The sequence below is a fragment of the Shewanella sp. 38A_GOM-205m genome, from assembly GCF_000518445.1.
Lineage (GTDB): Bacteria > Pseudomonadota > Gammaproteobacteria > Enterobacterales > Shewanellaceae > Shewanella > Shewanella algae.
In genome coordinates, this window is the sequence record NZ_KI912437.1 from 1 (window position 1) to 115,343 (window position 115,343).

A 115,343-nucleotide genomic window follows, 5' to 3' on the forward strand; every position below is an offset into this window, starting at 1 on the left:
CGCCGTGCAACTTCGGCAATCGGTTCGTTGCGGAAAAACGCCATTCCAACAATAAGCCAAAGAACCATATCACTCGGTAAGCGACGTCGACGAATCGTCGCTTTATCGGAAAGTGTTGCCGCTTTAGCAATCCACTCGTCAGGAATATGCTCGGAGAAGGTGGTTAGCTGAGCGACATCAACAGGACTCTCTTCAAGAAAGTCGGCAAAGCAGTTTTGAATAGACATAAAAAATCGGAAACCTATAAACAGGTTTCCGATTGTCTCTCATCAGAAGGATCGGTCAACCGATCCTTATCTGATCTACGTTGCGCTTTAACAGCGGGCTTTCAGTCTTTGGCAGGCTTAGTTACCGGCTATCTTCATCTCATCGAGCAATATTGCCCCGGTACGGATGCTGGAGCGCAGATCCCTGTCGCTGGAAACCGCCTGCATGGAACGGTACATCTGCTTCAGGTTGCCGGCTATGGTGATCTCCTCGACGGGGAACTGGATTTCGCCATTCTCGACATAGAAACCGGCGGCGCCACGGGAATAGTCGCCGGTGACCATATTCACGCCTTGGCCCATCACCTCAGTGACTATGATCCCGCGGCTCATGGAACGCACCAACTCATCAAAACTGTGGCCGGTATCGGCCAGCGTCCAGTTATAGATGCCGCCGGCATGGCCGGTATTGACCAGTCCCAGCTTGCGCGCCGAGTAACTGGTCAACAGATAACTCTCCAATATGCCGTCACGGACTATGTCCCGCTCTCGGGTCGCTACCCCTTCGCTGTCATAGTTGGCACTGGCCAGGGCCCCCTTGAGATGCGGCTGCTCGGCAATGCTGAACCATTCGGGGAAAATCCGGGTGTGGATAGCATCCTGCAGAAAGCTGGACTTGCGATACAGGCTTGAGCCACTGATGGCGCTGACCAGATGCCCCACCAGACCTGTGGCCACTTCAGGCGCAAACAGCACGGGCATTTTGCCGGTTGCCAGTTTGCGGGCACCGAGACGGGCAACCGTCTTATCGGCGGCCTTAATCCCCACCTGCTCTGGGCTCAACAAGGCGTCGAAGCGGCGGTTGATACCATAGTCATAGTCACGCTGCATATCGCCGTTTTCTTCGGCGCCAATCACCACACAGCTGAGGCTGTAGCGCGAGCTGCAGTAGCCCTGCAGGAAACCATGGCTGTTGCCATAGACCTTGACGCTGTTGTGGGCGTTGGCACTGGCACCATCCGAATTCTTGATCCTCGGGTCTCTGTCCAGCGCTGCAGCTTCGGCGCGAATGGCCAACTCGGCCAACTCTTCCGGGCTGGTGTGACGGGGATGATAGAGATCCAGATCGGGAAAATCTTTCGCCATCAACTCAGGATCGGCCAAACCGCTGGCAGGGTCTTCACCGGTATAGCGGGCGATACCATCGGCGGCCTTAACCGCCTGGCGAATCGCCTCCGGCGACAGATCCGAAGTGGAAGAGCTGCCCTTGTGTCCATCGCGATACAGGGTGATCCCCAGCGCGCCATCCTTGTTGAATTCGACCGTTTCCACCTCCTTGAGGCGAGTGGAAACACTCAGACCCTGTTGCTTGCTGATGGCCACCTCGGCAGCACTGGTGCCCAGGCTATTGGCATACTCCAGCGCCATTGCCACCGCGTCTTTCAACGCACTCAGTTCACTATCAATAAAATTTGCAGACACAGGTTTACTCTTGAATTGGCTAAACTGCCCCTAGCATAACAAAAGCCGGCTTTATTCACATAACCACGACAGATCAATTTTGCTGCCGTAGAAGACGAAGCGCCAAGGGGGATGCTACAATCAGCGCCAGTATCAGAGGAAAGACTTTATGAAAATAGTTGGCGATTCAGAGCATTTTAAACAGCCTTATGATGAGGACGAGGACTATATCAGCAAGACCTCGCTCAAACGCGACAGTGAAGAGGCTCAGGATCTGGGCAAGCAGCTGGCAGCACTGAGCAAGAGTCAGTTGGCCAAAATTGAGCTGGGTGAGTCCCTGTTTGATGCCATCATGCAAACCAAAAACATCAAGCCCAATACCGAGGCCTTCCGTCGTCAGTTGCAGTTTATCGGCAAGCTGATGCGCAACGAAGATCTCGAGGCGATTCAGACCTCGCTTGAGCGGGTACTGAACAAGAACAACGAAGCGGCCGCCAAGGCTCAGGTATTTGAGAAGTTGCGTGACCGTTTGCTCAGTGGTGGCGATGCCGAAGTGCAATCCCTGCTGGAGGAGCACCCGCAACTGGACAGACAAAAACTCAGGCAACTGGTGCGTCAGGCCAATAAAGAGCTGACCAAGGGGCCTCAGTCCAAGTCCTCTGCCGAGCTGTTCAAGTATTTGCGCAGCGAATTGGAAGACTAATTCAGTCTGCCATACCATAAAAAACGCCGGCCTTGATGCTGGCGTTTTTTGTTGCCAAGACGTTATAATCCGGCGCGGATAACACGGAAAAGTAATACCCCACAGATATCGCATCCAATAAAGGACGGATTAATGCGTAAATTGACTCTTGCCTCACTGGCTTGTACCGGCGCACTGCTGGCAGGCTGTAGCTCAACCCCACAACCCATCATAGCCCAGGAAAAAACCGTCGAAGTGAAAGGCCAAACGCTGAAGCTCGGTGGACGCTATTTTTCCGATAAAAAGAAACTGGAACTGACAGTTAACGGTGACCCCATAATGCGCGGCACCTTCCCTCCTTATACTCCAACCCAAAACCTGGGTGGCCGTTATAAAGAGATGGAGATCGACGGCAAGTGCTACTTCGGCTCCGTGCTCGGTAGTCAGGGCGGTGCCTTTGGCATTATTGCCAGCGCGGTGCAATCCTCAAAATCCAGCAACGGCGACAAGTGCGAAATCCTGGTTGACGGTAAAGCCGTCGAAAACCTCTATTTCTAACGCTCAACCCAGCTAGATGTGTCCGTGTTATCCCGCACCACATCTGTGAAATTGGCTGAAGCTGCGCCTAAGTCAAAAAGTCCCATGCCCCTGTTTCACCGGCTAATTTCATCATATTTCATGTAAAAACTTGTGAAATCTCAAGGCTGATCTGCTTTGGATCACAGATAGCGACAAGCCATTCCCTATAATCCCTCCGCCCTTTCCCAAGGGGTATAGCTTTTACATAAGCAATTAGAAAATAAGAATATTATCACGTAAAAAGGAACGCATTGCCATGACAGCAACCAGCTATCAGCCGGGAGAGATCCGCGGACTGATCCAGATAGATGCGCTCAAATGCAAAGGGTGTGACGCCTGCAAACAGTTCTGTCCCACCCATGCTATTGAGGGCGCATCCGGTGCCCCCCATAAGATTGATGAAGAGCGTTGCCTGAGCTGCGGCCAGTGTCTGATCAACTGCCCGTTCGGCGCCATTCATGAAACCCAGAGTGCCTTGGATACTGTGCTGACCAAGCTCAAGGATCCCGATACTCAGGTGGTCGGTATTCTGGCTCCGGCGGTACGGGTTGCCATAGGTGAAGCTTTCAACCTGCCCAAGGGGCAACTGCTGACCAACAAACTCTACGGCGCCATGCACCAGGCCGGATTCAGGATCTTCGACTGCAACTTCGCCGCCGACCTGACCATTATGGAAGAAGGCTCTGAGTTCATTCACAGGCTGCATGCCAATGTGCGCCAGGAGCCAGGCGCCGGCAAGCTGCCGCAATTCACCTCCTGCTGCCCGGGCTGGGTTCGCTTCCTGGAAAACGAATACCCCAGCCTGCTGCCACATCTTTCCACCGCCAAGTCGCCACAGCAGATGGCCGGGACTGTGGCCAAGACCTACGGCGCCAAGGTGTATGAGATGGCTCCGGAAAAGATCTTCACAGTGGCAGTTATGCCCTGCACCTCGAAAAAACTCGAGGCCTCGCGCCCTGAATTCAACTCTGCCTGGCGCTTCCATCAGCAACACGGCAGCGATTCCGCCCCTTACGCCGATGTGGATGCAGTGCTGACCACCCGCGAGATGGCCGAGCTGCTCAAGCGCCTCGATATCCATCTGCCGGATGTGGCCGAATACCAAGGCGACAGCCTGTTTGCCCAATATACAGGGGCCGGCACCATTTTCGGTAACACTGGCGGCGTGATGGAAGCCGCGGTGCGTACTGCGCACAAGGTGCTCACAGGTGAAGAACTGGCCAAGCTGGAACTGGCACCTGTGCGCGGTCTGGAAGGCGTCAAGGAAGCCGAACTCACCATTCATGACCAACAACTCAAACGAGATGTGCAGCTGAAAGTCGCCGTGGTGCACGACATGGGTCGCAATATCCGCCCCTTGCTGGAACAGGTGATGGCCGGCACGTCCCCCTACCACTTTATCGAAGTGATGAACTGCGCCGGTGGTTGCGTCAACGGTGGCGGTCAACCTATCAACGGCTCAGGCACATCCTGGGTTGCCCAACTGTAAGGAATTGCTCATGACAGACAAGTATCAATTTACCGAAGATGGTTTTCTGTTGTCACGGCGCCGTTTCATGGCCGTGGGCGCTGCGATTCTGGCGCTACTGGCCCTGCCTGTGGGCTGGCTCGGCAACCGTATCGCCAAGCGCAACGAATACATCAAGGCCAGGGCCGATGCCCTCTATATGGATGATGCCATTGCCAAGTACCGTGTCAGCCATGCCAACCCGGCCATTGCCCGCTATTACAGCGAATTTGGCGGTGAGCCGCTGGGGCATCTGTCGCACGAGTTGCTGCACACCCATTTTGTCGATCGCACTCAACTGAAATCCTAAGGAGTCGGCTATGCATCAGGACAATCGTCCCATTCTCAAGCACCCGCTGAATGTTCGGGTGTTCCACTACATCTTGCTGCTGAGCTTCCTGCAACTGGCGGCAACCGGGCTGTTGTTGTTCTTCAAACCCTTGAGCGACAGTGCCATGGGGCTGACCTATGACATTCATATTGTTGCCGGTGTCATCATGGCGCTGGATGCGGTGGCCTTCACCCTGATGGCATTCGACCGTGTCGTACTGTTCACCAACAGAGTATTCACCTTCGGTGGCAACGATGTGGGTTGGTTCAAGGTACTTGGCGGCTATCCACAGAAGTTTCTGTTGGGCAAGAAGGTCGCCGTGCCTCCTATGCGCAAGTACAACTCTGGACAGAAGCTGTTCGGGGTTTGTGTCCTGCTCGGTGGTACTGCACTGATCATTACAGGCTTGGCGCTGTGGCTGGTTCCCTATGCAATCCCACGCGATACCGCCTGGTTGCTGGGGATGATCCACCTGGGTTGTGGCCTGCTGCTGACGGCGTTTTTGCCTGTGCATCTGTTCCTGGCGGTTTATCGCTTCGACGATTTCAAGGCGATGATGCTGCACGGCAAGGTGCCCTACCATGACGCAGCCGAGTACACGCCACTATGGGTGCAGGAGGAGGTCGTTCCGGTTGCCGCCAAACGCGCCGAGTAACGCCATAAGTTCCATTTTCCAAGGAGCGCAGTTTGACTGCGCTCCTTATCTACAGGAGAGCCACTACAGATGTCAGGCCCTTTGATATCAGACCCGCTTGTATCGGGCCATACAGAAACGATTCAAGTCAAAGACTATAACCCCGCCGTAAATTTTATCGATGATGACGCCATCTGGGGCTTGCTCAATAACAACCGGCAACCCAGCCAGGATACCGTGCGCCAGGTGCTGGAAAAAGCCCGCCGCTTGCAGGGGCTGACGCTGGAGGAAGTGGCGGTTTTACTGCAAAACCAGGATGCCTCCCTGGACGAAGAGCTATTTGCCGTTGCCCGTGGCATCAAGGACGCCATCTATGGCAATCGCATAGTACTGTTCGCCCCCCTGTATGTTTCCAACTACTGCGCCAACGCCTGCAGCTATTGCGGCTTCAGCGCCGACAACCATGACTTGCCACGCAAGACCCTGAGCGAGCAGGAGCTGATCGCCGAGGTGGAAACCCTGGAAGAGATGGGCCACAAACGGATCCTGGCGGTCTACGGTGAGCACCCGCGTAATAACGCCCGCGCCATAGTCGACTCCATCAAGACCATGTACAGCGTGCGCAAAGGCAAAGGCGGTGAGATCCGCCGCATCAATGTCAACTGCGCCCCCATGGACACAGAAGATTTCAAGCTGCTAAAGACGGCCGCCATAGGCACCTATCAGTGTTTTCAGGAAAGCTACCACAGAACGACCTACGAACAGGTGCACCTCAAGGGCCGCAAGAAGGACTTCCTCTATCGTCTCTACGCCATGCACAGAGCCATGGAAGCCGGTATCGACGATGTGGGCATTGGCGTGCTGTTCGGTCTCTATGACCACAGGTTCGAACTGCTGGCCATGCTCGCCCATGTACAGCAACTGGAACAGGATTGCGGCATAGGCCCGCATACCATATCCTTCCCGCGGATTGAGCCCGCCGATGGCTCCAGTTTGTCGGAGCGGCCACCCTATGTCGTCGATGACGCCACCTTTAAGCACCTGGTGGCCATTACCCGCCTGGCAGTGCCCTACACTGGGCTGATTATGAGCACCCGTGAAAGTGCCGAACTCAGACGTGAACTCCTAAGCCTGGGGGTATCACAGATCAGCGCCGGCTCACGTACCACCCCAGGTGGCTACAACCAGGAAGACGATGCGGCTCAATTCAGCCTGGGCGATCACCGCAGCATAGATGAAGTGGTATTGGATCTGGTCAAGCATAGCCATTCCATCCCCTCATTCTGCACCGGTTGTTACCGCAAAGGCCGCACCGGCGATCACTTTATCGGCCTGGCCAAGCAGCAGTTTATCGGCAAGTTCTGCCAACCCAACGCCCTGATCACCTTCAAGGAATATCTCAACGACTACGCCAGCGAGCAGACCCGCAAAGCCGGTGAGGCACTAATAGCCGCCGAGCTGGATAAACTCAGCCCCGCCAGAAGACGTAATATCGAGGCTTGCCTCACGCGCACAGATGCGGGCGAGAGGGACATCTATCTGTGAAAGGCAAAACTCTGGTACTGGCACCCGGATGCCGTCTCTATGCCGGGCTGCCAAAACAACAGCTGAAATCGGCATTGAGCCGTGCCCGGCGAGTGGCCCTGCATGCCGGCCACTATGCCAATTTCAGCGAAGGGGCGATAGATCAGTTGCTGCGGCAAAGACTGCAAAGCAGCCAGCTGTCGCAGCTGTTGATAGTGACACAAAAGCTGGAAAGCGAAGCCGGGCTGGCGTTCGGCAAAATGTTGCGCCCGGAATCCACCGAGGCGGAAATCCTCGAGGAATACCGGGTGTCTCAGCATTGGAGCAATCAACTTGCCGCCTCCTGGCCCGAGCAGGTGACGGCGGTCAGCAGTAAGCTAGCCACCAGCGCGCCTTTGCTGCTGCTCGATGATCAACTGTTTGTCGGCCACTATGCCCATAGTCCACATCTGGCGCCTTTGGGATTGTGGCTCAAGTTGGACAGCCGCGAGCTGGGGCTGCCACCGGCGGGCCTATGGCAAAGAATGCAAGGCCGCACCAAGGTCGCTGCCACGCCCTGGCAACAGGCACTGTATCGCTACGCCGATGAGTTAGCGCAGGTGCTGAAACAGGCGGGATCCCAAGCATGAAACCGGCCGAAAATCTGGGTTCAGCAGAAATCAGAGCCTTACTCTGCGGCGAAGCCGATGACTGGCTGTTTACCCGTGCCGATGCGGTCAAGCGTCAATACTTCGGTCAGGAGATCTGGCTCAGAGGCATAGTGGAGTTTTCCAGCTATTGCCGCTGTGACTGTCACTACTGTGGCCTGAGAGCCGCCAATCGCGACATTGAGCGTTACCGGCTCAGCCACCAGGAAATCATCGACTCGGCCCTCAAAGTAGATAAAGCCGGTATCGGCACCCTGGTGCTGCAATCCGGTGAAGACAGCCGCTTTCGCCAGGATGGCATAAGCCGCATCCTCTGCACCATCAAACAGCAAACCCAGTTGGCCATCACGCTATCTTTGGGTGAACGCAGCCACAGTGAGCTGGCGCTCTGGCGCGAAGCCGGCGCCGACCGCTATCTGTTGAAACTGGAAACCCTGGATGCCGAGCTCTATAGCCGCCTGCGTCCGGGAAGAGTGCTGGAAAAACGCCTTAAGCTACTGGAAACCCTCAAGAGCCTGGGTTATGAGACCGGCAGTGGCATTATCTGTGGCCTGCCGGGCAGCAAGAGCGATGCCCTGGCTGACGCCCTGTTGGCGCTCTCAGCCATGGAGCTGGAGATGTTGGCGGTCGGTCCCTTTGTCTGTCATCCACAAACCCCGCTGGCAAACACGGCCAACGGCAAGGTGCTTGAGTGCCAGCGAGCCTGCGCCATACTCAGGCTACTCAATCCCGGTGCCAACATTCCGGCCACCAGCGCCCTGGATGCCTTGCAAAAAGGCGCCAGGCTCGAATCCCTGAGCCGCGGCTGCAATGTACTTATGCCCTCGTTCACGCCACAGAAAGACAGCAGCAAATACCTTATTTACCCCGGCAAGAATGCCTCCGGCTGCCCGCTGGAGCAGCGTCTCGCCGATATCAGACTCAGCCTTAAAGCCCGCGGCTTGTATTGCTCTGCGGACAGAGGCAACGCCAGGAGACAAATTAATGTGTAATTCGGCCCCCAATGCAGCCCCCCGCGGGGTCAGACTGCACATAGTATTGTGTGGTCGTCGCAACGCCGGGAAGTCCTCCCTGCTCAATTACTTATCCAACCAACAGAGTGCCATAGTCTCTGAGACCAAGGGCACCACGACAGATGCGGTGCGCAAGCCCTTTGAACTGCATCCGGTCGGCCCGGCTACCCTGATAGATACCGCCGGACTGGACGATACCGGCGCCCTGGGGCTTCAGCGAATAGCCGCCAGTCGCCGGGCGTTGCAACAAGCCGATATCGCCGTCTATGTGCTGGATGAGCAGGGGTTGGATGAGTTTGATCGCGACTGGCTGTTACTGCTGCAAAGCTGGCAGCTGCCAATCCTGGTGGTAGCGAACAAGCAAGATCTGGCCCCTCTGCCCGCAGAGCATCAGCACTGGCTCAACGACCAGGGTATCAAGTTCTTATGCCTGTCGACCCAAGAGGCAAAACACCGGGAAGACTTGGTCGAGCAACTGGTTCAACTGGTACCGGCAGATTTTCGTTGCGACCCCGTGCTGGCCGCCGACTGTTACCGCACCGGAGAGCAACTGCTGCTGGTCGCCCCGATAGATTCAGCGGCCCCCAAGGGCAGATTGATTTTGCCCCAGGTGCAGGTTCTCAGAGAAGCGCTGGATAACGGTGCCATCGCCAGCATCTGCCGTGAGTCTGAGCTGGCCACGGCCTTGGCCGCCATGCCAACGCCACCGGCGCTGGTAGTGACCGATGCCCAGGCGGTGAGACAAGTGGCCGCTCAGGTACCCGACAGCATTCCTCTGACCACCTTCTCCACCCTGTTTGCCCGGGCCAAGGGCGATCTACCGGCGCAGCTGCAAGGCGCCGAGATGCTCGAAAGGCTCGAGGATGGCGATCGGGTACTGATCGCCGAGGCCTGTAGCCATGAGGTGCAGGATGAAGATATAGGCAGAGTGAAGATCCCGGCGGCCATCGGCAAATTGACCGGCAAACAGTTGCAGTTCAGCGTCTGTGCCGGCCATGACTTTCCGGCCGATTTGGAACACTACAAACTGGTAGTGCACTGCGGCGCCTGTATGTTGGGGCGGGCGGAGATGCAGCGGCGCATTCTCGAATGTCGCCGCCGCGGCGTCGCCATCACCAACTATGGGCTGGTGTTGGCCAAGGCCAGTGGCGTGCTGGAAAGAGTCAGCGCTCCGCTGCTGCCAGTTGACGCCGACGCCAACTAACTCCCCAAACCGCCAGAGGGAAGAACAGCAACAATAGCCCCCAGAGCTGCAACCATTTGGGGGCAATAACCGCCCAATCGGCTCCCATCTGGTTCAGCTGCAACATTCCCATAATCGCCGGCACCGCCGGGATCACCTGCGATAGCCATACCAAGGGCTCAGGGATCAGTGCCAAGGGCCAGACAAAGCCACTGACAAACAGGATAGGCATGGATACCAGCAGCAGGATCTGAGTCGGCAACTCGCGCCTGACAAACAGGCAGCTGAGCGCTACCCCGGCGCTGGCGGTGGTCAGCAGGAAAGGCAACATCAGCAACAATACCTGACCAAGACTCGCCTGCAGACTCACCTGATAGAAGTAATAACACCAGCCAATATAGAGCGCACTGAACAGGCTATAGAGCAAGCCGAAGGCCAACACCCGAGCACTGACCAGCATCAAGGGACTAACCCGGTTCCAATAGCCCGGCTGGCGCCACTGACCGGCGCCGAGTATGCCTGTGCCTATCAGCAAGGTCTGGTGCAAAATCAGCAGAAACAAGCCTGGCACCACATAGGGGGTATAACCCAAACCTTTATTGAATGCGGGCACGGCATTGAGTTTAATCGGCGCCAGACTCTGGGCCGCGGCCTCAGGGCTCTGGCCCGAGGCCAATAGTCCCTTGAGCTGGATTTGCTTGCCGGCATCCATACCGGCACTCACCAAACCTTCTACCACAGCGGAATAGATCAGGAAGTAACTGGCATCACCGCCGAAGCTCAAGGTCGCGCCCCGTCCCAGCAACAGATCGCGGCGAAAATCAAACGGGATCACCAATAAACCATGGGCGCGGCCATCGGTGACCCAGGCCTTGGCTTCGTCGATGGAGCCGACCCGACCGACAACCTGGATACGGGCACTGGCATCGGCGTGACGGATAAGCCGCCGTGACAGCGAGGAGTTATCGTGATCCACGACCACCAACTGCTGCTCTGTGGGCACCTGATGCAGATAAGGCAAGGGATAGAGCACGGCATAGAAGAGCACGCCGCCAAACAGGGTCAAAGAGATCGCCTTGTCACGCACCAAGGCGCGTAAATCCAGCCAGATCAACTGCCATAACGAGAGGGACTTGGCTGTCATAACGTCTCCTCAAGCGGCAACTGCGACTGCAGCACCCTGGCATAACGACGGGCAAAGAACCAACTGGGGATCAACAGCAGCAGAAAGCCGAGATAACCCAGCGCCTGAGGCAGTAAGCTGGCCGGCCCGGCGCCATAGCTCACCAAAGCAACATGAGACTCTATATAGTGGCTTGATGGCATCAACAGACGCCACCACTGCGCCAGCAGTGGCATTTCTCCGGTCGGGAAGGTAATGCCCATAAAGGCAAAGGCGGGTGCAAACAGCGCGGTGCAAAAGCTGATCACCCTGGCGCTATCGGCCAGCATAAAGAAAATCCCCTGCACCCAGAGCCAGACCGCCATCAACATTAAGATCTGCATCGGCAGCAGCCACAGGAGTTGCCCGGCTATCGGCAGCCCCAGCAGTTGATACAACAGCACCAAAATAAAGCCGCCGTGCAGCAGCATAAAGGCGCCGTTGACCATAAACTTACTCAAAAGCACTGAGGGCATACCCAGGCGGAAGCATTCGCCCAAGGTATCCTGGCGCAGCTCACGGTTGAGACTGCCGGCAAAGGCCAACATGGCCAGCAGTTGCCATAGAGCTATCAGCACAGGCGGCACCAGGAAGCCGACATAGTTGTTATTGCGGTTGAACAGTGCCGTGGTTTGGGTGCTTACAGGGCTGAGGTGCACCTCAACCTGGGACGGGTTGACACCGGCCGCCAGCTGCTTGAGCCTGGCCACCTGCTGCAAACCATCGGCCAGGGTCAGTTGCAACTGACTGGCCAGCAGTTTGCCCACCAGCAAAAACTGGCCGTTGTAGCGCAGGTCTATGGTGGGAGTATGCCCGGTCAGCAGTTCCTGTTTCAGACCATAGGGCAAGATAACCAAGGCATAGACCTCGCCGCGGCGCATCGCCTCGACCGCCTCGTCCAGCGCCAGATAGCGCCTGGGGGCGGTGACAGGATTAGCCTCAAGATGACGCCCAAGCTCACGACTGAGGCTGGAATTGTCCTGATCCACCAGCGCCACCGGCAACTGCCTGGGCAACCCGGCGGAAAACAACCACCAAAGACAGAGCACACCGATAAGCGGCAGATAGCTTATCAGTGCCAGCTGCCAGGGATCGCGCCAGACAGCCTGCCACTCTCGCCGAAGCAACTTATTCATAATCAAGACTTTTCAAGTAATACTGACATGCCCACCCGTAGATCGGCCACCGGCTCCAGCGGCCTGAGCTCCACTTCAAAGGTACGCATATCAAAGTCGTGGCCACTCTCGGTCGCCCGCCAGGTGGCGAAGTCGCCCAGCACACTGATGTGGCTGACCTCAAACTCGACACTACGTTGCAGCGCCGGCAGTGTCAGGGTCATACGCTCGCCCTTCTTGAACTGCTTGAGCTGATCCTCACGCACCTGAAACACGGCCCAGGCATCTGTCATATCCACCAAACTGACCACAGGAAAACCACTGGGTGCCAGCTCACCCACCTGCAACAGCACCTCAGTGATTTCACCGCCCTTGGGCGCGCGCATCTGGCTGTCGGCGAGTATGGCACTGACCTCTTTCACCGCACCTTCGGCCATCCGGGCATTACCGGCTGCGGCGGCCTTGGTTTCTTCCCGGGCGCCCTCTTCGGTCATTTGATACATGGCATAGGCGGCCTGCTCGGTATACTTGGCGGCCTGATATTGGGTAAAGGCTTCATCACGCTTTTGCCGGGCAAGTACGCCATCGCGGAACAGGTTTTCTACCCGGTCGAAGGTGGTCTTGGCCAGCTCACTGGCGGCCTTGGCCTTGAGCCACTGCTCGCGGGAGGCGGCAACCTGCTGCTTACGGGCACCGCTGTCGGCTTCCTGCTGCATCGCCTTGGCGGCATCGCGGCCACCCTCGGCCTGCATCAGTTTGGCATTGAGCTCGGGGCTGTCGATGGCAAACAGCAGATCCCCTTCACTGACACTGTCTCCGCGGCGCACCAACACCTGCTCTACCCGGCCCGGCACCTTGGAAGACACATTGTATTCCCTGGCCTCTATCTGCCCCTGCAACAGCTGTGGCTTGGGGGAGTAAGCCAGGATCAGCCCATATACCAGCGCCGCCACTATGGTTACCAGGGCCACTATGGCCACCAAAGGATTAACCCGCATCCTGTATCTCCTGCTTGTCACTGCGTCCGATAAATTCATCCAACTGGCCACTGACCGCCATCAAGCGGGCATAGGCCTGAACATAACGATATTGAGCCGCCAACTGCTTGGTGCGTACGGCACTGAGTTTGAGCTCGGCATCCACTCTGTCGATGGAGGTAGACAGCCCTTGATTGAAAGCCAGTTCCCGCAGCTTGAGGTTTTCCTCTGCCAGCGCCAGAGAACTGTTCAAGGCATTAACCTCCTCTTCGGCCTGCAGCAGTTGGCGATAGCTCTGATCCACCAACAGGCTAAGATCCTGACGGGTTTGTGCCTTGGTGTATCTGGCCTGCAGCAGGGCGCTCTTGGCCGCCAGCACCTTGCCGCTGCGACCATCACGGGACAGCAGCGGCACCTTGACCCCGACGCCTACCATCCAGTCGGGTTCGACCTTGGAAAACAGGCTGTCGTCTTCATAGAGGGTGTAGTTACCGTAGAGGAAAACCGTGGGGAAGTATTTTCCCTTTTCCATATCGACCAGGCCCTGAGCCTGGGTCTCTTTCGCCTCCAACAAGCGCAAGGCTGGATGCTGCTTCAGCGTCAGCTCAGTCAACTGCGGCAATGAAGGGGAGTTTGGCGCCATAAACAGCGGTGACTTGGTGGCGATATCAGTCTGGTGCAGCAGGCGTGACAAGGCTATCAGCGCCATCTCATGGCGGCGTTTGGCACTGCCGAGGTCGACTTTGGCCTGATCCAGTGCCACCTGGGCATTGAGGCGCTCGACTCTGGCGATCTGCCCCTGCTGTTCCAGTTTTTCAGCGTGGCTGTAATGCTTTTCCAGCGATGCCACCAGCTGAGCCTGGGTTTGCACCAAAGCCTGGGTCACAGTGACGGCATAGTATCTGTCTACCAGTGTGGTAAACAGCTCACGCCGTGCCAACTCCAGTTGCTGCTTCTTCTCAGCCACCTGAGCCGCCTGAATGCCTTGAGCGGCAGAGATCTGGCCACCGGTATAAATCGGCCACATCGCCTGTAAGCTGGCTCGGAACACATCCTGCTCGGTGAAAGGAGTCACAAACATCGAGCCGGGAAGCGAGCCGATAATGCCACCTATGGCCGGTGGCAGAGTGGCGGGATCCATAGAGGCGAGTGGATTGAGATCGCGCAGATCCAGCTCTATCGGTTTTTCCAGCCTGGTATAGCTGCCGTTGATGTTGAGCGATGGCAGGTTAAGGTCGCGCCCGGCCTCTTGCTGCGCCTCGGCGCGGCTGACTTCCTGGCCTTCGGCCGCCAGCTTATCACTCACCTCCAGCAACTGTTGCCAGGCCGAGGCAAAACTATAGTCTGCGGCAAACGCAGGCTGAGCCGCCAGCGGCCACAACAGCAACCAGGCAAATTTGGTCAATTTCATCTACACCCCTAGAGTAAAAACTCTAATTCCTGAGCAAAAAGGATATCATCCTCGCTTGTCGGCCACCAGTTAACCTTGCTGCGCGGCGGCGCAAGGCCTCCAAGGCCTGTCGAAACCTGGGTTAAAAAAACAGACAAGCCACTGGATCCTAGTCTTTTTTAAGCTGTATTGAAACTAACACTAAGAGTGAAGCTTGCCGACGATTATCTCGCCAAGTATGAGAAATGGGTTATACCCACCCAGATCTTTAGCTAATCTGCTGCGTATAGCAGCAGTTTCCAGACTTTATGCCGAGCAGTCGTATCGGCGAACCTACACCGAGGAAATGGGCTGATATCTGCATGAGCCCCTCCAGACTCCAAAATGTGACTCAACTGGCTTATCAACACCATGAATCGTTACCTCACAGCCCATCAACAAGTTAACCTGAGACATTGACCAAACACATTGGCCCGAGAGATTATTCAAGTACATTGAGAAACTGCCCAGTTTTAAACAGAATGCTGGCCAAACAAAACCGGAAAGCTGGTCAAAAAAGCGGACTACCGGCTCAAACACAATCCCAGGTTCAAGCTACTGCTTCACCTGTATACTCACCTCGGATTAACAAGATAGAGCGCTTATGGCTGGCGCTGCATGAAACGGTCACGCGCAATCATAGTTGCAAGACCATGCTGAAACGCCTCAGCAGGGTATGGCGATTTATGGAAACGGTTTCACCATTTCCTGGCAGCGGACACGGCACAGCGGAAATGTAGCAGTATTAGGATCAGTTGTTTAGTCGAGGGTGTGTGAAACATCAAAAAGATCTGGCTGTCTTGTCTTTCTTTACCAGCGGCTCAATTAACAGCGAAAACCCTGATGGAACCTGCTTATCTGGGATTGATTTGATCTACAAGGCCATTGCTGCACGCAAGGGGGGAGCTAAGATTTCGGGCCGAGCCCCTGCTGGCTGGAAACCATAACTAATCAAGATACGTAATGATATGTTAACAGAGCAACAACACAAATTTATTCTGAGTGAAGTATCACAACCCGTGATTACCATTGCCCGCGAGGTCGATTTTGCCGAGCGCTATGCCTCCATGTTGGTGCGCTTTCCTAAACTCCCTGGTGACTTTAATCCTAAGGTGCCGACAGAGCGTCGACAGGCATTGGTTGCCCAGTTCCCTTACCCGATTCGCTTTTACAAAAGCGAAGGGGGATATTACAAGCTAAATGCCAAAAAGTTTGCCTACCCCCATATGAGGCTTATGATGGAGATGCTGCAGTGGGTAGTGTTCAACTTTGACTTGTGGCGTGAAGATAAGCGAATTGGTGGCGGAACTTATCAACAGATTGCCGTGGCCGAACGGTTAGCGCGAGGTGAAAAGATAGACTGGGATAAAGACTGGCGTACACAACACCAGCCATGGTGCTATAACGAAACGCAATTACAAACTGTGCTAACAGAAAGTTTTGCGCTATTTGATGACCTTTGTAAACAATTACCGGAGTAGTCATTTGATGCAGGTTAACTGTTTGCTGGCAAGCTGATTGGCATTAATTGGTTTAAGTCTAACTGGCTGCACCTTATTACCATACCAGGCTTCTGATGGTGTTAAACCCGGCTATCATGATATGCCATTACCCGGAGGTTGTATTGAGAAAGATTTGACTGTCCTGTCTTTTGCCCCGAGAGTGCATCTTCACCACACAAAAATGCCCTTCTAACACAACGGTTAATCACGTGGTAAAAGGGCGTACTTTCAGCGTCTATCAACTGACGACGGGCTGTGGTCATGGCTAACCTCGACTGAGCTTTGATGGGTATTCAAAACCTAGTCTAGGCTGTGTGAAACATCAAAAAGATATGGCTGTCCTATCTTTTCGGTCATCTTTTCGACCACCCAACAGCCTTGAAACCAGCTTTAACTTTTAAGGTGTATACCAACACATATGCACCTATTTCATTAGTTTGAAACTTTACACAAGTAGGGTACTCAAGAATTTCTGTTGCTTCAATTGACGGGGCAAAATATTCGTCATCTAGAATTTTCATATTTATACTGTTTTGCTCTATAAACTCCCTCGCCGCGTCTAACTCTGACGAAGCTATGATTTCTTGGCCAGATAATATAACCATTACACATTTCTCAGCTTCAATCCAAAACTCATTAGAAGCATATTGCAATTCTTGTATTGGTGAAAAACCTTGATTTGTTAACCAGTCTTCAGCTATTACTCTTTCTGAGTCGTGACAGGTAACTATGACCTTTGTCTTAAATTCTTTACTAGAAACTTTCACATGCACTCCAGAGAAAAATAACGCCCAATCAAGGGGTGAGCAACGCTACCACCCAACCCAAAGCATTATGCCATAAACACTTAATTTGAAGTAAAAATACCAATCGTTGGGAATCCCTCTTAAATTATTTGTTAGCCGTTTTTGTACACTTCACCTAATTTAGTCAAAGCTGCTTTCAAAACTGTCTCTGATTTTAAAGCGTCACAAGAATCAGTCCATTCATCGAGCGCTTTTGTAAACTCATCTACCGAAAAGTTAGGGAAGTGTTTTGCCAGCAAATAGTACTTATCGATTCCATCATTTTTTGCAGATAAATCTAAAGCGTCTAAATCAGACCTTAACGCAATTAAATTTGTTCGAAATAACTTCATAATAATTAGCCACAGAATAAAATTGATATTATATCTCACACATAATAATAACTTATAGATATTTTTCTCAAATAGCTAACAGCTATATAGGGTGGACATCCTAAACACTTTCCGAACTGCAAGGAAGCCCGCTGCAAGGTGTCAGTCTCTGATAAATAACGACGGATTTTTGGAAATGAGACTCTCTGAGACGCTCACTTTCGGAGGTTCATGCAGAATTGTCCTTGCCAGGCCTGCCTGCGGCAGGCTTAAGCCTGTTTCTGCAAAGATCACAATCGAAGGGATGCATTTGCTCCAAGACTTTCTGCTGTCACAGCGGCTATCAACTTCGCCCAAGAGCAATGCAGGAACCAGTGCTAAATTCAGCTGCCGAATCAGGGATTCGACAGCATTTCTCAGGCTGTGCCGCCGACCGTCAGACGGTCCAGTTTAAGCGTTGGTTGCCCAACCCCGACCGGGACACTCTGGCCGTCTTTACCGCAGACGCCGACGCCTTTGTCGAGTTCAAGATCTGTGCCCACCATGGAGATCTGCCCCATGGCTTCCGGGCCGTTGCCTATCAGGGTCGCGCCCTTCACCGGACTGGTGATCTCGCCGTTTTCAATCAGGTAGGCTTCAGAGGCCGAGAACACAAACTTACCCGAGGTGATATCCACCTGACCGCCACCGAAGTTGGGGGCGTAGAGGCCTTTTTTCACCGACTTGATAATATCGGCGGGCGCCGACTCACCGGCCAGCATATAGGTGTTGGTCATACGCGGCATAGGCAAGTGAGCGTATGATTCGCGGCGGCCATTTCCAGTGGGCTTTTGTCCCATCAGGCGGGCATTGAGTTTGTCCTGCATATAGCCCTTGAGAATGCCGTTCTCAATCAGCACTGTCTTGTGCGCCGGGGTACCTTCATCATCTATGGTCAGCGAGCCACGGCGGTTTTCCAGCGTGCCATCGTCCACCACAGTGACCAACTTGGAGGCCACCTGCTGGCCAATCTTACCGCTGAAGGCGCTGCTGCCCTTACGGTTGAAGTCACCTTCCAGACCGTGGCCAACCGCTTCATGCAACAAGACTCCGGGCCAACCTGCGCCCAGAACCACAGGCATTTCACCGGCAGGGGCGTCTATCGCCTGCAGGTTGACCTGTGCCTGACGCACGGCCTCGCGGGCAAAGGCAAAACACATGGGCAAGCCGTCATCAGCGGCAGCCATCAGGGTTTGATAGTGGTGACGACCACCGCCACCGGCACCGCCCCGTTCACGGCGACCGTTTTCTTCGAGGATCACCGAGCAGTTGAAGCGTACCAGCGGCCGGATATCCGCCGCCAGAGTACCATCGCTGGCAGCTACCAGTATCTCTTCATGCACTCCGGCCAGGCTGACCACCACTTGAATGATGCGGCTATCCAGGCTGCGGATATAGGCATCCGCTTCCTTGAGCAGGGCAATTTTACGGCCCTCTTCCAGTGCCGCTATCGGATCTTCACTCAGATACAGCGCCTTGGCGCCGCGGCGCTTCCAGGCCTGAGTTTGATAGCTGCCCCCAGTCTGGGCTATGCCTCTGGCGGCATCGGCGGCGGCGGCCAAGGCCTTGGGGGTTATCTCATCGGCGTAGGCGAAACCTGTCTTTTCACCACTGATGGCTCGGACACCGACACCGCGCTCAATATGAAAACTGCCTTCCTTGACTATGCCATCTTCCAGCACCCAGGTTTCATGACGGCTGCCCTGAAAATAGAGATCGGAAAAATCCACCTGGTGTTGGTGGATTCGCTCCAGGTAAGTTTGCAGATCGTCGAGGTGCAGTCCCTCTTGCAGTAAACTCTGTCCCACTTGGGTTAAAAATGGCATTGGGTCTCTCTCAATCCGGCCCTGTGGCCTTGTTGGTTATTTCCGCTTGCCGTCGCCCAGTTGCGGCGGCAAAAATCTATTGTGTGTCTCTACGGGCATGGCGCTGCGCACCCGCGCTAACTCGGCCTTGTCCAAACGCGCCTGCACCCAGCCTGTGCCTTCGGCCTTCTGCGCCAGAATGCGTCCCCAAGGGTCGACTATCATGCTCTGGCCCCAGGTCTCGCGGCTTCCTTGATTATGCTGGCCCCATTGCGCCGCCGCCAGTATAAAACACTGGGTTTCTATCGCCCTGGCTCTGAGCAACACTTCCCAGTGCGCCTCGCCTGTCACCTTGGTAAAGGCCGAGGGCAAGGCGATGATCTCGGCACCTTGCAGACGCAGCGCCCGAAACAGATCCGGGAAACGCAGATCATAACAGATAGCCAGGCCGATGCGGCCAAAAGGGGTATCCACCACGCTTATCCGCTCACCCGGGCAAAAGGTATCGCTCTCGCGGTATTGGCCTGTACCGTCGGTCACTTCCGCGTCAAACAGATGCAGTTTGTCGTAGTCGCCGAGTACCTGCCCCTGATCATTAAACAGATAACAGCGGCTGTAAACCCGCCCATCGCCACTGGCTACCGGAATAGAGCCGGCCAGCAGGAATACCTGAAATTGGGTGGCAAGTTCGGCCAGTTGCCGTTTGAGCGGGCTTTGCCCAGGCTCACCGGCCCAGGCCAACTGCATGCTCTCATGGCCGCCGAACAGCAGGCTGCACTCGGGCAGCACCACGAGTTGGGGTTCATTATCTTGGCGGGGAAGAGTCTCAAGCTGCGAGACGATAAATTGCAGGTTCTGTTCCGGCTCGCGGCAACTCTGACACTGTAGCAGACTGACTTGCATGTTCGACTTCCTGTTTCACTGGCACTTCTGTCTTGGGTTCACTCGGCGATTTGAGCGGCAGCGGCGTGACTTTATCGGCTTGAGGCAAAGGTTTTTCGGTCTCAGCGCCACCCTCTTCAACAGCCCTCTCTTGGTCGCTGTTAAGCACTTTGGCTTTGTTGTCCTTGGCTTGATCGCCTTGGCCTGCATCCGTGGCCGCAGGCTCATCGTCCTGCACTTGAGTCTGTCCTTTCCCAGGCGCCGACTTGGGTTGCCGTGGCAGTACTGACTCAGGGATCTCTATCTCTTTGCTCTTTCGCTCCAACTCTTCCAGCTTGGGCTCTGACATGGTGCCGGTCAAGCGGAAACGTATCTCTGAAATAATCTCAATCACAGGTTCCAGCACCTTGGTCAGGGCAAAAGCCCCCAGGCCCATGGTCCAGGCGCTGGTACTGAGCAGCACCACAGTCGGCACGCTGGAGGCCAGTTGCGGCACAAAGCGAATATCATAGTTGAGGCTCTCAGTAACCAGATCGGTATAGCCGCGCACCTTCATGTTACCGGCAATGGCGTCCATCTCGGTATTGGTGGTCTTAAGCACCCCGTTCTCCAGGGTCAGATCGCCGCCAAAGGAGTTGTAATACAGGCCCTTGCCAAACACATCGGTAAAGTCCAGTGACAACTTGCGTAAAAGCGAGTCCAGACTGAACAAGGAGAAGATCCGCGCCCCCTTGTCACTGAGCTGTTCGATATGCCCCTTGCCGAGATCGAAACGAACTTTACCGCTGAGACTCTCCAGATTAAACGCCAGCGGTGCACCCAGCCAGTTGAGCTCGGCCCTGACCTCCAGCGGCGAGTCTTTCACGCCGGGATCCAGTCCCAAGCGAGTAGCCAACAGATCAAATTTATCTCCCTTGAGATTGAGTTCAACCTGGGTCCGGTTGTTACCGTCACGGCTCAGCCAGTCACCCTTGCCCTGCAAACTGGCATCCTCGCTGCTGAGCGCCAGAGTCTGGATCTGATAGCCCGTCGCCGACGGGCTAGCCTGCAACAACAAACGCCCCAGTGCCATATCCTGATAGCGGAAATCATCCACCTCCACCGCAAGCGGCGGCAGGTCACTGCCCTGAGGCAGATTGGTTTCAGGCTCGGGCTCGGATTGCGCTTTGGAATCGGGCTCAGCCGCTGCTGCCGCTATCGGATTCAGATACAGGCGCGAGGCTACCAGCTTCAATCCTTGGCTGTACCAATCCGGGTAGATCTCTACCCGACCGGAAAACTCCGGCGACAGTCCCTCTATCTGCCAGGCATGCTCTCCGGGTCGGGCACTGAGTTGCAACTCGGTAAAGCGCTGCCCCAGTAGCTCGAGCCGTTTCACTCTGGCCTCTATCCCCTTGAGCGGCGGGAAAAAAGCTTTATCTGCTGCAATGCTTGTGGTGCCAGCCGTGCTCTCGGTTTGAGTCTCAGCCTGGGTCTTAGCTTGAGTCACGGCTTGAACTGCTGTTTGGCTCTCGGCAGCTGCCTTTTTGTCATGATTGCCACCGCCGATAAAGGCGTTGATCAGCGGCTGCCACTGGGCAAAATCCACCTCATCCAGGGCCAGCCGTAAGTGACCATCCTGTTTTTGCAACTGATCGCCGCTGCGATAGAGGCGCCCCAGCAGCAGGTCATAGTGTTTCAGGCCCTTACCTGAATCGGCATCAAAGCCACCCCAGAATTCGGCCTTATCCCCCAGACGCACGCCCAGAGAACTGGTCTTGTTGTCACCAAGCAGCTCGGCCTTGAGCGTCAACGCCTGCCCCGGGGCTTTTTGATAAGGCGGCGGCAGCAGCAACTCTGTCTGCTTGAGATCGGCATTGACATTGGCCTGAATTCGATAGCCTATCTCATCAAAGATCAGCTTAAGATTCCCCTGCCAATCCAACGCACCCTGATAAAAATCGCTGAGAGGATTGTCCAGCTCGGATGGCAAGTTAGCGAGGTTCCACTGGCCCTTGAGTCTGGCATTGAGCCCCATATTCTGGTTGACCTTGCCGGTATCAAAACCAAACTGCAACGGCTGGCCGAACAGGCTGGCACTCAAGCCTTCACCCTTGACCACCTCGTTATGAAAACTCACCTTGCCGCTGACCTTATCGAGCAGCACCCCGGGCTCACGGACATAAATCGGCACCCCGGCAAACTGGACTTCGCCCAGGATCTGCTCCTCTTCGCCTTCATAGAGCGGAATACTGAGATCCAGCTTGCCACTGACAGGCCCCTGAACCTGCACTACATCCAGGGTGATACCGACACTGTCTTTAAGCGGCGAGCGCTGCAACACCTCAGTAGCATCCTTGCCTTGAGTCGCCAGTTGCGCCTCGACCCGCAGCAGACTCCGGTGATCCATCTTGGGGATATAGACATGGGCGCCATCGGCGGCCACATTCAACAGTTTGCCCTTGTTGACCCAGAGATCCATCCGGGCATTTTCAAACAGCGCCTTGAGACTTAAATCTGTCACCGCCGGCCAATCAGGCTGGAAGGCATATTCGGCATGGGTCAGATTGAAACCAGCCTGAAATACCCCGGAATGATCCTGATAGGGAAATCCGGCCAACTCACCATGCCAGACCACGGCGGCATCATCGCTGCGACCGGCCTTGATGGCGCCTTCCAGATAAGCGGCCAGCGACTCACCCATGGCATGGCGCGGGAAATAACGTCCGGCATTGGCGGCGTTGAGCAGTTTGACCCGGGAAGACAGCGCCAGGTGTGGCTTGTCGGCCAGCAGCAAACGCATAGAGGCGTCCAGGCTGATGTCGTCATTGCCCAGATGCAATGCCGGCACCATCAGCGCCTGACTGTCGAGCGAGAAGCCCAGTTCAAAGGCATCGGCGCGAAAACTGAGCGGCGCCTTGAAACCATCGCCAAAGTCCAGTTTATAATCCTGGCTAGGCAAGACTGCACTGAGAAAGTTGTCCCGCCATCCCAGGGAGAGATCGATTGGCGTGCTGCCGGGAATGGACTCGGCTGGCTGCCAGCTAACCCGCTCCAGCGCCACTTTGGCCTGCAGTTCACCGTCCTTGGGGCGATAGATAGCCAGAGGCCCGAGCTTGCCCTGAGGCTTGAGTTGCTGCCAGCTATAAAGGCCTTCCAAAGGCATGCCGGGAATAAGCGGCAACAGCGGCAACAGGCTATCGAGTTGCAATTCATTGAGTTTGCCGTAAAGCACCCCGGCGGTTTCCATGGCATGGAACTCCAGCTTGGGCCAAGGCTTGTCATTGGTTGCCAGTTTGAGTTCACTGCTGTCCAGGCGCCAGCCGTCGGCTATGGGTTGCCAGGCAATCACACCGCCATCTATGGCAAATTTCTGCGGCTCATCTCTGAGTGACCAGCGCAGCCAGCTGGGCAACAGCTTGATCACCCCGGATTCCAGGCTGCGGTTGGCAAAGCCTACCCAGGCCTCCAGGTTGACCACACCCTCCAGCGGCAACTTGGCCTGTGGGTTATAAGGGTTGGGTTGGCGTGAGGCCCACTTGCCGAGATCCAGCGACTGCGCCTGCAGATAGGCCTGGCCCTTGATGCTGCCCGGCTTGTAGCCATCGCCCTTGAGATCCAGCCTTAGAGTGAGTTGTTCGGTCGCCGTTGCCTGTTCATCCAGGTAGAGAGCGCCGCGACCCTGGTGCAACTTGCCGCTATTGCGCCAACTGAGGTCCCGCAGATGAATGGGGCGATAATCATGGCTGCTGGACAAAAGCTGCACACTGGCATCGCGGATAGAGAAACGGTCCAACTGCTCCAGCAGCAAGGCATAGAGCCAGTCGATATTGGTGGCAGGAGCCGGCTTGCTCACGGCCTCGGCTGCGCCGGTCGATTTCTGCCCCAGATGATCCAGATCCAGCGCCAATTGCACCCCGTCGAAGATCACATCTTCCACTTGTGGGCTGGCGGTCATCAGGCTCTGCCAGAAATCCAGTTTGACATCGACCTTGTCGACCATGAGTGTCACCGGCAAACGCTCCTGCGGCGGTAACACCAAGTCCTCAACCGTCAGCGCCGGGCCGAAAGCCTGCCAACGGGCCGACAGATTGCCTATCTTGACCTCGACGCCATATTCGCGCTCAACATAGTCGGCCAGTTGCTGCTTGGCTTCATCCAGTTGCGGCAACAGCCCGCGGATGAGACTCACCATCAAGGCGAACAGTACCAAGGTCACGGCCAGGGTGCGCCAGCAATAGCGGCCGAAGGTTCGAGGGCAAAAAGACAGCCGCACTAGACCATCACCACATCATATTTACTCTGCACATACATGGGCTCGCAGTGAATGCGAATACGCTTGCCGATATAGACTTCGAGCTCGGCCACCAGGTGGTTCTCGTCATCGGACAGGCAGGCGTGTACCGCAGGGGCACAGTAAATCAGGAATTCATCGGCATCATAGGTGCGGTTGAGGCGGATGATCTCGCGGAAGATCTCAAAGGAAACGGTATCCACTGTTTTCATCGAGCCGGTACCACGGCAGGCAGGACACTCGCCACAAAGCACATGCTCCAGGCTCTCGCGGGTACGCTTACGGGTCATTTCCACCAGGCCGAGGCCGGAGAAACCTGAGATATTGGTCTTGACCCTGTCATTGGCCAGTGCCGTAGCCAGGCTGTTGAGCACCCTTTGTTTGTGCTCATCCTGCAGCATATCGATAAAATCGATAATGATGATGCCGCCCAGATTACGCAGGCGCAGTTGACGGGCAATCGCCTGGGTCGCTTCCAGATTGGTGTTGAATATGGTTTCTTCGAGGTTACGGTGGCCGACAAAGGCTCCTGTGTTAATGTCCACAGTGGTCATGGCTTCTGTCTGGTCGATGATCAAATAGCCACCGGACTTGAGCTCCACCTTACGCTCCAGCGCCCGCTGAATCTCATTCTCCACATCGTAGAGATCGAAAATTGGCGCCGGGCCACTGTAGTGTTCTATCTTATCGGCAATTTCCGGCATGAACTCCTGGGCGAAATGCAGCAGCTCCTCGAAGGTGTGGCCCGAGTCCACCTGAATGCGATCGAGCTCGGCACCGACAAAGTCCCTGACAATTCGCACCGGCAAGGCCAAGTCCTGATACAACAGCGTGGCCTTGGGCCTTTTGCGCCGTTCGCTGACCTTGGCCCACACCCGCCGCAGGAAAGCAGCATCCTGCGCCAGTTCATCTTCACCTATGCCTTCGGCCGCGGTGCGAATAATAAAGCCTCCGTCATCGTCGACAAAAGGCAGGGTAATCTTCTTCAGCCGCGCCCGCTCCTCTTCGGAGTCTATTCGCTGGGAAACGCCCACATGGCTTGAGCCCGGCATAAACACCAGGTAACGGGAAGGCAGGGTAATGTCTGTGGTCAGCCGCGCGCCTTTGGTGCCAAGGGGGTCTTTGACCACCTGCACCATGATGTCCTGGCCCTGACGTACCAGCTCGGCAATATCACGCACCACGAAGTTGCCCTTTTCCACATCGGCAACACACTCTGTATGCGGCACTATGTCCGAGGCATGCAGAAAGGCCGCCTTTTCCAGGCCGATATCGACGAATGCCGCCTGCATCCCGGGCAAAACCCGACTGATCTTGCCCTTGTAGATATTGCCCACCAGGCCGCGCTTCATACGCCGCTCGATATGCACTTCCTGCAGGACACCGTGTTCTACCAATGCGACTCGCGCTTCCGTGGGCGTCACATTGATCAGCAGTTCTGACCCCATCTTCCGCGGAGCCTTGCTATTGACTGTGCGACTGGTATTCACGATTTACCCTTGTTGGATGTTAATTCATTGATTTTATCGGCTGGCGGGCGTTAAAGCTGCTAAAAATTCGTCAGTTTGTGTAAGCGAGCTTACAAACAACCGGCCTTGTGCAACAGCGACCGGGTTTCAGCCATGGGCAGGCCGACTACCGCCGAATAACTGCCTTCAATCTTGGCGACAAAGCTGCCACCCAGCCCTTGAATGCCATAGGCTCCCGCCTTGTCCATGGGCTCGCCCGAGGCAACATAGGCCTGAATATCGGCATCGCTCAAGTCGCAGAAGTACACCTGGGTGACCACAAGAGCCGCCTCTGTGCGCTTGCCATCGGTCAAGGCCACGGCGGTCATCACCTGATGACTGCGACCACTCAAGCTCTTGAGCATGGCGCAGGCATCGGCCTTGTCCACGGGTTTACCCAAAATTCTATCGCCCAAGACCACTATAGTATCTGAGCCCAGCACTAGAGTATCAGACCCTTCCTGATGTTCAGGGTTCCCGCGCCACAGGGCTAAACCTGCTGCCGCCTTCTCTTCGGCCAAACGGCTGACAAACTGCTCCGGGGTTTCCCCGGCTTGATGACTCTCGTCGATATCGGCGGGCAGGATCTCAAAACCAAAGTTCGGATTTCCCAGCGCCAGCTGTGCCAAAAGCTCGCGGCGTCTGGGGGAGGCTGAGGCCAAAATCAGCGGCATATTAACGTACCTTGTAGTGGCGCCTGATGCGGCGCAGTATCCAGAAGACCCAGGGCCAAATGACCAGGCTGGACAGGGAAGGCAGGAATAGCTCCATGGTGAAATGCGCCCCTGATACCACAAACTGGGCCCAGAAAATAATCAGATGATAGAAGCAGATCAGGCTGGCGATAACCAAAGACTGCTGCCACATGGGGAAGTTACGCAACTTCTGAAAGTGCAGTACCACCACATAGATCACCAGGGAAATGGCCAGTGCACGGATCCCCAGGGTTGCCCCCAGTAGAATATCCAGTAGCACCCCCAACACCCAGGCGGTGAGAATATTGTATCTGTGGGGCAGTGCCACGGCCCAATAGATCATCACCAGCACCAACCAATCGGGGCGCCAGGCGCTGAACATTTCCGGTACCGGCATGATCTGCAGCAGCATACCCAGCAGCAGGGTCAGCCATACCGCCAAACGGCCATTGGCATTTTCCAGACTCATGATTCGGCTCCACTGTTGGCGTCGGTTGCAGCCGGCTCTTGTGACTCAGACTTGGCACCGGGATGGTCTTCAGGCCAGATAAGCAGCAGATAACGGATTCGGTCCAGCGCCGCCAGCGGCTGCGCCGTGACCTTGAGGTAACTCTGGCCATCGTCCCGGGAAACCGAAATCACCCGCGCCACCGGATAACCTTCCGGGAAGCGGTTGCCGAGCCCGGAAGTCACCAGCAGATCGCCGACCTTGATGTCGGTACTCTTGGCCACGTGTCTGAGTTCTATCTCATCGAGTTCGCCTATGCCGTTGGCTATCAGGCGCACATCGTTGCGGGTAATACGCACCGGCAAGCCGTGTTTGGGGTCGGAGAGCAGCAGCACCCTGGCGGTGAGTTCGCTGACCTGCACCACTTGGCCGACAACCCCCTGGGCATCCACCACCGGCTGACCGACAAACACGCCGTTGCGACTGCCGTGGTTGATCACCACATAATGATGAAAGGGGTCGCTGGCCACTTCCATCACCTCGGCCACCATCTTGCGCGAGTCCATATGCACCGGCGAGCCCAGCAGTTCACGCAGGCGTTGGTTTTCCTGACGCAGGTGTTCAAAACGTTGCAGTCTTTCACTCATCAGCATTTGCTGGCGCAAGAGTTCTTTGTTTTGCTGCTCCAGCATGTCACGGGTCGCCAAACTCTGGGCAGACCAATCCAGCAGCTCACCTGGCACATTGGCCAGGTACTGTAGAGGGCTCAGTAAGGATGCCAGCGACTGTCTCGCAGGTTCGAGACGATCATTGGCAACCAGCAGGATCACCGACATGACCACTGCCAGTGTCAACCTGAACTGATTTGAAATACCGCGAACAAAAATAGGCTTCATAGAAAAGCTAAGGCGGTAAGATACCGCCTGTGCTGGAAAGTATTAGTTTTCTTCTGAGAACAGGTCACCGCCGTGCATATCGATCATCTCCAGTGCTTTACCGCCGCCGCGGGCCACACAGGTAAGCGGATCTTCGGCGACCATTACAGGGATCCCGGTTTCCTGCATCAGCAGACGGTCCAGATCCCGCAGCAAGGCACCGCCACCTGTGAGCACCATACCGCGCTCAGAGATGTCGGACGCCAACTCTGGAGGCGACTGCTCCAGTGCGACCATCACGGCACTGACAATGCCCGACAGCGGCTCTTGCAGCGCTTCGAGGATCTCATTGCTGTTCAGGGTAAAGCTTCTCGGTACCCCTTCGGCCAGATTACGGCCGCGCACTTCAATCTCCAGTACTTCATCGCCTGGATAAGCCGTGCCGATTGTGTGCTTGATGCGTTCGGCTGTGGCTTCACCAATCAGGCTGCCGTAGTTGCGGCGCACATAGTTGATGATGGCATCGTCAAACTTGTCACCACCGATACGCACGGAAGAGGAGTAAACCACGCCGTTGAGCGAAATAATGGCCACTTCAGTGGTACCACCACCGATATCCACCACCATGGAGCCTGTGGCTTCGGAAACCGGCAGGCCGGCCCCTATGGCGGCTGCCATTGGCTCTTCAATCAGGTAAACCTCACGGGCGCCGGCGCCCATCGCTGACTCCTTGATCGCGCGGCGTTCAACCTGAGTGGCACCTACAGGCACACACACGAGTACCCTAGGGCTTGGGCGGAAAAAGCTGTTGTTGTGCACTTGCTTGATAAAGTGCTGCAGCATCTTCTCGGTCACGTAGAAGTCGGCGATAACCCCATCTTTCATTGGGCGGATGGCCTGAATATTGCCGGGGGTACGTCCCAGCATCTGCTTCGCCTCAGTACCGACTGCGGCCACGGATTTCTGCCCAGAGCTGCTTCGTTCGCCACGGATGGCGACCACGGAAGGCTCATTCAATACAATGCCTTCTTCACGAACATAAATGAGAGTGTTAGCTGTACCCAAATCGATCGACAGATCGTTAGAAAAAATGCCACGCAGCTTCTTGAACATGTAACTAGCCTGTATTCTGTGGAGTCAGAAGAAATGAAAATCAGCTAACTTTATCAATGCCTCCGGCATTCCACAAGACTCGCGGGGTTAACATTCGCTAATCCGTGAGGGTTTTTAGCATATATCTGTAAAAGCTGTCGGAATGCGCTGAGATAAAGTTGCCAAAAGCTTGGATCATGCCAATCCCTTGACATGATTTGTGTGCTTATTAAGCAAAAAGGGTTTGCACCAGCATAAAGAGTCCGGCAGACAAAACTATGGTCATAGGCAATGTCAGTACCCAGGTTAACAGGATCTGTTTGATAGTATTTTTTTGCAGCCCGGAGCCGTTAGCTACCATGGTGCCGGCTACGGCCGAAGACAGGATATGGGTGGTGGATACCGGCATGCCTGTCATACTGGCGATACCGATAGAACCGGCGGCGGTCAACTGCGCGGCTATCCCCTGACTGTAGGTCATGCCACCGTTACCGATCTTCTCGCCAACCGTGTGCACAATCCGGCGCCAGCCCACCATGGTGCCGCAACCCAGAGCCAGGGCAACGGCTACTATGACCCATAGCGGCGCATATTCGGTCATGGCGTTAAGCTGACTACGCCAGTGCTTCAATTGAGTAGCCTCGGCGCCTGGCAAGGGCTGCTTGGCCAACTTACGGGTGCTGTCATCGATACAAAGGATCAACTGCCTGGCTTGCCGGCGCTGTTCCTGGGTCAACTCTGTTACTGTACTCCCTTGTTCAAGGAGCCTATCCAGGCTCTGCATCGAAGCTATGGCCGAGTCCTGACAGCGACTGTCGGCGGCGTGCTCACCCAGGTTAGCCACCAGCTGCGGGTTGCGCTCATACAGAGCCATGATGCGCCGGTTGGCATCCTGAGTCCTGTCCATATCGAAACTCTGGCTGTTCAAGTCCAGGGCAAAATAACCCGGCGCCATGCAGATAAGTACCAACATCACCAGACCTATGCCCTTCTGACCGTCGTTGGAGCCATGGGCGAAACTGACTCCCATGGCTGAGGCTATCAAGGTAATACGGGCCCAAAATGGCGGATGTTTCTTGCCGTTGACCGCTACCTGCTCCGCCGGAGTGCGATGCAGTTTGGGCTTACGCCAGATACGCTTCATCACCAACAGCAAAATCGCCGCCAGAATAAAGCCCAGGGTTGGAGACAAGAGCAAGGAGAGCATGATATCTATCGCCTTGCCGGTATTGATCCCATCCAGCGGCGATTGGCCGTTGAGCCAGGCATAGGCACCACCGACACCCATGATGGAGCCGATCAGTGTGTGGGAGCTGGAGGCGGGAATACCGAAGAACCAGGTACCCAGGTTCCAGACGATGGCAGAAAACAGCAGGGAGAACACCAGCAACAGGCCTTGGGAGGAGTCCATGTCCAACAAGAGCCCGACCGGCAGAAGATGCACTATGGCGTACGCCACACCGAGCCCCCCCAGCAACACCCCGGCAAAGTTGAACAGCGCCGAGGCCAGCACAGCGCCTCTGGCCGGCATGGCATTGGTATAAATCACAGTGGCTACCGCATTGGCGGTGTCGTGGAAGCCATTGATAAACTCGTATGCCAACACAAAAAGTACAGCCAGGATCAGCCCCAAAGACCAGATCCACCCCAAACCCGCAAGCGCTTCCAACATAATTTAATCAGCCAAATACAGCAGAGGCTGTCGATTATGCTCAATGTGAGTTGAAGACAAAGTTAAATTATCTACATCTTGGCGCTTTAGTGATTTGCTTCACACTGTTGTTATTCGGCTTCAGTTAACTTCCCGCCAACTGATGATCCTGTCGTTGCCGCGATAACGGCCAAAGAAGGCGCTGGCTCTGGGGTCGCTAAGTGTGCCGTCATTGAGGCCATTCCAATTCCAGTACCACTGCAACCATTCAGGCGTCTTGAGCGGCGCCGTCACCTTGCCGCGATAGCCGGAGCTTCCGAGCGCACGCCACAAGAGTTCAAACTCGCCGCCAAAGGCTGTGACTGTGTTGCCGCCGCTGGCGGAGCGGCTAATACTCTGCCCGGCGCTGAGCGCAGGTTCATAGTGGTAACCCAGGGTGAGTTGATCCTGTTGATATTCAAGTGGCGTGTTGAACACACTGCAGTTATCCAGCTCGTTCAAACGCCAGCCACTGCCATCCCAATACTCTGTCCTCGCCGCCATGCTCAAGATTTGGGTTTCCGGGCCAAAGGTATTGTCCAACAGCAAACGCCCATGACGCATCTTTTGGCTACCAAGACGCACGGCGCTGCAGCTGCCTGCCACAGAGCAGTCACCGCTGAAATCGCTTTGCATATTGCTGTCCAGCAGCTCGGCAATCTTGTCCGGATCCTGAATTTCCAGGCCTATATCCAAAAGCGGGAAAGGCCCGTCTGTTGCAATCGGGTCCTTGCGGGCAAACTTGAGTTGCCCTTGGAACTCAGCCAGCCCATCCACCCAGGTATCTGAAGTGATCTCGCCCCCCGAAACCCGGCTGTCCAACGCCACTCCGTCGAATTGATTGGCTGCCTGATAATGACTGTAAGCCTTGGCAAAATCACCGACATAATTTTGAGTCACTTGCCTATCCAGTGCCAAAGCGCTGACTTTATAACTGACTTCAAATGGCTGATCCATGTAACTGAAACCATTACAGGCCGGCAGCAAACTGGGTTCATCGACTCGGAAAAAGGCCGGTACAAAACGCCCGACTGGCATTATGGTTTTGCCGCTAGGTCCCTGCCAATAAGCGCTGCCCACCAGGCTCGGGAAGGCCACACTGCCCTCGTAGGGCAAAGGCGCCGTGACGCCGAATTCAAACACCCCAACCTCACTGACCGCCTGAGCGAGCCGGTTATTCTCAGGCGTTTGCTGGCGCAGATGATCATACTGCTGCAGCTGCAGTTCACCGGGTTGACCTGAAGCCGGAGCAATCAGCTTATGCCATAAAGAGAGACCTGCCTGTTGATAGGAAGGTGTGGTGGGGTTTTTACAGAGATCGGCATTACCATTATCCGCCCAGGCTTTGGCGCTGATGCTGAGTGGGAAATTTTCCTGTGCCCGCCGAAAAGGCGCACAGGAGGCATCCGCGGCCTGGCAGTATTGCTCTACCTCGACACAGAATCCCAACGGGAAGCTGACAAAATCATCGGCGCCGTGCATCACCAGCCCGGCATCCCCTTCGCTGGTCGTTCCTCTATAGAGGGTATTTAGCTCGACCCGACCGGCATCGCCATAATTGATATCGATTCGGCTTTGGCCTTGACTGTCGAAGGCCAAGGTCAGCGGTGTGGCGGCAGCTTGATTGCTGCCTATATCCTGCCAGCTCAGGGCGCCTGTCGGTTTCAGTTGCACCTTGGGTGAACCGACAACTGCCGACAGCGCCTCACTCCAGAACGAAAGCGTCTTGTTGGTACTGGCAAAGGCCGGTACACACTGGGCTGTGCCATCTGACTTCATAGCCTTAACAAGCACTCCTGTCTCTGGCTTGTTGGCCAGCTTATCTGCCACATCAAAAATGAAACCACTATCGGCAAAACTCAGGCGACAGGCGGCCGTACTCAAGGGACCGCTGCCTCTTCGGCAAAGGGTATCACTGCCTGGGCGGGTGGCCGGAGTCGAGGAGGAAACCCCCAGTGTCAGCGGCGTTTGATCAAACTTTTGCAGCTGAATTTGGGTACTGCCACCGTTGAAAGTCACCGAACTTGCCGGTAACCAACGGCCGTTACTGACGGGGTTAGGGCTCAGATTAGCGGTAACAGTACCTGTGAAGAGCTCTGAGCAGCTGGCATTTTTACAGGCCCTCAAGGTGATGGGTTCGGCGCGACAGGTAAAAGGCGCGCTGCTGTAATCAAACTCAAAATGATGAACCTGCTCACCCACGGCCTTGGAGTCCAAAGCGCAAACCTGGAAATTGTCTATCTCATGGTTGTTGTTGGAACCGCCGGTAGAGCCGGTAAGCGACAGGTAAAAATCTGTCGGCACACTCCCTTGGCCAATAAAACTCCTGGCATTAAATGGGCTCACCAGAGTTTGGTAACCGGCACCTGTATCTCGCTCAACAGACACCATGGCCATGTTGGCTTGGCGGGAATCTACGGTAATCTTATACCTGTGTCCAGGAGCCGGGTAATAGCTGCTGCGCACGTCTATCTTGGGATAAATATTGGCAACTGTACCTGTCAGGTATCGATAGGAACCGGCCTGAGCGCCACGAATAGACACGGCTTGACGGCGAAAGCCCGGGCCACCGACACGCCCTTCTGTGGGGTTGGAAAAGTTGCCGTATTCATCCAGTGCCACCCCCAACCAGCCTCCGGCAAAACCCGGGGTACCATCATTACGCTGGGCATAACCCAAGGCGCCACCAAAACTGCCCGGCTGCGGCGTCACGGCCGCATCAGAAAGGATCACCGCCACACCATCACCGCCGGTACCACTCTGGGGCGACCAGGCGTAATAATCAAATTCAACTGTTACCAGGTTGCCTTCGGCCGGAAATAAGCGCTGATAGGTACTGGAGGTTGCCTGATTGCCCCGGGCAGGAGTCAAACGCAGACGCCCACCCACTATGCTGGGCGGTACTGAATTGCCCAGCACCTTGATGGCCCAATCATCTGCCGATAAGGAAGCCGAACTGAAGTCATCGCTGAAACACCCCAGCACTGGCGTTTGGTCATTACTGCACATACCGCCAAAATCGGCATCATCGACTGCACCGAGATCGATATCCACATCCGAGTTACCGGTAATCACCAAAGCCCCCCCAGATGCCAGAGCGCCATCCAAGGACCCATTTCCAGCGATCTGCACTGCACCCTCGACATACAAGATCGCATTTATGGTGTCATGACCATTGATACTCAAAGAGTTACGCACATAGATGATCAGATTCTCGGCCTTTCCACCTGGGTTCAGAGTGGCATTGTTCAGCTCTAGGTCATCGAAATATAACCTGGTGGTCGTTGTTGTTGGATTCAGGAAACTGCCATGGGAGAAACTACCGCGATCAAAATCATAATCTCCCGGAGCCAGTGACTGTTCACAAAAAGGAGGGTCAAACCAACTTTGTCTACAAGTTAAATTACCACGGCTAGGCGGCAGATTGGCAGGCGGCACAAAACCATCATTGAAATGGTTCCCTGTCGGAAGGTCGGTAAATATATCACTGCATTGAGGCACGGCCAGTGCCAGCAAAGGCAGGCCGCCAAGCAGTATCCCGAGCAAGAATAATATGCGACTATTCACGGGCTTCTACCTCCACAACCCGGCTCACTCTCAGGCATTGACTGTCATCTGCCGCGCCCACACCACAACTGCCGCTCTCGCATACAGCCGTGCTGCGGATACGATACAACTTGGCACTGCCCGGGCTGGTGTCCTGGCTTAAGGTATCGCAACTGAGCTGGACATTGCAGCCGTGAAATCCGGTCACATCCGGCGCTGTCCAGCTTGAGCCCACAGCGGCGCAACCGGCAGTGCCGCCGCTTAAGGGAAACAGCCTGGCCAGGGCCGCATCGGCGCCGCTGTTGGCGGCGTTGAGCGCCCTTAAGCCCCAGACTTCCAGGTTGACGCTTTCATCGGCGTCGCCGCCAACCCGCAACAGAGTCACCGCCAACAGCGACATCACCAATATTACAAAGATGGCTATCACCAAGGCGCTGCCGCCCTGATGCTTTTGCGCATAACAGTGATAATTTCGACTAGGGAACATTGATCACCTGCACTTGATGTTGATACTGAAAATGCTCTCCGACGACCGAAAACTCTGGCCGCAATTGCACTATGGCGTTGTTGACCAGGGTGGCCGGCAACAGCTGCACCGCTGGGTTGCTGGCAATATCATTGCTCAAGCCTTCGGCCATCAAGGCCCCTGTGCCCATGGTATCGGGCAGAGGTTGGCCGGCATGATAACCATAGTTGCTATAACGGCGAATGCTGCCATCCACCGAAGAAAAGCAGTAGCTGACAGGTTGCCCGGCCACATAAAAGCGCTTCGCCGGTGAGGCTTCGGCAAAATTAACCGCAGCGGCAAACTGCAGCGTCAGCAGTGAGCCATTGAGCACCACCTTATCTATGGCGTGGCGCTTGTTGCTGCCACTGCCATAAATCTCCGCATTGGTCAGCGGGTATACCAACAGCTGTTCACCGGCCGAAATAGCCGTTGCCGGCGCAAACACTGTGGCATTGTCCGCCTGGACATCCGGCGCCAGTGGCAATGACAGATAGCTGCCGCTGGCAGTGATAGGCAGAAACTCCAAACACTGCAGCTGAGAGCTGGACTGCAACCTGAGACTGGAAGGCACGGCATTACGCAGCTCCCGGCTCAGGCGCTCCATTACGAAACGACTGCTGCCCAGCACTCTGTCGACGGCGGTAGAATCCACAAAGATACGGGTACCAAAGATAATAAAGCTGCTGACACCCACCACCAGAATCCCCAGGATAAGGATCACTGTGACCAACTCCACCAAGGTAAAGCCCTTGGCGAAACCTAGTCCTTTGATCTGTATGAATCTCTTACCCTGCCTGCTGCGCATCAGAAATTACTCCTCAGCACGTCGTAACGGATAGCCTCACCCGAGGGTGTGGTTACTGTGACAGTCACCAGCTTACTGTTGGCTTGATACTGGGATACCTGGACGCTGAGACTGTACCCCGGGTAGTGACTCAGGTAACTCAGGCTGGAATTAAGCATCAGGCTCTGCTCGTTAAGACCGTGGTAATCGTCGATATCGTCAAACTGATCCCGACTCTCACCATCCGGGCCATAATCGCTAACCCGGGTACAACTGACACCGCCCAAACCGTCACAGGCGGGTAGACCACCGTTGGCGCCGCTATGCTCATCATAACGCTTGCCCCAGATTTCATTGATCACAGCCTGAGCCAACTCGGCGCTGCGCACTCTATGCAGGGTCTGCGCCGCGTGATCGCTTTGGGGAAACAGCACACTGGTCAACAGCACCAGGGCGATACCGAGCACCAACATGCCGATCACCAGCTCTATCAGGGTGAATCCCCGCGCTTCAGCCCTCATGGATATAGCCCTCGGACTCTATGGCGATAGTCAGGGTTTCATCGGCGACCACAGAGAGGCAGGCGCCATTGCAGGCAAGGTTAGTGCGGCCCAAAGCATCGAACTGGATCTGAAAACTGTCAGCACCGTTACTTTGAAGCAGTATCCGGGTATTACGCGGCAGACTTTCGGCGCTATTGTTGCGGATGACGCTCGTACAGTCCTGGGTCAAGTGGCTGAGTTGATAGGCGCTGTTGCTGATAGAGAGCCGATAGCAACGGTCGGGATTATTGAGTGCCAACATCTGAGTCTTTTGCAACTCGGCAATCAATTCCTGTCGCAGCGTCCAGGCGCTGTAACTGCTGGAGGATACCAATTTTGGCAGCACCACGACGGAAAGTATGGCCAGCAACATGATAGTCACTACCAACTCCACCAGAGTAAATCCCCGGGTGCCTGTCCCCTTGGTCACAGCCATATGATTTCCCGCCAATTCCATACTCAGTCAAGTATGGCAAATAAGCCCAATAGTTTGAATCCTGACGTAAAAAAGGCCTGCTTGGCAGGCCTTTTCAGCTACAGGCTATTAGCAACCATTGTCTGTCAGCGTAATAGTGGGTAATGCTCCGACTGCTGTGGGAGCTACGTAAACAATCTTACAACTGGCTGCCGGATTGGTGACATCGGCTGGCGCACCACGTTGCCAAATAGTCACCTGCCCATCAGTAGTTCCATCGATAACCCAGTCATTCGAACCCGTTGCTGTTGGCGAAGTGCCGGCATCAAACCGAGCATCCATTCCTGCCTGAAATGCAGCTTGACTCGCGGCCATATAGCCAAAAACGATGGCGACATCATCGGTAGTAGCAGTCGTACCCGCGATATCCACAGTGGTAGAAGGCTGCTTTTCAACTCCGGCCAAGGCGGCTTTGGAGTAAATCAAGCTGTTGGCTCCTTGAATCGCCCCTTTCATTCCTTGCAGGGCCGAAGCTCTGGCATCTGATTGCAGATTGATAAACTTGGGCGCTGCTACCACCGCCAGAATACCGAGAATTATGATCACCACCACCAGTTCAATCAGGGTGAAACCTTGTTGTCTTTGCATAGCGCTTTCCTTTGGTTCAAAAAATTCAATTCAATCAGTTGCTGAAACTCAATACCTGGCCAGTACCCGGGTTATAGGTAATTCCCTTGGCGCCTGTGGTGTTGAGATCCGGTGCCGGTGTCGCCACCCCCGAGCTTTGATTCAGCACCAGAGATGCCACCTGATGGTAGACGCAGAGATCCAGCCCGGTTACCACAGTGCCGTTAATGGCTGTGGCGCTTGCACCTGCTCCTTCCAAGGCCCTGACGGTATAGCGTTGATCTCTGGCATCGGCACTGTAAAGCACATTCTTGGGTGCACTCTGCAACACGGTATTGAACACTTGCTGGCAACTGGCATCATCCATGGAAGTGGCCGAGGTATTGCCAGTACCGGTCGGATAGCCAAAGCGGGTATCCAGAGACACTGTCGTACCATCTAGGATCACCGAGTTGTTACGGCGACCATCGACCTCCCATTGGGAACGCACAAAACTGACTGCAGTGGCGAGGCCACCTGTTACACCTTCGAGACTGGCATCCTCGGCATCATCTGTCACATTCAAAAAACGCGGAATAGCGGTTGCAGCCAGCAGGCCCAGGATCACTATCACTATCACCAGCTCGATTAACGAGAAGCCTTGCATCTGTCGTTTCATCTAGGTTTCCTCCACCTGTTCGCCACTGATTTTAGCAGTTCCGTTAAGATAAAAAACCAACTCGGTCAATAATCTGTATCAGCTGTCAAAAAAATGACCCTGCCGGTGTCCATTTGATAACTCAGGCTCTCACCGGCAGGGCTCACATAGCGGCAGCTTTGATCCTGGCGGAGAAACTGCACCCGGATAACAGCCTTATCCGGCATGCTTCCCAGAAGCTGTTGCCAAAGAGCCACACAGCCTCTGTCATCCCGGCCGGGCGCCTGTGGCCAACCAGCCTTATTCATAGCCAATTGACCTGGAGGCTCAGGTCGTTCCAGCGTCTGCCAATCCAGTTGCATCTGTTCAGGGCGTCCCAGGCTCAGCCACTGGGATCTCACCATGGCCAATACATTCAGCAACCTGTGGTGTTCAAGCTGCAACCCTCTGGCCGACACCTGATCCACGGCTGAAAAATAACGTACTCCCAACACCGCCAGAATGACCAACAACAGCAGCAGTGCGGCCAGTCTGGCGAAGGTTCGCAGCAGATCTTCCTCGGCCTGATGCTGGCTTGGCATCAGCGGCCTCCCTTGACCACATTAAGCATGTCCCACATAGGCAGATAGATACCCAGGGCCAGGATCAGCACCACAATGGCCACTATGCCGATCAAAATAGGTTCCAGCCTGGCGGTGAGGTTCTTGAGATCATAATCTACCTCACCTTCGTAAAAATCGGCGGCATCATTGAGCAGTTGATCTATACGGCCGGTTTCTTCCCCAACAGCAACCATCTGCAACACCAGGGGCGTAAACAACTGACTCTGATTGGAAACCCTCAGCATGGATTCCCCCGCTTCGACCCCGCGGCGCATGTTGACGATTCTGTCGTGCATATAGCTGTTGTCTACGGCATCGGCCACCAAGCTGAGCGCCTGAGTCATGGGCACTCCGGCCCCCAACATCATGGCAAAACTGCGGCAATAACGGGCCAGAGTCGAGCGTTCGATTATGGAACCCACCGCCGGAATATGCAGTTTCCAGCGATCCCACTGTTTTTCGCCCTTCTCGGTTCTATGCCAATAACGCACCCCGAGTACAGTTACCACCAGCGCCACCAGCATCAAGGGCCAGTAATTGACAAACAGGTTGGAAGTACCGATAAGCAACCGGGTCGCCCAAGGCAATTCAGCACCGAAGCGGGAAAACATTTCGGCGAACTTGGGGATCACCATAATATTGAGGATCACCAGTGCCAGTGCCACCGCCAACAGAACAAACATGGGATAACGCATGGCAGACTTGATCCGTCTGCGGGTTTCCTGCTCCCGCTCGATATAACCGGACAACTGTAGAAAGGCATCTTCCAGTTTGCCCGTGTTCTCTCCCACATGAACCATGGAGACGAACAAGGCGTCGAACACATCCGGATGGTGGTTCATTGCCGACGACAGCGGCCGTCCGGCGGTCAACTGTTCAGAGACATCCTGCAATGCCTCTTTCATCCGTTTGGAATGGGTGGTTTCCGACAGCCCGGCAATGGCTCGCAGAATAGGAATGCCGGAGCGGGTCAGGGAATACATCTGCCGGGTGAATATCTGCAGCTCATCCAGGCCAACCCTACGCTTGAGCAAACCTTTGAGACTGAGATCCGGGCCAGGCTTGAGCTCAACGAGCTCCAGCGGGATCACAGCTCTGGCCAGCAGCAGATCGGCCGCCACACTCTCTGAGGCAGCATCCAATTGTCCCTTGACCTGTTCACCGCGGGCATCCCGGCCCCGATAGGCATAGAGCGGCATAATCAGACCTCATCCCGTTCCATCATCTCGGCCGCCAACGGCACTTGAGACTCGGAGACATCTTCCACCAGCTTGGCGACCTCTTCTATGGTCGTCAGGCCGCTGCGTAAATATTCCAGAGCCGATTCAGCCAGCGGGGTAAACTGTTCGCTGGCGTAAGCGGCACGGGCAAACTCATGGGGATTACCGCTGCGCATCGCCTCTATCATGGTTTCATCCAGTTCGAGGATCTCAAACACCCCGATACGACCGCGATAACCTGTACCGGAGCAGCTCTGACACCCTGTGCCCACTCTGAGCCTGGCATCGGAAAAGTCGCGCTTGCTGATACTCTGGAGCCAGACCCTGTCCTGCGGCGTGAGCTGATAATCGGTGGCGCAGTTCTTACACACCCGCCGCACCAGGCGCTGGGCTATGATGACCCTGAGGGCACTGGCCACCAAATAACTGGCCGCCCCCATATCAAGCAAACGCAGGGCACTGGTAATGGCATCATTGGTGTGCAGGGTCGAGAGCACGAAGTGACCTGTCAGGGCACCGCGCAAGCCGATTTCGACGGTTTCCTGATCCCGCATCTCCCCCACCATTATGATGTCAGGATCCTGGCGCAGGGTGGTGCGCAGTACATTGGAAAAATCCAGGCCTATCTTGTGATTGACCTGCACCTGGTTGATCCGCGGCAGTTGGTATTCCACCGGATCTTCCACGGTAATGATCTTGCTCTCAGCCTTGTTCAGCTCACTGAGAATGCCGTAAAGAGTGGTTGTCTTACCCGAACCTGTAGGGCCTGTGACCAACAACATGCCGTGGGGGCGTTTTATCTGCCGCCGTACCCGCTCGAGAATATGCGGCGGCATTCCGGTTTCATTCAGGGTCAAGAGGCCTGCCGATTGGTCCAACAGCCTCATCACCACAGACTCGCCGTGATAGATGGGCATGGTAGACATACGCACATCTATCTGATGGCCTTTGATTTCAATATGAAAACGGCCATCCTGGGGCAAACGTTTTTCCGAGATATCCAAGCCGGCCATCAACTTGAGCCTGAGCACCAGCGCTGCGGCGATATTGACCTCTTTGAGCACATTTTCCTGCAACAGACCATCCACCCGCTGGCGGATCCTGAGCGACTTGTCGCCGGGTTCAATGTGAATGTCCGAGGCGCGGATCTGTACCGCATCCTCGAAAATCGACTGCAACAGCTTAACTACTGTGGTTTCGTTGTCGCTGTCACCCTCGGTCAGACTAGCGAGATCGAACTGATCATCGGCGGCGTATTCTTCCTCCAGCTTGCCGGCCATCTGGGCAATGTGGCCGGTGCGGCGATAGAGGTTATCAAAAGCATCGAACAGCTGCTGTTCCTTCACCACCGCCAGTTTCAGGCGTCTTGGTGCCAATAGCACATCCAATTCATCCAGCGCCTGCAGATCGGCAGGATCGCTCATGGCCACCAGCACAGAATCCTTGTCGGCTTCAATCACCAGAGCCCGAAAACGCCGCGCCTGCACTTCGGACAAGAGGTTGACCACCTCGGCAGGAATAGGGCGTTTGCTGATATCGATAAAGGGAATATTCAACTGATGCGAGAGAAACTGCAGCAGCTGCTCCTCGCTGATAAAGTCCATGTCTATCAGGGTGCGCCCCAGCTTGCGGCCGGTTTGTTTTTGTTGTGACAGCGCGTTTTGCAGCTGCACCTCGCTGATAATCTGCTCCTGTACCAGGAGATCACCGAGGCGCATTTTCAACTTGGGTTTCACTGGCGGCCTCCTATCTGGGCGAGTCGGTTTTCTATGTAATCACGGGCATCCGCGGACAAACCCTGGCGCTTGAGTGCTTCCTGGTAACTGGCCTTGGCGGCATCATAATCGCCACTCGCATCCTGGGCATAGGCCAGCCCCAACCACCAGCGTCCCTGAGAGGCATCCTGCCGGATCAGGCTAAGATAACTTTGTTGTACCAAGGGCCAATCCTTGAGGCTTTGGCCAATTTCTGCCTGCAGTAGCCATTTCTCGCGCCCAAGCTCGCTGCCATCGGCTATCTGTTGCAAACTGGCAAGAGCCAGAGGCAACTCGCTGCGAGCCTTCTGCACCCGGGCCAGCAACAGCCAAAAGGTCGGTTGCTGCGGATAATTTTCGGCGCCTTGACGCAGCAGTACTGCCGCCTTGTCCAATTCGCCGCGGCCATAAAACAGCGCCGCCAGCTCCTGGCGGGCGTTGTGATTGGCATCATTCAAACGCAAGGCTTCGGCATAGGCCGACATTGCCTTGTCCAACTGCCCCAGTTCCTTAGCCTGTTGTCCCTGTTGTAATTTCTTTTGCGACAGCTCTGCCGGGGTCAGAGATACCTGAGTCACGCTCATTTTCGCCTGGCTTGGCTTGGCAGCCCCAGATGTGGATTGGGTTATCCTGCCGCTCTCATTGGGGCTGGGCTTCTGATCCAAGCCTGACTTTTCATTGCGACCAGGTCTTTCTATTTGCACTGACTGAGCCGGCTCTTGTCCAGCCTCCAGTCCGAGCTGCTCTTCCTTGGCTGCCAGACGTTCGGCAACAGCACTGGTTTCAAGGCTGTCATCGGCTCGGCTCGAGTTCAAGTTGCCTGTTTCTGAGCCATACATTTCCGGGCTTTTTGTTTCAAAGGCTGAGCCTTGAGCATTCAAGCCCGTATCAGGAGCTTTGGATTGTTCACTTGGAGCCAGGCTCTTGCTGGGAAGTTGCAGCGCCGAGTTCTGCGCCTCAGGCTCCAAACTTAATCTATCGCTGCCGTCGGCAGCGCTTGAGACTACTTTCGGCGGCGGTCGATTACGGCCCGTGGGTCCCGGCTCATACGGCACTGTCTGCGATGGCTCTGCTCGGTCACCACTTTGGTTTTGGATTTGAGAAGCGCTTTGACTGCCACTTCCCAAATAACCGCCCAACCATAACCCCAGCGCCAATAGAGAGATGCCAAGCAGCGTGCCACCCAGCAGCAACCACCAGGGATTGGCCGCCGCTTGACTGGCCTGCCCCGCCGGCACATGAGCTAAGTTGTGGGGCTGCTGGCGTTTATCCAGGTCCTTGAGCATCTGATTGACCACACTCATAACCAGACTCCCTTCATGGCATAAACCCCGACCGAGGCGCCGACTGAAGTAAGGAGCAGTGCCAGAGTCGGCCAAAACCAGCGCCAGTTGGAAGTACGGGAAGCATCTTCGGTATCCTTGATGGCGCCCTTGATATGCGCCGTTTTCACTTGCTGTTTGCCTTCACCGAAACAGAGCAGCAGCGCCTTGTGCGCCAAAATATTCACCAATCTGGGGATCCCTCTGGCAGCCACGGCGATACGTTTACTGTCTGCAGCGCTGAATAACACCGGCCCCTGATAGCCGGCCACCGCCAATCTGTGGCGCAGATAGGCATAGACTTCATCCCGGGTCAGCGGCCGCAAGCGATAGCTGAAGGTGATCCTCTGGCGTAACTGTCGAAACTCTTGCTGCGCCAGGCGCGAATCCAGTTCGGGCTGGCCGAAGATCACCACCTGCAGCAACTTGCGGCTCTCGGTTTCCAGATTGGTCAACAGCCGCAAGGCTTCAAGACTCTCATCCGGCAAGGCCTGGGCTTCATCGAGCAACAAAACAATATTGAGCCCCTGGGCACTGAGCGCCAACAGCTGCTGCTGGATAAGGCCACTGAGTTGCTGCTGATCTTTAATATCATTCACGGCAATCCCCAGCTCCTCGGCAATCGCCAGTCTGAGTTCTGCCGGGGTCAGATAAGGATTGGGCAACCAGGCGCAGCGAAACTGCTGCGGTAACTCATTGAGCAGTTTGCGGCACAGCAATGTTTTGCCGGTTCCCACTTCGCCGGTAACCTTGATAAAACCTTCACCGGTTTGCAGCGCCACCTGCAGCACCTGCAAGGCCTCCACATGGGGAGCCAACCCCAGGAAAAATCCTGTGTTGGGGGTCAGGGCAAAAGGCATGCTCTGCATGCCAAAATGCTGCAGATACATAGAAGCGGCTATTCCTGTGGATACCAGCGGTCAAGCAAGCTCTGAGAGCGTTGCAGTTCTTTTTGCCAGGTGCCATCAACTACCACGGTCGGCTTGAGCAAAATCACCAGTTCTGTCTTGCGCTTTAACTTGCTGCGGTTGGTAAAGGCTTCACCGATAAAGGGTATATCGCCCAGCAGCGGCACCTTGGATACCACTTCGGTATTCTCGCTCTTCATCAGGCCGCCAATCACCACCACATCACCGGAAAGCGCCTTGATGACAGTGTCGGACTCACGGATTTCACTCTGGGCCAAGGGCAGATCCAACGAAGAGTCACTTATCTTGATACTCTTTTTCTGCTCTTTCACATCTGTGACCGAAGGATGTACATGCAGCAAGACACTGCCGTCTTTGTCTATTTGGGGCGTTACATCCAGAGCGATTCCCGAGAAGAAGGGCGTCAGCTCCACCTCAGGTGATGTCACCGGTGTGGTGCTGGCCACTGTGGTAGAGGAGACATCTGTGACAAAGTATTCGTCACGGCCAACTTTGATCACCGCCTTCTGGTTGTTGGACGCTGTCACCCTGGGGCTGGAGAGCACATCGACATCGCCTTGGGTATCCAGCAGAGTGATCATGGCGGTGAAATCCGTACCCTTGAGTGATAAAGAGGTCACCCCTCCTATGGCCTCGGTGATCTGATCGCCAAACGAGCCCTCGCTGGTGCCAAAATTAACCTTGGTGTTACCGTCGGCCAAAGCGCTGCCAAGCACATCCTGCCACTGGATCCCCTGCTGGTAACCATCGGAGAGGGTCACTTCGAGGATCTTGGCTTCCAGAATAACCTGCCGCTGCAGATGGCTCTCGGCGGTGGAGAGGAAACTGCGAATTTGCCGTAGCTCGTCCGGATTGGCTCTGACGGTAACCAAGCCAGCCTGGGGAGTGACCACTACAGAGCGGCCGTCGCCACTGCTGCCGAGAATCGATTCCAGGGTCTTTTGCAGCTCGCCCCAGAAGTCTGTCTTGGTGCGGGAACTGATGAAGGTGCCGTTGGTGTTATTGCTGTTCTGGTCGTTGCCGTTGTTGTTACTACGGTTATTGCTGAAATTGCTGTTATTGCCGTTGTTCAGGCCATTATTGTTGAGGTTGTTATTGCTGTTGTTGTTATTGTTGTTGTCAGAGATCCTTCCCGAGCTGACCGAAGTCAGCGACAGACCGATACGCTCCATATAGAGGTAATTGACCGGGAAAGTCTCGGTTCTCAGGCCTGCCGGATAGACCCTCAGGATCCGTCCTTCCCTGCTGATTTCATAGCCATAAATGTCCTGTACTACCTGCAAGGCTTCACTCAGGGTCACGCCCTTGAGCGATAAAGAGATATTGCCGCTCACTTGTGGATGCACAGCCACGCTGAAGGGAGTGCCTTCCACCAGACTCGGGAAAAACACCCTGGCATCGACATCATTGGCCGAGACATCAAAACGCCGCTCGGTCTGCATAGGTGCGGCCAGCCCGGCCAGAAGACCATCGGCATTCAACTCTTGCTGCACACCGGGAGGCAAGCTGGCCGGAGGAGGCACTGCTGCCCTGGCATTTTGCTGCGCCATGGAATCGCGCAGCGCCTCTTTGGAGGCGGCTGGGTTGGGCCTATCCGTGGTTTGGCAGGCCGCCAGGCCCAGAGCCAACAACGGCAGCATACAGGCGAGTCTGGTTTTCATTAATGTTTTTCCTTGCGCTCGGTAATCGCTTGAAACAGATAGAGTCGGCGACCATCGGCCAGCAAAACGCTGTCCTGATCGATACGGCTTAACACCACCCCTTGTATCCTGTCTCCCTGGCGGTAGATTTGGTTATTAATCACGGCCCGCTTGCCCTGAGGTCCGCTGAGCAGGCTGCTCAGTATCAGGCCCTGTCCTCCCTGCTCCTTGGCTGGCAAATTTACTCCCTGTGCCGGCATGGTAGGGTCCCGCAAGCTGGCTGCTGCCAGATCCTGGCCGCAGAGCATCGCCAATAAGATTAAGCACTTAGCTGGATGATGCCACACTGATAAAGTCCTCATTGATGCTGAGCGTGTATAACTCAAGTTGCACACTGGCCTTGGGATACTCAGACACCCGGTAATCCAGGCGCTTCCAATAGAGCTTGTCCGGCATGTTTTCCACCGCTTGCACAAACTTGAGCACGGCGAAATAGTCGCCTTCAAACTCCAGCACTATGCCGTGACTATAGAGATTCATCTGTTGTTCATCAGCTTTGCCTACCACCAGCAAAGGTGTTGGGGCGACAGACTTGAAGCCGGTCAGCTGTATTCCTTGCACCCGTTCCAGCAAGGCGGTAAGCAATGATGGCATATAGCTGGCGGGCACCATGTCGACCATCTGGCGCTCCAGTTGTTGATCCAACGCGGCGATATCACGATTGACTTGCCCCAAGCGGGCCTTAAGCGGCGTATCAGGGTCTTCCGCCAGGCGTTGGCGATAGAGCTCCAGCTGTTGCTGACTGAGTTTGATGCTACTCTGGCCGGCATGCAGGCGTTGCAGATTGCTCTGGCGCTCCAGCCAGAAAGACTCCAGCGGCAGATACAGCAGAAACAGCAGCAATAACAGGCTGACTCCCGCCACCATGCCTCTTTCTCTTTGACTCAAACCATCAAAGGCTTGGCCCAGACGCCGAAGGAAATTCATTTCTTCACCTCCCGGGCTTCACTGGTCAGGACGAAGGCCAGTGGCTGGCCTGGCTCCCGAGCCATGGTCATGGAAGCAAACGAGCGCCCTCTCAGACTCTCGGTTTGTTTGAGCTTGTCTATCCAGCGCGGCAGACTCTGCGGATATTGGCCGAAACCTTCAAACTCCAGCTTCTCTTCTTCAAGTTTGATGCGGCTCAGCCACACGCTGCCATCGGACACTTGGGCCAACTCCTGCAGCACAGGCGCAAAGCCCTTGGACGTCATGCGCTCCCGCTGCCCAAGCTCGGTCAGCAGTAAACCCTTGAGCTCTCGCTCCTGAGTACGACGCTCCAGCTCAATGACCAGCTCGGCACTAGGCTGACGCTTGGCCAATTCGGCTTCCAGTTGTTGTTTTTGGCTCTCCAAGGCCTGTCGCTGCGACTCGACCTCAAGCAACTGCCTGGACACTTGCGTTTGCTGCCACCATCCCAAGCCGATAAGTGAGAGTCCCAGTAACAAGAACACACCAGCAATAACCAGCAAACGAACAAAACTGAGCCTTTGCTTGGGAGGCAAGAGTGAAGATGAATAGAGATTGATCCGGGTCTTGCTCATTTGCTACCCCGCTCCAGTTCCAGATAGCTGAGCTCAGCCATTTTCATACCGACATCCATGCCATTGACCGGACGCACCTGCTGGTTAAAGTTACTGGACACAAGTTGCGCCAGGGCATCGGTTTGCCCCTGAACCATGATTTCAATCGAGGCTACCGGCGCTTGTCTGAGCTGGCTTTCAAAAAAGTCCATCGAGCGCTGGATCTCCAGGCTGAGGGTATCGGCAACGCCGAACCCCAAGGATTCGGCATCGGTCTGGTGCAGTTCGGCAAATCCGCGAATGCGCCGCTGCATGTAGAGTTCACCCTCGCGCACCACAGTGAGCAGTAACTCCTGCCCGGGAATTTGGCTGATCACCAGCCTGGCCATAGGGTCTTGGCCAAAGAGGTTAGTGGGCAGTAACTCTTCGATGCTGATCCCCACCAACTCCATACCGGCCTTGTCTATTCCCTGGGCCAAAGCAGATAGGCTGCTGCGGGAGCAAACCACCACATTGAGTTTGTCACTGCTTTTAATCGGTGATTCGAAGTAGTCCAGATGGATATCGGCCGGCGGCGTGCTGACCATGTCCTTGACCGCCCAAACCAGCGCTTGAGCCATCTCATCGGCTTCTACCTTGGGCCGGTCGGCGCTCAGAAGTTGATAATGGCCAAAGCCCAACGCCAACTGCAGTTTCGAGGGGCCAAAGTCGGCATAGATAGCGGAAAACAGTGCATTCCAATCATCTTTTTGCAGTGAATAGCTGTGGCAGAGTGCACCTTGGTTGTCACTGCCGGGGCGAAAGACCCAGGCGTGATTGGCCGCGAGGAAGATGCCGGTAGCGACGCCGGATTCGGATGAGCCAAAGCTAAAAAGACGACTGATGAATGACTTGTTCGTCATAGGTAACCCTGAGTCCCTGTGAAAGTGGTTGGCCTGACCTCGGTCTTAAGGTTAACAACTTGCTGCAACCTTAAAAGTCAAGTCAATATTTTGGCGTATCCATTCTAAACACTAATCACTTCATTTTATAGGCAAATATTCTCAAACTGAGAACTGCTCTAAAGATAGGCTCACCCATGCTGATAAACAAGTCGAACGAATACAAGGCTTGTACTCTTACTCAGGCGCTGGCCGGCATAGGCTCGCTGAACCAGCTGCCCTGAGCGGCGCTGACGCCGAGTATTCTCAAAGTCTGCCACTCTTCGAACAGCTCCACGCCTTCGGCACAAACTTGTACTTCGGTGCGGTAGAGTCCACCTATCAGGCTGCGAACAAACAGCTGATTTTCGGGCCGTAAATGGATCTGCCGCACTATGGATCTGTGCAGTTTAATCAGCTCGAACCCCGTGTCCTGAATATACTGGGTGCTGATCACCTGCTGCCCCACATGATCGACACACAGGCGCGCGCCCATTTTGCGGATCATTTGCAGCCTGGAGGCTATCTTCTCCTGATTGGGCGCCGCGATATCTTCACTGACCTCGAAGATCAACCTGCCGGTCAGATCCCGGTATTCCAGCAAGGTAGTACGCAGCCAACGGATAAAGGCGCGACTCATCAGCGAATCCAGGCTCAGGTTGATGCTGAAACAAACCTTCTTGTCCGGCTCACTCGGCAGCAACTCAAACAAGACTCTTTCCAGAGTCTGGCGCTCAATTTGCGGCATCAGCCCACATTTAACCGCCATAGGCAGAAACAGGGTCGCCCGCACCAGATTGCCCTCGGGATCTCTGGCCCGGGTGAACACCTCTCTATGGTGCAGTTTGCCGTCACAATCCATCACAGGCTGGGTATAAGCGAGAAAACGCTTGTTGACCAAGGCCATTTCCAGAAAGCTGCGCCAGCGCACCGAGCCCTTGGCAAACTCCTGATCCACCGCACCCTTGTCATACATAAACCAGGTATTGATCCCCTGCAGCTGAGCCGCTCTCAGGGCCATTTCCGCCTCTTCCAGCAACTGTTGCTGACCATCGCCCACCTTGAAGTAAGCGCCGCCGAGATGATAGAAGTTGTCGGCGTTGTCCAGCTTGGGCAACACTTGGCTTTGGCAGACTTTCAGCAGTCGGATCGCCAGTTGATCGGCCTCCGCCAGGGAAATCTGGGTCACCACTATTGCAAACTGGTTATGGGAACGGCGGGCAAAGAAACTGTTGGGCTGAGACTGCAGTATCTGGCTGATGCCGTTGACGTTTTGTCTTAGCAGCTCCAGCGTCAGGCTGTCTCCCAGCTGTTGCTGCAGCAGATCCAGATCCTCCAGCTCCAACAGATAAAGCACCCCATGGGCTATCATGCCCTGTTCATTGCTCAGGGCATCGAGTCGATTCTTGAGAAACAGGCGGTTACCTATGCGGGTGTCGGGATCCAGGAAAGTATTGCTGCGGATAAACTTGTCAAATCTGGCCCGCTCTTTCTGGGCATCGGCCAGCTCTTCCAGCAAGCGACTTAGGGCGCGGTTAATCAATCTGGGTTTACCCTTGCCCGGCATCGCCAGCGCTTTTTCATGCTCACCCAAGAGGATTAAACGGCTGCGCTGTGCCAGCTCTTCAATCCCCTCCAGTTGCCGCGAATACCAGAGATAGCCGAAACGGACAAACGCCAGCACGGCACCCACGCCGACCAGAATGATCAAGACTTCGTACCAACCTGGCCTGTGCTGGGAAAACGGCTGCGGCAGTTCCAGCTCCATGCGGATACCCGGGTTGTTCTTCAGCTGTGACTGATAACGCACCAGGTTTTCTGTGCCGATATTGCCTTTATATTCAAACAATAACTTGTCGTAATGCCAGAGCTTAAAGCTGGCGGCGTTGTAAGCAATCAACATGGGAGGCAGCCAGGACTCCAGTTCCCAATTGCTGCTGGGTTGGTACTGGTTGGTCAGCATGCTTTCCAGCTCCGTGACCTTCTGTTGCTGGAACTTGTAGGTCAGCTGCAGGAAACTCATCATGGCACAGAGCAGAAACACAAACGCCACTGTCGTCAGCGACAAGAGCCAAAAACTGGTGAGTTTTTTTGTGAGAATTCGGGTGAGTTTCATCGAGGGCGATCCTGCCAGTCTTCTTATTCTTCTAAGTGTTGAGCCGCCTCACTGCGGGAACTCAGTCTGTTGATTATTCAGCAGCCATACGCAAAAGGCAACCGACAAGCTGCACAGCACGGCAAATGCCCCGTTTGCCTTGCAGAAACAACAAAGGGGCCAAACAAGGCCCCTTGGGAGTAAAGCTGCTATCAGACTTCCGGGTATTGCGGCAGTGTGTCTATTTGAGCAACCTGAGAGTCTATGGCTGCTTGCGCCACAGCCTTGGCGACTTTGGGCAACAATCTAGGGTCCATAGGCTTGGGCAGCACATATTGCGGGCCGAAACTCAACTCGCTGACATTGGGGTAAGCCGCCAACACAGATGCTGGCACAGGTTCCTTGGCCAGTTCGGCAATGGCATAAACCGCGGCTATCTTCATCTCATCATTAATGCGGCTGGCACGCACATCCAGGGCGCCACGGAAAATGAATGGGAAACAGAGCACATTGTTGACCTGGTTGGGATAGTCGCTGCGACCGGTTCCCATGATCAAATCGCTACGTATCTCATGAGCCAGTTCAGGCTTGATCTCAGGATCCGGGTTGGAGCAAGCGAAGATCACCGGCTTCTCGGCCATCATAGCCACTTCCTCGGCGCCGAGAACATCAGGGCCAGACAGCCCCAGGAACACGTCGGCCCCCTTGATCACATCCTGCAGCGTGCGCTTGTCTGTGTTGTTGGCAAACAGCGCCTTGTACTCGTTGAGATCTTCACGACGGGTATGGATAACGCCCTTTCTATCCAGCATGTAGACATTTTCACGCTGGGCTCCACACTTGACCAGCATGCTCATACAGGCGATGGCCGCTGCGCCTGCGCCCATACAGACAAACACCGCCTCTTCCAGTTTCTTGCCCTGGATCTCGAGGGCATTGATCATCCCGGCGGCAGTAACGATTGCCGTACCGTGCTGGTCGTCGTGAAACACAGGAACCTGGCAGCGCTCGATCAGCTCACGCTCGATTTCAAAGCACTCAGGCGCCTTGATGTCTTCCAGGTTGATACCGCCAAAAGTGTCGGCAATCGCTTCAACTGTATGAATAAACTCTTCAGCTGTGCGGTGTTTTACTTCAATATCAGTGGCGTCGATATTGGCAAAGTGCTTGAACAGCAAAGCCTTTCCTTCCATTACCGGCTTGGATGGCAAGGGACCAAGGTTACCCAGACCCAGAATGGCGGTACCGTTGGAAATCACGGCAACCGTGTTGCCCTTGTTGGTGTATCTGTACGCATTGGCAGGATTGGAAGCGATTTCACGTACCGGCTCTGCCACCCCCGGGCTGTAGGCCAGCGCCAGATCCATACTGGTCTCGGCGGGCTTGGTCAGCGTCACTGCGGTTTTGCCTGGAACGGGGAACTCATGGTAATCGAGCGCTTTTTGACGGAAATCTGTCATTTTTAAATCCTGAAATGCGGAATGATATTAAGTAAAAACCGTACAAACACAGGTCTGGATCACTGCAGAACTCCCTCTACAGTGACTCAAATCACAAGGCGCTAAAGATACGCGAAAAGGCATTGTTTTAAAACAGTGAGATAGAAATTTTCCGCTTAAGTCAGGCATTTTGCTTCTAAGGGGGATTTTCCAAACTTATCTGTGATGGATGAGTGGCGATTATCTGCCATTTTTTGTAGGAAAAATACAACTTACCCCGCACTATAACGGCTCTTTTAAGCGAGTTCAGCGCTAAAAGGTTGCTAAAATTACCAGATCCGGCCTGAGGTATGCCGACATAGAAGTTATTATCCAGAATAAGCCACAAATACTGTCCCTTTCTTTCAAAATCTGTCACCACACCTCTGACCAGCCGATACTGATTTAAATCCTGCTGGCCGATAGCCGAAACCGCCTTGGGCGCATAGTCGTCAAACCCCCACAAACCTGTACTCTGAGTCCGTGCTTGCTGCTCCAACTTGGCAAAGCATTCCCAAAACGGATGTTCCTGATAGACCCTGGCCATGGCAAAACCCTGTTGCAGCAGTTCCTGCTGCAACAATAAACCATCCGGAGTAAAGACATAGGCCAGAGTGCGACCATAGGGATCCAGCTTGGTTGGGCCAAACATCAGCGCCAGTTCATCCCCCGCTTTGAGCTTAGAGGCGACAAAGGCCCTGGCCTCCAGACTGTAGCGCTGGGAGAGACTGGGATACTGATGATCTATCTCGGGGACATTGACACCTATCAAGCGTATCAAGCGGCCATCTTTGAGTGTGAGGGTATCGCCATCATTGATATAGGCGAGTGTAACCTTTTCGCTGGCAGTATAGGGAATACACAGATTGCCGCTTGTGCTGGCCTGCGCCAATCCCAAAGACAGCAAACTGCCCAGCAGCAACAGACATATAATCATGCATGAATGACGCCCAAAGCCAGATCCTGAGTTAGTACTGTGCCATTGAGATATCATGGCGCCTCCCTTGGCTGTAATTGCCTCTTGGCTGAGTGGAATCACGGTCAAAATCCTTTTTTAACTCTTAACGTTGCCCCCTAGCCCCGGGTCAAGGTGATATCCGAAACATAACCGTGGGCACAACTTTGCAAGGCCTGACTAAGCATGGCTGCGGCTTCATCGGCAGTCATAAAGCTCGACGTATCCACCAATTTACCGCTACTGGGCCAGAACCCGGTTGCCATTCCGCCGGGGTAGACGGCTATCAGCTTTATCTTGCTGCCCTTGAGTTCCAAGCGCAGGGATTCCAACATGCCTCTGACAGCCCATTTTACCGCGCAGTAACTGCTCTCTCCGGCCTTGGGTTGCAGCGCCGCGGTAGACATGACAATCACCAGTGTCATGGACTCTTGCCGCCAACGGGCCAACATGGCTCTGAGCAGCAACAGAGTAGACAATAAGTTATTGTCGATAAGGGTCTTGATCTCGACCGGTGACTGAGTTTCCAGGTTACCGAAGCGGCCGCTGCCGGCACAGTGCAGCAGTATTTCGGGGGCCTCGCCCAAAGTGTCGAGCAGAGCCTCAATCGCGCTCGGATTGGTTAAATCTGTGGCTTGGCAACTGACACCAGGCAGCTCTGCCGCCAGTTGCTGCAACCTCTGTTCGCTGCGGCCGGTTAACAACAAGGACGCTCCTTCAGCATGATAACGCCTCGCCAGCGCTGCCCCCAAGCCACTGCTGGCCCCGGTGATCAATTTCATTTGCTTTGTTCTCCGACTTCAGATGGGGACTGTGGCAGAGGCCGATAGGTTTGGCTTTGCCAGTCAAATTGATAGGTTTTGCCCTGCCATTGATACAAGGTGCGATTACCTTGTTGTATCACCCTGGCGTTGGCCGGTAGGCTGGCACGACTCCCTGTGTCGGCCAAGGTTTCGAAGTGAGTCGTTACTCGCTGCGGTGGCGCCACCACCACAGGCTCCGGCTTGGGTTGCCTGCGATATACATAGGGGCGCTGCCAGCGATCTCTGTACCAAGGATCATCCCACTGCCAACGATTCCACGGGTCGTAGCGCCAGGGCGATAGCCAGGGATTGTTAACGCCCCAATACAGGCCCCAATGACTTCGTGAGCCATGGTTATGCCGGCGGTTGTCATCTTCTCTGTGAATATCCCCCTGATAGTGGCGCTCGGCATGGGAGTTATCCCAGGCAGCAGCCACCTGTGGCAAACTCATCAGTATCAGACTCAGGAAAAATGCTCGTTTCATATAGCCTCCAGGCTTCAAGGCCCGCAGCTTTCATGCTACTACGGCTGGCGCCCGGATTCATCAGTGAATCGCAGGAGAAATAAAGATGACTCAGCGTGCATTCAGCCTGTTTGTCTCTGCTCCCCCATGCGACAGCAGTTAACCGCTGCCGGGATTAATGCTATAGTGCGCGCCATTAATGCATTCGGCAGCGAGGCTATTTCCACATGAGTTTTAAGGATTTACGCAGTTTTATCGATCACCTCGAGAGTCAGGGTGAGCTCAAGCGTATCAGCTATCCGGTTGATCCTTATCTTGAAATGACCGAAATAGCCGATCGGGTGCTGCGTGCCGGTGGCCCGGCCCTGCTGTTTGAAAATCCCAAGGGCAAACAGATGCCCGTGCTGGTGAATCTCTTCGGTACTCCGAAGCGGGTCGCCATGGCGCTGGGCAAGGATGATCCCATGGCACTGCGGGACGTGGGCGAACTGCTGGCGTTTCTCAAGGAGCCCGAGCCCCCCAGGGGCTTCAAGGATGCCATTGCCAAGATCCCCATGTTCAAGCAAGCGCTGAACATGCCGCCCAAGACAGTGCGTAACGCCCCTTGCCAAGAGGTGGTGTTGCAAGGCGAGCAGGTCGACCTGACCGCACTGCCCATTCAGCACTGCTGGCCCGGCGATGTTGCACCACTGGTGACCTGGGGTTTGACCATCACCAAAGGGCCGAGACAGAAACGCCAGAATCTGGGGATCTACCGCCAGCAACTGCTGGGCAAAAACAAACTGATCATGCGCTGGTTGTCACACAGAGGCGGGGCGTTGGACTTTGCCGACTTCAAGCAGCAGCACCCAGGTGAAAAATATCCTGTGGTAGTGGCTCTGGGCAGCGACCCTGTCACTATTCTCGGCGCCGTCACTCCAGTGCCCGATGCCATGAGTGAATATGCTTTTGCCGGACTGCTGCGCGGTGAGCGCACCGAAGTGGTCAAGGCCTTGAGTTGCGATCTGGAAGTGCCGGCCACCAGTGAGATCATTCTCGAAGGTTATATCGATCCCGAAGAGATGGCGGTGGAGGGCCCCTACGGTGACCACACAGGTTATTATAATGAAACCGACAGCTTCCCTGTGTTTACCGTGACTCATATCAGTCACAGAAAAGACGCCATCTACCACAGCACCTACACGGGAAGACCACCGGATGAACCGGCCATGCTCGGGGTTGCCCTCAATGAGGTCTTCGTTCCTATCCTGCGCAAGCAGTATCCGGAAATCGTCGACTTCTACCTGCCACCGGAGGGTTGTTCTTACCGAATGGCGGTGATCTCCATCCGCAAACAATATCCCGGCCATGCCAAGCGGGTGATGATGGGAGCCTGGTCTTTCCTGCGTCAGTTTATGTATACCAAGTTTATTGTCATAGTCGATGAAGACGTGAATTGCCGCGACTGGCAGGACGTTATCTGGGCCATAACCACCCGGATGGATCCCAGCCGCGACACAGTGATGATAGACAACACACCCATTGACTATCTGGATTTCGCGTCACCCGTGGCGGGACTGGGATCCAAGATGGGCCTGGATGCCACCAATAAGTGGGAAGGTGAGACCAACCGCGAATGGGGCACCCCAATAGTGATGGACCAAGAGGTTAAACAGCGAGTGGACGAGATTTGGGAGCAGTTGGGCATAGAAGACCAAGCTACCCTATAATCCGCAATAACTGCTTTAGCCATTATTAAAATAAGCCTTCAACAGAGAGGTAAAAAGGAAGTTCGATGAATAGCATCCGCTGTAAGATAGAGAAAGTTGCCCCATTCAATGACGCTGTGTACCAAGTATTGCTGCGCCCCGAAAAACCGCTGGAGTTCAAGGCCGGTCAATACCTGTGTGTGGTAATGGGTGAGAAAGACAAGCGTCCCTTCTCCATAGCTTCGGCTCCCGGCAGCGAACTCATAGAACTTCACATAGGCGCAGCCGTCAGCGAGAGCTATCCCATGCAAGTGGTCGAGCGGCTAAGAGACAACAGCCATATCGATATCGAAGCTCCGGGTGGCGAAGCCTTCCTCAGACACCAGAGTATCAGGCCCAGACTGCTGGTTGCCGGTGGTACAGGCTTCTCCTATATCAAGAGCCTGGTAGAGCAGCAAATCGCCCTGGGGCAAAAGGTTGAAACCCTGCTCTATTGGGGCTGCCGCAATCCTGAAGCCATGTACTACGAAGCCATCGCCAGAGAGTGGCATCAAGCGCACCCTTGGTTGCACTTCGTGCCGGTAGTAGAACAGGCCGAGGCCGACTGGCAAGGGAAACAGGCCAATCTGCTGGCGCAGATACGCTCGGACTTTGTCAGCCTGGTGGGCTATGACATCTATATTGCCGGTCGTTTCGACATGGTCGGTGCCGCGCGGGAGCTGTTCCGCGAGATGGGACTGGATGAAGCCCACCTCTACGGCGATGCCTTCGCCTTTATCAAATAACTGTCTTCATCATTATTCAATAATGGCCGCTGCCAGCGGCCGCTATTTTTTGCCACCATTAATGTGTGTCAGCTCTCATCCACCGGGGTGCACAGTCCCAGCGCTCTGACATAGAATAAACAGATACACAGAAACCCCGGACACAATGGAGTTCCCATGAGTCATCCTCAAGTCACATCACTGAAACTGAAGCGTAAATCCAAACTGCTCGAGATAGGCTTCGATGATGGCAGTCAGTATCAACTGAGCTGCGAATTTCTGCGGGTTCACTCTCCATCGGCCGAAGTACACGGCCATGGCAACCCCAAGCTGGTGACTCACAAGAAAGAGGTCAACATCAGCGCCATTGAGCCGGTCGGCAATTATGCGGTGAAGCTGGTATTCGACGACGGCCATGATACCGGCCTCTATTCCTGGCAGATACTGCACCAGCTCTGCACCCAACACACCGAACTCTGGGAACAATATCTGGCTAGGCTGCGTGCCGAAAAGGGCAGCCGTGAAGCCCTGATCAGCATGAATATCAAATATAACTGAGGAAGGTGCGAACAAATTCCACGAGGACTTATTCGTACCTTTGCTAGCGGATCAGCGAGCCCAAAGGCAGCCCGCTGAGCGCCCTGGCATCCTGCTTGGAAAACCAGGTGTCGGGTAATGTCACCTGCTGCCACAGCTCCCGGCACAGCGATTGGCTGTCCTGCCAATTGCCGGCCAACAGCCAAGGCACCAGCAGATCGCCCACATCCGGGTAGTTAATCGGCTCAGGGCTACCCCGTTTGAGCCAACGTTTCACCGTTTGCGGCTCCAGCGTCATCATGCTGTCGGCCGCTGCCAGCAGCTCCAGGGCGGCCACATTCGACAGCTGTTCAAACTGCCCAAGCAAGGGTTTAACCAAGAGCTTTTTACCCAGGGTCAGGGCTTCACTGGCCAGTTCAAATCCGGCATTGGCTATCACCCCACCGCAACTGGCGAGATCGGCCTTGAAGCCTTCACGATCAAAACCATGCCACAGAATATGCTCAGGTAAAGCAACTGGCGCCGCCTGGCTGTGATACACCATAAAACGGTAGTCATGGAAAGGGTGCAACAATTCGGCAATAGCTTGTGGGCTCTCAAACGGCAGATACACCAAAATATCGTGCGAATGTTCCACTGTGCAGCGGCTGACATCGACAAAGGGCGGCAATATCGGATAACCAAAGTGATGCCAGTGACACCCCAATGCCTGATCCACGGGAGCGAAGTTTTCCAGCAACCAGTCGTTGAACCAGGAGTTCCCCACCTTGGGCACAGGGTATTTGAGAGAAGCCTGATGACTAATGCCTATACTGGGCACCCCCTGACGCCTGGCGGCCCAGGCCGAAACTGGCTCAAAGTCATTGAGCAAGAGATCATAGCCACTGAGATCCAACTCGCGAATGTCCCGCCAAAGCTCAATGGCGGAATTGTGCATCAGTGTCTTGGGGATGCTGACCCGTCCCTTTTGAGTAACAAAAGTCAGCCCGGCACAGACCCGGTAATCGCCGAAGGCCTGCATATCAAAAAACTGCTGCGGCTGGCGACCACTGAAGAAATAATCAACCTGAATATCGTGCTTTGCCAAGGCTTTGGCTACTACTCTGGCGCGACTCAAATGGCCATTCCCTGTGCCCTGAACGCCGTAAAGTATCCGCATTGATAGTCCTTATATCCAAACTACTGCTATGAGAGTGGCACTGCAGCCCAAAAGGGCACCGGCCAAGATATCGAGAGGGTAGTGAACACCGAGAAACACTCTGGAAACCCCAACCAGGCCAGCCCAGATAAATGCCGGCACTGCCAGCAGCGGGTAAATTTGCCATACCGCACTGGCGAACACGAAGGCACCCGCCGTATGGCCGGACGGCAGACTGAATTTGTCAGAGGGCTCAAAGCTGGCCCTGAAGCCCACCAGAACCTGATGACATGGGCGTTTACGGCGAATGGCATTTTTGAGTAACAGGTACAAAGGCAATTCCACTGCATACGCCAACAGCAACAAAGCGAAGAAGCGCTGTCCATCCTGCTCCAGCAACATAAGCAGCGCCAGACACAGGTAGAGCGGACCATTACCCGATGCAGAAAACTTGAGGGCGCTGGCTTCCAGATCATGCTTGCGGCCAAATTGTGTCAGCGCACGAAAGGTTCGAAGATCGAGTTCAGCAAGGTAGGTAAACATGGCTGAGGCTCCTTCTGTGGACAGTAAGGAGCCGGGTCAAGGGCTCCAATCTGTGTAGCAGTAAAGAGCCTAGTCAAGGGGTGTGACGGACAGGTGACACCTGCCCTAAGCTTTTATGACATCAGGCAGTGACAGTAGCCCGGCCACGATAGATTTTGATCAAATGATAGATGTTGATACAAGCCACAAAGGCGTTCATCCCCGCTACCGGCCAGGCAGAAATAGCGGCACCGTAAATCACAAACAGGGTACAACCGGTAAAGTTGATCCAACGCAGCCAGATAATGTCCTTCATCATCAGTGAAATAGCCACCATGATGGAGGCAAAATAGCCAACGATTTCAACTGTGTTAAGAGCTTCCATAAGGCACCTCATTAAGGCCCTCTGCCGTCCATAAGCCTGACGGGGGATCCGTGCCCCTAAAGCAGGTTAAAGTTAAGTAAGTTTGAATGGTGCCAATGCTAACAAAAGTCACAACAGAGTTGTAATAAAAATACGTTATTTAATGAGCTGCATCAAAAAACGCTGCATATATAGACAGGAGTTACGAAATATTACCACGCAAATGTTAACGGAGAGAAAATCCAGCAATACCGTGATTGATAACACTTTTCTTTTCAAGAATCCCTTATATACTGGCACTTAGTGCGTTATCCCGCGGTCTTGTCAGACCCTGCGGTTCAACAGGAGTGTAAATATGGAATACAACACCTCAGAACTTTGTGACATGTACCTGGATGTTGTCGATGTCGTCGAGCCCATGTTCAGCAACTACGGTGGCTGTAGTTCATTTGGCGGCTCCATTAGCACCATCAAGTGTTTCGAAGACAACGGCCTCATTCTCGATGTATTGCAGGACGATGGCGAAGGAAAGGTTCTGCTGGTAGACGGTGGTGGTTCTCTGCGCCGGGCGCTGATCGATGCCTCAATTGCCGAGGTTGCGGTCAACAACAACTGGGAAGGCATTATCGTTTACGGTAGCGTGCGCGATGTCGATGCCCTCGAAGAGCTGGATATAGGTATCCAGGCTTTGGCCTCCATTCCTGTTGGTGCCGATGGTAATGCCATTGGTGAAGTGGACATTCCGGTGAACTTCGGTGGCGTCACCTTCCTGCCGGGCGATCATATCTATGCCGATAACACTGGGGTGATTCTTTCTCCCGAGCCTTTGGATATCGACTGATAACGACCTCTGCACAAAAGCCGGTCTCTGCCGGCTTTTTTGTTGCCTTTTGCTCAGCCTCGGCCAGAATAGAGGCTATTCTTGCCCCGTCAGAGAAAGGGATATTCTATGGAACTGCCGCTCTCCCCCATCACGCAAGCCAAGCTGGCTCAATCTTTCAGCCCCAGAGAAGGTGAAACCCGTCTGGGTCAGAAAGTGCGCCTGCTGCCAGGCGCGGCAAGCTATATGGATGCGCTGACCCAGGCCAGAGCCGCAGGCGCCCGTTTTGCCATTATCGGAATCAAGGAGGACCTTGGGCCCAGGGCTAATCTGGGGCAAGGCGGTGCCAACCAGGCCTTTGACGCCATGTTGCCGGCGCTGCTTAATCTACAGTCCAACCGCTTTTTAAGTGGTGAAGAATGCCTGCTGCTGGGGGAAATCACCCCGGTTGCCAATGCTGCCAATGATTGTCAGCAACTCAGACAAGAGGTGGAGTCTCTGGATCAGCAGGTCATCGAAGCCCTGACTCCGGTTTTTGCCGCCGGGCTTGAGCCCATTGTCATCGGCGGTGGCCACAACAACGCCTTCGGCTTACTCAGCGCCGCCCGGGCGGCATTATCCAAGCCGCTGGCGGCGGTCAATCTGGATCCTCATTCAGACTTCAGGTTGCGGGAAGGTCGCCACAGTGGCAATGGTTTCAGTTATGCCGCGGCCAACGGCGCCCTTGGGCATTATCACGTGCTCGGGCTGCATGAACTGAAAAACAGTGAAGCCAATCTGGAACAACTTACGGCATTTGGAGGCAGTTGGCACAGCCTGCAACAGATTTGGGTACGTCGCGAGCTGAGTTTAGAACAGGCACTGAGCGACATTGCCCGCCAGCTGCGTCATACAGGTCTACCGGTCGCCATAGAGCTGGATCTGGATGCCATAACCCAGATGCCTTCCAGTGCCTCAACCGTTGCCGGTATTCCGTTGTTGGATGCGGCACATTACGTCAGCCATATGGCGCGCCACACCCCAAGTGTTTATCTGCATCTGGCCGAAGGCGCCCCGGCATGCCACGACGCAGGTTTAGCCGCCGGCTACAAGGCCGTCGGTCAGTGCCTTGCCGAACTGATTTACGCCTATCTACAGGCCAAACAGGTCTGAACACTGCCACACTCTTTTCGCTTTAGCACCGCCAAGCTTGCCCGTGCTCAAATAGGCAGGACGGCTAAGCGAAGTTCAGCCGCAATAGGGAATGCTATGGCGGCTGGGGCTATTCACCCCCGGCGGATATTGTGGTCTAATGCGCAGTCTGGCCTGGGGCCAACAGCATTTTTTACTGCGGCGATCACAGCTTGGCCGCACAAAGATTCAGCAAGCTGTACCAATAGCTTACACTCGCTGCAATACGAGCTAGTCATAGGAATACACTGATGTCTGAAGACTCACCAAAGAGTACACATTTCGGGTATAAAACTGTCGAAGCTGATAAGAAGGCCGACCTGGTAGCCGGAGTCTTCCATTCCGTTGCCACTAAATACGACATCATGAACGATGTTGCTTCTTTTGGTATCCATAGATTCTGGAAACGCTTCACCATTGAGTGCGCCGGTGCCCGTCCGGGAATGAAGGTGTTGGATCTGGCCGGTGGTACCGGTGATTTGACCGCCAAGTTCTCTCACCTGGTGGGTGACAAGGGTCAGGTTATCCTGGCGGATATCAATGATTCCATGCTCAAAGTCGGTCGCAGCAAGCTGCGCGACAAGGGCATAGTGGGCAACGTCAGTTATGTACAGGCCAACGCCGAAGCACTGCCCTTCCCGGACAATCACTTCGATATCATCACCATCGCCTTTGGCCTGCGTAATGTGACCGACAAAGACGCGGCGCTGCGCTCCATGCAACGTGTGCTCAAGCCAGGCGGTAAGTTGTTGGTATTGGAGTTTTCCAAGCCACAGCATGAGATCATGCGTAAAGCCTACGATCTGTATTCGTTCAAGATCCTGCCCAAGATGGGTCAGCTGGTTGCCAAAGATGCCGACAGCTACGAATACCTGGCCGAGTCCATCCGTATGCACCCGGATCAGGAAACCCTGAAACAGATGATGCAGGATGCCGGCCTGGAGCAGGTGGATTACATCAATATGACCGACGGCGTAGTGGCTCTGCACCGAGGCTATAAGTTCTGAGATGAATGAGCTGAGCCTGACATCCCAGTGGCGGCTGCTGTGCTGCGCCGCTCTGGAGATGGCGCTAGAGAAAGTCACCGACCAAGCCGAGGGCGAATATGCCCGGTTGAAATCGCTGCACGGTAAAGTCCTGTGTCTGCAACTCAGTCAACTGAACTGGCCGCTTTATTTAGTGTTTGCCAAGAAAATTCAGGTGCTTTCCAGCTATGAAGGGGAGGTGGCGGTTACCGTCAAGGCCGATGCCACCACCCTCTACTGCCTGGGCGAAGGCGAAAGCCTCACCGAGCTTATCAAACAAGATAAGCTGGTGATCGAAGGGGAACTCGCCTTGCTGCAAACATTCAGCCATTTTCTGCAGCAGGTCAGGTTTGACTTTGCCGAGCCTTTGTCCCGGTATCTGGGCGATGCCCCGACTCATATCTTGTTAAGTGGTCTGCAGCGAGCCAAGGCAGATTTAAGCCGGGTTTTTAACAAGACCCAATCCCATCTGGCGCAATTAACCACCGAAGAGTACAGATTAGCCCCTCATCGGCTTGAATTTATTCACCATTGCGACAAAATTGACGAGCTTGCGGCCGCCACGGACGCTCTGGAACAACGACTCGCCAATTTGAAGGACAAGAAAAGCCCATGAGTTTCGCCAGTATCAAGAGAGGATATCAGGTTATCAGCATTGCCCTGCATTATGGTTTGGACGAGCTGTTGCCGAAAAAGTTGACCCCTTGGTACTTCAAACTCTGGCGCCGCAGTCTGTTCTGGCTGCGCAACAAACATAAATCCAAGGCCGGTGGTGAACGGCTGAAACTGGCCATGCAAGAGTTGGGGCCGGTTTATATCAAGTTCGGCCAGATGCTCTCCACCCGTCGCGATCTGCTCAGCGATGAATGGGCCCATGAATTGGCCATGTTGCAGGACAGAGTCCCGCCATTTGACTCCAAGCTGGCGCGGGAAGCCATTGAAGCCGAACTCAAGGCCCCCATAGAAACCCTGTTTGACGATTTTGACGATACCCCGTTGGCCTCGGCATCTATTTCTCAAGTGCACACGGCAACGCTCAAGTCCAACGGCAAGCCCGTGGTTCTCAAGGTATTACGCCCCAATGTAGAGCAAAACATTCTCGCCGACTTGCAGCTGATGAGCCAGAGTGCCAATCTGCTGGAAACCATTCTCGGCCCGGATAATCGCCTGCGCCCAGCCGAAGTGGTGGAAGACTACCGCACTACCATTCTGGGAGAGCTCAACCTTAAACTGGAAGCGCTCAACACGGTCAAGCTGCGCAACAATTTTATCGACTCCAACGCCCTCTATATTCCCTATGTTTATGAAGAGCTGTGCTATCCAAGGCTGATGGTGATGGAGCGCATCGAGGGGATCCCGGTTTCGGACGTTGCCGCGCTCAAGGCACAGGGTACCAACCTCAAGCTGCTGGCCGAGCGTGGGGTGGAACTCTTCTTTACCCAGGTCTTTCGCGATAACTTTTTCCACGCCGACATGCACCCGGGCAACATCTTTATTTCCCGCGAGCACCCGGAAGATCCTTTCTATATAGGTCTGGACTGCGGCATCATGGGGACGCTCAACGACACGGATAAACGCTATCTGGCGGAAAACTTCCTTGCCTTCTTCAATCGTGATTACCGCCGTATCGCCCAGCTGTATGTGGAATCCGGTTGGGTTTCGGCCGATACCGACATTCAGGCCTTCGAGCAAGCTGTCAAAGTGGTGTGTGAACCTATGTTCAACAAGCCGCTGGATGAGATCTCCTTCGGCCATGTGCTGCTGGAACTGTTCCGTACCGCCCGCCGCTTCCACATAGTGGTACAGCCACAGTTGGTCTTGCTGGAAAAGACCTTGCTCTATATCGAAGGCTTGGGACGTCAGCTCTATCCTCAGTTGGATCTGTGGCAAACGGCCAAGCCTTTCCTCGAACAGTGGATGGCCGAACAGGTCGGTCCAAAGGCAATGTTCAAAAAAGTGCAAACACAATTGCCCTTCTGGTCTGATAAACTTCCAGAGTTTCCGGAGCTGATATATGACAATCTGAAGCTGGGGCGAAATCTCCTTGGAGCTCAGCAGCAGATGTTGGACAAATATCTGAAGCACCAGCAGAAAGCGCACAAGAGCAATTATTTGTTAATCACATCCGCAATTTTGTTGATCTGTGGCACGATTTCACTCAGTCAGGACGCTACACTGTGGCCTTCCTATGTCAGTATGGGAGCCGGAGCAATCCTGTGGTTTATTGGATGGCGATCCAGGCCCAAAATTAAGAAATTTTAATTAGTACATTTTAATTAAAGGTTCATAATTGAACCAAGATTATCTAAGAGGAAACCTTCATGGGTGGTATCAGTATTTGGCAACTTCTCATCATCGCGTTAATTGTAGTGCTGCTGTTCGGCACCAAGAAGCTGCGTTCACTGGGCGGCGACCTCGGCGGAGCAGTCAAGGGATTCAAGAACGCCATGTCCAGTGACGATGACAAGAAGGCCATCGAGGACACTTCTGCACAGAACACTCAGGCAGACCCCAAAGCACAGGCGGCTGATAAGAAGCCAGAGTCCAAGGACAAAGAACAGGCGTAATTCCCTATGTTCGATGGTATCGGCTTTATGGAGCTGCTGCTCATCGGGGTATTGGGGCTGGTCGTTCTCGGCCCCGAACGTCTCCCGGTAGCGGTACGTTCAATTACCGGTTGGATCCGTGCCATGAAACGCATGGCCAATTCGGTCAAAGATGAACTTGAGCAGGAGCTCAAGATCGAGCAGTTACATGCAGACCTGAAAAAGGCCGAGAGCAAGGGCCTCAGCAATCTGTCTCCCGAACTGCAGGAGTCTATCGACCAACTGAGAGAGGCGGCCCAATCGGTCAACCGTCCCTATCAGGTTGAAGACAGCAAATCTCCAGCCCAGGAAGCACCCAAGGCAGAAGCCGCTGTCGAGGAGAAGACACCTGCCACCGAGACGGCTCCCAAGCCGACAGGTACTGACACTAAATAATGGGTAAAGCATGTCGCAACAGCAGCCATTAATCAGCCACTTGCTGGAACTGCGCACTAAACTGCTCAGAGCTATAGCAAGTGTGCTCATCGTGTTTATCGCCCTGGTTTACTGGGCAAACGACATCTATCACTATATGGCGATCCCATTGATGCAGTCACTGCCGGATACCGGCAGCATGATTGCAACGGATGTGGCCGCACCGTTTTTCGCTCCCTTTAAACTGACGCTGGTACTGTCTTTTTTCATTGCTGTACCCTATGTGCTGTATCAGATCTGGTCCTTTGTTGCGCCTGGACTGTATAAACATGAAAAACGTCTGGTAGTCCCGCTATTGTTCAGCAGTACTTTGCTGTTTTATTTGGGGATCGCCTTTGCTTATTATGTGGTGTTCCCGGTTGTATTCGGCTTCTTTACCAGTGTGGCTCCGGAAGGGGTTCAGGTTGCGACCGATATCAGCAGTTATTTGAGCTTTATTCTGAAGCTGTTCTTTGCCTTTGGTTTGGCATTCGAGATCCCGGTCGCGGTGATTTTGCTGTGCTGGGCCGGTGTCACCACTCCGGAAGACCTGAGAGCCAAACGCCCCTATATCGTTGTCGGCGCTTTTGTGGTGGGCATGTTACTGACACCTCCGGATGTTATTTCTCAGACTATGCTGGCCGTGCCAATGCTGTTATTGTTTGAGGGCGGACTCTTGGCTGCCCGTTTTTACAGCAAGGCTTCGGATGAATCAGACGAGGACGAGACCGAAGAAAAACAAGCGTAATCAGCGGGCAGCAAGGGTAAAAACAAGAATAAAAGAAGGATGATATTCATGCGTTTAACCTGGATTGCTGCCTCTACTGCTGCACTGCTTTGTTTTCAGGCTCAGGCCGGAATAGAACAGCAATTGGCTCAGTGTGCCTCCCTATCTGACAAGCTTGACCGGCTCATCTGTTACGATGAGCTGGCTGCCAAAGTCACCCATGCAAAAGTCACCCCTACAGAGGCTGCAGTGGTTGCCGCTGCGCCTGTGGCCAAGAGTGTCCAGGCCGATCCTGTGGCCGACTTCGGTGCCGACAACCTGGAATCCACTATCCAGGCCAGCAAGAAAAACGAAGTTGCGAAGATTTTCCTGACCATCAGCGAGGTCGGTAAAGACCCCTATGGTGCCCTCAAGATCAGCTTCAGTAACGGTCAGGTTTGGAAACAGACCGACAGCCGCAATTTCCGCCTGGAATCCGGGCAGAAAGTTTATATCGAAAAAGCCGCCTTAGGCTCATTCCTGTTGGGAACTGAAGGGCGCAATAGCACTATCAGGGTCAAGCGACTGCAGTGAATCAATACCTGGATATCGCTGTCAATCTGATTGGCAGCCACCTGGAACAAGATCTCAATCGAGTTATCAATGAAGCGGCGGACCAAGGTGTTTCGCCGCTTATCCTTATTGGCAGCCATCTGGATGAAAGCCGAAGTTGCATCCAGGTTTGCCGACAATACCCCAAAAAAATCTACACCACAGCTGGTGTCCACCCCCATCATGCCAGCCAGTGGCAGACGGAGAGCGCCGCCGAACTGAGACAGCTGGCCAGGCAACCTGGAGTCGTTGCCATAGGGGAATGCGGCCTGGACTACAACAGGGACTTTTCGCCGCGCCGGCTGCAGCGCCAGGCTTTTGAGGCCCAGTTGACACTGGCGGCAGAACTGCAATACCCGGTACTGATGCACCAGCGCGATGCCCATGATGACTTTTTGGCTATTTTGGATGACTATCTGGAAGCACTACCGGCGGCGCTACTGCACTGCTTTACCGACGGCCCCAAACAGGCCGAGGACTATATTGCCAGAGATCTGTACCTGGGCGTGACAGGTTGGGTTTGTGATGAACGCCGGGGGAAGGACTTGGTAAACGCCCTGTCCTTGATCCCGGATAACAGATTATTGCTGGAAACCGACAGTCCCTATCTACTGCCACGCAGCATGAGACCCAAGCCCAAATCCGGCCGCAATGAGCCCAAATATCTGCCTTATATCGCCCAGGCTGTCGCCGACATCCGCGGTCAGTCGCTGGACAGTCTTGCACGCCAGTGCTATAGCAACAGCTTGCGTTTCTTTAAGCTGGAGAGCACCCATGGCTAATGCTTACTCTGTACTGCTGCTCTTCTGTAGTTTGCTGTCTCTGGCGGTTAACGCCGAGCCCAGCGTCGAAGTTTCAGCCTCAAAGGGGCTGGATTCGGACTTGCGCCCCAGTGCCCGAGTAACAGAGCAAGGCCCAGATAGTCGCCTCAGCCAGGTGCTCAACCTGCCGGATTCGGCCTGGCACCCAGCGAATGACTACAGCTTTGTCGACATGGGAACCGATGGCCTCTGGTTCAACTTTAGCCTCTACGCCGATGAACCCGGCAGTTTCAACAGAATATTGGCCTTCAATAATCCCAGTATGGACAGGCTGGAGGTTTACCACTACGTCAATGGTCGTCTCAAACGTCAGTTGACTCTGGGAGATACCCAACCCTTTGGCCACAGAAGCATATTGAGTACCGACTTCCTCTACGCCTTTGACATCAGGCAGCAGGAACTGCACCAATTTTGGTTGAAGCTGACCACGGCCGGCAGCAGCTATCTGCCTATTCACCTCTGGGAGCCATACGCGCTACTGCAAAGCCATGAAACCCGCAATATGCTCAATGGCATACAGTTAGGCGCCCTGGCCGCTATAGGCTTGTTTGCACTGTTCATTGCAGTGACTACCCGCTCCTTCAGTTACAGCTATTACGCCGGTTATGTGCTCACAATGACCCTATTAGTTGCCTGCATCAATGGCACGGCATTTCGCTACCTATGGCCCAATGTGCCACAGTTGCAACAGTATGTGATCCCTTTGTTGGTTCCTTTGGTTATCGCCTTTGGGATCCTCTTTACCGAGAAGGTATTACAGCTCAAGTATCACAGCATTCGCATGTTGAGGGCCTGTCGCTACACGGCGGCCTGCGCCATACTGCTGATGTTCGCGACTGTGCTTATCGATTATGCACTCGCCATCTATATTGAGATCATCTCAGTGATGTCAGTGAGTTTGATGTTGCTGATTTTCAGTATCCTGCAAGCGGTGCGTGGCAATAAACTCGCCAAGCTCTACACCGTCTCCTGGAGTGGAATGACGCTGGGGATCTTCGTCTCCTGTCTCATGTATCTGGGTCTTATCAAACTGCCCTTGATGCCACAAACGCCAGTGTTATTGGGGCTTACTTTCGAGGTAGTGTTTATGGCAGCGGTGCTGGCAATACGCTACAACGATGAGCGCAAGGCCAAGCAAAGAATTCAGCAGGAAGCCCTGAAACAGGCAGAGCGGATCCGCGAAGCCAGGGAAGAAACCCTGAGGATGGAAGCCGAGAGCAACGAAAAGCTGGAGCGTATGGTGCAAGAGCGCACTCTGGAGCTGGAAATCGCGCTCAGAGAGCTGAACGAAGCCAACCAGAAGCTCACCGAGCAGGCCACAATAGACAGCCTTACCGGAGTTAAAAATCGTTCTACCTTCGACAAGCGTCTGCAGGCCGAAGGGCGGATCAGCCGTCGGCAACAGACGCCGCTGGCACTGCTGATGCTGGACATAGACAGGTTCAAGACCATTAACGACAAGCATGGCCATCTGGCCGGCGATCAAACCCTTAAGAGTATTGCCGATACCCTCAAGAATATCCTCAGGCGTCCAAGTGATCTGGTATCACGTTTTGGCGGTGAGGAGTTTGCTATTATATTGCCCAATACTGATACTAGCGGGGCCTTGAGAGTGGCAGAACAGATACGTCACGCCATCTCGGCCTTGGATGTCAGTTGGGACAAACAGACTATCCCTCTGACGGCAAGTATCGGCGTCAGCGTCGCCATCATAGAGTCGGACATGCACATCACCCAGTTGCTGGAGCAAGCCGACAAGGCGCTGTATCGTGCCAAGAATTCAGGTAGGGATCGGGTCTACGCCTTCGATCCCGAGCAAGATACCCTTTCAGATCCAGCCAGGAGCCCAAAGTGAACATAATTACCAGTGCCTACCCACAGCGTCGTATGCGCCGTATGCGCAAGCATGAGTTCAGCCGCCGCCTGATGGCTGAAAACCAGTTGACGGTCAATGACCTCATCTACCCCATGTTTGTACTCGAAGGCAACAAACGTACCGAGTCGGTGGCCTCCATGCCAGGCGTTGAGCGTTACAGCATAGATCTGCTGCTCAAGGAAGCCGAGGAGCTGGTAGAGCTGGGGATCCCCTTGATTGCCCTATTCCCCGTCACGCCGGCGGAGAAAAAGTCCCTGATGGCCGAAGAAGCCTACAATCCCGATGGTTTGGTGCAAAGAGCCGTTCGTGAGCTCAAGGCAGAGTTCCCTCAGCTGGGCGTGATGACAGATGTCGCGCTGGACCCCTACACCACTCATGGACAGGACGGCATCATCGATGAGACCGGTTATATTATCAATGACGTCACCACTGAAATTCTGGTGAAGCAGGCGCTGTCCCACGCCGCTGCCGGTGCCGATATGGTGGCTCCTTCAGACATGATGGATGGTCGCATAGGCGCCATACGTCAGGCGCTCGAAGCCGCCGGCCATGTCAACACCCAGATTATGGCCTACAGCGCCAAGTATTCTTCTAACTATTATGGCCCCTTCCGCGATGCAGTCGGCTCTGCAGGCAACCTCAAAGGCGGCAACAAACACAGTTATCAAATGGATCCGGCCAACTCGGACGAAGCACTTCATGAAGTCGCCCTGGATATCCAGGAAGGTGCCGATATGGTAATGGTGAAGCCAGGCATGCCTTATCTGGATATAGTGCGCAGAGTCAAAACCGAGCTGGGTGTGCCGACTTTTGCCTATCAGGTCAGCGGTGAATACGCCATGCATATGGCAGCAATTCAAAACGGCTGGCTGGCAGAAAAAGCCATAGTGATGGAATCTCTACTGTGCTTCAAACGCGCAGGTGCCGATGGCATTCTCACTTACTTTGCCAAGCAGGCCGCCCAATGGCTGAAAGACGCCAAGTAAATTGAGCTCCAAAGCCGCCTTCAAGGCGGCTTTTTTGTATTTGTCCCATTCCCGGCATGAGTTAATTCCCCCGCTGACTCCCCTGTTGGTTCAGATCAAAATTATTTAGTGATCTTGCTAACATACATAGTGTTTGTCTCTTTGCCATATCCCTCACCAATGGTTGAATCAGGGTATGGAGTCACCCCACCCGAGGTAGTATGATGCACCAGAATGTAAAAGCGTTACTCGCCACCACCGCGTTATTCTTCAGTTGCCAGGTTATGGCCAATGGCGGTTGTGGTTTCGAAGACAAACAGGAAGGCTTTATCGCCACCTGCAGCGAGGAGAAACAGGAAGTGATCTTAACGGGCGCAGTCGAAGCACAGAAACTGGTGACAGAATTACCCGAATTCAGCAGTGGCTACCAGAGTTATCAGGTAGAGACAGATGCCTTGGCTCCAATAAAAGCCGTCGATAAAGCTACAGAAATTGTAGTCATCATAGGTACCTGGTGCCCGGACTGCCACAGAGAAACACCACGCTTTATCCGTATCATGGAGCAAGTGGCCAACCCTAATATCCAAGTGCGTTATATCGGGGTAGATCGCCAGAAAAAGGATCCGGAGGGCCTGGCCGCCCAATATGACTTCCAGCGGATCCCAACCTTTATTGTGCTTCAGGATGGCAAAGAGATTGGCCGTATCGTTGAACGCCCGGAAGTCTCTCTGGAGCAGGATCTGGCCAAGATCCTCAAGTAATCTTTCAAGCCACTATGCCGGGTAACCTATGGTGCACTCGGGCCGTAGCAGCCAAAAATGAGAAAAGGACCTGATGAAGGTCCTTTTTACTGTGCCGGTGCTAAAGACTGCCGTTTGGCCAACATCTGCAACACCCCTTCGCGCAAAGCGCCGCCGGATAAATGCAGACGTTCAATACCCAGCAGTTCAAACAGCGCCAGCAGAATAGCGATACCGGACGCAAAGGTCGGTGCTCGCTCGGGGCAAAGGCCGCTGATCCCATTCAGAGTCAGGCTCTCCTGAGCCAACAATTCCTGCTTCAGTGATTCCAACACCGTCAGGGTCAGAGTTTCCGACTCCTGCCTGTGCTGCAACACTTCAACCACTGACTGCACTGCTCCGGAAGCACCGACCACCGAATGCCAGCCCAGCGCTTTCAAAGTCGATTTGTGTTCAGCCAAGGTCTGATCCACCCTGTCTCGCACATCGTCAAAGTCCAGCGGTTGCAGGGGAGCTGAGGTGAAAAAGCATTGATTGTAGGTGACACAGCCTATGGGCAGGCTGGTTTTAAACAGCACCTTTTCACCGTCACCCACAATAAACTCGGTACTGGCGCCACCTATATCTATCACCAGGCGTCGCCCTTCACCATGAGTGGTCGCCACCATGCCTTGATAGATAAGTTCGGCTTCGCGCATACCACAGATGATCTCTATCGGGTGACCTAATATTTGCAAAGCACGACGATTGAATTCATCGGCATTGCTGATACAGCGAAGGGTTGCTGTGGCAATGACGGCCACATTGGCATCATCGACTTGATGCTCGACGAGCATATTGGCGAACATGGCTAGGCAATCGAGGCCACGTTCGAATGCCGCCAGGTTGAGACTGCCATCGGCCTCGATTCCCTCGGCCAATCTCACCTTACGTTTGTATTTGGCGAGAACCTTGGGCTGGCCGCCGACAGTACGGGCAACCAGCATATTGAAGCTATTGGAGCCAAGGGTTATGGCTGCGTAGGCGGGTTTCGGCATTCAGGAATGTCTGCGGGTCCTGTCGTGACGGGGCGGACGACCGCCGCTACGATGGGCTCCCTGAGGACGTCCCTGGCCGCGATCACGGGTATTACGTGGTCCGGCATGCTTACGATGAATACGAACCGGTGCTGGAATATCATCGAGCAAAGCTTCGGCATCGTAAGAGGTTACCGGAATCGAGTGCTTGATATAGTCTTCGATAGCCGGCAGGTTGAGGGCGTATTCTTCACAGGCAAAGCTGACTGAAACCCCTTTGGCACCGGCACGGCCGGTACGACCGATACGGTGAACATAGTCTTCACAGTCATCAGGCAGGTCGAAGTTATAGACATGGGACACATCAGAAATATGCAGGCCACGGGCCGCTACGTCTGTGGCTACCAAAATATCCAGATCACCCTTGGTGAACAGCTCCAGGATCTTAAGACGTTTCTTCTGCGGCACATCACCGGTCAGCAGACCGACTCTGTGACCATCACCTTCGAGCCAGCCCCAGAGGTTCTCACACTGATGCTTGGTGTTGGCAAAGACTATCGCCTTATCCGGCCAATCTTCCTCTATCAGAGTAAGCAGCAGTGGGATCTTGTCCTTCATCGAAGGATAGAACAGCTCTTCCTTGATGTTTTTTGAGGTCTTCTCTTCCGGTGCAATTTCGACTTTGACCGGATCATTCATATGATCATAAGCCAGCTCCTGCACCTTCATCGACAGGGTTGCCGAGAACAGCATGTTGAGCCTGTCTTTGGCATCCGGCATGCGGCGGAACAGGAAGCGAATGTCCTTGATAAAGCCCAGATCGAACATGCGATCCGCTTCATCCAACACTACGGCCTGAATGGCGCTGAGGTTGATAACTCCTTGACGCACGTAATCTATGATGCGTCCTGTAGTACCAATCAGGATATCCACGCCCTTGTCCAGCACCTTGCGCTGGGCATCATAGCCTTCGCCGCCATAGACAATCCCCACCTTGAGTTTGGTGTGTTTGGACAGCAAGGTGGCATCTTTGGCTATCTGAATCGCCAATTCCCGGGTTGGTGCCATGATGATGGCTCTGGGCTGATTAAGTTGGCGTTCTGCGGGGATGTCGGTGGAAAGTAAGTGGTTAAAAGTTGCTACCAGAAAGGCCAGGGTCTTGCCCGTACCTGTCTGCGCCTGACCGGCGATATCTTTACCCTGCAAAAGTACCGGCAGGGAAAGCGCCTGAATAGGCGTACAATATTCGAAACCGTTTTCTGCAAGTGCCTGAATTACTTCAGGATGGAGTGGCAGTTCGGCAAATTTTTGTTGGGATAAATGTGTTTCGCTCATAGCGCAAGCATACCAGTTAGGGTTGCAATAAGATACTCGATCGTTTGAAATAGCGACAAGAAAAAAACGGTGACTTGAATTGCCGTTAATCCAACCCAATATACAGGTTAAGCCATTAACAGACCAGCAATGGCAACCCAACTGGAGAACATCATGAGCGATAAAATTGTGTACCTGAGCGACGACAGCTTTGAAAATGACGTCCTGAAATCAGAACTGCCTGTATTGGTAGACTTCTGGGCCGAGTGGTGTGGCCCATGCAAGATGATCGCTCCAATCCTGGACGATGTTGCCGAAGAATACGCCGGCAAACTAACCATCGCCAAATTGAACATAGATCAGAACAACGCTTCACCTGTTAAATACGGTGTTCGCAGTATCCCTACTCTGCTGTTGTTCAAAAACGGTGAACTGGTTGCCAATCAGGTTGGCGCCCTGTCCAAGACTCAGTTGAAAGAGTTCATCGACGCCCAGATTTGATCACTCAAATCAAATAAGTGACACCCGGCACGCCCCGAAATAAAAATGTGCCGGGTTCAGTTAAACTTCTGGACGCCCTGTCCTGATAGTGCTACTTTAATAACCAGATTCTTTCTACTAACCCACTTCTCGCTGTTCAATCAACATCCATCAAGTCCAATTTGAGAGATTGAGCGCGTAAGCTTTGTCGCGTGAAACAAGACCCACCAAAAATGAATTTAACTGAATTAAAAAACAAGTCTATTGCAGACTTAGTCGCACTGGCCGAAGAAATGAAGCTGGAGAATATGGCTCGTGCCCGCAAGCAGGATATCATCTTCTCTATATTGAAAGCCCACGCCAAGAGTGGTGAAGACATCTTCGGTGGAGGCGTTCTGGAGATACTTCAGGATGGTTTTGGTTTCCTGCGCAGTGCCGATGGTTCGTATCTGGCCGGTCCCGATGACATTTATGTCTCTCCAAGCCAGATCCGTCGTTTCAACATGCGAACGGGTGACACTATTTTCGGCAAGATACGTCCCCCCAAAGAAGGCGAACGCTATTTTGCTCTGCTGAAAGTCAACGAAGTTAACTTCGACAAGCCTGAAAACTCCCGCAACAAGATCCTGTTTGAAAACCTTACCCCACTGCATGCAGAAGAACGCCTGCGTATGGAACGCGGTAACGGTTCCACCGAAGATATCACCGCCCGAATTCTGGACCTCTGCTCACCTGTGGGTAAGGGCCAACGTGGTCTGATTGTTGCGCCACCAAAAGCCGGTAAGACTCTGCTGCTGCAGAATATTGCCCAGTCCATCACCTACAACAACCCTGAAGTGGTGTTGATGGTGCTGCTGATCGACGAACGTCCTGAAGAAGTGACTGAAATGCAGCGTCTGGTTCAGGGCGAAGTGATCGCTTCCACCTTCGATGAGCCTGCAAGCCGTCACGTACAAGTTGCAGAGATGGTTATCGAAAAGGCCAAGCGCCTGGTTGAGCACAAGAAAGACGTAGTGATTCTGCTGGACTCTATCACCCGTCTGGCGCGGGCTTACAACACAGTTGTGCCTTCATCAGGCAAGGTACTGACTGGTGGTGTGGATGCCAACGCACTGCACAGACCCAAGCGTTTCTTCGGTGCCGCCCGTAATATCGAAAATGGCGGCAGCCTGACCATTATCGCCACTGCGCTTATCGATACCGGCTCCAAGATGGACGAAGTAATTTACGAAGAGTTCAAGGGTACAGGTAACCAGGAACTGCATCTGTCACGCAAGGCCGCCGAGAAGCGGGTGTTCCCTGCCATTGACTTCAACCGCAGTGGTACTCGCCGTGAAGAGAAACTGACTACACCGGATGAGCTGCAGAAGATGTGGATCCTGCGTAAGATCCTCAATCCTATGGATGAAGTCAGCGCGATGGAATTCTTGATCGATAAGCTGGCAATGACCAAGACCAATGAAGAGTTCTTCACTGCGATGAAACGCACCAAGTCTTGATGACTGACTAGTAAACCATAAAAAAGCCGCTCCAAGAGCGGCTTTTTTGATCCAGCTAGCTTATCAAGCGTCAGGGGCCTTCTCTTCCGTCAGCCCAATTGAGGCCATCCAGGATTCAAAGTCCACCATATTCCCCGGCAAGACTATCTTGCTGCCAGGCTTACTCAGACCGCTGAGCTGCGCCAGATACTGCTCACCCAGTTGCATCCGCAGCGCGTTTTTGCCACCGGGCGCAGCGATAACTTCGGCCAACTTCTCTATCGAATCTGCAGTAGCGCGGGCAATCGCCAGTATCTCCTCGGCCTTACCTTCGGCCTCGTTGATTCGGCGTTGCATCTCACCCTCTGAGTGGTTGATCATCTCCTGCTTCAAACCCTCGGAACGATTGATCTTACTCTGCTTATCACCTTCACTCTTGGCCAGCAATGCCCGGCGTTCACGCTCGGCATTGACCTGCATCTCCATGGCGTTTTTCACGGTTTCCGGTGGCGTAATATTCTTGATCTCATATCTATGCACCCGAATACCCCAGGAGGCGCCAGCCTGATCCAGTACCTCTACCACCTTGGCACTAATCAAGTCGCGCTCTTCAAAGGTGCGGTCCAGCTCCAGAGTGCCTATCACAGAGCGGGTGGTTGTCTGCGCCAGTTGAATAGCCGCATAGCGATAATCGGTTACCCCGTAGCTGGCCTTGACCGGATCCACCACAGAAATATAGATAACCCCATCGACCTCGACATTCACCTCGTCACTGGAGAAGCACTCCTGAGGTGGCACATCTATGGTTTCTTCTTTAAGGTCATGGATATAGGCGACCTTATCGATAAAAGGCAACAAAGCGTGGAAGCCGGCATCCAGAGTCATATGGTATTTACCCAAACGCTCCACGATATAGGCAGATTTGGTTGGCACCAAGCGAATCGACTGAAACAGCTTGACGATAAAGATCAGGAAGATAAGCCCCCAGATCCCCAGTACTATCATGTCGGTATCTATCTGTCCCAGATTCATTTGCGCGCTCCTTTGCTACCGGCAGCAGTATTGCTGACTTGCTGAATACCCTCGAAAAAACCTTCCATCTTTGCCAGTTCGGTAGGAACCACGGAAATATCTGCCTTCTGCAATATCTCACCGACCTGTTCGATAAACTGTTCTTTCAGCTGCATGTTCATCGCCTCATTACCGCCGTTGACCGCCAGCGCCTTGGCAACCATGGCCATACTCTCGGCCTGGGCGTTGGCAACAATCGCAATCTCCTGCGCCGTACCCTGAGCCTCATTGATGCGCTTCTGTTTCTGGCCCTCTGAGATGTTAATCGCTTCCTGACGCTCACCCTGAGACAGGTTGATCATCGCCTCTTTCTCGGCGCTGGCCAGGGTGATTTCGGCGCGCTTGCGGCGCTCGGCTTCCATCTGCTTCTCCAGGGTGTGGATCACATGCCTGGATGGGCTGATATTTTTGATCTCATATCTGAGCATCTTGATCCCCCAGGGATCGGACGCCTTGTCGATTTCGCGGACAATCGCCTCGTTGAGCGCATCACGCTCGGAAAAGGTCTGGCTCAGAGTCAGTTTACCTATCTCGGAACGCATTGTGGTTTGTGCCAGGTTTACCGCCGCCAGACGATAATCTTCAATACCATAGCTGGCCAGCTTGCCGTCCATCACCTTGAGATAAACCAGGCCGTCGACTTCCAGCTGGATATTGTCCTTGGAAATACAGCTCTGCGGCGGTACATCAAGCACCTGCTCACGGGTATCGTGTCGATAAGCGACTCGATCGAAGAAGGGAATTAAAAAGTGAAAGCCCGGCTGCAGTACAGTACGGAATTTCCCCAGACGCTCAATGACATGCACCTCACGCATGGGCACAATCAACATCAGCTTATAGAGAATGAACAGAACAAAAAGTATAAAAATGGTAAATGCAAACATAGAGTCCTTCCTGCTTGATTGATTATTCAGAGTCGTCGAGTGGTTCCACTACCAGAGCAATATTATCGCGGCAGATAACCTTCACTCTGGTGCCGACCGGGATCTCCGAGCCGTCTCCCAGTGCGGGCCAATCCGCCCCCTGAAATTCGATGCGACCGGTTTTTTCACCCGGCCCAATGGTTTCCTTGACCCGGGCCGGCAGATTAAACAAATCCAGCTCCTCGTCGGTATTGCCAACGTGAGAGTCGCCTCCCACCAAACGTTGAGTCAGTTGCCTGAAGCTCAACAGCAAGACGATTGAGGAGATAAACCACAGGGTCAGGCTTTGTGCCCAGCCCTCGACTAAACCCACCCAGATAGCCCCGGCTACCAATAAACAGGCTGCACCGAGAAATACCACTATCCCGCCAGGCAGTATCAGTTCAGCCAGCATCAGCACTATACCGATTAAGGCCCAATAAAGCATGGGATCCGAAGACGCCATATATCCCTCCCCCCAGAAATCAAGTGTCCATCTTGGCACTATATCAGCAGTTGCATCCCTTGGCGACATAATATGTCAACTTGAATCAATTGATACCTTCAGGATTCGCTGACCAAATGACTTTCAGCTCACAAAATTCAACTTTTCTTTACATCTTTGTGAGTCAAAGCTGTTGGAAATTATTTGATTTACCTTTCCAATCAATTGAATTAAATCAAAAAATGTCATTATTCAACGACCGTTTCAACAGGTTAAAAAAGCTTTGAGTCCGACGCCGTTTTTCCCTATATTGCCATGGCTTTTTGACCGGCAATCGAATCACAGAATTCAGCCTTGGTAAAACGTTTTGCCAACAGATAGCCGCCGGCACAACAGCAAACTGCTTCTGACTCTACCAAAGGGATACTCTAAGATGAAAAAAATCTGCCTGTGCGCAGCTCTGTTGTTCTCACCTCAAGCATTCAGCGAACCTCTGGTGCAATGGTGGGATGTCAATATCACTGCGCTCTATGGCCAGGACTACGACCTGGCACCATCGGATAAGCAAACCACTTTTACCCTGGAAACCGCCGGCGGTTGGAAATATGGCGATTGGTTTGTGTTTCAGGACTTTATCAATTTCAACGGCCACAATGGCGGTAAGGACAGCACCACCTATGGTGAGATCTCTACCCGCTTCAGCGCCGGTAAAATTCTCGGCAAACCTGTGGGTTTTGGCCCAGTGACAGATCTGTCACTGGCGCTGACATTCGAAGAGGGCGAAGGCCCGGTGGAAACACTGCTCTACGGTATAGGTATGGACCTCAAGCTGCCCTACTTCACCTATTTCCAGCTGAACACCTATCGCCGTGACGCCCAAAACAGTGCCAATATCAGCGATGGCTGGCAGTTGACTCCTGTGTTCCGCATGGACATTCCCGTGGGCAACAGCAAGATTGTCTTCGATGGCTTTATCGACTGGGTATTTGCCGCCGATGAAGACGGCTATAAAGAAAATATCCATATCAACCCCCAGATCAAATACGACCTGGGCGCAGTGCTTTTTGGCGAAGCCAAGAAGGATAAGTTTCTGGTAGGTATCGAGTATGATTACTGGCAGAACAAGTATGGTGTGGACGGTGTCGACCAGAACACCTATTCGGTGATAGCTCAATATCATTTCTGAGCCGGGTCATGGTTCATTAAAAAGGCGCTCGGTGAGCGCCTTTTCCATTTTTACCTAATCAGGCCAGCAGTTTTCTGGCGGCGTTGACCACAATGGAAACCGCACTGACTTCAGTTTGTTTCATTGTTGCCTCATTGGGGATCTCTTGCTGGGTACGGTTGACAATCACACCGGCGACACAAGCGGCGCGCCAGCCTTGAGAGGCACACATGGTGAACAGAGTCGCAGACTCCATTTCATAATTGAGTACGCCCATTTCCTGCCACTCTTTCATTGAACCGGCAAAACGGCGGGTTACCCGGCCACTAACGGTATCATAGCGTTCCTGACCCGGGTAGAAGGTATCAGATGAGGCAGTAACCCCAATGTGTGGTTCAATACCGGCATCACGACAGGCGGCAACCATGGCAGTGGTACATTCGAAGTTAGCCACCGCAGGGAACTCCATTGGCGCAAAGTGCAAACTGGCACCATCGAGACGTACAGAAGCCTGAGTCACAATCACATCACCCACATTCACGTGAGGCTGAATTGCACCTGTGGTACCGACACGCAGGAAAGTATTAACCCCCAGTTGCGCCAATTCCTCCACCGCGATGGAAGTCGAAGGACCACCGATACCGGTAGAGCAAATCACTACCGGCTTACCATCAAGATAAGCCAGATAGCTGGTGTACTCACGATGGCTGGCCAGGAAAGTCGGCTTGTCCATCAGTTCAGCGATACGTTTAACTCGTTCAGGATCGCCAGGCACGATAGCCAGTGTGGCGCCATCCAACATCTGCTTGGTCAAACCCAAGTGAAATACATCAGCCATAGTGAAAACCCCTTTCAATTTTGATTATAAAATTCGTCTTACCGAGACTCTATCCCAGTATGGAAGCGGATAAGATTAACTTGATCACAGATTTTACGGCAATAATTAAATAATCAGCCGTAACAGAGTTACCAAGTTTGCTACGATTGTCTGACTGGTTTTACAACAGATTGTTCGAAAGCATAGCAGTAAAAGGCCTCACTCACCTCCACCAAACGGTTAATCTTTCCATTGATCAAGGTCACATATTCGTCATCCCAAACAGGTTAGGGTTAACAATAATCCCCAAGCCAACAGGAGTGCGCCAATGTTTCCGGAATACCGCGATCTGATCACCAATCTCAAGAGCAGCGATAGCCATTTTCAGAAGCTTTTTGATGAACACAATCTGCTGGATAAAGAGATAAAGAATAAGGAGCAGCAGCTTTCCAGTGAATATACCCAAGAAGTCAAAGAGATGAAAAAGCGCAAACTGGAGCTGAAAGAACAGCTGTACGACATTCTCAAAGCTAACGGTTAATCCAAAACAGACAGGGCGCCACTTGGCGCCCTGTTTAAATCAATCTCAGCAAAAACCTCACTCTTGGCCGAGATTATAAATAGTAGTCTTGCAAGGGTGGGAAACCATTGAAGCACACCGCCGAATATGTGGTGGTATAAGCGCCTGTGGTCAACCAATAGAGCCTGTCACCTATGGCCAGATCCTCTGGCAAACCGTAACTGTACTGTTCATACATGATATCGGCGCTATCACAGGTAGGCCCGGCAATGACGCAAGGTTGCAGCTCCCCTTGAGCCTCAGTGTAAATCGGAAACTTAATCGCTTCGTCCATAGTCTCAATCAACCCGGAAAACTTACCGACATCGGTAAATACCCAGCGCTCCAGTGCCGTGTTGGACTTGCGGCTGATCAATACCACCTCAGAGACCAGCACACCGGCATTGGCAATCAAGGAGCGCCCGGGTTCCAGCACTATCTTGGGCAACTGCTCACCAAAATCCTCTTTGAGGAAGTGAATGATCTGCTCGGCGTAAGTGGTGAGACTATTGGTCCTGTCGATATAGTTGGCCGGAAAGCCGCCGCCCATATTGATCATCTCCAGCACTATGCCATGTTCCTCTTTGAGCCTGTCAAAGATCACCTTAACCTTACCGATTGCCGCATCCCAAGCCCCTATGTCCCGCTGCTGTGAACCCACATGGAATGACAAGCCATAGGGCTTTAGCCCCAACTCATTGGCGAGTACCAAAAGCTCGTAGGCCATCTCATTCTGGCAGCCAAACTTACGCGACAACGGCCAATCGGCGGTTTCTGTACCTTCGGTAAGGATCCGCACATAGACCTTGGCCCCAGGGGCTTCTTCGGCAATCATCCGCAGATCGGCCTCTGAGTCGGAGGCAAACATAGTCACGCCACGCTGGTAGAAGGCTCTGACATCCTTGCGTTTTTTAATGGTGTTGCCATAGCTTATCCGCTCAGGGGAAACACCCAACTCCATCACCATATCCAGCTCATAGATGGAAGCTATGTCAAAATTGGCCCCTTTATCTCGCAGCAAGCTGAGGATCTCAGGTGCCGGGTTGGCCTTCACTGCATAATAAACGCTGGCAAAGGGAAAGCTCTGCACCATATCATCATACTGTTTCGCGATGATCTTGGTATCTATCACCACAAAAGGTGTCACCTTATCATTGGCAAAAGCTTTGATACGCTCAAAGGTTTCATTGTCATAGTAATCAGCAACATCAATAGATTGAAATTGGCTCATTGGCCCTGTGTCTCCTCGACATTCAAGTGCGGCGAACAGCCTCGCCGAAGCGGGTTAAAATCCAGCGCAGTAAACGCTATTTCCGCCCCTCACGCAATGAATTTTTATACATTAAAATCAATTTTTTATTCCTCAAATTCAAACCACAGCAAATATAAAATAAAAGCATTAAGAATCATGTAATTACTAATTTCACCCTCAAATACAAACCATGATTGCTACTCGCTTGAAGGCGCTTCAAAGCAAACGGCTACAGGAACTACCTAAAGCATAGCGGCAAGCAAGAGAGCACGGGATATTCGATTTAATGGAAGAGTATGGCGAGTATTTTGCGATTATTTTCAACCGAGCATCCGGGTAAGCTGAATGCAGATATGTCAGGAACTGCATACTGCATCCTACCGCTGATTTGGAGACTCTATGTCCGCAACACAGATAATGCCGGCGCTGTTTCTGGGCCATGGCAGCCCGATGAACGCCTTACAAAACAACACCACCACAAAGCAGTGGCAAGAGCTGGGACAAACACTCCCCAGGCCCAGAGCGATATTGTTAATTTCGGCCCATTGGCTGACACGGGGCACCGCAATTTCCACTGCAAGCCGGCCGCAAACCATACATGATTTCGGCGGTTTTCCCGCCGAGCTCTTTGCCATGCAGTACCCGGCCGCCGGCGCGCCGGAGTTGGCGGAGCAAATTGCTGCCAGTCTGAGCATTCCTGTCACTCGTATCGACTCGCAAGGGTTGGATCATGGCAGTTGGTCGGCCTTGGTCCACCTTTATCCCGAGGCCGATATTCCGGTATTTCAATTGAGTCTGGATCAAAACCTCAGAGCGCAGCAGCAGTTCCAGGTTGGACGCGAGTTAAGGCGCTGGCGCGAGCAAGGCGTACTGATCATAGGTTCAGGCAATGTGGTCCACAATCTGCGCGCCTTGGCACCAGGCAGCCCACCATTGCCTTGGGCATCCCGCTTTAACCAGGCGGTTGCCGAGGGTTTAATCGCTGAAGAAGATCCGGCGCTGCTGGACTACAAAACCTTGGTCGATGCCGACACGGCCGAGCTGTGTCATCCAACAGATGAGCATCTGCAGCCCCTGTTTTACTTGTTGGGAAGTGCCTTCCCCGGAGAGCGCAGGCTGCTGTTCAACAACAGCCTGGAGATGGGGGCTATCAGTATGTTGAGTCTGCAGCTCGGCTGAAGCTCGAGCTGCGAAGAGCTCAGTCTTGCAACCCGGCGTCTTTGAGAGCCAGCTTCAGGGCTTCGGCGTCATCAAAGTATTGCAGTTTGGTGATGGTCAACTGGTCCAGAGAGATCAGGCTAGCGGCATCCTTGGCGGCGGGCAGTAATTTGCTGATCTCACCCTCTTTGTCCAGGGCAATACTGAAACTCAGATCCCGCATCTGTGGGATGGCAACAAATTTGGCAATCAAGGATGGCATACCGCTGATATCGGCCAGATAAAAGATACCCGCCTGCTGCAACGCCTGATTATCGCGGCCTTCGAGTGCGGTTTTGATGATCTCCCCGCCTTTCATGCTGCGGCCAAACAATAGATACTTGGCTGAAGTGTCCAACACCATGGCGGCTTCATGCTGATCCTGCAGTGAAATCGGTTTCAGCGTATCACCCACGGCATATTCGGAAGCCTGGATCATAGGGCTGACCAGCATGGTCAGACACAGAGAGAGCAGTATTGCAAAAGACCTCATATAGTTCCCTTTTAATTTGCCACAACAAAGAGGCAGAATACCCTGTTATTGAATACAAGTGAGTGACATGACTCAGGAATATTGTTTCCATATCTTGCGGCATTTCAGGAAAGGAGCCAAGCAATGAAGAATACCGGGTTGGAGCTGGAGTTGGCACAGCTGCAAAATGTCTATGATCTGATAACCGAGTTTTTGGTGAAATACAGCTTCCAACTCTTGGGAGCACTGATCATCTTTCTGCTGGGATTGTGGCTGGCCGCCAAGGTAGCCAACACAGTCAGCCGCCAGTTGGAAAAACACAATGTCGACGTCACTCTGGCCACTTTTGTCACTCATTTGGTGCGGATACTGATCATCATAATGATTGCCATCATCGCCTTGGGCAAACTGGGGATCAGCGTCACCCCCATGGTGGCAGCCATAGGTGCCGCGTCACTGGGCGCCGGTTTGGCAATTCAGGGCATGCTGTCCAACTATGCCGCCGGGGTGACCATTATAGTCACCCGTCCCTTTATCGTGGGCAATACCATCACGGTCAAAGGAGTCACAGGCCTGGTCAAGGATATTCGCCTGGGGCTGACCATACTCACCAACGAGGAGGGCGAGCAGATCAGCATTCCCAACAAACACATTATCGGCGAGATACTGCACAACTCCTTTGCCAACAAATTGGTAGAAACCCACTTCAATATCGACTATAAAGCCGATCCCCAGCAGGCGATAGCCATAGCTCAGGCGGTGCTCGGCAGCCATCCCAGTGTCGATGCCAACTCCCCATCACAGGTGGGTATCAATGGTTTCAACAGCACAGGCATAGATATAGGTGTGCGCTATTGGGTCCCAACTGCCAGCTATTTTCAGGATAAGTACCAAATAAATCTGCAAATCTGGCAAGGTCTGCAACAAGCAGGGATCCAGATCCCCTGTCCGGCACGGGACATAAGGATCACGGAGCGGCAAGAGGACTGATCACAAGCCTCTTTGCCACTCGGCTCGCAGGGCGAAGCGTCCTGCGAGCGCCTCCTCAACCGTCGCCAACAACCTGGCCTTATCCCGCCCAAGTATGCCTTTCAACACCAAATAATTGGAAGCATGATCCGAGCGGAAAATGGTCTGCTCTAACTCCAACTCCTGCAGCAAATAACGCATCTCCTGCAACAGTTGTCTTTGGTCCGGCATTTGAAAGTTGCCATCAAACGCACTATCCATTCTTTCCTTGCCAAGTGGCAGAGTCACCACCAGTGTGCTGAGATAATCCGGCTGCGCCGCATTCATCAGTCGCGCCGAATTAAGTGCGTGCTGCTTTGATAAAGCCACGCCACCCAGACCATTGAGTATCATCACAGATGACTTTATTCCGGCGGCACGAATTTTCTCCAGCGCCGCCAGCGAGGAGGCGTAACTCTCACCCTTGCCAATACGGGTCAGCACCTGATCATCACCACTCTCGCAACCGACATACAGTAAGGACAACTTGAGTTGCCGCAACCGTAGTAGCTGCTCCACACTCTTGTTGTCTAGGTTGCGCGGCAAACAATAGCTACTGATGCGACTGACATTGGGCAAGTAGTGATGAATGAGCTCACAAATCTGTTCCAGCCTGGCAAACGGCAACGTCATGGCATCACCATCGGCCAGAAACACCCGGTTCACCTCGGCGCCGGAAGCCGCTACCCGGCGCAGGTCTGCTTCCACCTTTTCCAACTTGAACGCCCTGAAACGCTTCTGCTCCTGGGTATACATGTCGCAAAAGGCGCAGCGATTCCAGCTGCAACCATTGGTCACCTGCAGTATGAGAGATTTCCACTCCGATGGCGGCCGAAACACAGGTTCAATATATGACAACATGCTGCTCCTTGTTTATGACTCAATCGATTTTGCCCCTGTTACCGGAGGCGGCAGGCTTAAGCCTTGAGGTTAATCCCGAAGCACTAATTTGCATATTTTTTGCCCAAAGTCATATTTTACCCCGTGCAAGCCTGTTATATTAGCCGAATACGTAACAACTGCAGCGCCTTATAGTCCGCGAGTGCCAACCTGGGGTAAGAATCACTATGATCGCCACACAAGTACCTGACAGACGAATGCCGGATGCCGACCAGGTCAGCAATAGCATTCATTGGCATGCCATGACTGCCGAGCAACAACTCGCCTTCTATCGCTTACAGGGATATGGTTATCGCTTGCTGTTTGTACGTAACCTGCTCAGTGGCCCGTTGGCCATCATAGTCCAGCATGCGCAGCTGGCGACCATCTCCTCGGCAGGTGAGCTGGACCTGCAGCCGGACATTCGCCTCCGAGCCTGAAAAATGCCCCTAACGGGGCATTTTTAGTTGCAGCTGTTTTCAACTCATACCAGAAATATCAGACGATGATTTCCTGATAAGTCTCTACATGATGGGACTCTACCAGCTCAGGCATCTGCTGATGGAAATAGTGCTGGATGGCGTCTTTGGCGCAGTGCTGATCGAAAGATTCGATGTCGACAAACTTCTCAACGAAAGTGATCCTGCGCGGCTCATCGCGACTCTGATTCAATTCGTAGCGAATGCAGCCATCCTCCTTGCGGGTGTCCGGGATCAGCGCTCCCAGAGCCTCAATCAAGGCCTGCTCCTTACCCGGCTTGGCCAGAAAGCTGGCCACACAAACGATTTGACGCTGGTTTATACGATATAACGACATTCAAGTGTCCTTCTTTTGAGAGTGCAACAACATATCCAGATGGGGAATGCCATCTTCCAGATAGACCTCTGAAACCGCTTCAAACCCCAAACTCTGATAAAACGCCCGCAGATACTCCTGCGCACCAATCTTGATATCTTCAGCGGGCCACAGCTTATGGCAGCCGCCAATCGCTTCCTGCATCAGTTGTCTGGCACGGCCACCACCTCGGGCCTTGGCCGCAACGGCCACCCGGCCGATACTGACCTGGGAATAACTGACCCCGGCAGGCAGCAGCCTGGCATAGGCCAATAGCTCTCCGGAACTGCTGCGGCCAAGTAGGTGCATGGCCCCAGCCGCTCTGTCTTTTTCATCCAACTCTGGGTAGGGACAATTTTGCTCTACCACAAAGATATCCACCCTGAGTTTCATCAATTCATAGAGGGTGTCCAGGGTTAACTCAGCAAAGGGTAATAATTGCCACTGCACGGATAGTACTCTGTTATTTATCGGGAACTCAGCCTACACCAGTCTGAAATTCGGCGCAAAAAAATGCCCGCAACGGGGCGGGCCAAAGGGTATGAAGAAAATGTTTCGGATTACGCCTGAGGTGCCGCCTTACGGATAGACAGCACGGCCACCACGGCAAGAACCAACAGGCAGCCCATGATAAAAAACACATCGTTGTAGGCCTGTACATAGGCTTGTTGGGTCATGGTCTGCGCTAATAAGGCCTTGGCTTGTGCCGAAGCCGTGACCGGATCTGAGCCGGCTGCCTGCAACAGCGCCGCGTTGGCGTTGAGCGCCTCATAGGCTCCGGCACTCACGGCGGGCACGGTTTCCTTGATATGCGCCAGATGCATTCTGGAAAGGTTGTCTGTCAGAGTCGCCACCAGCGCAATCCCAAAGGCGCCGCCCAGGTTGCGCACCACATTGAGCACGGTCGACGCAGATGGCGTTTGCTCAGGCTTGAGATGCATGGTCGCCAGGATCCCAATCGGCACCATGATAAAGGGCTGTCCCAAGGCTCTAACCACCTGCGACGCTATCATTTGCGGTCCGGCATAATCCATGGTCATATGGCTGTTCATGTAATAGCTGAGCGCCAACATGGCAAAACCGAACGCCGCCAGGTAACGGCCGTCAACTTTCTGCATTAGTCTCGGCACCAGTGGCAACACCAGGAGCTGCGGAAATCCCATCCACATAATGACCTCACCGATTTCCAACGGGCTGTAGTCATGTAGCTGCGACAGAAACAGCGGGATCATATAGATGGCACCAAACAGCGCCGCCCCCAATAGGAAATAGGCTAAGGTAGAAATAGCAAAGTCTCTCTGCCCAAGAAGCCTTAAATTCACCAAAGGTGCAGACTTGCGCAGTTGGATCCAGATAAACAGGCAGATATTGATTGCCGCTATGATGGCCAGATTACGGATCAAATCCGAGCCAAACCAATCCTTGCGATTACCTTCCTCCAACACCACTTCCAAGCATCCCATCCCCAGCGCCATAGTCACTATCCCGGAATAGTCGGCGTTGCTGAGTTTGTCCCAGAGAATCGGCTTCTTCTCCAAACCGTAGGCCAACATGGCCATCACCACCAAGCCAGGGGGAAGATTAATGTAAAACAGATAGTGCCAGCTGAGGTGTTCGGTCAACCAGCCGCCCAGAGTGGGGCCAATGGAAGGCGCAAAAGTTGCCGTTACCCCAAACAATGCCATACCGACGGCGCGTTTTTCAGTGGGCAAGCATTCGAGAATCAAGCGAAACGCCAGAGGAATAAGGGCGCCACCAAAGAAACCCTGCAGTGCCCGAAAGGCGATCATCGCCTCCAAATTCCAGGCAAATGAACAGAGCAACGAAGCCACAATAAAGGCCAGCGCGTTCCAAAGCAGATAGCGCCGCACCGACAGACCTGTGCTCAACCAGCCGGACAGGGGAATGGCTATCATCTCGGCCACCAGATAGGCGGTCGAGATCCAGGATCCCTCTTCCAACGTGGCCCCCAGACTACCCTGGATCTCCTTCATCGACGCATTGGTGATCTGAATATCCAGAATCGCCATAAAGGCGCCAATCAGGCCGCCGAATACGGCTATCCAGGCGCGGCGCGAGCCGGGTCCATAGCTGTCATCCTGCGACGCGGCAGTGGCTGCTGTGATTGCAACTTGAGTCATCTGAGTTCAAGCTTCAGCGGCGGGCGATGGCATCAAGGGTGCCACCGGTCTCGGTATCAACACTGACGACAGCACTGAGTCCGGGCATCACTCTGGCATCTTCTTCTGCCAACTGCAGGCGGATCCTTACCGGGATCCTCTGAACTATCTTGGTGAAGTTACCCGTGGCATTTTCCGCCGGTAACAGACTGAATTTGGCGCCGGAGGCCGGTGACAGGCTATCGATAACACCAGTAAAGGTTTTGTCGGGAAACGCATCGAGCTTTACCTGCACCGGCTGACCGGGCTGCATATGCTGGATCTGGGTCTCTTTGAAGTTCGCCGTGATCCATACGGCCCCATCCGGCACCAAACTGAACAGCGACTGCCCCGGCTGGACGTATTGCCCCACCATGGCGCCGCGTTTGCCCACAACTCCAGAAAATGGAGCCCGCACCTGAGTATCAGCCAGTTGAATTTTAGCCAGTTCCAAACTCGCACCCGCTTCCTGACTCTTGGCCTCGGCCTGGGTTAATTGGGCATTAAACACTGCCAGTTCCCGCTCTTTGGCATTGAGTGCGGCTTTGGCTTCATCCAGACGAGCCGCGGCAGAATCGGCAGCGGCCGTCAGCTGATCCACATCATCCTGGGAACTGTAATTTTTCTGTCTGAGTTTTTCGGAGCGCTCCAATTGCTGACGGGCACGATGCAAATCTGACTCGGCGGCGACCACTCCAGCCTTGGCCTGAGTGATCAGTGCCTGCTGCAGATCAACCTTGGCAGCCAAAGTGGTCAATTCGGCTTTGGCACTGTCCAGTGCCGCCTGCTCCTGCGACAACTTGGCCTGATACTGACTGTCTTCCAGTTGTGCCAGCAACTGCCCTGCTTCTACGTGCCGGTTGTCTGTAATATCGGTTTTAACCACATAACCCGGCACCTTTACACTCAGGTGAGAAATGTCGGTTTCAACATAAGCGTTGTCTGTAGTTTCGATAAATCTGAGTTGCTGATACCAGTACCAACCGCCGACCAAGATGGCCACCAGTAGCACAGATCCCCCAATCAGCATCTTGGGCTTCAACATAATTAGACTCCTGAATTTTGGAGTGGTATTTTACAACTGTCTCAGCAGATTTATTAGATGCCATACACTCAACCCACTGTTTCACAGGTGTAACAATAATATGGATCTCAATCGGGTACAGATTTTTGCGCAAGTTGTTGATAAAGGAAGCTTTACTGCCGCAGCCAAGGCGATGGGCATCACCAAAGCGACCGTCAGCCGTAAGATAGCCGAGTTGGAGCACAGCACAGGGGTACAGCTGTTGTTGCGCACCACACGTAGCCTGAAACTGACTGAGGCAGGTTCAATTTACTTCAACAAAGTCAATAAAATACTCACAGATTTACGCAGCGCCGAAGATCAACTCAGCGCCAGCCAACAGACAATCCGTGGTAATTTGCGTATCGTTTGCCCGATAGAGTTTGGCCAACAGGCACTCGGTCCTGTGATAGCCAGGTTTCTGGAAGACTATCCGCAAATGCAGATAGAAGCCGAGCTGACCAACCGCAAGGTGGATATGGTCGAAGAAGGTGTCGATGTGATGTTTCATGTCCAGGGATTGGATGACCCGAGACTGGAACACTTTCGCCTGGTACATGCCCACAAGGTGTTGATGGCCAGCCCGGAATATCTAGAGAGGTTTGGCACGCCAACGACACCCGACGAACTGCTTAACCACAGAGGAATACGCCTGGCATCGCCTTACATAGATGGCAATTGGCGGATTTTTGATGGCAAGCAATGGCAAGAGATAATCCCCGACTGTCGCTTGCAGGTCAACAATATCACCCTAGCCAGAGAAGCCGCCATAGATGGCCTTGGGATCGCCAGCCTACCTATGATGATCGCCCATGATGCGCTGCAACGGGGTGACTTGTTGCCGATACTGCAGGATTTTCCCATGGAACATGTCACCATCAATCTCATCTACCCCAAGCGTGCCTATCTACCGAGAAAGTGCCGCACCTTTGTTGAATACTTTTATGAGGCGCTATTTCAGCGCTGGGGCAGTCTGGTACTGGACATCCCTCCCTATGTCATTCCCCCGGAGAATTTGGCCCAGATGACCCCGACCAATATCTGCTGTGACCAATGAGGGTTTGCTTTTCCGATCTCCTTGGGCTATGGTGAGGGCCAGTTAGATTTTTTCCCTTATTTTTAAGTGCTTGCACTTGCATTGATGTTGCGGAGTCTCATTATGTACAGTCACACTTTACCTCTCAAGAGCACTTCACTGACATTTCCAGTGTAAGCCGGGTGCGGCCACGCATCCGGCAGTAGCAAAGTTTTCTATTCATTTTCCGTTTCAGCCTGTGAGGTTGTGGTGGTGTATAAATCTTTGTCTGCACTGGCAGATCTATTTTCATTCAAAACATCGCAGCTCTATCTGCAAAACTCGTTCAATGTGTCTTTGAGGCCACTGACCCTGGCATCGGTGATCGCCAGGCTGGCACAGCCCTGTCCCGGCGGCGGTGTGGTGCACCCGGGAACCAAGGCGCGTCTACAAAACCTCAAAACCGGCGAGTTTCTGGAGGTGGAGTTGGTTTATCCACAACAACATGATCCCGACTCCGGCCGCTACTCTGTATTGTCCGATCTGGGTGAGGCCCTGCTCGGATGTACGCTGGATGATCTGATTGAAGTGGATGTACCGGGTGGTCCTGTGCTGTTTCAGATCCTGTCCCTGAACCAGCCAAGGCCCTGCCTGCCGGCCTGATTGCATGCTTATTGACGCTTAAAAAGAGGAGACAGTGCCTTGAAGTGTTTAACTCAGCCGTGAATGGCCCGGACAGGATGATCCGGGGTTTGGCTTAATCCTCGACGGCCACCGCCTCTTTCCCGGTCGGTCGAAGGGGAAACAGCCCTCTCTCTGGCAAAGCGGCGGCGTAGAGAGAGGTCATTGAAGAGGAGATACGCTCATGAGTAAAGAAAAAGCAAAGAAAAAACCGACTAAATCCCTGAAAGAAAAACGACGGGAAAAACGCGAAAAACGCGCAGATCAGGAGTAATCCCAAACTACTCCTTAGGGAAGGTGCAAATAAGTCCCATGTGTGCTCTGCGTCGGCTTACAGGCCTGAATGCAAGGCGTGGTTCGCAGCAAATGGCCCTAGTCCTTTGCAAGAAACACAACATAGCAGGCAGGCCTGTAAGCCACGCCCTTCGGGGCTTGCACAGCAATCGGCTCTCTGCGTTATCCGACTTCGACAGGCCCCGGCATGCCTTCAGTCAGATGCCTTGAACGCCAATTGCTGTGTAAGCCAGAGTGCCACGAGGACTTGTTCGCACCTTCCTTAGTTTCGAGCCACCTTTTGGGCGCCTTAGGGCGCCCCTTTTTTCAAGGCAAGACAAGCGCACTTCCTTGGGCCAGCTGTTGCCTGTAGGCCTGCGGTGTACAACCTGCGTACTTGCGAAACAGGCTGATAAAGGGCGAAGTCTGGTGGTAACCCAACGTCAGTGCCACCTCCTTCACTGAAATCGCTTGTCGCAGCAGCTGCAAACTGTGGATAAAGCGATAGCGTTGCCGCCACTCGGTATAGTTCATTCCAAGCCTTGCCTGGCACAAACGCGCCAAAGTGCGTTCTGTGGTACCTAAGGTATTGGCCCAGGCGGCAAAACTGCGCCCGCCCTCAGGCTCGGCTTCCAGCTCGGCAGCTATGGCCAGCAACATGGGATGGTCGGTTACCGGTAAAAAGGGTTGCACTTCCCTGGCCTGACTCAGCTGATCCAACAACACCTTAAGCAGTCTTTGATCCTCAGGTGTATGTGCCAGCTCGACACCTCTTGAGTTCAAGTCCATCAAAATAGCTTCCGCTATCGGGCTCAACTCCAGCAGGCAGATATGCTTGGGCAACCCGGCAGCCAGTTCCAGTGGCACATTCATTGAACTGTACTGCACGCAGCGGCGCATGTAGCTCTCATGCTTTACTCCGGCCGGGATCCAGATACCGCACTGCGACAACGACATAAAGCGCCGTCCTTGAGCCACCAGCTCCATCAAACCGCCGCGGCTCAGTTGCAGTTGCCCCCATACATGACTGTGCATAGGCGTCAGCGTATCGGGTGAGAATTGCTGGTAGTAGAAGAATACCTGCGAGCCGTCACCGGGATGCTGCTCAGGTGGATGATAGATATTGGCCATATACAAATGTCCGAAGGCGGGTTGACTTTGTCTGATAACAGATATGTATATCACATAAGACGTGGAATAATCTGCCCCGTATTATCCAACCCAGGTTTGTCTGTTGAGCCTTGCTCGTAGTTCTGAGGAGCCCTGTTTTGTATCTGTTTCCCTTGTTGGCCGTAGCCATCTGGGCCGGCAATAGTCTGGTCAATAAACTTTCCGCCGGTGTCATAGCGCCGGAAGCCATCTCTTTCTACCGTTGGGCTTTTGCACTTTTGCTCTTGACCCCAGTGCTGCTCCCCGGGGTTTGGCGCCGCCGCGCCATGATCCGTCCCCATCTTGGTAAACTCGCCGTGCTGGCAAGCCTGGGAATGGTGCTGAACCAAAGTCTGGCGTATTTTGCCGCAGCGACCACCAGCGCCACCAATATGGCGCTGATCACCTCTCTGGTGCCGGTTCTCAGCCTGTTACTGGCGGTGCCTTTGCTCGGGGTGAGGCTCTCCAAATTGGCACTGCTGGGCGCCTTTGTCTCCTTCAGCGGTTTGCTGTTTATGCTCAGCCAAGGCGACTTGGCCAGGCTGTCTACCTCAGTGGTACCCGGCGATCTCTTGTTGTTGCTGGCCGCCGTGGTCTACGCCCTCTATGGCGTGCTGTTAAAACGCTGGTCGCTGCAACTGCCGACCTGGGACTTGCTGTATATGCAGATACTTTTCGCCGTGTTCATGCTGTCGCCCCTGCTGCTCTTTGCCAGCAGTATCAGCATCACTCAGGCTTCACTGCCATTGATAGCCTATGCCGCTATCTGTGCCTCGATTCTGGCGCCCTGGGCCTGGATCAAGGCGATTGCCCTGCTGGGCACAGAGAGAACCGCCATCTTTATGAACCTGATGCCAATCTTCACCGCAGTGCTGGCATCCACGTTACTGGGTGAGCAGTTGGGAGTCCCTCACTATGTCGGCGGTGCCTTGGTGCTGACCGGGGTCAGCCTGGTGCAGTACCGTGCAAGACGCCCAAGAGCCATGCTCAAGGCGGAAGCACTTTAAAGAAGGGTTGTGATTCGCCCAGGCTTTCACTCGCTCTCTCACACAATCTTTCGCACGGCCCTGGCCACTTTGTAGTGAAATACTCTTAGGAAATTCTCGCAAAGGACCAGGGCTATTGGCTGCGAAACACGGCTTGCATATAGGCATGCAAGCCGACGCACAGCACAGATAAAACTTGTTCGCGCTCCTTAGTCAAATACCATCTCAAAAACAAAGCGTTATTCTCAAATATTCTATTGAAGCCGACAGCAGTATTTCGGTAACAGGCGTAAAATATCCGAGTCGGCCCTGGCCGACCAACTGGTTGAATCACGCCGGTGTCTGACTGACCGGTATGCCAGCTGTAAGTGGATCTTAAATTGCAGGAAGCGGGGAGATAAACCCCAGCCAGGCTTTCGCTATCAATGGAATAAACACCATGAAAGAGCACAGAAACAGCAAAGAGCAAAAGAAGAAACCCATGCACTCCGCCAAGGAGAAGCGGGCCGCCAAAATGGCCAAGAAACAGGCCAAACTCAATCCTGTGGAGAATATCAAACAAGGCAAATGACCCCCTCCCTTCACAGCCCCTGTTTGGCAATAGATAAAACGAAAGGCGCTCAATCGAGCGCCTTTCCCTTGTGCAGTGGAGTGTCAGCCGGAGCAGCAATCCCGCCGCAGCCAACGCCTGGGGATCTTGTCGTAAATCACCTTGGCCATCAGCAGCGCCAGAATAATCCCCGACCAATTGACCACAGCCTGTGGCAGTAACTGGTGCTCTTCCCCTATCTGCGGCATCACTTCAAAACCAAAGTTCGCCACCAGCAGGTTCACCAGCATTCCGGCCAGCAGCGCCACCCCGAGTACCCCGCCAAGATAGCCGTAAAGCGCCCGTTTACCCATCTCTTTGGCTACTACGCCTAGGGTGGCTATGTTGGTAGCTGGTCCCGCCAGCATAAACACCAATACAGCGCCCGGAGAAACCCCGGCCAGCAGCAAACCTGCCGCTATCGGCGTCGAAGCTGTGGCACAGATATACATGGGGATGGAGATGAGAACCATCACCAACATGGCCAGAATACCGCCGCCCCATTGGGCCAGGAAGTCTCCCGGAACATAGGTCTGTACCAGCGCGGCAAAGAATAACCCCACCAGCAACCAGATGGCGGTGTCACGCACCAGATCCGTGGCAGCATACTTAAGACCGGCCAGCACTCTATGCAAGACAGACTTCGACTTGAGTTCAGCCGCCATATCGTCACTGTCGCAGCAGTTCGAGGCCGATTGCGATGATGAACAACATGAAGCCGTCGCTACCTTAGGTTGAGAGCAGCAGGACTGAGTGGCTTCTTCCTTGACCGAAGAGCAACAAGACCCGCCGACGGTGCTGGCCTTAGCGGTACTGATCTTAGCCGTACTGCAGCAGTCTGCCTCTTGCACCTTGGCCGGGGCACAGCAGGAACTCTGAGCTTGTGTCGGCGCGGCCTTGAGAGGACTGTAGTTGGCGGCGGCTGCCGGCTTGAACTGAGCCACTGTTTTGGCTTGAGCCTTCTCCGGCTCGCTCTTCTTCACTACCTCAGAGGGCAAAACCGGCTCATCATCGCGGCCAACCAACAAACCCGCCACTATGGCACTGCATACCGCGGCAATAGGTCTGACAATCGCCATAAAGGGGCCGAGCAGAACATAGGACACAGTGACCGAATCGACACCGGTTTCAGGGGTCGATACCAGAAAAGAGGTGGTGGCCGCCTTGGAGGCGCCACTGCGTCTCAGGCCAACGGCGGCCGGGATAACGCCGCAGGAACACAGCGGCAAAGGCGCGCCCAGCAGGGCCGCCTTGACAGTGGTCTTGAGGCCATGGCCCCCCAATTGTTTTTGCATCCAGCTCATGGGAACAAAAACCTTCAGCAGCCCCGCCAGCACCAGCCCCAATAGCAGCCAGGGTGCCGACTCGAGAAACAGCTCAATAAAATTATCCATCAACATGATTTTGCGCCCCTACTTACACGGCTATTGGCATGACTGTGATTGTGACCCTTGCCGGTTTCGACTCTGGGGGACAGCTCATCGTCACAGGACTCCAACGCCTCCAAAATCGAACAATGCTCGGCACTTTCAGGGCCGCCACAGCAAGTATCCGACAGTAACTGCAAAGACTGGCGGAACTGATTAAGCTCGGCAATTTTCTGCTGCACCTTATCCAACTTGTCGTCCACCATGCCTTTGACATCGCTGCAGGCACGGTTGGACTTATCCAGTTCAATGGACAAGAGTTCGGCTATCTCCCCCAGGGTAAAACCCACCGCCTTGGCCCTGAGAATAAACTTCAGCCGCTCGGCATCCCTGTCGCTGTAGACCCGGTAACCGGAGTCGGTGCGCATAGAGGGTGCCAGCAGGCCGTGTTTCTCGTAAAACCTCAGGGTATCGGCCTTGATATCAAAGCGCTTGGCCAGTTCACCTATCCTGTACATATGCAGTTCCTGCTAATAATTCCTATTCAAGTATAAAGCTTAGAGCTTAATCCAAGGTCAAGTGTTTTTTATCCCGCTTCGGGGTTTTGGCTTGTTCGCAGAGCAATATTGTGAAACGCGTAGAAAAAACACCGCGGCAAATCGTTTTACGTTAAAATACGGCGCGCCTTGAGGGTTCCCGGACCATTCGAGGGACTTTTGGAAAACAATGCAAATCAGCACTGCCTGGTTTTCCGAAAGATCCTTGAATATAAAAAAGTGGAATACTGTACCCAAATGAATAATGCCAGACCCATACGTCGCGCGCTCTTGAGCGTATCTGATAAGACCGGAATCCTGGAGTTCGCCAAGGCGCTGCATGCCCAGGGCGTTGAACTGCTGTCCACCGGAGGCACCGCCCGCTTGCTGGCGGATAACGCTGTACCTGTCATTGAAGTTTCAGACTACACAGGTCACCCAGAGATCATGGATGGCCGGGTCAAGACACTGCATCCCAAAGTGCATGGCGGTATTCTCGCCCGTCGAGGCCAGGACGAAGCCGTCATGGAAGCCAACGGCATAGGCCCGATTGACCTGGTGGCCGTTAACCTCTACCCCTTCGCCGAAACCGTTGCCAAGCCGGGTTGTACCCTGGAAGACGCCATCGAGAATATCGATATCGGCGGCCCGACCATGGTGCGCGCCGCGGCCAAGAACCACAAAGATGTCACCATAGTGGTCAACGCCTCTGACTATCAACGCGTACTGGCAGAAATGGCGGCCCACCAGGGTTCAACCACTCTGGCGACCCGTTTCGATCTGGCCATTGCCGCCTTTGAACATACGGCCGCCTATGATGGCATGATAGCCAACTACTTCGGCACTCAAGTTCCGGCCCACAGCAAGGATGAGTGTCATCAGGATTCCAAGTTCCCGCGCACCTTCAACACTCAGTTGCTGAAGAAACAAGATCTGCGTTACGGCGAGAACAGCCACCAGAGTGCCGCCTTCTATGTTGACCTCAACACAGACGAAGCCTCGGTCGCCACTGCCGTGCAGCTGCAGGGTAAGGCGCTGTCTTACAACAATATCGCCGACACCGACGCCGCACTGGAATGCGTCAAGGAATTTGAGCAACCCGCCTGCGTTATCGTCAAGCACGCCAACCCCTGTGGTGTCGCCCTGGGCAGCGATCTGCTGGACGCCTACAACCGCGCCTTCAAGACAGACCCTACCTCGGCCTTCGGCGGCATCATCGCCTTCAACCGTGAGCTGGACGGCGCCACTGCGGCGGCCATTGTCGAGCGTCAGTTTGTTGAAGTGATCATCGCTCCTAAGGTCAGCGAGCAAGCCCGCGAGCTGGTTGCCAAGAAAGCCAATGTCCGTCTGCTTGAATGCGGTCAGTGGCAAGGCCGCACCAAGGGCCTGGATTACAAGCGGGTCAACGGTGGTCTGCTGATCCAGGACAGAGATCAGGGCATGGTGACCGAGGCCGACCTCAAGGTGGTCAGCAAGCGTCAACCTACTGCCGAAGAAATCAAAGATCTGCTGTTCTGTTGGAAGGTCGCCAAATTCGTTAAGTCCAACGCCATTGTTTATGCCAAAGACGGCATGACCATAGGGGTGGGCGCAGGTCAAATGAGCCGGGTCTACAGCGCCAAAATCGCCGGTATCAAGGCCGCCGATGAAGGCTTGGTCGTGGAAGGTTCAGTGATGGCATCCGATGCCTTCTTCCCCTTCCGCGACGGTATCGATGCCGCTGCTGCTGCCGGTATCAGCTGCATCATTCAACCCGGTGGCTCCATCCGCGATGAAGAGGTGATTGCCGCTGCAGACGAGCATGGAATGGCCATGGTATTTACCAATATGCGCCACTTCCGTCACTGATAGTCAGCAGGCCCAAACCGGCCTGCACTGATGCAATGAACTTATCGCCGGAATAACCTCCGGCGATTCGCCGTAACAAAGCCCTGCCCGGCCTGAAGCTGCCCGCAAGGCGTTAAGCGAAAAAGGATAAGAAGATGCAAGTACTCGTGATTGGTGGTGGTGGTCGTGAACATGCCCTGGCCTGGAAGGCAGCGCAATCTCCCGCCGTGGAAACCGTATTTGTTGCTCCGGGGAATGCCGGCACTGCGCTGGAGCCCAAGCTGGAAAACCTGGCGATAGAAGCCTCGGATATCCCGGCGCTGCTGGCCTTTGCCAAGCAACAACAGATAGCCCTCACCATAGTCGGCCCAGAGGCCCCTCTGGTACTGGGAGTGGTCGATGCCTTCCGCGCCGAAGGCCTGAATATCTTTGGCCCCACCGAAGCGGCAGCGCAACTGGAAGGCTCCAAGGCCTTTACCAAAGACTTTCTTGCCCGCCACCGGATCCCAACCGCCGACTACCAGAACTTCACTGAAATTGCCCCGGCCAAGGCCTATGTCACCGAGCTTGCCGGTCGCACAGGTTTCCCTGTGGTGATCAAGGCCGATGGTCTGGCCGCAGGTAAAGGGGTGATCATCGCCCAGGATCAAACCGAGGCCGATGCCGCCATCGACGATATGCTGGCAGGCAACAAGTTCGGCGAAGCCGGCTCCAGAGTGGTCGTTGAGGAGTTTCTGCGCGGCGAAGAAGCCAGCTTTATCGTGATGGTCGACGGCAACAATATTCTGCCTATGGCCACCAGCCAGGATCACAAGGCCCGTGACAACGCCGACAACGGCCCCAACACAGGCGGCATGGGTGCTTACTCCCCGGCGCCGGTCGTCACCCAAACAGTGCACGATTGGGTCATGGCCAATGTTATCCGGCCAACGGTTGACGGCATGGCCGCCGAAGGCAATGTCTACACCGGCTTCCTCTATGCCGGCTTGATGATTGCCGCCGATGGCAGTGCCAAGGTGCTGGAATACAACTGCCGCTTTGGCGACCCCGAGACTCAACCTATCATGATGCGCCTCAAGTCGGATCTGGTGGAGCTCTGCCTGGCCGCCTGCCGTGGTGAGCTGGACAAGGTCAGCGCCGAATATGATCAGCGTGCCGCCGTCGGTGTGGTCATGGCCGCCGGGGGTTATCCGGATGATTACCGCAAGGGTGATGTTATCGAAGGGCTGTCACTCGGCAATAATGAAGCCAAGGTGTTCCACGCCGGTACCAAGATGGTCGATGGCCATGTAGTCACCAATGGCGGCCGGGTATTGTGCGCCACCGCTTTGGGCAACACAGTGACCGAGGCCCAACAGGCCGCTTATGCCTTGGTGGATGAAGTCCATTGGGACGATGTCTACTTCAGAACCGACATAGGCTATCGCGCCATTGCCCGCGAGCAGGCATAACGGCTTTCACTCAGTTAGCCAGACTCAACAGTCAACAAAAAAGCCCGGGATTTTTCGGGCTTTTCTGTTTGAACCTCAGCTTAGCTCTTTAAGGGCTTAGTTCTCTGAGGGCATAGTTCCCTGAAGGCGTAGTCACTTTAAAGCAAGGTGCTGGCCATCTTGCGGCGCAGGTAGGCTATCTGCTGCATATGGGGCAAGTCTTTAGGACAGTTATCCTGACATCCCAGCAGGGTCATACAACCGAACACCCCATCCTGATTGCCTATCACATGGTAGAAGTCCTCGGCGCTGCGGGCATCACGGCTATCCAGCTCGAAGCGAGCGATTTTCATCATGCCGACTGCGCCGACAAAGGTGTCGCGCATCTGCTTGGTAGCGCAGGCCGAGACGCAGACACCGCACTCCACACAGCGCTCCAGTTCATAGAGTCTGGCGGCTTCCTCCGGGTCCATCGGGGCTTCCAGATGGTGGATATCCTGCTGATCCGGCTTGGGGTGCAGCCACAGCTTGAGCCTTTCAGCCAGCTCACGCATAAACTTGCCAGTGTTGACCGACAGATCCCCTATCAGCTCAAAGCCTGGCAGCGGCATCAAGGTGATCAGTCCATCTGGATATTTAGCGGTCAAGGTGCGGCAAGCCAAGGTAGGAAAGCCGTTGATCACCATGGCGCAGCTGCCGCAAATCCCGGCGCGACAAACAAAGTCGAACTGCAACGATGGGTCCTGCTCCTCCCTGAGGCGATTGAGGGCGATAAATACCGTCATCCCCGGGGTTTCTTGCAGCTGATAGTCCACCATTTGTGGCTTGTCTCCCGCTTGCTGTGGGTCGTAACGGAAGATCCTGAAGGTTAAAGTGCGGCCACTCATGCGTTGTCATCTCCGGCAGGGTTAGGCTGAGAAGGGGTTGAAGTCTGTGGGCAAGCCAGACGGTCGCTCAGGCGCTCGTTGCCGGGGCGCAGGCTTTCCGGCAGTTCGAACGGCATCAACGCCCGCTGCTTGTCTTCAGCGCTGGCATCCGGTCCCAAAGACGCGAGAATGGCGGCAATCTCCTGCTCGCGTTTGGCGGTATCCGGATGGGCAATGGCATTGTCGGCACCATAGCCGCGATAACCGGGCGGCAGTTCCATCTGCATCACATCCAGCGCCTCGTAGCTGAGCACAGGCTCCAGCGCATCGGCGTCCGGCCAGCGGGCCAGGGTACGGCTGAGCCAGTCTTTGTCGTTACGCTGCGGGTAATCCTCGCGGGCATGGGCGCCACGGCTCTCGGTGCGCGCCAGGGCGCCGCAGGCCACAGTCAGTGCCACCTTAAGCATACGCCTGACCCGTAGGGCCTCGACCAATTCGGGGTTGGCGTGGCGCTTCTTGCAGGTGACAACAATATTGCGCGAGCGGGCCAGCAAATCCTTGAGTTCGGCCACCGCCTTTTCCAGCTCTGGGCCGTTACGGAAGATGCCGACATAGTCCATCATCACTCTTTGCATCAGGCGCTTGAGCTCAAACGGGCTCTCGCCCAGCTCCCGAGCCAGCAGCTCGTCTATCTCTTGGTTGAGCTCATCACGGAAACGCTGCACCAGCGCCGTATCCAGCACCAGCTCCTCCTGCTCGCAGAAGTCGGCCACATATTTGCCTATGATCATGCCGCCGACCACGGTTTCCGCCAGCGAATTACCGCCCAAACGGTTAAAGCCATGCATGTCCCAACAGGCCGCCTCACCGACACTGAACAGTCCCTTGAGCTGCGGGCTCTCTCCTGTGTGATTGGTGCGAATACCGCCCATGGAATAGTGTTGGGTCGGCCGCACCGGGATCCACTCTTCGGCCGGATCTATGCCGAGGAAGTTCTCGCAGATCTCTTTGACTTCCCGCAGGTTGGTTTCCACATGTTTGCGCCCCAGCAGGGTGATATCCAGCCACAGGTGCGGGCCATAGGGGCTATCGACTCCCTTGCCCTTACGCATATGCTCTGTCATCCGCCGTGATACCACGTCACGGGAGGCCAGCTCTTTCTTTTCCGGCTCATAGTCGGGCATAAAGCGGTAGCCGTCTTTATCCCGCAGCAAGCCACCGTCTCCGCGGCAGCCCTCTGTGGTCAGAATGCCCACGGGCACTATGGCCGTGGGGTGGAACTGTACGGCTTCCATATTGCCAAGGGTTGCGACCCCGGTTTCCAGCGCCAGCGCCTGGCCTATCCCCTCACAGATCACCGCATTGGTGGACACCTCATATATACGGCCATAGCCGCCTGTGGCTATGGTGGTGGCCCGGGCGATATAAGCCCTGAGTTCACCGGTGATCAAACAGCGGGCAATAACCCCATGGCAGCGGCTGCCGTCGTGAATGAGTTTCAGTGCCTCGACCCGCTCATGCACCGGGATATCCATGGAGATCGCCTTATTGTCCACCGCATACAGCAGCGAGTGGCCGGTACCATCGGCGGTGTAACAGGTGCGCCATTTCTTGGTACCGCCAAAGTCGCGGGCGTTGATCAGCCCGTGAGCCTCGGCGGCTTCTTCCAGAGTCACCTTTTCGGCATTGACCACTACTTGACGCGGCCCGGCAGTCACCCTGGTCCAGGGTACGCCCCAGTTGGCCAGCTCACGCACCGCCTTGGGAGCACAGTGGGCGAACATTCGCGCCACCTGCTGATCGCAGCCCCAGTCTGAGCCTTTGACCGTGTCCTGAAAATGCACATCTTCGCTGTCGCCCATGCCCTTGACGGTATTGCCGAGACTGGCCTGCATGCCGCCCTGGGCCGCGGCCGAGTGGGAACGCTTGGCAGGGATCAGCGACAGTACCAGGGTATCCAGGCCACGCTCTTTGGAAGCGATGGCTACCCGCAGACCCGCCAATCCGGCGCCGACAACCAACGAATCCGTATAGATGAGTTTCACACACACTCCTTATGGGACGGCCCAATGCCGTTTGCCCTAAAGCTATCTGTTTGGGTTATCGATACTCAGCTCGCGTGGGGCCAAAAAGCCAGCAAGGACGCCAGACCTACGGCGACAAACGCCACACTGAGTATGGTTTTAATTTTTCTAAGGCGCGCCCGGCTGTTGAGATCCCGCGCCGCGCCCCATTTCAATGCCACCCGGTAAAGTCCTATGGCGGCATGCAACTCCACTGTCAGCAGCAGTGGCAGGTACAAGGCCCAGGCATACTGGTTCCAAATCCTGTCGGCCGAGCCCTGTGGCCCTATGGTTTCCGGGGCCGAACCCACCAACCAAAGATGCACAGGAAGCAGCAGCAAAATCACCACTCCGGTAGCGGCCTGCCACACCCACAAGCGGGTATCGCCATGATCAATTTGCACTAGTTGCTGTTTCAGAGCCTTTTGCTGCCTGAGCGACAGAGGCAACTTGTGCAAGGCCACCAACACATGCAGTAACGCCAACCCGGCAACGGCTATGGCTATCAGGCTCACCACCCAGGGATAGCCGTGGCCATCATCACTGAGAAAACTCAGCTCCATGTTGCGGGCCACCCATTCCATTGCCGGTGCCCCCAGCAATATTGAAGACACCAGCAACAGGTGAGTCCACAAAAACAGCGCCAACAACACGCCTGAAGCACTCTGCCCCAGATCCAACCAGCCGCCCCAGCGCTCACTCAGTCGTATCATGCGTATTCTCCCTGTCATCCAATGGCTTAACCGCTTAAAGATAGTAAAACCAATGTGGATCACAAAGGGCGAACGAACCCTGAGGCAGATCAAACTTCTGCCGGTTAATTTACCTTTAACTGATATTGAGTTAACCGGGAACGAACGGCTGCAACGGCAGGCTCAGCTCATTGCCTAGCAGCATATAGGTCACCAAACTGCCTAAACCAAGCGTAATAAGGTATACAATCAATAGCTTGGCTATTTTTCTCAGGCCAGTGCGGTTAAAGCTGAGGCCCCATTTCACCGCCACCCGATACAGGCCTATCATGGCGTGGATCACCACCGCAGGCAGCAGCAGGATATACAGCAGCCAGGTGTTGTCGTGCCAGACTCGGTAGGCCGACATATTGGGGCCGATTTCCGGATTGGCTATCATGGTGACCAGGTGCATGGGCACCAGGAAGAACAGGATAAAGCCGGTAGCCAACTGCCAGAACCAGGCGTGGCTGTCGCGGTGTTTGATCAGATGCAGATGGCTGCGCAGCGCCCGCCATTGGCCGAGCTGCGCCGGAAAGCGCCTCAGCGCCATGGCGGCATGCAGTATCACCACCAGCAGAATAAACACAGAGAAGAGTTGCGTCAGCAGTGGGTAACCGTGGCCACTGGCACTGAACCAACCGCCTTCCAGCACCTGCACTACCTTATAGAAAGCCTCTTTACCCAGCATGATGCTGGATTCGAAGTGAAGATGCGCCAACAGAAACATGCCCAGCAAAATGCCGCTGGCACTCTGCAGGCGATCGGCTCTGGCCGACCAGTGGTGGCTGTTGGCATGACCGAGCCAGCGCTCGGGGATGTGATATTTTGTCAGCATGTTTTTTGGGTACAGATCCTTGGGATCTACAACATAACTCACAGCCAAACTGCGCCAATGCCCAAGGAGTCTGAATGTGACCTGCCTCAATCGAAAGTGGGGGATTATCTGATCACGCTCACAAATAAACCACTTGCGGCAAAACAGAGGTAATACCAATTATCCACTACAAATCAAACGTTTATTTGAAACTTTAAAACAAAAAAGACAGCAAATTACCGTAAATCCAACCGCTGACCGAACAAACCTGAAACCGGGTTTCACTCCGCCCTCTTTACCCCGGTGTGCTGGCAAGGCCGGCAGCCTATGGCTTACAATAGCGCTTTATTGTCCCCCACGAGAGAAGATTCCATGCCCTGGATCCAGTTACGCATCCACAGCAGCAGCGAGCACGCCGAGACACTCAGCGACCTGTTGCTGGAGGAAGGCAGCGTGTCCATCACCTTTGAAGATGGTAAAGATACGCCGATTTTTGAGCCCAAACTGGGCGAAACCCCGCTGTGGGCCGACACTGTGGTGGTCGCCTTGTTCGATGCCGGCACAGATCTGACTCCCACAGTCGAGATGCTCAAGCAACTGCCCTTCCTCGAAGGCAAGCTCAACTACAAGATTGAGCAGATAGAAGATAAAGACTGGGTCCGCGAATGGATGGACAGCTTCCACCCTATTCAATTCGGCAAGCGCCTGTGGATCTGTCCCAGCTGGCGTGAAATCCCGGATCCCGAAGCCGTCAACGTAATCCTGGATCCCGGCCTGGCCTTTGGCACAGGCACTCATCCCACAACGGCCCTGTGCCTGGAGTGGCTCGATGGCCTGGATCTGCAAGGTAAACAGCTGGTCGACTTCGGCTGCGGTTCCGGCATTCTGGCGGTCGCCGGTCTCAAGCTGGGCACAACCAACGCCATAGGCATAGACATAGACTACCAGGCGATAGACGCTTCCCGCGACAATGCCAAGCGCAACGGCGTAGATGACAGACTCAGCCTCTACCTGCCTGAGGATCAACCCAAAGGCATTCAGGCCGATGTGTTGGTTGCCAACATTCTGGCCGGACCGCTGCGGGAACTGGCCCCCCTGATCGCCGAGTTGGTTCGTCCGGGTGGCAAACTGGCGCTGTCCGGTTTACTGCAGGAACAAGCAGAAGAGATCCGCGAATTTTACACTCAATGGTTCGAGATGGACGAAGCCGTTCACAAAGAAGATTGGAGCCGCTTGACAGGAGTACGCAAATAGCGGTAAAGGCGGCGCCAGAGCGCACTGGCGCTGACTTCCCACCAATCAAAAGTCAAGTAAAAAAGTTTTGCTCAGGTCATTTATTGACCTTTTCACCGCTGTCAAAAAGGCGTACTATAGCGCCCCTTTGAAGAGCAAGGTGAAACAGCAAAATGCAGATTGGACCCTATCAACTGAAGAATCAGCTGATCGTGGCACCAATGGCAGGTGTCACCGATCAGGCCTTCCGTAATCTCTGTATCCGTTATGGTGCTGCCATGGCAGTGTCAGAGATGCTTTCGTCCAATCCCGACCTTTGGGACACGGACAAGAGCCGCCAGAGAATGACGCACTCGGGTGAAGAAGGCATACGCTCAGTACAAATCGCCGGGGCTGACCCCGATAATATGGCTTGGGCCGCCCGCTACAATGTAGAGCAAGGCGCCCAAATCATAGATATCAACATGGGTTGTCCGGCAAAAAAAGTGAATAAAAAGCTCGCGGGTTCTGCCCTGCTGCAATCGCCGGAACTGGTAAAGAAAATACTGGATGCCGTGGTTGCCGCAGTGGATGTGCCGGTAACGCTGAAGATTCGCACGGGCTGGGCCCCAGAACACAGAAATGGTGTTCAAATCGCCCGGATTGCCGAAGAGAGTGGCATTACGGCGCTCGCGGTTCATGGCCGCACCCGCCAATGCATGTACAAGGGTCATGCCGAGTACGACACCATCAAGGCAATCAAACAGAATGTCTCGATTCCTGTTGTCGCCAACGGGGACATCGATAGTCCGGAGAAGGCGCGTTTCGTGCTGGATTACACAGGTGTCGATGCCCTGATGATAGGACGGGGTGCCCAGGGAAGGCCTTGGATTTTCAGAGAGATCCAGCATTACCTGGACACAGGTAGCAAGCTAGCGCCCATAGGGATGGCAGAGCAGCGTCAAGTGATGCTGGAACACCTAACCAAACTGTATGATTTATATGGGGAAGTAAAGGGCGTCCGCTTCGCCAGAAAACATATGGGATGGTACCTGGACCAGGAAGAACAGCGCCAGTTCCGTGCCGACTTTAACCGGCTGGAAACCGCTGCAGAACAATGTTCCATGGTGGAACGTTTTTTTGATGAATGTGTACTAGATAAATAAAGAGCAGAATACGAATGTTTGATCAGACAACTCACACAGAAGCTCATCAGCTTACCGTAGGCAAAATCGAAACCGCTAACGGCACCATCAAGCCCCAGTTACTGCGCGACGCTGTAAAGCGCGCTGTCAGCAACTTCTTCGCTCAGTTGGACGGTCAAGAAGCTCAGGAAGTTTATGAAATGGTGCTATGCGAAGTTGAAGCACCTCTGCTTGATATCATTATGCAGCACACTCGTGGCAACCAGACCCGCGCCGCCAACATGCTGGGCATCAACCGCGGCACACTGCGCAAGAAGCTGAAAAAATACGGCATGAACTGATAACCAGTTCGCTAGATGCTGTAACTAAAAAGGTTTACCCATAAAACGGTAAGCCTTTTTTGTTTTACCCTCCATGAAGACACTATATTGTTGATCGCCACCGACTTATCAAAGTAACACGGATAAAAATCAGCCCGATTGTTGTACCATGGAGTCTCAGTTGCAGAGACGATATCGAATAGGGCATCACAGCATCGGCCCGGTCTGATTGACATCGGCGACTGACATCTTTAAAACGTCACCCAACTTGGCGATAGCGCTACGAGACACAGCAAGGACATGGACTGATGGGACAGCTTATAGGAAATTTCTTCTCGGTAGTTTGGCGAGTTCTCGCTGCCGTTTTTGGTCACTGGCAGGCTCCGCCCTGGATGCATTGGTGCATAAAGCATCCCTTTAAAGCCTTGGGAAGCCTACTGCTGCTATCTGTATTGACTGTGCTTTGCTGGGGTGGCTGGTATTGGTATCAGCATTTACCCAAGCCCTATACCCTGCACTATACGCTCAAGGCGCCGCGGCTAACCGATTACCACCAGGCCAAACCTCAGGTCGCTCCCTTGACCCTGGCCTTCAGTGGTTCGGTCGCACCTTTGGATGTCATAGGCAAACCCGTCTCCAAGGGCGTCAGTCTCAGCCCCCAACTCGCCGGGCAGTGGCGCTGGGCCAGTGACAAGCATCTGCAATTTACTCCGGATAACGACTGGCCGATTGCGGAAAAGTTCGCGGTCAGCCTAGATAAGAAGCAGCTGCTGGCAGACCATATCTTACTGGATAAATACCAGAGCGAATTCAGCACAGCCGCCTTCACGGCCACCATCTCTGAGGGTCGTCTGTACCAGGATCCGGCCCAGCCGAGTATTCAAAAGCTGGTCGCCACCCTGGCCTTCAGCCACCCGGTGAATACGGCCTCGGTCAAACCCCAACTGGCGATATTGCTGAGCCCCGGCTTGACCTACAGCGGCAATGGCGATACCGAAGTCACCTTCGATGACAAGCATCTGTTCGCTTACATACATTCTCCTGCGCTCGCCACGCCACTTGAGCAGAGCTCTGTAACCCTGGAGGTCAGCAAAGGGATCCAGGCGGCCAGCGGCGGCAACAAGGCAGGCAAGAGCCAATGGCAAGTAGAGGTTCCCGGCCGTTATCAGCTGAGCTTTAAACAGGCTCAGGTCAACTTCGCCTACAACGACAAGGATGAACCCGAGCCGGTACTGACGATGGAAAGCTCACGTCCGGTCAACGACGAAGCGCTTCAAGGCAAGGTACATGCCTGGTTGCTGCCGGTGAAAAATCCCAAGGGAAGCCGTCACTGGTATCAGGAAAATGTCACCGAACAGGTACTGGACAAGGCCGACAAACTGACCTTGCCCCAGATCCCCGGCGCCGAAGGCCTCAACCAGTTGCACAGCTTCAAGCTGAAAGCTCCGGTCGATCGCTACGTGGCGGTAATGGTGGATAAGGAAGTCGAAGGCCAAGGGGGTTATCTGTCCCGCGATGCCGTGCTGACAGTGCTGCGAATGCCGCAATATCCCAAGGCGCTCAATTTCCTCGGCGAAGGTTCCTTGCTGACTCTGGACGACGATCAACGCCTCGGCTATCTGGCCAGAGGGGTGCAAAAGGTACAGATTGAGGTCGCCCAGTTGCTGCCTGAGCAGCTCAATGCCCTGATAGATCAAAGCTCGGGCAGCTTTGCCGAGCCCTACCTCAACAACACAGATTTCGACCGTTTGGTCACCCGTCAGGTGTTCAAGCAACAGCTTGCCGGGCGCGATCCCAGCAAGACGCTCTACGGCAGCGTCGACCTCAAGCCCTTCTTCAAGGACAAGCGCGGCATCTTTGTGGTCAAACTGACTCCGGCCGATGAAAGAGACAGCCAAACCTTCGACTATTACCAAACCGAGGCCCACGATCTGCGCTTTGTGGTCGTGACAGATCTGGGCATACTCGCCAAGCGCAGCCGTGATGGCAGCCAGGATCTGTTCGTGCAATCCCTCGGCAAGGGGACTCCGGTGGCCGGCGCCCGGGTGGCTGTCATCGGCCGCAACGGTTTAGCGGTAGCCGAGGCTTTAACAGATGAACGCGGTCACGCAAGCTTTGCCAAACTTGGCGATCTGCGCCGGGAAAAGACCCCACTCTACTATCGGGTCGAAAAGGATGGCGATCTCTCCTTCCTGCCGCTGGCTGATTGGCGTCGCCAGCTCAATCTGTCCCGTTTCGACACCGGCGGCAGCTATGAGAGCGACGATCCCGGCGCCCTGAGAGCCTACCTCTTCACCGACCGCGGGCTGTATCGCCCCGGTGAGACGGCCCATATCGCCAGTTTGGTGCGGGGGCAGGACTGGAGTACCGCCCTGGGTGGCCTGCCGGTGAAAATGCAGATCACCGACCCCCGCGGGGTAACCGTGCTGGATCGCACCTTCAAACTCGATGGCAGCGGCTTCGACAGCCTGGACTTCAGCGCCGGTGAAACCGCGGTTGCCGGTGACTATCTCGCAACTCTGTCCCTCATCAAAGACAGATACCGCCTCACGCGTCTGGGGGATGTCACCTTCAAGGTGCGCGACTTCGAGCCGGATCGCATCAAGGTGCGGGTCTATTTGGGCACCGACTTGGGCACCGACAAGCAGTTTGAAGGCTGGCGCAAGCCGCAGCAACTCAAGGCCGAGGTCTTGGCCGAGCAACTCTTCGGTGGCCCGGCGAGCGATCGCCGAGTCAGCGGCGAGATGGTGCTGTCACCAACCGATATCAGCTTCAAAGCCTGGCCCGGCTATCGCTTTGGGGTATTGGGCAAGCTCAAGGAATCGTTCCGCGAAGACTTGAGCGAAACCACCACAGACGGCAAAGGCAAGGCCAGCCTGGACTTGGCGCTGGACCGCTTTGCCGGCAGCACTTACAAGCTGCACTTGCTGGCTCGGGTATTTGAAGCCGGCTCAGGACACGGTGTCAGCGCCCAAAACCAGCTACTGGTATCCGATGCCGACTGGTTACTGGGCTACAAGAGCGATGGCGATCTGGACTTCATCAGCAAAGACGGCAAGCGTGTGCTCAACCTGCAAGCCGTTGGCCAGGACCTTCAAGGTGTGGCTACTGAGCTCAAAGTCGAGAGTATCGCCCGGCGCTGGGTGTCTGTGTTGGTGAAACAGAATGACGGCACCTACCGCTATGAATCGCGCCGCAAAGACAAACTGCTGGGCAGCAGCGCCCTGAGTCTGGCCGCAAGCGGGGGCCAATTGGAACTCGACACCAGGGAGCCGGGTGACTACCGCCTGCGGCTGCTGGATGAAAACGGCCGCCAGTTGAACCAAATAGATTACAGCGTTGCCGGCAGCGGCAACGCCAGTCGCACGCTGGAGCGCAACGCCGAGCTGGAACTGACGCTAAACAAGGCAGAATATCTGCCGGGTGAAAGCATTCAGGTAGCGATCCAGGCCCCTTACAGCGGCGCCGGACTCATCACCATAGAGAGAGACAAGGTCTACGCCTTCAAATGGTTCAAGGCCGACAGCACTCGTTCGTTGCAAAGCATTACCCTGCCGCAAGGCATTGAGGGCAATGCCTATATCAATGTGCAGTTCCTGCGGGCACCGGACTCGGAAGAAGTCTTTATGAGCCCGCTGTCCTATGCCGTGAAACCCTTTAAGGTGGATCTCGGTGAGCGGCGTCAAGCCATCGCCCTGAGCCTGCCGGAAAAGGTTAAACCCGGGACGCAACTGGATATCGACCTCAAGCTGCCAAGCAAAGCCAGAGTCGTGGTATTCGGGGTTGATGCCGGTATTTTGCAGGTGGCCCGCTATGAAGCGCCGGATCCACTGGCGCACTTCTTCGACAAGAAGGCTCTCAGCGTAGATTCGAGCCAAATTCTCGACCTGCTGCTGCCGGATCTCAAGGTGCTGATGCGCCAGGCTGCCCCCGGAGGTGACGCCGCCGCGCTGCTGGCAGCCAACCTCAACCCCTTCAAGCGCAAGCGCGCCAAGCCTGTGGTCTACTGGTCGGGTATTCGTGAGTTGGCCGCCGGAGAGCAGCGGCTGCAATATACAGTGCCCGACAGCTTCAACGGCAGTATCCGCTTCTTTGCCGTCAGTGCCACCGAAAGCGGCATAGGCACCAGCGAGGCCAGTGTCGCGGTTAAAGCGCCTGTGGTGATGAGTCCCAATGTGCCGGCTTTCCTGGCACCCGGCGACAGCGCCGATGTTACTGTGGGACTCTATAACACAGAAGCCGAGGCGCAGGATGTTACCCTGACCCTCAGCCTGAGCGGCGCCCTTCGTAGCGACTTGCAACCGCAGCAGTTCCATATCGAACCGGGCCGTGAGGCCACGGCGCACTTTGCCGTCAAGGCAGGCGACAATCTGGGTCAAGGGGAGCTCCACTGGAAACTCGCCACCAGCGAAGGCGAGCTCAAGATCAGTGAGAGCATCTCGGTGCGGCCGTTAACGCCCCACCGTTTAACCCTGGCCACGGCTGTGCTCGACCGTGCCGAAGCCAAGCTCAAACTTGACCGTCAGCTGTTTACGCCGTTCAGCAAGGTGGAAGCGGCCCTTGGCAACAGTCCGCTGGTTTGGGCTCAGGGGCTGAGCCATTATCTGGACAACTATCCTCACGCCTGTACCGAGCAGTTGGTATCCAAAGCCGTACCTGCGCTGCTGCTGGGTAAGCCCCAGGATAATCTCAATGACTTTAACCAACTCATTGGCCAGTTGCGTAGCCGCCAGAACAGCAGCGGCGGCTTCGGTCTCTGGGCTGCCAACCCGATAGTCGAGCCTATGGTGGCCTTGTATGTGGTAGACATGCTGCTGGACGCCAAGGCCCAGGGTTACCCCGTGCCCCAGGATCTACTGGACAAGGCCAACAGCTATCTGTCGAGCGTGAGCTCCGGCCCCAGCAGCGGCCAGGATGAGCTGCGCGAGCGTGCCTATGGCGCGTATCTGCTGGCCCGCCAGGGCGTGCAGGTGAGCGGCGCCCTGGCCGACATCCGCGAGCGTTTGCAGCGCTACTATCCCAAGGATTGGCAAGCAGACATCGCCAGTGCCTGGCTGGCCGCCAGCTTTACCCTGATGCAGCAGCAACAGTTGGCCGAGCCGCTGTGGCAGGCGCAGAAGTGGCAGCTGCTTGAGGACAAGCCCCAGCGCCTCGGCCTCTACCTGGATCCCATGGTGCACGATGCCCAGCTGCTGACACTCATCGCCCGTCAGGCGCCACAGCGCCTGGATGACCTGCCGGAACAACTGTTGCCGCGCATGGGCCAGTGGCTCAGCGAGCAGCGTTACAGCTCGCTGTCTGCCGGTACTCTGGTGCGGGCACTGACCGCCCTGGATAACTCCCGCGGCGATCAGGGGCTGGCCATGCAAGCCTTGGTCGATAAGGCCTGGCAGGCACTGAATCTACCCAAGGCCCAGCTGCCCCTCGGCAGTGAAGAGGTGAAATACCAGAAAACCGGCAGCAATGATGCCTTCTATCTTCTTAGCCAGCAGGGATTTGACCAAAGCCCGGCCAAGCCTTTCAGCCAGGGGCTGGAGGTGAGCCGCGACTATCTGACCCTGGAGCAGCAACCTCTTGCCAAGGTCAAGGTCGGGGATGAATTCCTGGTCAGGCTGCGGCTGCGCGCCACAGATATGGATCAGTTGCAGCAGGTGGTAGTAATAGATCTGTTGCCCGGCGGCGTGGAGCCGGTTTATCGTGACAAGGATGACAGCTTCGACGGCTGGCAGCCGCCTGTGGGTATGGCTCAGCACAGCGACTGGTCGCCACAGTGGCTCAATGTTCGCGAAGACCGTCTGGTGCTCTACGGTACCGCCTGGCGCGATGCCAAAACCTTTGTCTACAAGGTACGGGCCACCAATGTCGGCCAGTTCCAGGTGCCGCCCGCCTATGCCGAGGGGCTGTATGATCCCCTGGTTCAGGCCCAGGGCCCAAGCGGTGAGTTGGTGATCGAAGCGCCATGAAACGCCGCTATTTGTGCCTGCTGGCCCTGGCAGCCTTGCTGCTGGGGCTGAGACTCTGGCCGGCACAACCTTTTTCAAAGCTGGCGCCCAGCTCCCGCATGGTGTTGGCCGCCGATGGCAGCCTGCTGCGGCTGACGCTGGCCAGTGATGGCCAGTATCGGCTCTGGCAACCCCTGGAAGGGGTTTCAGACAACATGGTGCAAGCCATCTTGCTCAAGGAAGACCGCTATTTTTACTTCCACCCCGGTATCAACCCGGCGGCCACCGCCAGGGCGATAGTCGCTACCTATCTTAAGGATGATCGCCAGGGCGCTTCGACCCTGACCATGCAGCTGGCCCGGCGGGTTTACAACATCAACAGCCGCCAGGTTGCCGGGAAACTGCAGCAGATGCTGGCGGCGCTATGGTTGGAGCTGCGTTACTCCAAACATGATATTCTGGAGGCCTATCTCAATCTGGCGCCCATGGGCGGCAATATTGAAGGTGTCGGCGCTGCCAGCCGCATCTACTTTCATAAAGACGCCGGTGAACTGTCACTCAGTGAAGCCCTCAGCCTGGCGGTCATGCCGCAAAGCCCGGCGCGGCGCGCCCGTTTCGGTGCCGACTTTCAGGATGCCCGCGACCGTCTGGCGTTGCTCTGGCAACAAAGCTATCGCGACGATCCTCGCAACAACGGCCTGTTGACCCTCACCGCCATCGGCCATGATCGCACTGAGCTGCCATTTCTGGCGCCGCACTTCAGCCGCCGCCTGCTGCGGGATAATAGTGACACCCTAATTCACAGCACCCTGGACGTCGGCTTGCAGACCTTGCTGGAGCGGCGCCTTGGGCTGTATATCGAAAGCCAGCGCCATCTGGGGGTCAAGAATGCCGCCGCAATCCTGGTGGACAGCCGCGATCAGAGCATCAAAGCCTGGATAGGCTCGGTAGACTTCTTCGATACCGATATCCAAGGCCAGGTGGACGGCGTCAGCGCCCGCCGCTCGCCGGGCTCAACCCTGAAACCATTTCTGTTTGGTCTGGGCATAGATCAGGGGCTCATACACCCGCTGAGCATACTCAAGGATGCGCCCACCGCCTTTGGCAGTTTCCAACCGGAGAACTTTGACCACAGATTTACCGGCCCCATCAGCGCCCACGACGCCCTGGTCAAGAGCCGCAATCTGCCGGCCGTGTGGCTGGCAGGACAAGTAAACCAACCCAATCTCTACGGCTTCCTGCGCCAGGCCGGCATTCAGGGGCTCAGGGGTGAAAGTCATTATGGTTTATCCCTGGTGCTGGGCGGCGGCGAGCTGACCATGGCAGAGCTGGCGCGGCTGTACCTGATGCTGGCGAGCCAGGGCCACGACTATCCGCTGCGGGATCAACAAAGCCAGCCCATCAGCCCGCAAGGAAAGAGCTTGCTGAGCCCGGCCGCCGCCTTTATGGTGCGGGACATACTCAAGGACAACCCCCGCGCCGATGGCCTGCCCGGCAGCAACTGGACAGTGGCCTGGAAAACAGGCACCTCCTGGGGGTATCGCGATGCCTGGAGCGCCGGTATCACAGGCCCCTATGTGTTAGTGGTCTGGGTGGGTAACTTCGACGCCACCCCCAACCCGGCCTTTGTCGGCGTCCGTACCGCCGGGCCCCTGTTCTTCGCCCTCAGCGATGCCTTGCAGGGCGCGCTGCCGGGCACGGCCGACATGGCCAACACGCCGCCGGATACAGTGAAAAAGGTGGCCTTCTGCGCCGCCTCCGGCGAGCTGCCCAACCCTTGGTGCCCCAAATTGGTCGATGGCTGGTATATCCCGGGAGTTTCCCCCATCAAGATCTCCAACTTGCATCGCCCCGTGTGGCTGGATAACAAAACCGGCGCCGCCGTCTGCCCGCCCTACGACTCGGCAATTCACCACCAGGAGGTGTTTGCCTTCTGGCCGTCAGACTTGGCGGCCCTGTTCGAGCAGGCAGGTTTACCCCGCAGGAGGCCGCCGGAGCTTCCGGCCGCCTGCAGCCAAAGAGTCGCGGTTAGCTACACTTCCCCGCTTATCCGCTCCCCCTTGAAGGGCGTCACCTACAGCCTGCGCCAAAGCGTGGCCAATGAACACATAGCCCTCAAGGCCGACGCCGCCTCCGACAGCCAAATACTCTACTGGTTTGCCGGTAACAGCCTGCTCGGCCAGAGCCTGCCGGGCCAAACCCTGGAATGGCGCCCACCCAGAGCAGGACGCTTCCAACTGTCGGTCAGCGACGACAAAGGCCGCAGCGCCAGCAGACTACTTCGAGTAGATATGCTGCCTTGAGCCGGGCCGCTATTTAGATCACCTCAGTTTCGGCCTCTTCAGCCCCACAAATGCAAGACGTTCGGATTTTGCTGGGGCCGAGTGATAAATTCGGGGGAAAGGTCATCACCAGAAGAACTTTCTAAGCTGCCTGGGCGGCAGTGAACAATATCGGCCAACATATCAACGTCAATAAGCTTTTCTAAGCTGCCTGGGCGGCAGTGAACGAACAGCAAAAGTAGTGGCAGCTGCTTCCTACTTTCTAAGCTGCCTGGGCGGCAGTGAACTGTGTCCAGCATTTCTTCTACTATCTCGGCCTTTTCTAAGCTGCCTGGGCGGCAGTGAACCAGGTTTGCCGCCTCGAACACTGCGGGGATCTTTTCTAAGCTGCCTGGGCGGCAGTGAACGCAAAGAGCCTCCACTGATGGAAGCCGACAACTTTCTAAGCTGCCTGAGCGGCAGTGAACGGGTTGGCGGCTTCAATAACAGCCACGTTCTGTTTCTAAGCTGCCTGAGCGGCAGTGAACAAATCTGGGCGCAGGTGGAGTGGACGTATCTATTTCTAAGCTGCCTGGGCGGCAGTGAACATCGCCTCGTCTTCCAGCTTTTTTCTGAGAGTTTTCTAAGCTGCCTGGGCGGCAGTGAACTGATCAATGAACCCCTTAACCATTCTCACAAATTTCTAAGCTGCCTGGGCGGCAGTGAACACAACCATTATTGCAATAGAAAGGCTTTTATATTTCTAAGCTGCCTGGGCGGCAGTGAACCTGTAGGTGGTGGTCTTGTAATGGCATCTGCCTTTCTAAGCTGCCTGGGCGGCAGTGAACCTTTATTGTCACTGGCTTCAATGCCGATAAGTTTTCTAAGCTGCCTGGGCGGCAGTGAACGCGCCTTTGGCTTGGGTACTGCGTCACCTGAATTTCTAAGCTGCCTGGGCGGCAGTGAACTCAGCGCCGACGTTATAGATGAACGACAGATATTTCTAAGCTGCCTGGGCGGCAGTGAACAATTTGCATTCTTCGGACTCAGCAAGGCCAAATTTCTAAGCTGCCTGGGCGGCAGTGAACTTAGTTAGGAGTGTCTGTGTGCTTTAAGCATATTTCTAAGCTGCCTGGGCGGCAGTGAACACTGAGGTGGCAAAGGAAGTCATTCAGCATCTTTTCTAAGCTGCCTGGGCGGCAGTGAACAGAGGAACGGTCAGCCCTGAAAAGTCCAGTAATTTCTAAGCTGCCTGGGCGGCAGTGAACCATCACGCAACTTTTCAATGATTATCTCGGGATTTCTAAGCTGCCTGGTCGGCAGTGAACAGCAAGCGGTTAATCTTCAAGCGTCATTTAATTTTCTAAGCTGCCTGGGCGGCAGTGAACCGAGGTGTTTTACTGGGCGATATTCTCCGGCGTTTCTAAGCTGCCTGGGCGGCAGTGAACAAATTTACGCATGTTTTAAACTCCTACTTTTATTTCTAAGCTGCCTGGGCGGCAGTGAACATCAACGACTTGCGATATGTTCGTCACATCTATTTCTAAGCTGCCTGGGCGGCAGTGAACGGTAGACCAAGAAGAAGGAAGGCTTTCATAAGTTTCTAAGCTGCCTGGGCGGCAGTGAACGTTTATGTCTCTGATAACGCAACTGCCTCACATTTCTAAGCTGCCTGGGCGGCAGTGAACATATGTCTGGCGACTGGTTGCCGCTGGAGTGATTTCTAAGCTGCCTGGGCGGCAGTGAACAATCAGAGTGCAGACAAGCCCTGGCTGGGTGATTTCTAAGCTGCCTGGGCGGCAGTGAACTAACCCTTTTAGAAATGCGTTCACCAGCTGCTTTTCTAAGCTGCCTGGGCGGCAGTGAACAACCTTCCCAATGCGCCCTGTTTCCAGGGCACTTTCTAAGCTGCCTGGGCGGCAGTGAACTTACTGCAACATCCTGGGCTTGAACTGGTGGCTTTCTAAGCTGCCTGGGCGGCAGTGAACTGTATGTGTAAGTGCCGATATCGTCACTTATCTTTCTAAGCTGCCTGGGCGGCAGTGAACAGGCAGTTAGCGGATGGGTTCGATTCAATGATTTTCTAAGCTGCCTGG

At 54.6% G+C, this 115,343-nt stretch carries 106 protein-coding genes, 2 pseudogenes and 1 CRISPR repeat array (1 of these 109 running past the window's edge); of the genes and pseudogenes, 45 read left to right on the forward strand and 63 right to left on the reverse strand.

Annotation, left to right across the window (positions count from 1 at the left end):
* Positions 1-227 (reverse strand): transposase domain-containing protein (locus tag N512_RS0119045; protein WP_037475130.1); only part of this gene is annotated, 227 nt, incomplete at its 3' end.
* 117 nt (positions 228-344) lie between these two features.
* Complete coding sequence (pmbA, locus tag N512_RS0119050) at positions 345-1,688, reverse strand: metalloprotease PmbA (protein WP_028781323.1); 1,344 nt, start codon at positions 1,686-1,688, stop codon at positions 345-347.
* Between the two features lie 148 nt (positions 1,689-1,836).
* On the opposite strand from pmbA, the gene yjgA reads away from it, so the two are divergent.
* The 9 genes from yjgA (at position 1,837) to hydF (ending at position 9,788) form a co-directional block, all read left to right on the forward strand.
* On the forward strand, positions 1,837-2,370 hold the full coding sequence (yjgA, locus tag N512_RS0119055) for a ribosome biogenesis factor YjgA (RefSeq protein ID WP_025888297.1): 534 nt from the start codon (positions 1,837-1,839) through the stop codon (positions 2,368-2,370).
* Positions 2,371-2,502: 132 nt separating this feature from the next.
* Positions 2,503-2,907, forward strand: coding sequence for a hypothetical protein (locus N512_RS0119060; RefSeq protein WP_025010220.1), 405 nt, complete (start codon positions 2,503-2,505; stop codon positions 2,905-2,907).
* Positions 2,908-3,184: 277 nt separating this feature from the next.
* Positions 3,185-4,417: a [FeFe] hydrogenase, group A gene (locus N512_RS0119065; RefSeq protein WP_028781324.1), complete on the forward strand. Its 1,233-nt coding sequence runs from the start codon at positions 3,185-3,187 to the stop codon at positions 4,415-4,417.
* Positions 4,418-4,427: 10 nt separating this feature from the next.
* Positions 4,428-4,745: an iron hydrogenase small subunit gene (locus N512_RS0119070; protein WP_025010221.1), complete on the forward strand. Its 318-nt coding sequence runs from the start codon at positions 4,428-4,430 to the stop codon at positions 4,743-4,745.
* 10 nt (positions 4,746-4,755) lie between these two features.
* The gene (locus N512_RS0119075) at positions 4,756-5,421 is read left to right on the forward strand and encodes a cytochrome b/b6 domain-containing protein (protein ID WP_028781325.1); all 666 of its coding nucleotides are present in this window, start codon (positions 4,756-4,758) and stop codon (positions 5,419-5,421) included.
* 69 nt (positions 5,422-5,490) lie between these two features.
* Positions 5,491-6,945, forward strand: a complete 1,455-nt coding sequence (gene hydG, locus N512_RS0119080) for a [FeFe] hydrogenase H-cluster radical SAM maturase HydG (protein ID WP_037475673.1) — start codon at positions 5,491-5,493, stop codon at positions 6,943-6,945.
* Positions 6,942-7,553 carry a hypothetical protein gene (locus N512_RS23445; RefSeq protein ID WP_051472877.1) on the forward strand — a complete coding sequence of 204 codons (612 nt, stop codon included), beginning with the start codon at positions 6,942-6,944 and terminating at the stop codon, positions 7,551-7,553. Before hydG ends, N512_RS23445 begins: the two co-directional genes overlap by 4 nt.
* On the forward strand, positions 7,550-8,563 hold the full coding sequence (gene hydE / locus N512_RS0119090) for a [FeFe] hydrogenase H-cluster radical SAM maturase HydE (RefSeq protein WP_028781327.1): 1,014 nt from the start codon (positions 7,550-7,552) through the stop codon (positions 8,561-8,563). Before N512_RS23445 ends, hydE begins: the two co-directional genes overlap by 4 nt.
* Complete coding sequence (gene hydF / locus N512_RS0119095) at positions 8,556-9,788, forward strand: [FeFe] hydrogenase H-cluster maturation GTPase HydF (protein WP_028781328.1); 1,233 nt, start codon at positions 8,556-8,558, stop codon at positions 9,786-9,788. The genes hydE and hydF overlap by 8 nt, the downstream gene beginning before the upstream one ends.
* On the opposite strand, the gene N512_RS0119100 is transcribed toward hydF, so the two are convergent.
* The 4 genes from N512_RS0119100 to N512_RS0119115 are packed head-to-tail and all read right to left on the reverse strand — an operon-like array spanning position 9,748 to position 14,432.
* Positions 9,748-10,911, reverse strand: coding sequence for an ABC transporter permease (locus tag N512_RS0119100; RefSeq protein ID WP_028781329.1), 1,164 nt, complete (start codon positions 10,909-10,911; stop codon positions 9,748-9,750). The genes hydF and N512_RS0119100 overlap by 41 nt on opposite strands.
* Positions 10,908-12,065, reverse strand: a complete 1,158-nt coding sequence (locus N512_RS0119105; RefSeq protein WP_028781330.1) for an ABC transporter permease — start codon at positions 12,063-12,065, stop codon at positions 10,908-10,910. The genes N512_RS0119100 and N512_RS0119105 overlap by 4 nt, the downstream gene beginning before the upstream one ends.
* A 2-nt stretch (positions 12,066-12,067) precedes the next feature.
* Positions 12,068-13,042 (reverse strand): HlyD family secretion protein, encoded by a 975-nt coding sequence (locus tag N512_RS0119110; protein WP_028781331.1) that lies wholly within the window; start codon positions 13,040-13,042, stop codon positions 12,068-12,070.
* Positions 13,032-14,432, reverse strand: coding sequence for a TolC family protein (locus N512_RS0119115; RefSeq protein ID WP_028781332.1), 1,401 nt, complete (start codon positions 14,430-14,432; stop codon positions 13,032-13,034). Before N512_RS0119115 ends, N512_RS0119110 begins: the two co-directional genes overlap by 11 nt.
* Positions 14,433-14,981: 549 nt before the next feature.
* Here N512_RS0119115 and N512_RS24250 point away from each other — a divergent pair.
* Positions 14,982-15,190: pseudogene (locus N512_RS24250) on the forward strand (IS630 family transposase); the annotation flags it as partial.
* 228 nt (positions 15,191-15,418) lie between these two features.
* On the forward strand, positions 15,419-15,931 hold the full coding sequence (locus N512_RS0119120) for a hypothetical protein (RefSeq protein ID WP_028781333.1): 513 nt from the start codon (positions 15,419-15,421) through the stop codon (positions 15,929-15,931).
* A gap of 170 nt (positions 15,932-16,101) precedes the next feature.
* On the opposite strand, the pseudogene N512_RS24255 reads toward N512_RS0119120, so the two are convergent.
* The 34 genes and pseudogenes from N512_RS24255 to N512_RS23465 all read right to left on the reverse strand — a co-directional run.
* Positions 16,102-16,215, reverse strand: a pseudogene (locus tag N512_RS24255) (alpha-amylase family glycosyl hydrolase); the annotation flags it as partial.
* A 90-nt stretch (positions 16,216-16,305) separates the two neighbouring features.
* A complete protein-coding gene (locus N512_RS0119125) occupies positions 16,306-16,719 on the reverse strand; it encodes a hypothetical protein (RefSeq protein WP_028781334.1) in 414 nt (137 codons plus the stop codon).
* Between the two features lie 131 nt (positions 16,720-16,850).
* Positions 16,851-17,090 carry a hypothetical protein gene (locus tag N512_RS0119130; protein ID WP_028781335.1) on the reverse strand — a complete coding sequence of 80 codons (240 nt, stop codon included), beginning with the start codon at positions 17,088-17,090 and terminating at the stop codon, positions 16,851-16,853.
* Positions 17,091-17,485: 395 nt separating this feature from the next.
* Positions 17,486-18,934, reverse strand: coding sequence for a metalloprotease TldD (gene tldD, locus N512_RS0119135; protein WP_028781336.1), 1,449 nt, complete (start codon positions 18,932-18,934; stop codon positions 17,486-17,488).
* 36 nt (positions 18,935-18,970) lie between these two features.
* Positions 18,971-19,816, reverse strand: coding sequence for a carbon-nitrogen hydrolase family protein (locus tag N512_RS0119140; protein ID WP_028781337.1), 846 nt, complete (start codon positions 19,814-19,816; stop codon positions 18,971-18,973).
* Positions 19,740-24,050, reverse strand: a complete 4,311-nt coding sequence (locus tag N512_RS0119145; protein WP_028781338.1) for a YhdP family protein — start codon at positions 24,048-24,050, stop codon at positions 19,740-19,742. Before N512_RS0119145 ends, N512_RS0119140 begins: the two co-directional genes overlap by 77 nt.
* Positions 24,050-25,516, reverse strand: coding sequence for a ribonuclease G (gene rng / locus N512_RS0119150; RefSeq protein ID WP_044735291.1), 1,467 nt, complete (start codon positions 25,514-25,516; stop codon positions 24,050-24,052). The genes N512_RS0119145 and rng overlap by 1 nt, the downstream gene beginning before the upstream one ends.
* 131 nt (positions 25,517-25,647) lie before the next feature.
* Entirely contained in the window at positions 25,648-26,250 is a 603-nt protein-coding gene (locus N512_RS0119155; RefSeq protein WP_025011857.1) for a Maf family protein, read from the reverse strand.
* Position 26,251: 1 nt separating this feature from the next.
* Complete coding sequence (mreD, locus tag N512_RS0119160; RefSeq protein WP_025011856.1) at positions 26,252-26,740, reverse strand: rod shape-determining protein MreD; 489 nt, start codon at positions 26,738-26,740, stop codon at positions 26,252-26,254.
* A complete protein-coding gene (mreC, locus tag N512_RS23450) occupies positions 26,737-27,615 on the reverse strand; it encodes a rod shape-determining protein MreC (protein WP_037475677.1) in 879 nt (292 codons plus the stop codon). The genes mreD and mreC overlap by 4 nt, the downstream gene beginning before the upstream one ends.
* Before the next feature lie 42 nt (positions 27,616-27,657).
* Positions 27,658-28,707 (reverse strand): rod shape-determining protein, encoded by a 1,050-nt coding sequence (locus tag N512_RS0119170; RefSeq protein ID WP_025011854.1) that lies wholly within the window; start codon positions 28,705-28,707, stop codon positions 27,658-27,660.
* Between the two features lie 208 nt (positions 28,708-28,915).
* Positions 28,916-30,358 carry an inorganic phosphate transporter gene (locus N512_RS0119175; RefSeq protein ID WP_028781339.1) on the reverse strand — a complete coding sequence of 481 codons (1,443 nt, stop codon included), beginning with the start codon at positions 30,356-30,358 and terminating at the stop codon, positions 28,916-28,918.
* 120 nt (positions 30,359-30,478) lie between these two features.
* The gene (locus N512_RS23455; RefSeq protein ID WP_051472878.1) at positions 30,479-33,943 is read right to left on the reverse strand and encodes a DUF6701 domain-containing protein; all 3,465 of its coding nucleotides are present in this window, start codon (positions 33,941-33,943) and stop codon (positions 30,479-30,481) included.
* Positions 33,936-34,409: a hypothetical protein gene (locus tag N512_RS0119185; RefSeq protein ID WP_028781340.1), complete on the reverse strand. Its 474-nt coding sequence runs from the start codon at positions 34,407-34,409 to the stop codon at positions 33,936-33,938. The genes N512_RS23455 and N512_RS0119185 overlap by 8 nt, the downstream gene beginning before the upstream one ends.
* Positions 34,399-35,235, reverse strand: a complete 837-nt coding sequence (locus N512_RS0119190; RefSeq protein WP_051472879.1) for a PilW family protein — start codon at positions 35,233-35,235, stop codon at positions 34,399-34,401. The genes N512_RS0119185 and N512_RS0119190 overlap by 11 nt, the downstream gene beginning before the upstream one ends.
* Positions 35,235-35,735, reverse strand: a complete 501-nt coding sequence (locus tag N512_RS0119195; RefSeq protein WP_037475680.1) for a type IV pilus modification PilV family protein — start codon at positions 35,733-35,735, stop codon at positions 35,235-35,237. Before N512_RS0119195 ends, N512_RS0119190 begins: the two co-directional genes overlap by 1 nt.
* A complete protein-coding gene (locus N512_RS0119200) occupies positions 35,725-36,192 on the reverse strand; it encodes a pilus assembly FimT family protein (RefSeq protein WP_028781343.1) in 468 nt (155 codons plus the stop codon). The genes N512_RS0119195 and N512_RS0119200 overlap by 11 nt, the downstream gene beginning before the upstream one ends.
* A gap of 108 nt (positions 36,193-36,300) precedes the next feature.
* Entirely contained in the window at positions 36,301-36,819 is a 519-nt protein-coding gene (locus N512_RS0119205) for a prepilin-type N-terminal cleavage/methylation domain-containing protein (RefSeq protein ID WP_028781344.1), read from the reverse strand.
* A gap of 34 nt (positions 36,820-36,853) precedes the next feature.
* A complete protein-coding gene (locus tag N512_RS0119210) occupies positions 36,854-37,456 on the reverse strand; it encodes a type II secretion system protein (RefSeq protein WP_028781345.1) in 603 nt (200 codons plus the stop codon).
* Positions 37,457-37,521: 65 nt separating this feature from the next.
* Positions 37,522-38,016, reverse strand: a complete 495-nt coding sequence (locus N512_RS0119215; protein ID WP_028781346.1) for a hypothetical protein — start codon at positions 38,014-38,016, stop codon at positions 37,522-37,524.
* Positions 38,016-39,236, reverse strand: a complete 1,221-nt coding sequence (locus N512_RS0119220) for a type II secretion system F family protein (RefSeq protein ID WP_028781347.1) — start codon at positions 39,234-39,236, stop codon at positions 38,016-38,018. The genes N512_RS0119215 and N512_RS0119220 overlap by 1 nt, the downstream gene beginning before the upstream one ends.
* 2 nt (positions 39,237-39,238) lie before the next feature.
* Positions 39,239-40,993, reverse strand: coding sequence for a GspE/PulE family protein (locus N512_RS0119225; protein ID WP_028781348.1), 1,755 nt, complete (start codon positions 40,991-40,993; stop codon positions 39,239-39,241).
* The gene (locus N512_RS23870) at positions 40,990-42,315 is read right to left on the reverse strand and encodes a tetratricopeptide repeat protein (RefSeq protein ID WP_051472880.1); all 1,326 of its coding nucleotides are present in this window, start codon (positions 42,313-42,315) and stop codon (positions 40,990-40,992) included. Before N512_RS23870 ends, N512_RS0119225 begins: the two co-directional genes overlap by 4 nt.
* A complete protein-coding gene (locus tag N512_RS0119235) occupies positions 42,312-43,223 on the reverse strand; it encodes an ExeA family protein (RefSeq protein ID WP_028781349.1) in 912 nt (303 codons plus the stop codon). Before N512_RS0119235 ends, N512_RS23870 begins: the two co-directional genes overlap by 4 nt.
* 8 nt (positions 43,224-43,231) lie before the next feature.
* Entirely contained in the window at positions 43,232-44,923 is a 1,692-nt protein-coding gene (gene mshL / locus N512_RS0119240) for a pilus (MSHA type) biogenesis protein MshL (RefSeq protein ID WP_028781350.1), read from the reverse strand.
* Positions 44,923-45,141 (reverse strand): general secretion pathway protein GspB, encoded by a 219-nt coding sequence (locus tag N512_RS0119245; protein WP_231473629.1) that lies wholly within the window; start codon positions 45,139-45,141, stop codon positions 44,923-44,925. Before N512_RS0119245 ends, mshL begins: the two co-directional genes overlap by 1 nt.
* 88 nt (positions 45,142-45,229) lie before the next feature.
* The gene (locus N512_RS0119250) at positions 45,230-45,889 is read right to left on the reverse strand and encodes an MSHA biogenesis protein MshJ (protein WP_028781352.1); all 660 of its coding nucleotides are present in this window, start codon (positions 45,887-45,889) and stop codon (positions 45,230-45,232) included.
* A complete protein-coding gene (locus N512_RS0119255) occupies positions 45,886-46,485 on the reverse strand; it encodes a PilN domain-containing protein (protein WP_028781353.1) in 600 nt (199 codons plus the stop codon). Before N512_RS0119255 ends, N512_RS0119250 begins: the two co-directional genes overlap by 4 nt.
* Positions 46,482-47,366 (reverse strand): hypothetical protein, encoded by an 885-nt coding sequence (locus N512_RS0119260; protein ID WP_028781354.1) that lies wholly within the window; start codon positions 47,364-47,366, stop codon positions 46,482-46,484. Before N512_RS0119260 ends, N512_RS0119255 begins: the two co-directional genes overlap by 4 nt.
* 220 nt (positions 47,367-47,586) lie before the next feature.
* Positions 47,587-49,500: an RNase E specificity factor CsrD gene (csrD, locus tag N512_RS0119265; protein ID WP_028781355.1), complete on the reverse strand. Its 1,914-nt coding sequence runs from the start codon at positions 49,498-49,500 to the stop codon at positions 47,587-47,589.
* A gap of 191 nt (positions 49,501-49,691) precedes the next feature.
* Entirely contained in the window at positions 49,692-50,939 is a 1,248-nt protein-coding gene (locus N512_RS0119270; protein ID WP_025011583.1) for a malic enzyme-like NAD(P)-binding protein, read from the reverse strand.
* A 175-nt stretch (positions 50,940-51,114) separates the two neighbouring features.
* The gene (locus N512_RS0119275; protein ID WP_051472881.1) at positions 51,115-51,894 is read right to left on the reverse strand and encodes a thermonuclease family protein; all 780 of its coding nucleotides are present in this window, start codon (positions 51,892-51,894) and stop codon (positions 51,115-51,117) included.
* 137 nt (positions 51,895-52,031) lie between these two features.
* Entirely contained in the window at positions 52,032-52,694 is a 663-nt protein-coding gene (locus tag N512_RS0119280) for an SDR family NAD(P)-dependent oxidoreductase (protein WP_028781357.1), read from the reverse strand.
* Positions 52,691-53,200, reverse strand: a complete 510-nt coding sequence (locus N512_RS23465) for a hypothetical protein (RefSeq protein WP_051472882.1) — start codon at positions 53,198-53,200, stop codon at positions 52,691-52,693. Before N512_RS23465 ends, N512_RS0119280 begins: the two co-directional genes overlap by 4 nt.
* Positions 53,201-53,406: 206 nt before the next feature.
* Here N512_RS23465 and ubiD point away from each other — a divergent pair, with 206 nt between their 5' ends.
* The 3 genes from ubiD (at position 53,407) to N512_RS0119300 (ending at position 56,189) form a co-directional block, all read left to right on the forward strand.
* A complete protein-coding gene (gene ubiD / locus N512_RS0119290) occupies positions 53,407-54,888 on the forward strand; it encodes a 4-hydroxy-3-polyprenylbenzoate decarboxylase (RefSeq protein ID WP_028781358.1) in 1,482 nt (493 codons plus the stop codon).
* Positions 54,889-54,953: 65 nt separating this feature from the next.
* Positions 54,954-55,652: an NAD(P)H-flavin reductase gene (fre, locus tag N512_RS0119295; protein WP_028781359.1), complete on the forward strand. Its 699-nt coding sequence runs from the start codon at positions 54,954-54,956 to the stop codon at positions 55,650-55,652.
* A gap of 156 nt (positions 55,653-55,808) precedes the next feature.
* A complete protein-coding gene (locus N512_RS0119300; RefSeq protein ID WP_025011577.1) occupies positions 55,809-56,189 on the forward strand; it encodes a gamma-butyrobetaine hydroxylase-like domain-containing protein in 381 nt (126 codons plus the stop codon).
* 43 nt (positions 56,190-56,232) lie between these two features.
* On the opposite strand, the gene N512_RS23470 is transcribed toward N512_RS0119300, so the two are convergent.
* The 3 genes from N512_RS23470 to N512_RS0119315 all read right to left on the reverse strand — a co-directional run bounded on the left by N512_RS23470 (position 56,233) and on the right by N512_RS0119315 (position 58,213).
* Positions 56,233-57,327 (reverse strand): MJ1255/VC2487 family glycosyltransferase, encoded by a 1,095-nt coding sequence (locus tag N512_RS23470; RefSeq protein WP_051472883.1) that lies wholly within the window; start codon positions 57,325-57,327, stop codon positions 56,233-56,235.
* 9 nt (positions 57,328-57,336) lie between these two features.
* Entirely contained in the window at positions 57,337-57,849 is a 513-nt protein-coding gene (locus tag N512_RS0119310) for a phosphatase PAP2 family protein (protein ID WP_028781360.1), read from the reverse strand.
* 121 nt (positions 57,850-57,970) lie between these two features.
* A complete protein-coding gene (locus N512_RS0119315) occupies positions 57,971-58,213 on the reverse strand; it encodes a YgjV family protein (RefSeq protein WP_028781361.1) in 243 nt (80 codons plus the stop codon).
* A 334-nt stretch (positions 58,214-58,547) separates the two neighbouring features.
* Here N512_RS0119315 and rraA point away from each other — a divergent pair, with 334 nt between their 5' ends.
* The 13 genes from rraA to N512_RS0119380 all read left to right on the forward strand — a co-directional run bounded on the left by rraA (position 58,548) and on the right by N512_RS0119380 (position 69,947).
* Positions 58,548-59,033, forward strand: a complete 486-nt coding sequence (rraA, locus tag N512_RS0119320; protein WP_025011574.1) for a ribonuclease E activity regulator RraA — start codon at positions 58,548-58,550, stop codon at positions 59,031-59,033.
* A 108-nt stretch (positions 59,034-59,141) separates the two neighbouring features.
* On the forward strand, positions 59,142-60,164 hold the full coding sequence (locus tag N512_RS0119325; RefSeq protein WP_037475688.1) for a formimidoylglutamase: 1,023 nt from the start codon (positions 59,142-59,144) through the stop codon (positions 60,162-60,164).
* Positions 60,165-60,433: 269 nt separating this feature from the next.
* Complete coding sequence (gene ubiE, locus N512_RS0119330; protein WP_025011572.1) at positions 60,434-61,189, forward strand: bifunctional demethylmenaquinone methyltransferase/2-methoxy-6-polyprenyl-1,4-benzoquinol methylase UbiE; 756 nt, start codon at positions 60,434-60,436, stop codon at positions 61,187-61,189.
* Position 61,190: 1 nt separating this feature from the next.
* Positions 61,191-61,823, forward strand: a complete 633-nt coding sequence (locus N512_RS0119335) for a ubiquinone biosynthesis accessory factor UbiJ (RefSeq protein ID WP_028781363.1) — start codon at positions 61,191-61,193, stop codon at positions 61,821-61,823.
* Complete coding sequence (gene ubiB, locus N512_RS0119340) at positions 61,820-63,469, forward strand: ubiquinone biosynthesis regulatory protein kinase UbiB (protein ID WP_025011571.1); 1,650 nt, start codon at positions 61,820-61,822, stop codon at positions 63,467-63,469. Before N512_RS0119335 ends, ubiB begins: the two co-directional genes overlap by 4 nt.
* A gap of 59 nt (positions 63,470-63,528) precedes the next feature.
* Positions 63,529-63,774, forward strand: coding sequence for a Sec-independent protein translocase subunit TatA (gene tatA, locus N512_RS0119345; protein ID WP_028781364.1), 246 nt, complete (start codon positions 63,529-63,531; stop codon positions 63,772-63,774).
* A 6-nt stretch (positions 63,775-63,780) separates the two neighbouring features.
* Positions 63,781-64,188 (forward strand): Sec-independent protein translocase protein TatB, encoded by a 408-nt coding sequence (tatB, locus tag N512_RS0119350; protein ID WP_028781365.1) that lies wholly within the window; start codon positions 63,781-63,783, stop codon positions 64,186-64,188.
* A 10-nt stretch (positions 64,189-64,198) separates the two neighbouring features.
* Positions 64,199-64,954, forward strand: coding sequence for a twin-arginine translocase subunit TatC (gene tatC, locus N512_RS0119355; protein WP_025011570.1), 756 nt, complete (start codon positions 64,199-64,201; stop codon positions 64,952-64,954).
* A 48-nt stretch (positions 64,955-65,002) separates the two neighbouring features.
* Positions 65,003-65,506, forward strand: a complete 504-nt coding sequence (locus N512_RS0119360; protein ID WP_025011569.1) for a hypothetical protein — start codon at positions 65,003-65,005, stop codon at positions 65,504-65,506.
* Positions 65,503-66,306, forward strand: a complete 804-nt coding sequence (locus N512_RS0119365; protein ID WP_028781366.1) for a TatD family hydrolase — start codon at positions 65,503-65,505, stop codon at positions 66,304-66,306. Before N512_RS0119360 ends, N512_RS0119365 begins: the two co-directional genes overlap by 4 nt.
* Entirely contained in the window at positions 66,299-68,200 is a 1,902-nt protein-coding gene (locus N512_RS23475) for a sensor domain-containing diguanylate cyclase (RefSeq protein ID WP_051472884.1), read from the forward strand. Before N512_RS0119365 ends, N512_RS23475 begins: the two co-directional genes overlap by 8 nt.
* Complete coding sequence (gene hemB, locus N512_RS0119375) at positions 68,197-69,207, forward strand: porphobilinogen synthase (RefSeq protein WP_025011566.1); 1,011 nt, start codon at positions 68,197-68,199, stop codon at positions 69,205-69,207. The genes N512_RS23475 and hemB overlap by 4 nt, the downstream gene beginning before the upstream one ends.
* A gap of 203 nt (positions 69,208-69,410) precedes the next feature.
* The gene (locus N512_RS0119380) at positions 69,411-69,947 is read left to right on the forward strand and encodes a thioredoxin family protein (protein WP_028781367.1); all 537 of its coding nucleotides are present in this window, start codon (positions 69,411-69,413) and stop codon (positions 69,945-69,947) included.
* A gap of 86 nt (positions 69,948-70,033) precedes the next feature.
* Here N512_RS0119380 and N512_RS0119385 read toward each other — a convergent pair whose 3' ends face one another.
* Together N512_RS0119385 and rhlB are read right to left on the reverse strand one after the other, a co-directional pair.
* Positions 70,034-70,963 carry a Ppx/GppA phosphatase family protein gene (locus tag N512_RS0119385; protein ID WP_025888238.1) on the reverse strand — a complete coding sequence of 310 codons (930 nt, stop codon included), beginning with the start codon at positions 70,961-70,963 and terminating at the stop codon, positions 70,034-70,036.
* Positions 70,964-72,277, reverse strand: a complete 1,314-nt coding sequence (gene rhlB, locus N512_RS0119390) for an ATP-dependent RNA helicase RhlB (protein WP_025011564.1) — start codon at positions 72,275-72,277, stop codon at positions 70,964-70,966.
* 153 nt (positions 72,278-72,430) lie between these two features.
* Here rhlB and trxA point away from each other — a divergent pair, with 153 nt between their 5' ends.
* Entirely contained in the window at positions 72,431-72,757 is a 327-nt protein-coding gene (gene trxA / locus N512_RS0119395) for a thioredoxin TrxA (RefSeq protein ID WP_025011563.1), read from the forward strand.
* Positions 72,758-72,969: 212 nt separating this feature from the next.
* Positions 72,970-74,235 (forward strand): transcription termination factor Rho, encoded by a 1,266-nt coding sequence (gene rho / locus N512_RS0119400; RefSeq protein ID WP_025011562.1) that lies wholly within the window; start codon positions 72,970-72,972, stop codon positions 74,233-74,235.
* A 63-nt stretch (positions 74,236-74,298) separates the two neighbouring features.
* Here rho and N512_RS0119405 read toward each other — a convergent pair whose 3' ends face one another.
* From N512_RS0119405 to N512_RS0119415, 3 genes are read right to left on the reverse strand one after another with little or no spacing between them, the layout of a single operon-like run.
* Positions 74,299-75,246, reverse strand: coding sequence for an SPFH domain-containing protein (locus N512_RS0119405; protein ID WP_025011561.1), 948 nt, complete (start codon positions 75,244-75,246; stop codon positions 74,299-74,301).
* Positions 75,243-76,169 (reverse strand): SPFH domain-containing protein, encoded by a 927-nt coding sequence (locus N512_RS0119410; RefSeq protein ID WP_025011560.1) that lies wholly within the window; start codon positions 76,167-76,169, stop codon positions 75,243-75,245. Before N512_RS0119410 ends, N512_RS0119405 begins: the two co-directional genes overlap by 4 nt.
* A gap of 22 nt (positions 76,170-76,191) precedes the next feature.
* Positions 76,192-76,653, reverse strand: a complete 462-nt coding sequence (locus N512_RS0119415; protein ID WP_025888236.1) for an NfeD family protein — start codon at positions 76,651-76,653, stop codon at positions 76,192-76,194.
* Between the two features lie 412 nt (positions 76,654-77,065).
* Here N512_RS0119415 and N512_RS0119420 point away from each other — a divergent pair, with 412 nt between their 5' ends.
* Entirely contained in the window at positions 77,066-77,818 is a 753-nt protein-coding gene (locus N512_RS0119420; RefSeq protein ID WP_028781368.1) for an outer membrane protein OmpK, read from the forward strand.
* Between the two features lie 58 nt (positions 77,819-77,876).
* On the opposite strand, the gene udp is transcribed toward N512_RS0119420, so the two are convergent.
* Positions 77,877-78,635: a uridine phosphorylase gene (gene udp, locus N512_RS0119425; protein WP_025011557.1), complete on the reverse strand. Its 759-nt coding sequence runs from the start codon at positions 78,633-78,635 to the stop codon at positions 77,877-77,879.
* 307 nt (positions 78,636-78,942) lie between these two features.
* On the opposite strand from udp, the gene N512_RS0119430 reads away from it, so the two are divergent.
* Complete coding sequence (locus N512_RS0119430; protein ID WP_025011556.1) at positions 78,943-79,155, forward strand: YdcH family protein; 213 nt, start codon at positions 78,943-78,945, stop codon at positions 79,153-79,155.
* 73 nt (positions 79,156-79,228) lie between these two features.
* Here the strand turns inward: N512_RS0119430 and N512_RS0119435 are convergent, their stop codons facing one another.
* Positions 79,229-80,404, reverse strand: coding sequence for a type III PLP-dependent enzyme (locus N512_RS0119435; RefSeq protein ID WP_028781369.1), 1,176 nt, complete (start codon positions 80,402-80,404; stop codon positions 79,229-79,231).
* Between the two features lie 420 nt (positions 80,405-80,824).
* On the opposite strand from N512_RS0119435, the gene ygiD reads away from it, so the two are divergent.
* Positions 80,825-81,604, forward strand: a complete 780-nt coding sequence (ygiD, locus tag N512_RS0119440) for a 4,5-DOPA dioxygenase extradiol (RefSeq protein WP_028781370.1) — start codon at positions 80,825-80,827, stop codon at positions 81,602-81,604.
* A gap of 19 nt (positions 81,605-81,623) precedes the next feature.
* On the opposite strand, the gene N512_RS0119445 is transcribed toward ygiD, so the two are convergent.
* On the reverse strand, positions 81,624-82,115 hold the full coding sequence (locus tag N512_RS0119445) for a hypothetical protein (protein WP_028781371.1): 492 nt from the start codon (positions 82,113-82,115) through the stop codon (positions 81,624-81,626).
* Between the two features lie 123 nt (positions 82,116-82,238).
* Between N512_RS0119445 and N512_RS0119450 the strand changes: the two genes are divergently transcribed.
* A complete protein-coding gene (locus N512_RS0119450) occupies positions 82,239-83,084 on the forward strand; it encodes a mechanosensitive ion channel family protein (RefSeq protein ID WP_025011552.1) in 846 nt (281 codons plus the stop codon).
* Here the strand turns inward: N512_RS0119450 and N512_RS0119455 are convergent, their stop codons facing one another.
* Positions 83,085-83,963: a radical SAM protein gene (locus N512_RS0119455; protein ID WP_028781372.1), complete on the reverse strand. Its 879-nt coding sequence runs from the start codon at positions 83,961-83,963 to the stop codon at positions 83,085-83,087.
* A gap of 206 nt (positions 83,964-84,169) precedes the next feature.
* Between N512_RS0119455 and N512_RS0119460 the strand changes: the two genes are divergently transcribed.
* Complete coding sequence (locus N512_RS0119460; RefSeq protein ID WP_037475693.1) at positions 84,170-84,421, forward strand: hypothetical protein; 252 nt, start codon at positions 84,170-84,172, stop codon at positions 84,419-84,421.
* 58 nt (positions 84,422-84,479) lie between these two features.
* Here N512_RS0119460 and N512_RS0119465 read toward each other — a convergent pair whose 3' ends face one another.
* The 4 genes from N512_RS0119465 to N512_RS0119480 form a co-directional block, all read right to left on the reverse strand.
* Positions 84,480-84,797, reverse strand: a complete 318-nt coding sequence (locus N512_RS0119465; protein WP_025011549.1) for a putative quinol monooxygenase — start codon at positions 84,795-84,797, stop codon at positions 84,480-84,482.
* On the reverse strand, positions 84,798-85,265 hold the full coding sequence (locus N512_RS0119470; protein WP_025011548.1) for a GNAT family N-acetyltransferase: 468 nt from the start codon (positions 85,263-85,265) through the stop codon (positions 84,798-84,800).
* 110 nt (positions 85,266-85,375) lie between these two features.
* Positions 85,376-86,956, reverse strand: a complete 1,581-nt coding sequence (locus N512_RS0119475) for a DHA2 family efflux MFS transporter permease subunit (protein WP_025011547.1) — start codon at positions 86,954-86,956, stop codon at positions 85,376-85,378.
* A gap of 13 nt (positions 86,957-86,969) precedes the next feature.
* Positions 86,970-88,019, reverse strand: coding sequence for an HlyD family secretion protein (locus N512_RS0119480; RefSeq protein WP_028781374.1), 1,050 nt, complete (start codon positions 88,017-88,019; stop codon positions 86,970-86,972).
* A 100-nt stretch (positions 88,020-88,119) separates the two neighbouring features.
* On the opposite strand from N512_RS0119480, the gene N512_RS0119485 reads away from it, so the two are divergent.
* Together N512_RS0119485 and N512_RS0119490 are read left to right on the forward strand one after the other, a co-directional pair.
* Positions 88,120-89,094 carry a LysR family transcriptional regulator gene (locus N512_RS0119485; RefSeq protein ID WP_028781375.1) on the forward strand — a complete coding sequence of 325 codons (975 nt, stop codon included), beginning with the start codon at positions 88,120-88,122 and terminating at the stop codon, positions 89,092-89,094.
* 243 nt (positions 89,095-89,337) lie between these two features.
* The gene (locus N512_RS0119490; protein WP_028781376.1) at positions 89,338-89,715 is read left to right on the forward strand and encodes a GreA/GreB family elongation factor; all 378 of its coding nucleotides are present in this window, start codon (positions 89,338-89,340) and stop codon (positions 89,713-89,715) included.
* Positions 89,716-90,333: 618 nt separating this feature from the next.
* Here N512_RS0119490 and N512_RS0119500 read toward each other — a convergent pair.
* Positions 90,334-91,137 carry an AraC family transcriptional regulator gene (locus N512_RS0119500; protein ID WP_028781377.1) on the reverse strand — a complete coding sequence of 268 codons (804 nt, stop codon included), beginning with the start codon at positions 91,135-91,137 and terminating at the stop codon, positions 90,334-90,336.
* A 137-nt stretch (positions 91,138-91,274) separates the two neighbouring features.
* Here N512_RS0119500 and N512_RS0119505 point away from each other — a divergent pair, with 137 nt between their 5' ends.
* Together N512_RS0119505 and N512_RS24800 are read left to right on the forward strand one after the other, a co-directional pair.
* Positions 91,275-92,162: a DMT family transporter gene (locus N512_RS0119505; protein ID WP_231473630.1), complete on the forward strand. Its 888-nt coding sequence runs from the start codon at positions 91,275-91,277 to the stop codon at positions 92,160-92,162.
* Between the two features lie 418 nt (positions 92,163-92,580).
* Entirely contained in the window at positions 92,581-92,712 is a 132-nt protein-coding gene (locus N512_RS24800; protein WP_096141150.1) for a hypothetical protein, read from the forward strand.
* An 83-nt stretch (positions 92,713-92,795) separates the two neighbouring features.
* Here N512_RS24800 and N512_RS0119515 read toward each other — a convergent pair whose 3' ends face one another.
* Together N512_RS0119515 and zntR are read right to left on the reverse strand one after the other, a co-directional pair.
* Positions 92,796-94,130 carry an SO_0444 family Cu/Zn efflux transporter gene (locus N512_RS0119515; protein WP_028781379.1) on the reverse strand — a complete coding sequence of 445 codons (1,335 nt, stop codon included), beginning with the start codon at positions 94,128-94,130 and terminating at the stop codon, positions 92,796-92,798.
* A complete protein-coding gene (gene zntR / locus N512_RS0119520; RefSeq protein WP_028781380.1) occupies positions 94,124-94,615 on the reverse strand; it encodes a Zn(2+)-responsive transcriptional regulator in 492 nt (163 codons plus the stop codon). Before zntR ends, N512_RS0119515 begins: the two co-directional genes overlap by 7 nt.
* A 276-nt stretch (positions 94,616-94,891) precedes the next feature.
* Here zntR and purH point away from each other — a divergent pair, with 276 nt between their 5' ends.
* Both purH and purD read left to right on the forward strand, forming a co-directional pair.
* Complete coding sequence (gene purH, locus N512_RS0119525) at positions 94,892-96,481, forward strand: bifunctional phosphoribosylaminoimidazolecarboxamide formyltransferase/IMP cyclohydrolase (protein WP_028781381.1); 1,590 nt, start codon at positions 94,892-94,894, stop codon at positions 96,479-96,481.
* Between the two features lie 134 nt (positions 96,482-96,615).
* Positions 96,616-97,911, forward strand: coding sequence for a phosphoribosylamine--glycine ligase (gene purD, locus N512_RS0119530; RefSeq protein ID WP_028781382.1), 1,296 nt, complete (start codon positions 96,616-96,618; stop codon positions 97,909-97,911).
* A 137-nt stretch (positions 97,912-98,048) separates the two neighbouring features.
* Here the strand turns inward: purD and N512_RS0119535 are convergent, their stop codons facing one another.
* From N512_RS0119535 to N512_RS0119550, 4 genes are all read right to left on the reverse strand, one after another.
* Positions 98,049-98,777 carry a fumarate reductase iron-sulfur subunit gene (locus N512_RS0119535; protein ID WP_028781383.1) on the reverse strand — a complete coding sequence of 243 codons (729 nt, stop codon included), beginning with the start codon at positions 98,775-98,777 and terminating at the stop codon, positions 98,049-98,051.
* Entirely contained in the window at positions 98,774-100,801 is a 2,028-nt protein-coding gene (locus N512_RS0119540; protein WP_028781384.1) for a fumarate reductase flavoprotein subunit, read from the reverse strand. Before N512_RS0119540 ends, N512_RS0119535 begins: the two co-directional genes overlap by 4 nt.
* A gap of 65 nt (positions 100,802-100,866) precedes the next feature.
* Positions 100,867-101,532 (reverse strand): fumarate reductase cytochrome b subunit, encoded by a 666-nt coding sequence (locus tag N512_RS0119545; RefSeq protein ID WP_025011335.1) that lies wholly within the window; start codon positions 101,530-101,532, stop codon positions 100,867-100,869.
* A 130-nt stretch (positions 101,533-101,662) separates the two neighbouring features.
* On the reverse strand, positions 101,663-102,388 hold the full coding sequence (locus tag N512_RS0119550; RefSeq protein WP_051472885.1) for a fumarate reductase cytochrome b subunit: 726 nt from the start codon (positions 102,386-102,388) through the stop codon (positions 101,663-101,665).
* A gap of 351 nt (positions 102,389-102,739) precedes the next feature.
* Between N512_RS0119550 and prmA the strand changes: the two genes are divergently transcribed.
* The 5 genes from prmA to pbpC all read left to right on the forward strand — a co-directional run bounded on the left by prmA (position 102,740) and on the right by pbpC (position 113,289).
* Entirely contained in the window at positions 102,740-103,621 is an 882-nt protein-coding gene (prmA, locus tag N512_RS0119555; RefSeq protein ID WP_028781386.1) for a 50S ribosomal protein L11 methyltransferase, read from the forward strand.
* A gap of 152 nt (positions 103,622-103,773) precedes the next feature.
* Positions 103,774-104,745, forward strand: coding sequence for a tRNA dihydrouridine synthase DusB (gene dusB / locus N512_RS0119560; RefSeq protein ID WP_025011338.1), 972 nt, complete (start codon positions 103,774-103,776; stop codon positions 104,743-104,745).
* A 14-nt stretch (positions 104,746-104,759) separates the two neighbouring features.
* The gene (gene fis / locus N512_RS0119565; RefSeq protein ID WP_025011339.1) at positions 104,760-105,065 is read left to right on the forward strand and encodes a DNA-binding transcriptional regulator Fis; all 306 of its coding nucleotides are present in this window, start codon (positions 104,760-104,762) and stop codon (positions 105,063-105,065) included.
* A 287-nt stretch (positions 105,066-105,352) separates the two neighbouring features.
* Positions 105,353-111,007 carry an alpha-2-macroglobulin family protein gene (locus tag N512_RS0119570; protein WP_051472886.1) on the forward strand — a complete coding sequence of 1,885 codons (5,655 nt, stop codon included), beginning with the start codon at positions 105,353-105,355 and terminating at the stop codon, positions 111,005-111,007.
* A complete protein-coding gene (gene pbpC, locus N512_RS0119575; protein WP_028781388.1) occupies positions 111,004-113,289 on the forward strand; it encodes a penicillin-binding protein 1C in 2,286 nt (761 codons plus the stop codon). The genes N512_RS0119570 and pbpC overlap by 4 nt, the downstream gene beginning before the upstream one ends.
* A gap of 118 nt (positions 113,290-113,407) precedes the next feature.
* A CRISPR array of direct repeats spans positions 113,408-115,343; the repeat unit is 28 nt; unit sequence TTTCTAAGCTGCCTGGGCGGCAGTGAAC; it runs 72 nt beyond the window's last position.

Excerpts from the sequence above, each read along its gene's own strand:
- N512_RS0119570 (WP_051472886.1), top strand. The coding sequence starts at position 105,353 with ATGGGACAGCTTATAGGAAATTTCTTCTCGGTAGTTTGGCGAGTTCTC.
- ubiB (WP_025011571.1), top strand. The coding sequence starts at position 61,820 with ATGAGTTTCGCCAGTATCAAGAGAGGATATCAGGTTATCAGCATTGCC.
- purH (WP_028781381.1), top strand. The coding sequence starts at position 94,892 with ATGAATAATGCCAGACCCATACGTCGCGCGCTCTTGAGCGTATCTGAT.
- hydE (WP_028781327.1), top strand. The coding sequence starts at position 7,550 with ATGAAACCGGCCGAAAATCTGGGTTCAGCAGAAATCAGAGCCTTACTC.
- csrD (WP_028781355.1), bottom strand. The coding sequence starts at position 49,500 with ATGAAACTCACCCGAATTCTCACAAAAAAACTCACCAGTTTTTGGCTC.
- N512_RS0119270 (WP_025011583.1), bottom strand. The coding sequence starts at position 50,939 with ATGACAGATTTCCGTCAAAAAGCGCTCGATTACCATGAGTTCCCCGTT.
- N512_RS0119335 (WP_028781363.1), top strand. The coding sequence starts at position 61,191 with ATGAATGAGCTGAGCCTGACATCCCAGTGGCGGCTGCTGTGCTGCGCC.
- N512_RS0119485 (WP_028781375.1), top strand. The coding sequence starts at position 88,120 with ATGGATCTCAATCGGGTACAGATTTTTGCGCAAGTTGTTGATAAAGGA.
- N512_RS0119275 (WP_051472881.1), bottom strand. The coding sequence starts at position 51,894 with ATGATTATATGTCTGTTGCTGCTGGGCAGTTTGCTGTCTTTGGGATTG.
- N512_RS0119545 (WP_025011335.1), bottom strand. The coding sequence starts at position 101,532 with ATGATACGACTGAGTGAGCGCTGGGGCGGCTGGTTGGATCTGGGGCAG.
- N512_RS0119210 (WP_028781345.1), bottom strand. The coding sequence starts at position 37,456 with ATGAAACGACAGATGCAAGGCTTCTCGTTAATCGAGCTGGTGATAGTG.
- N512_RS24800 (WP_096141150.1), top strand. The coding sequence starts at position 92,581 with ATGAAAGAGCACAGAAACAGCAAAGAGCAAAAGAAGAAACCCATGCAC.
- rraA (WP_025011574.1), top strand. The coding sequence starts at position 58,548 with ATGGAATACAACACCTCAGAACTTTGTGACATGTACCTGGATGTTGTC.
- tldD (WP_028781336.1), bottom strand. The coding sequence starts at position 18,934 with ATGCCATTTTTAACCCAAGTGGGACAGAGTTTACTGCAAGAGGGACTG.
- N512_RS0119175 (WP_028781339.1), bottom strand. The coding sequence starts at position 30,358 with ATGTTGGAAGCGCTTGCGGGTTTGGGGTGGATCTGGTCTTTGGGGCTG.
- trxA (WP_025011563.1), top strand. The coding sequence starts at position 72,431 with ATGAGCGATAAAATTGTGTACCTGAGCGACGACAGCTTTGAAAATGAC.
- tatA (WP_028781364.1), top strand. The coding sequence starts at position 63,529 with ATGGGTGGTATCAGTATTTGGCAACTTCTCATCATCGCGTTAATTGTA.
- ubiD (WP_028781358.1), top strand. The coding sequence starts at position 53,407 with ATGAGTTTTAAGGATTTACGCAGTTTTATCGATCACCTCGAGAGTCAG.
- N512_RS0119445 (WP_028781371.1), bottom strand. The coding sequence starts at position 82,115 with ATGAGGTCTTTTGCAATACTGCTCTCTCTGTGTCTGACCATGCTGGTC.
- rhlB (WP_025011564.1), bottom strand. The coding sequence starts at position 72,277 with ATGAGCGAAACACATTTATCCCAACAAAAATTTGCCGAACTGCCACTC.
- dusB (WP_025011338.1), top strand. The coding sequence starts at position 103,774 with ATGCAGATTGGACCCTATCAACTGAAGAATCAGCTGATCGTGGCACCA.
- N512_RS0119200 (WP_028781343.1), bottom strand. The coding sequence starts at position 36,192 with ATGGCTGTGACCAAGGGGACAGGCACCCGGGGATTTACTCTGGTGGAG.
- N512_RS0119105 (WP_028781330.1), bottom strand. The coding sequence starts at position 12,065 with ATGAATAAGTTGCTTCGGCGAGAGTGGCAGGCTGTCTGGCGCGATCCC.
- N512_RS0119300 (WP_025011577.1), top strand. The coding sequence starts at position 55,809 with ATGAGTCATCCTCAAGTCACATCACTGAAACTGAAGCGTAAATCCAAA.
- hydG (WP_037475673.1), top strand. The coding sequence starts at position 5,491 with ATGTCAGGCCCTTTGATATCAGACCCGCTTGTATCGGGCCATACAGAA.
- N512_RS0119430 (WP_025011556.1), top strand. The coding sequence starts at position 78,943 with ATGTTTCCGGAATACCGCGATCTGATCACCAATCTCAAGAGCAGCGAT.
- N512_RS0119535 (WP_028781383.1), bottom strand. The coding sequence starts at position 98,777 with ATGAGTGGCCGCACTTTAACCTTCAGGATCTTCCGTTACGACCCACAG.
- N512_RS0119120 (WP_028781333.1), top strand. The coding sequence starts at position 15,419 with ATGTTAACAGAGCAACAACACAAATTTATTCTGAGTGAAGTATCACAA.
- N512_RS0119170 (WP_025011854.1), bottom strand. The coding sequence starts at position 28,707 with ATGTTCAAGAAGCTGCGTGGCATTTTTTCTAACGATCTGTCGATCGAT.
- N512_RS0119280 (WP_028781357.1), bottom strand. The coding sequence starts at position 52,694 with ATGAAATTGATCACCGGGGCCAGCAGTGGCTTGGGGGCAGCGCTGGCG.
- rng (WP_044735291.1), bottom strand. The coding sequence starts at position 25,516 with ATGGGGTCAGAACTGCTGATCAATGTGACGCCCACGGAAGCGCGAGTC.
- N512_RS0119380 (WP_028781367.1), top strand. The coding sequence starts at position 69,411 with ATGCACCAGAATGTAAAAGCGTTACTCGCCACCACCGCGTTATTCTTC.
- N512_RS0119110 (WP_028781331.1), bottom strand. The coding sequence starts at position 13,042 with ATGCGGGTTAATCCTTTGGTGGCCATAGTGGCCCTGGTAACCATAGTG.
- N512_RS0119480 (WP_028781374.1), bottom strand. The coding sequence starts at position 88,019 with ATGTTGAAGCCCAAGATGCTGATTGGGGGATCTGTGCTACTGGTGGCC.
- fre (WP_028781359.1), top strand. The coding sequence starts at position 54,954 with ATGAATAGCATCCGCTGTAAGATAGAGAAAGTTGCCCCATTCAATGAC.
- N512_RS0119450 (WP_025011552.1), top strand. The coding sequence starts at position 82,239 with ATGAAGAATACCGGGTTGGAGCTGGAGTTGGCACAGCTGCAAAATGTC.
- N512_RS0119410 (WP_025011560.1), bottom strand. The coding sequence starts at position 76,169 with ATGTTTGCATTTACCATTTTTATACTTTTTGTTCTGTTCATTCTCTAT.
- purD (WP_028781382.1), top strand. The coding sequence starts at position 96,616 with ATGCAAGTACTCGTGATTGGTGGTGGTGGTCGTGAACATGCCCTGGCC.
- N512_RS0119070 (WP_025010221.1), top strand. The coding sequence starts at position 4,428 with ATGACAGACAAGTATCAATTTACCGAAGATGGTTTTCTGTTGTCACGG.
- N512_RS0119325 (WP_037475688.1), top strand. The coding sequence starts at position 59,142 with ATGGAACTGCCGCTCTCCCCCATCACGCAAGCCAAGCTGGCTCAATCT.
- N512_RS0119140 (WP_028781337.1), bottom strand. The coding sequence starts at position 19,816 with ATGCAAGTCAGTCTGCTACAGTGTCAGAGTTGCCGCGAGCCGGAACAG.
- N512_RS23475 (WP_051472884.1), top strand. The coding sequence starts at position 66,299 with ATGGCTAATGCTTACTCTGTACTGCTGCTCTTCTGTAGTTTGCTGTCT.
- N512_RS0119360 (WP_025011569.1), top strand. The coding sequence starts at position 65,003 with ATGCGTTTAACCTGGATTGCTGCCTCTACTGCTGCACTGCTTTGTTTT.
- udp (WP_025011557.1), bottom strand. The coding sequence starts at position 78,635 with ATGGCTGATGTATTTCACTTGGGTTTGACCAAGCAGATGTTGGATGGC.
- N512_RS0119385 (WP_025888238.1), bottom strand. The coding sequence starts at position 70,963 with ATGCCGAAACCCGCCTACGCAGCCATAACCCTTGGCTCCAATAGCTTC.
- mreC (WP_037475677.1), bottom strand. The coding sequence starts at position 27,615 with ATGAAGCCTATTTTTGTTCGCGGTATTTCAAATCAGTTCAGGTTGACA.
- N512_RS0119155 (WP_025011857.1), bottom strand. The coding sequence starts at position 26,250 with ATGCCGCTGATTTTGGCCTCAGCCTCCCCCAGACGCCGCGAGCTTTTG.
- prmA (WP_028781386.1), top strand. The coding sequence starts at position 102,740 with ATGCCCTGGATCCAGTTACGCATCCACAGCAGCAGCGAGCACGCCGAG.
- N512_RS0119420 (WP_028781368.1), top strand. The coding sequence starts at position 77,066 with ATGAAAAAAATCTGCCTGTGCGCAGCTCTGTTGTTCTCACCTCAAGCA.
- ubiE (WP_025011572.1), top strand. The coding sequence starts at position 60,434 with ATGTCTGAAGACTCACCAAAGAGTACACATTTCGGGTATAAAACTGTC.
- N512_RS0119250 (WP_028781352.1), bottom strand. The coding sequence starts at position 45,889 with ATGAATTTCCTTCGGCGTCTGGGCCAAGCCTTTGATGGTTTGAGTCAA.
- N512_RS0119415 (WP_025888236.1), bottom strand. The coding sequence starts at position 76,653 with ATGGCGTCTTCGGATCCCATGCTTTATTGGGCCTTAATCGGTATAGTG.
- ygiD (WP_028781370.1), top strand. The coding sequence starts at position 80,825 with ATGTCCGCAACACAGATAATGCCGGCGCTGTTTCTGGGCCATGGCAGC.
- mshL (WP_028781350.1), bottom strand. The coding sequence starts at position 44,923 with ATGAAAACCAGACTCGCCTGTATGCTGCCGTTGTTGGCTCTGGGCCTG.
- mreD (WP_025011856.1), bottom strand. The coding sequence starts at position 26,740 with ATGAGTCTGGAAAATGCCAATGGCCGTTTGGCGGTATGGCTGACCCTG.
- N512_RS0119435 (WP_028781369.1), bottom strand. The coding sequence starts at position 80,404 with ATGAGCCAATTTCAATCTATTGATGTTGCTGATTACTATGACAATGAA.
- N512_RS0119195 (WP_037475680.1), bottom strand. The coding sequence starts at position 35,735 with ATGAGGGCTGAAGCGCGGGGATTCACCCTGATAGAGCTGGTGATCGGC.
- N512_RS0119215 (WP_028781346.1), bottom strand. The coding sequence starts at position 38,016 with ATGCCAAGCCAGCATCAGGCCGAGGAAGATCTGCTGCGAACCTTCGCC.
- N512_RS0119220 (WP_028781347.1), bottom strand. The coding sequence starts at position 39,236 with ATGCCGCTCTATGCCTATCGGGGCCGGGATGCCCGCGGTGAACAGGTC.
- N512_RS0119315 (WP_028781361.1), bottom strand. The coding sequence starts at position 58,213 with ATGGAAGCTCTTAACACAGTTGAAATCGTTGGCTATTTTGCCTCCATC.
- N512_RS0119460 (WP_037475693.1), top strand. The coding sequence starts at position 84,170 with ATGATCGCCACACAAGTACCTGACAGACGAATGCCGGATGCCGACCAG.
- N512_RS0119500 (WP_028781377.1), bottom strand. The coding sequence starts at position 91,137 with ATGGCCAATATCTATCATCCACCTGAGCAGCATCCCGGTGACGGCTCG.
- N512_RS0119515 (WP_028781379.1), bottom strand. The coding sequence starts at position 94,130 with ATGTTGATGGATAATTTTATTGAGCTGTTTCTCGAGTCGGCACCCTGG.
- N512_RS23470 (WP_051472883.1), bottom strand. The coding sequence starts at position 57,327 with ATGCGGATACTTTACGGCGTTCAGGGCACAGGGAATGGCCATTTGAGT.
- N512_RS0119060 (WP_025010220.1), top strand. The coding sequence starts at position 2,503 with ATGCGTAAATTGACTCTTGCCTCACTGGCTTGTACCGGCGCACTGCTG.
- pbpC (WP_028781388.1), top strand. The coding sequence starts at position 111,004 with ATGAAACGCCGCTATTTGTGCCTGCTGGCCCTGGCAGCCTTGCTGCTG.
- N512_RS23465 (WP_051472882.1), bottom strand. The coding sequence starts at position 53,200 with ATGAAACGAGCATTTTTCCTGAGTCTGATACTGATGAGTTTGCCACAG.
- N512_RS0119310 (WP_028781360.1), bottom strand. The coding sequence starts at position 57,849 with ATGTTTACCTACCTTGCTGAACTCGATCTTCGAACCTTTCGTGCGCTG.
- N512_RS0119405 (WP_025011561.1), bottom strand. The coding sequence starts at position 75,246 with ATGAATCTGGGACAGATAGATACCGACATGATAGTACTGGGGATCTGG.
- N512_RS0119455 (WP_028781372.1), bottom strand. The coding sequence starts at position 83,963 with ATGTTGTCATATATTGAACCTGTGTTTCGGCCGCCATCGGAGTGGAAA.
- tatC (WP_025011570.1), top strand. The coding sequence starts at position 64,199 with ATGTCGCAACAGCAGCCATTAATCAGCCACTTGCTGGAACTGCGCACT.
- yjgA (WP_025888297.1), top strand. The coding sequence starts at position 1,837 with ATGAAAATAGTTGGCGATTCAGAGCATTTTAAACAGCCTTATGATGAG.
- hydF (WP_028781328.1), top strand. The coding sequence starts at position 8,556 with ATGTGTAATTCGGCCCCCAATGCAGCCCCCCGCGGGGTCAGACTGCAC.
- N512_RS0119205 (WP_028781344.1), bottom strand. The coding sequence starts at position 36,819 with ATGCAAAGACAACAAGGTTTCACCCTGATTGAACTGGTGGTGGTGATC.
- N512_RS0119065 (WP_028781324.1), top strand. The coding sequence starts at position 3,185 with ATGACAGCAACCAGCTATCAGCCGGGAGAGATCCGCGGACTGATCCAG.
- N512_RS0119465 (WP_025011549.1), bottom strand. The coding sequence starts at position 84,797 with ATGTCGTTATATCGTATAAACCAGCGTCAAATCGTTTGTGTGGCCAGC.
- zntR (WP_028781380.1), bottom strand. The coding sequence starts at position 94,615 with ATGTACAGGATAGGTGAACTGGCCAAGCGCTTTGATATCAAGGCCGAT.
- N512_RS0119260 (WP_028781354.1), bottom strand. The coding sequence starts at position 47,366 with ATGACGAACAAGTCATTCATCAGTCGTCTTTTTAGCTTTGGCTCATCC.
- rho (WP_025011562.1), top strand. The coding sequence starts at position 72,970 with ATGAATTTAACTGAATTAAAAAACAAGTCTATTGCAGACTTAGTCGCA.
- N512_RS0119190 (WP_051472879.1), bottom strand. The coding sequence starts at position 35,235 with ATGCGCAGCAGGCAGGGTAAGAGATTCATACAGATCAAAGGACTAGGT.
- N512_RS0119130 (WP_028781335.1), bottom strand. The coding sequence starts at position 17,090 with ATGAAGTTATTTCGAACAAATTTAATTGCGTTAAGGTCTGATTTAGAC.
- N512_RS0119550 (WP_051472885.1), bottom strand. The coding sequence starts at position 102,388 with ATGCTGACAAAATATCACATCCCCGAGCGCTGGCTCGGTCATGCCAAC.
- N512_RS0119115 (WP_028781332.1), bottom strand. The coding sequence starts at position 14,432 with ATGAAATTGACCAAATTTGCCTGGTTGCTGTTGTGGCCGCTGGCGGCT.
- N512_RS0119185 (WP_028781340.1), bottom strand. The coding sequence starts at position 34,409 with ATGTTCCCTAGTCGAAATTATCACTGTTATGCGCAAAAGCATCAGGGC.
- fis (WP_025011339.1), top strand. The coding sequence starts at position 104,760 with ATGTTTGATCAGACAACTCACACAGAAGCTCATCAGCTTACCGTAGGC.
- N512_RS0119100 (WP_028781329.1), bottom strand. The coding sequence starts at position 10,911 with ATGACAGCCAAGTCCCTCTCGTTATGGCAGTTGATCTGGCTGGATTTA.
- N512_RS0119235 (WP_028781349.1), bottom strand. The coding sequence starts at position 43,223 with ATGTATCTGCAGCATTTTGGCATGCAGAGCATGCCTTTTGCCCTGACC.
- N512_RS0119075 (WP_028781325.1), top strand. The coding sequence starts at position 4,756 with ATGCATCAGGACAATCGTCCCATTCTCAAGCACCCGCTGAATGTTCGG.
- N512_RS23870 (WP_051472880.1), bottom strand. The coding sequence starts at position 42,315 with ATGAGTGTGGTCAATCAGATGCTCAAGGACCTGGATAAACGCCAGCAG.
- tatB (WP_028781365.1), top strand. The coding sequence starts at position 63,781 with ATGTTCGATGGTATCGGCTTTATGGAGCTGCTGCTCATCGGGGTATTG.
- N512_RS0119255 (WP_028781353.1), bottom strand. The coding sequence starts at position 46,485 with ATGAGCAAGACCCGGATCAATCTCTATTCATCTTCACTCTTGCCTCCC.
- N512_RS0119475 (WP_025011547.1), bottom strand. The coding sequence starts at position 86,956 with ATGACTCAAGTTGCAATCACAGCAGCCACTGCCGCGTCGCAGGATGAC.